This window comes from Tumebacillus lacus (assembly GCF_026410385.1).
Taxonomy (GTDB): domain Bacteria; phylum Bacillota; class Bacilli; order Tumebacillales; family Tumebacillaceae; genus Tumebacillus; species Tumebacillus lacus.
The window spans coordinates 461374-576716 of sequence record NZ_JAPMLT010000002.1; the positions used below are offsets into that span (position 1 = coordinate 461374).

The window sequence follows — 115343 nt, forward strand, 5'->3', positions numbered from 1 at the left end:
GATAATCGTCGGCAAAGAGCAACCCCGCCAATTTGTCATCGAGCGACGTTCGCGCCGTCAGCATCAAAATCGGCAGGTCGCTCCGTTGCTGCTTGAGCCGCTGCCCAATCGTAAATCCGTCGAGCCCCGGCAGCATCACATCGAGGATCACCACATCCGCCTCGTCAGCTGCTGCAACCGCTCCGTCCCCGCTCAAAAGCCACGTCACCCGATAGCCGCGCCCTTCGAGGTCTTGCTTGACCCACTCCCCGATCTCCGTCTCATCCTCGATATACAGCACCCGCTGTCCGCTCACACTCGTCCGCCTCCTTATGGAAAACGCCCTGATCCGTCAGCCGGACAGGGCGCATCACTTTTCAACTGCGATCACTCCACCGCGCCCGATGCGCGCAAGACCTTGATGATCTCCACGCTCTGCATCTGCTCGGCAAACTTCAAAGCGGTGTACCCGTAGCGATTTTTTACGTCAGTTCTCGCCCCGGCCTCGAGAAACGCTTTGACATCCTCCAATCGCGCCGTAAAAGCGGCGTACATCAGCGGCGTCATGTCGATCTGCGCATAGATGCGGTTCAGATCGGCACGGGCCTTCGCCAGCGGAGTCACCAGTTCATGGTGGTGGCACAGCGCCGCCGCCATGATCGGCGTCAGTCCCTGACCGTCCGCCCGGTTGACATCCGCACCGGCTGCGATCAGCTCTTCAACCAACACCCGGTTCCCGCTGCGCACGGCGGCCAGCAACAGCGTCTCGCCGCCGGCCGCCGCGTTTACATCGACCCCGAGCAGTTCCAGCGCACCGCGTACGGCGACCGCATCGCCTTTGCCTGCCGCTTCGACCGCTTCCCACTCCGGCGAGGTGATCGCGACGGTGCGCGTGTCGCCCCGCCACTGCACCTCGCCGCCCAGCGACTCGCTGACAAAGCGCAAGGGCACCAGCGTGGAGCCGTTCACGATCCGCGGAGCTTGCAGCAGCGGGACGGGGGTGCCGTTTTTGTAGGCGGTGGGAGAGCCGATCTGCAACGTGACGACGAGCTTGCCTTTCGTCGCCTTCACCGTGCGCGCGGCTGCGTCCCACTCCACATTCGCTCCGAGCGTCTCAAAGATCCCTCGGAGCGGCACCAGCGTTGTTCCGTCTACGAGGATCGGCGGTTGGGCATATCGCTGCACCTTCTGGTCGATCTGAATCACGACACCTGCATCTGCCGCAGCCGCCGATGACACCTGACCGCCAAATAAAACCGCCAACACGAGAAGACAGGACAAAACCCGTTTCACAACAAGCACCCTCCGTTCACTGCCGAAAGCCTCAAATTATATGCCTTCAGTTTATTGCAAAAAAGAGAAAAGGGCAAATTTGATTCGCCACTCGAAAATTAAGTTGCCTTCGATTCTTTCCCGCTCCAGACGTAATAGAGGTAGATCGCGAGGAACGCCACCATGAACAACGCCGACCAGCGGTACATCACCGCATACCCGGTCACCTTCGCCACCGCGCCGAGCAACATCGCCCCGACGGCGATCCCGCCGTCAAACGCGGAGAAGATCGTGCCGTTGGCCGCACCCCGGCGATGCGGTGCGACGCGATTGATCGTCCAGGCCAAAAGCGACGGCTGCACGGAGCCCATGCCAAGGCCAAACAGCACAGAGGCGACCAACAGCGTCCACTCGTTCGTCGCGACGGAGATCACCCACAGTCCGGCGATCACCGCAAACGCACCGGGGAGCAGCACCCAGACATGCCCTTTTTTGTCAAACAGCTTGCCGGACAGCGGGCGGGTCACCAGCATCGTCCCCGCGTTGCCAAGAAAGAACCAGCCCACATTGGCGATCCCTTGCTGCGCCCCGTACAGCGTGATAAACGACACGATGCCGCCGTACGTCACCGAGAGCAGCCCGGCCAGCAACGCCGGAAACAACGCTTTCTTTTCAAATAAATTTGCCCACACCGAAGTCTCAGCCCCCGCCGGAGCCGGCGTGCCTGCCGGGATGCGGACCGCTTGAGCCAGCACCAGCGACAGGGCGGCCAGCACCGTCGCCGTCGCAAACATCACGCCAAATCCGTACGCATCGACCAGATACAAGCCGATCAACGGCGCGAGCATCATCCCAAGCGTCGACGACAGCCCGAAATACCCCATCCCCTCGCCCCGTCGATGCGCCGGGATGATGTCGGCGACCACGGTGGAATACGCCGTCGTCAACGCGCCCCAGCCGATCCCGTGCACAAAGCGCAGGAACAACAGAACTGCCACAGCGGCTGCAAAATAGTACCCGGCCACGCAGGCGAGAAACACCACCGCGCCGAACAACAGCACCTGCCGCCGTCCCACCCGGTCGAGCAACAGCCCCGCCACCGGCCGCACGAGCAACGCCGAGACGGTAAAGACGGAGATGACCAGCCCCACCGCCAGTTCATCTCCGCCCATCTGCGTGACATAGACAGGCAGCGTGGGGATCAACATTTGAAAAGAGAAAAAGAGAAACAAGTTCGCGACAGACAGCAGAACAAACTCCTTCGTCCACAAGGAGGGCGACCCCGTCGTGCCTTGCGCGTTTTGCATAGAGACACCTCATCTTTTGGTCTTATTGACACCATTCTATATATGTATGTATAGAAACACCAGTGAGATGCATCACAAAAGCCTCCACTCGATGTGTGGAGGCTTTTGTGTCCCGTTCTATATTCAGTATGCTCAGCGGTTGGCACCGCGATGTTTGATGATATCCCAGATCTTGCGCAACTCCTCCAGCGACTCTTTCGGTGCGCGCACGACTTCTTCCAGCCACCGGCAGACATCCGGGTCCGCCTCTTTGACGATGCGGGAGGCGAGCGGTCCGCTGCTCGCAGCCGGGTCGATCTCACTGTCGATGTCGCATCGGCCGAGCAAGCAGTCGACGGAGACCTCCAGCGCATCGGCGAGCCGTTGCAGCGTCTCCATGTCCGGGGTGCGCGTGCCGTTTTCGTAGCAGGAGATCGACACTTTCGTCACGTCGATCCGCTTGCCCAGTTGCTCTTGGGTCAGCTTTTGGCCTTTGCGCAGTTGGCGTAAACGTGCCGGAAACTCCATCTCCCTCTCCCTTTCTCCCCCGAAGAAACAACCGCTTCCGGTTGACGTTAGCAGTTGGTTAACTTAAACTACAAAGTATCTCGACGATAGTATATCACGATCTTCGCGAAACCACAAAATGAGAGAGGGTTGCCCGTATGAGCGAAGTCATTCAATACAACCCGGCGACCGGCGACGTGCTCGGCACCGTCCCGGAAGCCTCCCCGGATCAGATCCGGGCGGCCATGACCCGCGCCCGCGCTGCTTTTCCGATCTGGCGCGCCACACCTTTGCCAGAGCGTTTGGCCTTCCTGAGAAAGCTCCGCCTGCTCCTCGTCGAACAGGCGCACGGGATCGCCGAAGAGATCGCCGCCGCCACCGGCAAAATCCGCGGCGAAGCGCTGTCTGCCGAAGTGCTGGTCGTCGCCGACGCGATCCATTACTACGAGCGGCATGCTGAGACATTTCTCGCACGCCAACGCGTCGCCACCCCGATCCTCTTTTTCGGCAACCGCTCCTACATCCAGTACCAGCCGCTCGGTGTCGTCGGCGTCATCTCGCCGTGGAATTTCCCGTTCCAACTGGCGATGATCCCGGTGATCTCCGCCTTGATCGCCGGCAACGCCGTCCTGCTCAAGCCGTCGGAAGTCACGCCGTTCGTCGGCACGCTGATGGAGCGCCTGTTCAAAGAGAGCGGATTTCCCGAGGGCGTCGTGCAGGTCTTGCACGGCGGACGCGACGTCGGAGCCGGGCTGACGGCAGCCCGCCCGGATAAAATCTTCTTCACCGGCAGCGTCGCCACCGGCAAAAAGATCATTGCCGCCGCAGCGGAGCATCTGATCCCGGTCGATCTGGAGTTGGGCGGCAAAGACCCGATGATCGTCCTCGCCGACGCCGACCTCGACCGGGCGGTCAACGGGGCGCTCTGGGGCGCGTTTACCAATGCGGGCCAAGTCTGCATGTCGGTGGAGCGCGTCTACGTAGAGCGGCCGATCTATGACGAGTTTGTCCGCCGCGTGACGGCCGGTGCCCGCTCGCTGCGCCTCGGGGAAGACGTCGGTTCGATGACCTTCCCGCCGCAGCTCGCCCTCGTCGAAGAGCATCTGCGGGATGCCGTGGAAAAAGGCGCCCGCATCGAGTGCGGCGGCACGGCGGCGAAGGCGGGGACTCTGTATTTCCATCCGACGGTGCTCACCGGTGTCGATCACTCGATGAAGATCATGCGCGACGAGACGTTTGGACCGGTGCTGCCGATCCTGCCGTTCGACACGGTGGAGGAGGCGGTCGCGCTGGCCAACGACTCCGAGTTTGGCCTCAATGCCAGCGTCTGGACGAGCGACCTCGCCAAAGCGGAGCGCATCGCCGCTCAGCTCGTCTCCGGCAACGTCTGCATCAACGAAGTGATCTCCACCGTCGCCAACCCGCACCTCCCGTTCGGCGGCGTCAAGCAGAGCGGCATCGGCTCTTACCACGGACCGGGCGGCCTGCATACGTTCTCGCACCGCACGTCGGTGATGCTGAACAAAGGCAAGAAAAAGCGCGAAGTCAACTGGTTCCCCTACACGGCGGAGCAAGAGCGCGCGTTTCACACGATCATCCGCCTGCTGTTCGGCACTTCCCGCCGTGCCACGCTGGCCGACATTCGCAACTTGATCGGCCAAGTGCTGGGCAAAGACAGCAAGGACAGCCGCCCGGCCGGGCAGGCTGGACCCAACGGAAAGGAGCACACCTCATGACCCCCCGCCAAACCGCTCTCATCACCGGGGCATCGAACGGCATCGGCTTGGAACTGGCCAAACTGTTTGCCCGCGACGGCCACGACCTCGTGCTCGTCGCCCGCAGCGAAGACAAACTGCGCGAACTGGCGGCCGACATGGAACGGACGCACGGCATCTCCGTACTGGTGATCGCCAAAGACCTGTCGGACCCCGCCGCCCCCGCCGAAGTCTATGAACAGGTACAGGCGGCCGGCATCCGCGTTGACGTGCTGGTCAACAACGCCGGATACGGCTCGTTCGGCCTGTTCGCCGAGACCGACCTTGATTTTGAATTGAACATGATCCGGCTCAACATCGAATCGCTGACTCATCTCTCCAAACGGTACGTGCGCGACATGATCGCTCAAAAAAGCGGCCGCATCCTCAACGTCGCCTCGACCGCCTCCTTTCAGCCAGGTCCCTTGATGGCCGTCTATTACGCATCGAAAGCGTACGTGCTCTCCTTCAGCGAAGCGCTCGCCAACGAGCTGACCGGCACCGGCGTCACCGTGACCGCGCTCTGCCCGGGCGCGACCGCATCCGGCTTCCAAGAGATGGCGAACATGCAAAATTCCAAGCTCGTCCAAGGCGCGATCATGGACGCGAAAACGGTGGCGGAGATCGGCTACCGGGGTCTTCTCGAAGGTCGAACGGTCGTCATCCCCGGCCTGACCAACAAAGTCATGGCGACCTCCACCCGATTTATGCCCCGCAAATTGGTCACCAAGATCGTCCGCACCATCCAGTCGGAGCGGCAGGTGAAATAAAAAAAAGATCGCAGCCTTTCACAGGAAAGGTGCGATCCTTTTTTTCTTGCCATGCCGGACCGGTCACTTGCTCGCCGGGACGGTGACTTTCGTGCGATGGCTCTCGGTGAGTCCCAGGCGGGTCACGGTCACGCAGACCTGTTCCGAGGTCAGATTCAACCCTTTGAAGGTGACGGACGACTGCCCGACCGGGACGATGAGCTGTCTGGTGAGCAGCGTTTTCGTCACCGGGTCTTTGTACAGTTTCACGACATCGCCCGCCTGCAGGTCACTGACTGTGACCGTGTCCAGGTTGATCCCGATCTGATTTTGGATCGTGATGTGGAAGTCGCGCGGCTCCCGCGTGCGTTCATTCAAAAACGCCACTTTCGTCGGCAGGCTTTCGATCCCTTGCCGCACCAGTTTCACGTGGATCTTGCCCGCTTTCTGACCGAGTTGCTCGATCTCCAGCACCGCGACCCCAAGACCGTCGGTCACCGGCACCGAATGCCCGAGAAATTCTCCTTTTTCCGTCGTGACGATGAAACTGTCGCCGTCCAGGAGCCCTGTCACCGTCACCCGGTCAGCCGAGCCCAGCGGATGGTTTTCCACGGTGACCTGCTTGGCCGTCAGTGCGGTCGGAGGTTCCGGTTTGACTCGCAGGCGGAGGCGTTCGCTCTCTTGGTAGCCCTTCCAACGGACAGACACGTAGACTTCACCCTCACCGATGCCCAGTTGCGGGATCATCAAGGTGGCCGTCGTCTGTCCTTTCGCCACCGTCACCGGTTTCACCCACGGGGTCGTTGCGTCTCCACTCGCGTAGACGTACACGAGATCATCCGGCAGCAGACGGCTGACCGTGATCGTGTCCGCTTTGCCTTTGTTGTTCATCACCTGCACCTCTTCGGGCAGCGGCATCGAGCTCTGTTCAATCGAGACCGCCCGGTAGTACGGTGCATACATCGGGTACTCTTCGCTGCCGTACACCGCCTCCACCGCGATGTCGTACCCGCCGTACGGGATCGGCGTATCGGCCGGGATCGTAAATTGGGTATTCGATCCTTTTTGGACAAAGCCGATCTCGACCGGGTCGATCTCCTCCCCGACGAAAGCGATCGCATAGCCGAGCAGTCCCGTCACTTTGGAAGCCCCTTTAAACGTCAAGGTCCCGCCGATCTCGTGCAGGTCTCGGTCGGTATCGGTAAATTTCAGATCGCTCGCCAGATAGGTCGGGTCATCCCAGATCCACGCATGGTCCGCGTCATCCGATTCATAGATTCCGTCGTTCGAGTAAAAAGCCACCCCAACCGCCCCCGTTTTCGGGGTCATCGTCGGCAACACCGCTTCGCCGCCGGTCGTCGGGATCTCGCCTATTTTCGCGAGTTTCCTGCCTTTCAGATCGGTGTAGTACAGTGAGACCGAGCGGATGCCCGCATCATACAGCGATCCGTTGTCATACCCGAACGCCGGCGTGATCTTGCCCGCGACCCTGTCCGTATCTTGAAAATACGGACCTGTCAGAACCGGTCCGGGCAGATGCAACGGAATGACGCTCGGCACGGCGGACGGCGTGATATCGAACAGGGGGATCTGTTGCAGAGACTCGGAGATCACGTCCCCCTCAGTGCTGACAGAGAAGAGAAACAGATACGGTGAGGTCAACAGCTTCGTATTGGCCGGGATGTTGATCGTATAGGTGGCCGCCCCGCGCTTGCTCACTTCCGGCAGTTTCAACTGCACGCCCTGCTCTGGATCGACCAAGTAGGTTGCATACCCTCTGATCTGCGTTTCGTCAGCCGCCTTGTTAAATTTCAAAGGGCCGCCGATCTGCCCTTTGTCGGTGTCGGTGTCGTTCAGTGTCCCGCCGCTCGGTGCAAACGTCCCCGCCTCCCAGATGCGGGAGATCGCGCCGTTCGGTGCCACCGAGCCGTCCGGCGAGATGCCGAAGACGCCAAACTTTTTCGCGCCGTCCGGCACAGACAGATTATCGACCTGCAACGCGTACCCGTCTTCTGTCACTGTGCCGACCTCGACCTGACCGATCTTATCCAGGCGATTGCCGATCTCGTCGAGGAAATACACCGCGTAGCCGGTCAGCCCCGACTCGACGGCGGCCGGTTGCCAGTACATCGTGCCGCTCAGAACGCCGATGTCGTCATTCTCGTCATAGAAATAGAAGTCAAATGGCTGCGTGTCCCCAACGGCCTGTGTGAGCGCTTGATGTGGCAACGCGCTTTGCATCTTCTTGTACAGGTGATGACCCGAGATGTCCGACGAGGAGGGATTTGCCGATACCCCCTTGTCCGTTTGAACGGGCCATGCGCCGATCTCGCTCTCCGGCGCGGTGCGATCCGAAACGGTGCCCGCGGCCGCTGCGGTCTGCATCGGACCGACCGGTACGAGCGGCGCGGCAAACAGCATGGCAGCCAGCGCGCATTTGGCATATTTGGCAATGATCTGTTTCTTTCGATCCATCAACAGATTCCCCATTTTCCGATAAAATGATTTCCTAAACAGGGAAATTATACATGTCCCCGCTCTGTATTTGAAGTGCCGTCTCTATGACTGCGGTCATATCTTTTGCCGCCCTTACAGCGGGTTGATCAACCGTCCTTTCAACACGCGTCCCCCGACGGCCAGCACGGCTGCCGTCACCGCCCACAGCGCCAGCCAGAGCAGGAGATCCGCGAGGATCTCCTGTCGCTCAAACGAGCCCGCGAACAGCCCGAGCAGAAACACGCCTGTGCCTGCGAAAGAGGCGAGCATCGCAAGCGGCGTTTGCGGCAGTTGCTCTGATTTGCCGTCCATCTTCAGCGACACCGCGTCGCCGCCTTTCACATCGAACGCCGCGATGCCGATGCAGAGCGCGACGCCTGCGCTGCCGAGCAGCAGCGTGTGGAGGACGGCGAGACCCGCGTCGACCAGCGGCAATCCGAGCAGCAGCGCATACACGATCACCAGCAACACCGACGGAGCCGCGAACGTCAGCATCCCGACCCCGAGCTTGGCGAGGAGCAGTTGCCACGGCGTCACGCAGGCGATCCGGTACCACGTCTCTTGACGGCGGTCGAGTTGAAACACCACCGCCAGCACCTCGCCGAACGCGAGACAGCCCGGCACCAGCACCGCTCCGACGGCAAACCATACGCCGCGCCCATCCGGGAACCATGAAAATCGCTCCAACCAGCCGGGCAACAGACCCGTTCCGATCAGCACCGCTCCCCCCGCCGCAAACACCGCCCACAAGGCGAACCGCGTTTTGGTGATCGGATTGGCGGTCAATAAGACCAGGTCCTTCGCCATCATCGCCCCCACGCGTCCGGGCAACAAGTGCGGCCAAGCGGAGCCTTTTTGATTGGCGGACGACTTTTTCCCTTCCAAGATCGCCATCCAGCCGTTCAGATACCAGCGGTTCATGCGCTCCTGTTGCGCCGTCTCCCACAGCATGACAACGGCAACCAACGCGGTCCATACCGCGAGCACCTTTGTAGCAATCGGTCCCATCAGGGCAAACAAATTCAGCGACGTCAGATCGGAGTTGAACAGCAGGTAGCCGAGGGCAAACAGCAGGCCCACCTGCCCGATCCCCGACATCACCTGAAACATCACCAGCCCGCCCGGCACGACCCGCACCCACAGCACGAGGAACGTATACGCGAGCCAAGCGGTCAGCCCTGACACCAGCGCACCGGTCAGCGTGGCTCCGGCGGCAAAAGCAATTTTTTCGCTCCCCGGCAGCCCTGCCGTGAACGGGATGGCGAGCAACAGCGCCACCCATGTTCGCTGCGGCACATCGGCCAGCACCTGCCCGTGCAAAACGGCGAGCGGCGGCGCGGAGGTCAGCAGGGGAAAGGTGTGATGGTTGCGCTGAAAGATCAGCCCGGGAGCGGTCATCAGCGACGTGAAGAGGGCGGTCAGGATCGTGTACATCAGCATCACCGCGCCCCGCTCCCACCACGAGGCACCGGCCAGCAACTCCCGGTACGCCACCGTCGCAAACATCGCCACCGCCAGTTGCACGAGACACTTCCAGAGCGTCGGCTTATACTTCGAATGCCGCCAGCCCAGATTGAACCGCTCCGTCCACATCGCAGAGGCCACCGTCTTCGTTGCAGTCAACGGCTTCACCGGGCACCCCCTGCCACTTTCAGAAACACTGTTTCCAGATTGGCATCCGGCAGCCCGTACTGTGCTCGTAACTCCTCGAGCGTGCCGAGAGCGAGCAGTTCGCCTCGTTCGACGATGGCGACCCGGTCGGCCAGCTCTTCGACCACGTCGAGGATGTGCGTGGTGAGAAAGACGGTCGTGCCGTTCAACGCTTCGGTCGCGATGTGATCCTTCACCTCGCGCGCCGCTTTCGGGTCGAGTCCGTTCGTCACCTCGTCGAGCACCAGCACGTCCGGGCGATGCATCAGACCGGCGGCGATGGCCACTTTGCGCTTCATCCCCAGCGAGAACGCCCCGACGAGTCGGTCGCGGGCATCCCCGAGTCCGAGACGATGGAGCAGTGCGTCCGCCTGCTCCACGCACGCCTCACGCGACATCCCGTACAGCCCGCCGACAAACCACAGCATCTGCCGGGCCGTCAGCCCTTCATAGAGGATCGGCGTGTCCGGCACATACCCGAGCCCCCGCAGTGCGCGGGCACGTGCAGTGAGAACGCTGTGCCCTTGGATGAGGATCTCGCCTTCTGACGGGCGCAGTTGCCCGGTCATCATCTTGATCGTGGTCGTCTTTCCCGCCCCGTTGCTGCCGAGAAATCCGATGATCTCCCCGCGCCGAACGGTCATGTCGAGCCGCTTCACCGCTTGGAAATCCCCATAGCGTTTGACGAGGCCCCTGATCTCGATGGCGTGGCCGTCGCCGAGCGTTCGTTCACGGAGTTTGCGGTACGTCGTCGTTTGGGAAAGAGAGGCGGTCGTCACGAGAAGGCTCGACGACGATGCCTGATCCGTATTCAATGCTCGATCCGTATTCGTTGCTTGATTTGTATTCGCTTCTCGATCTTCAATCCTCGCTTTTACCGCTGCCAGAAATCGCTCCGGCTCATCCACGCTGACGATCACCCGTGTCGACAGCGGCTTCTTCTTTTGCCAGTAGAGCCCCCGGTCCTCATGCAGGTGCAGCACGACCATCTTCTCTCTGTTCGCCGTCGCCACCACAAACATCGTGTGATGCTGCGGATCATTTTCATCCTGTTCCGCCAACACCCCGAGCTGCAAAAACGGCTCCCGTCCCGCATACGGCGTCACCTCGCGGATCGACGCAAACGGCACCTCCCCGCGGTACCACATCCCAAGGTCCAACTTCACCCCGGTCTCCGTCAACCGATGACTCGTCCGCAACACCCGCGTAATCGCAAAGACAAACAGGATCTCCAACGCGACCATCGCCCACGTCACAAACACCGCCCACGGCTTGTCCACCTGCGCCACCGCATAGTGGATAAACAGATCCGGCACCAAAATCATCAACATCCACAACGTCGTCTTTCGCAAACTCGTATCTGATTTGCTGTAGGTAAACACGTGCTCCCCCATCGCAGCCACCTCTATAAGATTCGAAATATTTAACTTTCCTATATTATCCCATATCCTCAAACCCCCGGCACACGAAAAAAGACCCGATTCATGAACAAGAAAAGAGTCTTTCGTCACAAACTTGCAGGAAAATTTCTCTCAACATCGTATTAAATATATATTCATTTACTAGGAGATGATCCCATTATGACCAAAAAAATCCTGACCGTCGCAGCAGCAGCCGTTCTCGCGACCAGCCTCTTCAGCGGCTCCGCACTGGCAGCCAAATACCCGATCGGCCACGCAAACAACGTCAACCTCTACGTCAACGACACCCTGCTCCACCCCGACCAACCGGCCATCCTGAAAAACGGCCGCACCCTCGTGCCGCTCCGTGCGATCTTCGAATCCCTCGGTGCCGACGTGCAATGGGACAGTACCACGCAAACGGTCACCGGCACCAAAGGCGACACCCGCATCGAGCTCCAACTCGGCTCCACCCAAGCCAGCGTCAACGGCACCGCCGTCACCCTCGACGTCCCGGCTGAGATGATCAACTACCGCACGATGGTCCCGGTGCGCTTCATCGCCGAATCGCTGGGCGCATACGTCGGCTGGGACGGTCGCACGTCGTCGGTGTTCGTGTCGGACCGCTCTCTTGAGACGTTGGCTGGCATGCAAGACTTTATCACCCGCTCCACCGACCTGCAAAAAAGCTTCTTCACCGCCGTAAACGCGTCCGACCAAGTCATCCTGAACCTCTCCGCCGGCAAGGTGAACTACTCCCTGTTCCGCAGCCAATACGACCAGCAGTCCCAATCGATGAAAGTCTACCTTGACCAGATCAAAGCCCTCCCGCTCCCGCAGGACACCATCGCCCGCAAAGCCACCGAGGACTTGATCGGCCACTGGAGCCGCTCGTACGAGATCATCGTCAAACGCGGCGCACTGATCACCCCGACCGGCTTCGACGAAAACGCCTTCCTCGCCCTGAATGCCGAGACCCGAGCACTCGGAAACGACTTCAACACCCAAGTGATCCAATACAAAGACCTCATCGTTCTCGTCGATGCCGCAGATTTCGTGAAATAAAAAAAAAGACCGCCGATCCCACATCGGCGGTCTTTTCTCTGTCTCACAAAGTTTACTTCAACAACTTCCCGACCATCTCGTCGGCCAACGCGTACGGGTTCACAGTCCCCTGCTCCACGGCGGTCAGCTTGTCCGCCCAGCCTTCGTCGGCCGCGACGAACTGCTTGACGCGGCGTTGCATGTGCGATTCGACGATGGCGAGCACCTCGTCTTGACGGCGCTTTTGACGGCGTTTTTCCCATTCGCCGCTCTGCTGCAGGTGGTCGCGGAACTTTTGCACCTGCTCCCAGAGCTCCGGGACGCCTTGGTTGTCGCGGGAGATCGTGCGCAGGACCGGCGGTCTCCAGGCGATGTGGCCGAGCATGTCGAGCATCGTTTGCAGCTCTCTCTCGGTCTTGTCCGCACCGGGCAGATCCGCTTTGTTGATCGCAAATAAGTCTGCGATCTCCATGATCCCGGCTTTCATCGTCTGGATGTGATCGCCCGCAGACGGGTTGAGCACGACGACGGTCGCATCCGCCACGTTCATGATGTCGAGCTCCGACTGTCCGACGCCGACCGTCTCCACCAAGATGACGTCCGCTCCCCACGCGTCGAGCACGCGGATCGCTTCGATCGTCGCCCGTGCCAGTCCGCCCAGCGAACCGCGCGTGCCCATCGAGCGGATAAACACTTCCGGGTCGAGCGCATGCGAACCCATCCGCACTCGGTCACCGAGGATCGCCCCGCCGGTAAACGGCGAGGTCGGGTCGACGGCGATGATGCCAAGGCGTAGGCCGTGCGTTTTGCGCAGGTAGCCGATCAGCCGGTCGGTCAGCGAGCTTTTGCCCGCTCCCGGCGCCCCGGTCAGGCCGACCAGATAGGCCCGGCCGGTGTGCGGGTGCAGATCGCGCAGGATGTCTTGCTTTTCCGGGGCGCCGTCTTCGATGCGGGTGATCGCTCGGGCGACGGCCCGCTTGTCGCCGTTCAGGATACGTTCGACAAGTTCGTGCATCGATTAGTCCTTCAGCAGGTGACGCGCGATGACCATGCGTTGAACTTCGTTGGTGCCTTCGTAGATCTGGGTGATCTTCGCATCGCGCATGAAACGCTCCACCGGATACTCGCGGGTATAGCCGTATCCGCCAAACACCTGCACCGCTTCGACGGTGACTTTCATCGCCACGTCGCCGGCGAACACTTTCGCCATCGCCGATGCCTGCGAGTACGGTTTGCCTTCCGACTCCAGCCAAGCCGCTTGGTAGGTCAGCAGACGCGCCGCTTCGATCTCGGTCGCCATGTCGGCCAGTTTGAACTGGATCGCTTGGAACGTGGAGATCGAGGTGCCGAACTGTTCACGTTGCTTCGCGTAGTCGAGCGCGAGGTCCATCGCGCCTTGGGCGATGCCCAGCGCCTGAGCCGCGATGCCGTTGCGACCGCCGTCGAGGGTCATCATCGCGATTTTGAAGCCTTCGCCGATCTGGCCGAGCAGGTTCTCTTTCGGCACGATGCAGTCTTCGAAGATGATCTCGGTGGTCGTCGAGGAACGAATGCCGAGTTTCTTCTCATGCTTGCCGACGGAGAAGCCCGGGAAGTCAGCTTCGACGATGAACGCGGAGATGCCGCCACGGGTGCGCTTCTCCGGATCGGTGACGGCAAATACAACATAGATGTCAGCCACGCCGCCGTTGGTGATGAAGATCTTGGAGCCGTTCAGCACATAGTGATCGCCTTTGTCGACAGCGGTGGTGCGCATGCCGCCTGCATCGGTGCCGGAGCCCGGCTCGGTCAGACCGTACGCGCCGATGGAAGTGCCTTCCGCCAAACGACGCAGGTATTTCTGCTTTTGCTCTTCGTTGCCGAACTTGTAGATCGGCCAGCCCGCCAGCGAGGTCTGAACCGACAGGGTCACGCCGACAGACGCGTCGATGCGGGACAGCTCTTCAACAGCGATGACGTAGGAGACAAAGTCCATGCCGGCGCCGCCGTACTCTTCCGGCCACGGGATGCCGCACAGGCCGATCTCGGCCATCTTTTTGAAGATCTCATGCGGGAATTCTTCTTTCTCGTCACGCTCTGCAGCGGTCGGAGCGACTTCGTTCAGCGCGAAGTCGCGCACCAGTTTGCGGATTTCCAATTGATCCGGGGTGAGGTTGAAATGCATATTCGTTCGCTTCCCTTCTCTGATTAGCCCTTAAGCAAATTTTTTGCCACGACGATGCGTTGAATCTGGTTCGTGCCTTCGTAGATCTGCGTCACTTTCGCGTCGCGCATAAACCGCTCGACCGGATACTCTTTCGAATAGCCGTAGCCGCCGAACAGCTGCACCGCTTCGGTCGTCACGTACATCGCCGCGTCGGACGCAAAGTATTTCGCCATCGATGCTTCCATCGAGCACGGTTTGCCCTCTTGGCGAAGAGCTGCGGCGCGGTAGATCATCAGGCGGGCCGCTTCGAGGCGGGTCGCCATGTCGGCCAGCATGAACTGGATCGCTTGGAAATCGGCAATCGCCTTGCCAAACTGCTCCCGTTGCTTGACATAGTCCTTCGCCGCGTCAAACGCCGCCCGGCCGATGCCGAGCGCCTGCGCCGCGATGCCGATCCGGCCGCCGTCGAGGTTGCTCATCGCCACTTTAAATCCGTCGCCTTCGTTGCCGAGCAGTTGCGTCGCCGGGACGAGCGCGTTGTCAAAGTTTAGCGTAACCGTGCCGGAGCCGTTCATCCCCATCTTGTGCTCTTTCTTGCCGATGGAGAAACCTGGGGTGTCGCGCTCGACGATAAAGGCGGAGATCCCTTTCGTGCCGAGCTCCGGGTGAGTGACGGCAAACACGATAAAGACGTCGGCCACCTCGCCGTTGGTGATGAAGATCTTCGAGCCGTTCAGCACATAGTGGTCGCCGTCGCGCACCGCGCGGGTGCGCAGGGAAGCCGCGTCCGAACCGGCGCTCGGCTCGGTCAGGCAGAACGCGCCGATCCACTCGCCCATCGCCATCTTCTCCACGTACTTCGCCTTTTGCTCGTCGTTGCCGAACTTGAGGATCGGCATCGTGCCGACCGAAGAATGCACGGCGAGGATGACACCGACCGAAGCGGACGCGTAGGAGATCTCTTCGATCGCCAGCATGTAGGAGATAAAGTCAGCTCCCACGCCGCCGTTCTCCTCCGGGATCGGGATGCCCATCAGGCCGAGCTCGCCCATCTTTTTCTTGATCAGTTCGAGCGGATATTCGTCGGTGCGGTCGATCTCAGCTGCCAGCGGCGCGATCTCGTTCGTCGCGAAGTCGCGCACCATCTGTTGCAGGTCGCGCTGGTCTTTCGTCAATACAAAATCCATCTGTGGTTCCCCCTTGCAAGGGCTTATTTGCCTTTAAATGCAGCGGCGCGCTTTTCCAGGAACGCAGCCATGCCTTCTTTTTGATCTTCGGTGGAGAAGGACAGAGCGAACAGTTCGGTCTCGTATTGCAGGCCGCGTTCGACGTCCATGTTCAGTCCTTCGTTGACGCCTTGTTTGGTCATCTTCACGGCGAGCTGGCCTTTGGACGCGATCTTGTTCGCGATCTCAAACGCTTTGTTCAGCAGCTCTTCCGGTTCGACGACGTGGTTCGCGAGGCCGATCTGATGCGCCCGCTCGGCGTTGATCACGTCGCCGGTCAGCAGCAGTTCCTTCGCGATGCCCGCTCCGACCAGACGCGGCAGGCGTTGGGTCGCGCCAAAGCCCGGCGTGACGCCGAGATTGACTTCCGGCTGGCCAAATTTGGCCTTGGTCGACGCGACGCGGATGTCGCACGCCAGCACGACTTCGCAGCCGCCGCCGAGGGCAAATCCGTTCACCGCCGCAATCGTCGGCTGCGGAATCGTTTCCAATTTGGTGATCGCGTTCATGCCGTTCGCGGAAAATTTGCGGCCTTCCATCGCCGTCATCGGTTGCATCTCCGAGATGTCGGCACCCGCTGCGAACGCTTTGTCGCCGGAGCCGGTGATCACGACCGCACGAATCTCTTCATTGACAGCGATCTCATCGAGCAGATGACCCAGTTCGGTCAGCAACGCCGAGTTGAGCGCGTTCAGAGCTTTCGGGCGGTTCAGCGTGATCAGGCCGACGCCGTCGCGGATTTCAAAGAGCAGATTTTCGTATGCCATTGTCTGTAGCCTCCCCGATTACTGGTTGTAGACGTAGAAACCGCGACCCGTCTTTTTGCCGAGCCAGCCTGCTTTGACATATTTGCGAAGCAGCGGGCACGGACGGTATTTGGAATCGCCAAAGCCCTCGTAGAGCACTTCCATGATCGCAAGGCAAGTGTCCAGACCGATAAAGTCGGCCAGGGTCAGCGGACCCATCGGGTGGTTCATGCCGAGTTTCATCACTTCATCGACCGCTTCCGGGGTCGCCACGCCTTCAAACACGCAGTAGATCGCTTCATTGATCATCGGCATCAGCACGCGGTTGGAGACAAAGCCCGGGAAGTCGTTGACCTCGACCGGCACTTTGTTCATCTTCTTGGTCAGGTCTTCAATCGCGTTGTACACGTCGTCGGTCGTAGCAAGACCGCGGATGATCTCAACCAATTTCATCACCGGCACCGGGTTCATGAAGTGCATGCCGATGACCAGTTCCGGACGGGAGGTGACAGCGGCGATCTCGGTGATCGGCAGAGACGAGGTGTTGGTTGCGAGGATCGCGCCCGGCTGCAGCACTTCGTCGAGCTGTTTGAAGATCGATTTTTTGATCTCCATGTTTTCGGTCGCCGCTTCGATGGCGAGCTGTGCGTCATGACCGTCACCGAGGTTGGTGGTCGGGTGGATGCGGCCGAGGATCGCCGTGACTTCCTCTTCCGTTTTACGACCCTTTTCCACGTCGCGTGCAAGGTTTTTCTTGATCGTGTTCAGGCCGCGTTCGAGAAACTCCGGCTTGAGGTCGTTCATGATGACGTTGACACCTGCTTGTGCGAGAACTTGCGTGATGCCGTTGCCCATCTGGCCTGCGCCGACGACTACTACTTTCGTGATCTCCATGAGTACCCTCCAACAATTATGTAGTGGTCCGGGGAAGTCGCTTGTCGACTTTCCCCGGGAAATATTACTTCCTAGTGTACACGAATCAGCACCGCATCGCCTTGTGCCGCGCCGGAGCAGATCGCCGCCACGCCGAGGCCGCCGCCGCGACGCTTCAGCTCGTGGATCAGCGTGCCGATGACGCGCGCGCCCGATGCACCGACCGGATGACCGAGTGCGACCGCGCCGCCGTTGACGTTGACCTTCTCTTCGTCCCAGCCGACGATCTTGCCGGACGTCAGCGTGACAGCGGCAAACGCTTCGTTGACTTCAAACAGGTCGATGTCCTCCACCTTATATCCTGTCTTCGCCAGCAGCTTTTGAATCGCCAAACCGGGCGTGGTCGCGATATACGGCGCGTCTGCGCCCACTTGCGCGTGGCCGAGGATCGTCGCCAGCGGCTCGATACCCGCTTCTGCCGCCTTTTCTTCAGACATCAGGACAAAGGCAGCCGCACCGTCATTGACGCCCGGAGCGTTGCCGGCGGTGATCGAACCGTCTTTGGTAAAGACCGGCTTGAGCGTCGCCAATTTGTCCAGCGACGTGTCTTTGCGCGGCGCTTCGTCGGTGTCGACGACGGTGACCGCGCCTTTTTTGCCCGGCACTTCGACCGGCACGATCTCTTCAGCAAATTTGCCCGCTTCGATGGCGGCAATCGCCCGCTCGTGCGAGCGGAGCGCCCACGCGTCTTGCGCGTCGCGCGGGATCTCGTACTCGGCGGCGACGTTCGAACCGTGGACGGCCATCGGCACGTTGTGGAACGCGCAACGCAGGCCGTCGTAGTTCATCAGGTCGACGACCGGGGAGTCTCCCATGCGCATGCCCCAGCGGCCGCTCGGCAGGATGTACGGCGCGTTCGACATCGACTCCATGCCGCCTGCGACGATCACGTCCGCATCGCCGGAGCGGATGATCTGATCGCCGAGCGTGACGGCGCGCATGCCGGATGCGCAGACTTTGTTGATCGTCTGGGTCGGCACTTCCCAGGACAGGCCCGCCTTGATCGCCGCTTGACGGGACGGGACTTGACCGGCGCCGCCTTGCAGCACCATGCCCATGATCACTTCATCGACTTGCTCCCCGGCCACACCGGCACGGGAAAGCGCTTCCTTGATCGTGATGGCGCCGAGGTCGGTCGCCACCAGCGGGGCGAGGCCGCCGCCGAATTTACCGAAAGGAGTTCTGGCATAGCTGACAATGACCGTTTTGGACATCTCTTGGCATCCCCTTTGAGGTGAGAAGTATTGTACGCGTGAGTCAAACATCTATTTGCAAGCAAAGACACCAGAATCGCTTCCGGTGTCTTTTCGTGATGCGTGTTTTCGTGATGCGTATTATGGACGGCCGAACACGGACTGCGCGAGCAGTTCGGAAACGTCATAGACCGGCATGGTCTCTTCGACTTCCTTCGCTTTGGTGCCGTCGGTGATCATCGTCATGCAGTACGGGCAGGCGGTGGAGATGGCGGTCGCGCCGGTCTCAATCGCTTGCTCGGTGCGCATCACGTTGATGCGGCCGGTGCCGGTCTCTTCTTTGAAGAGGCCGCCGCCGCCTGCGCCGCAGCACATCGACTTGCCGCGGTTGCGCTCCATCTCGACCAGGCGGATGCCCGGGATCTGCGAGAGGATGTAGCGCGGTGCGGTGTAGACGTCGTTGTAACGGCCGAGGTAGCAGGAGTCATGGTAGGTGATCAGTTGCTCGACATCGTGCACCGGCTTGAGCGCGCCGGAGTCGATCAGGCGAGCGAGCAGTTCGGTGTGGTGGATGACTTCATCCGCCTTGTACCCGAAGTCCGGGTATTCGTTGAGGAACGTGTTGTATGCATGCGGGCAGGTCGTGACGATTTTCTTCACGCCGTACTCGTTGAAGATCTCGATGTTTGCTTCCACCAGCGACTGGTAGAGGAACTCGTTGCCGAGGCGGCGAGCAGAATCGCCGTCCGACTCTTCTTCTGCGCCGAGGATCGCAAAGTCAACGCCTGCTTCTTGGAGCAGTTTGGCGAACGCCTGCGCGATCTTTTGGTTGCGCGCGTCAAACGAGGCGGAGGAACCGACGTAGAACAACCACTCGACGCTGCCTTCGACCTCGCCCATCGTGCGGATGCCGAGATCTTTGGCCCAGTCGCCGCGGGTGTTGCGGTTTTGGCCCCACTCGTTGGACTGACGCTCGAGGTTTTGGAACGCACGGTTGACTTCCGGCTCAGCCTTGCCTTCGGTGAGGACGAGGTAACGGCGGAGGTCCATGATCTTGTCGACGTGTTCGTTGAAGACCGGGCATTGCTCTTCGCAAGCGCGGCAGGTGGTGCACGCCCAGATCTCGTTTTCGCTGTAGGTGTCGCCGATCAGCATCGGAAGTTCCGCGGTCGCCGCCACTTCAACGCCGGTGCCTTCCATGCCTTTTGCGACCGATTGTTTCTGCTCCAGCAGGGTGTCCCCGACTTGGATCAGGTGGTCTTTCATTTTGAGGATCAGGTACTTCGGAGACAGCTCGGTGCCGGAGACAACCGCCGGGCAGTTGACGTGGCAGCGGCCGCACTCGGTGCAGGCATAGCCGTCGAGCAGTTGCTTCCAAGACCATTGATCGATGCGGCCGACGCCGAACTCTTCAATCGACTCGTCTTCGAGGTCGAGCTTTTTCAGGCGACCTTTCGGAGTGCCGTCTTGCTTGGTGCGGAAGTAGACGTTGAACATCGCGCCGACCATGTGCAGATGCTTCGAGCGCGGGATGTAGACCGCAAACGAGAACAGCACGATGCAGTGGAACCAGAAGAGGATTTCTTTCATCACGACCTGTGCCGTCTCGGAGAGACCGGTGAACATCGGCAGCAGGAAGGACGCGATCGGAGCCGCAAAGCCCGGATCATGGCCGGTCAGCGCATCGGCAGCCGCCCAGTACAGGAAGTCGGAGATGATCAAAAGCGCGATGGCCCCGACGATCAGACCCGCCTCCAGCGTCACGTCCAGACGCATCGGCTTGAGGATGTAGCGTCGCAGCGCGGCGATGGCCAGCGCGACGAGGACGAGCAGGGAAAGCATTTCCTTCATAAAGGTAAAGACGGACGAATCCAGCCCCGGGATGTGAACGCCAAACAGGTGGTACGCGAAGAAGTCGGATACCCCAATCGAGATCACGATAAACCCGTAGAAGATGAAAAAGTGCGCGATGCCGGACGGCTCAGCCAGGACTTTGCCTTGGCCCAGTACGTACTTGAAGAAGTCACGCACACGTCCATCGCTGTTGTCAAAACGATTCTCAGCCGTGCCGAGCATCAGGTACTGGTAGCGGCGGTAGAACGCCGACAAACTGTAGTACGCCGCCACGCCGGCCAACGCCAAGAACAGCAGAATGCGAATCCATTCCATGTGTCTTCACTCCTTTGCTTTCTTATCTAGTTGCATCACCGTAGCGGCAGATGAATGAATCATCATTCAAATTTCGACCGAACGGTCGGTGTTGGTGAAAAAAAAGAGACCTCTCCTATACTTATACACGATTTCGTCCGAAAATTCGAGTGTGAATTTTAGGAGCGGCTGGACTTCTGCGTGGAAACCTGTGAGGATGGAAGACGTATTAATAATTAGTAAATTCTGGAGGTGTTTTCCGCGATGTACGAACGAAGCCAAGCAGACACGATGTCTTTTCCTTCGTCTCCGGCTCGACAGTCCGGTTGGGAGCGTTACGGGCTGCTTGTGATCCAGCTCTCGGTGCTGGCCGTGCTGGTGCTGATGATCGGCCGCTCCTTCCGTTTGTATACCGATACGGTTGCGGTGTTTTGCACCGCGCTGTTGATCTGGCAGTTTTTCAAAGTTCCGCACCATCACCTGAGTTTTGATCTGAGCGACGACGAACTGATCATTCATCATCACAAGGGGCCGACGGTCATCGCCTACTCGGACCTCGCCCAAATCTGTGCGCACAGCGTCGAGGGGCATCTGCACAGCCTGCAGGCCGCCCTGACGCAGCAGGGCTACTCGTTTGGCAAATGGCGCTGGAAGCAGCACGAGATCACGCTCTACGCCGCTCAGCGCAGCCGCCTCGTGCTACTCGACACCGAGCAAGGACTGATCGGGATCTCGGTGGCGGCGGAGCAAGAAGACCGCTTTGTCGAGGAGTTGAGCCGCCGCACCGGTCTGGTCCCCGTCAGAGGCGATTTTTCGCCGCAGCACGCGAAAAAGGCGATGTCCCAATTTCCGCTCATCCTGTTCTCCATCGTCCTCTACATGATCGGCGAAAACATGATCCGCTCCACCTACCCCGACTCAAACGTCTACCAATTCGCCGCGTTTCTCCTCTTCGGCGCCCTCGTCGTGATCTCGCTGCGCGTCTGGGAGCGCGTGCATGAAAAGATTCCGGGTCTGTTGCTGATCTTGACGAGTGCGTTGGTCGCGTATTCGATCTTTTTCGGGAATGATTGAAACGAATGCTCCCCTCACAGTGACTAACGTTTCACACAAGAGAGAAACGTTTGACAAAGGGGGAGCTTTCTATTTTTCGCATGATCCTTCGCGGACTGATCATCTTCGTCTGCGTGGTGGCCGGTATTTTTTTGGCGAGCAATGTGGACAAAGGCGTCGAGCGCTTTGCTCCGGATCAGTTGCACGTCCAGTTGCGCGGCACGGATGAGTACGAGCGGGTGCTGGCCAAACTGCCTGAAGTGCACATCCTCGACCGTGAGACGGGCCTCGTGCAGATCCCGTACGGGCAGACGACCGCGTACATCGAGCGGCTCCGTGAACATCCGGAGGTCGGCATGGCCTTTTTGGTGCCGGTGGAGCCCACGTTCAGCCTGAAACGCTACGGCTCCGAACTGTCCAAGCAACTCAACCAATACAGGGAAGGCAACTACGGCGAGCTCTACTACAACAGGGCCCCGCGCGCGTACCCGATCAATTCCTACCTTGAAAATATGATCAGCCGCTCGCTGTCCTATCTGATACCCGCCCTGATCTTCTCCGTCACGGCCGGCTTGCTGCTCGCGATCTGGGGCTCCCTGCAACCGCGCATCGGGCGGCTGCTCGACGGGGGGCAGGCGCTGCTGATGGCGTTGCCCGATTTCTTTATCGTCGTGCTCTTGCAGATCCTCGCGATCTTTCTCGCCAAAGCGGCGGGTCGTACGGTGATCAAGATCATGCAGGTCGGCGACGATGTGCCGTTCGTGATCCCGTTTCTCGCCATCGTCATTTTACCGACCGCGCTGATCTACGGCGCGATGCGGATCGCCTTTGACCGCGAGTGGCAGGAGAGCTACATCATGACCGCCAAATCAAAAGGCCTCACCCGCACGCAGATCTTTTTCCGCCACATCCTGCGCAACACCCTGGAAGACTTCCTCGTCATCCTGCCGAAGTCTGTCGCCCTCGCCGTCACCTCGCTCGTGATCGCCGAGGTGATGACCGGCGTCTTTGGCCTCGGCGGGTACGCGGTCAACGAGCGCATCACCTACGTGACGTCGCTGCCGATCACCTGCGTCCTGCTGGCCGCCTTCGTGATGGCGACGCATCTGATCGTCGCCGTCCTGCGCAACACGCTGATCGTCCAGACGAAGGAGGGAGCCTAGGATGCGCACCGCAGCCATGCAACGCTTGCAATACCGACTGGCGGTGACGCTGATGATCCTGCTCGTGCTGACCACGCTGTTCGGGCACGTGCTGATGCCTCAGCCGATCACCCCCGACATGAACGACACCTACCGTTGGGAAACGGTCGACGGTGTGCGGACGATGGTCACCGCGCCGTTTCCGCCCGACAGCCAAAACTGGCTCGGCACCGACCATCGCGGCTATGACGTGCTGAGCATGATCCTGAACGGTGCCAAATACACGCTCGGCTTTTCGCTGGCCGTCACGTTCTGCCGCTATCTGATCGCGCTGCCCGTCGGCCTGCTCGCGGGCGTGACCGGACGCGGCCGGAGCCTGCTCGCCACGTTGCAGATGATCGTGTCATCCGTGCCCGCGCTCTTGATCGTCTTTCCCGCACTGTACGGCCTGTACCTCGCCTACGGGATGTCGGAAGGCCTGAGCCCTGACGATCCGAAAGTGTTCCAGTTCATGGTCCTGCTCTTTGCCCTGCTCGTGTTGATCGGCCTGTTCCAGCCCGCCCACCAGTTCTCCGAGCGGGCGAGATACTACGCCGACAAACTGTTCGTCACCGTCTCGCGGACCATCGGCGCGTCCGACTGGCGGATCGCCTTTCGCCATCTGATGCCCCATCTGCGCCCAGAGGTGCTGTTCGCGTTTCTCGCCGATTTTGTGCAGGTGCTGTTTCTCGTCGGGCAGCTGGCGGTGCTGTCGATCTTCCTCGGCGGCGGTGAGGTGTTTGTGATCGACGCAGATGATCCGTCGTCGGCAGTCGTGCTCACCCAGAGCGGCGAATGGGGCGCTCTGATCGCCTACGGGGCCAAAACGTTTCGCACCGCGCCGTGGATCATCGCCGCCAGCGGCGGTTCTCTGACCGTCTCGATCCTGATCCTCACCTTCTTCTCCAAGCAATGGCAAAACCGCCTCGCCCGCCCTGCGATCTACCGCAGCCGGCCGTGGCGCGCCAACAAACCGGCACTGGCAGCCGTCACCGCTGCGGTCGTTGCCTGCACCGCGCTGCTCCTCGTGCTGCCGAGCCGCACGGAGATGGCCGCGACCGGCCTTGCCACCGACGAGCAACTTCGCCAGCAAGAAGAGATCCGAAGCGACCTGACCCGCACCGCCGCCAACGTCGTCGCGGCGACGCTCAACGACCGCCTATCCGAAGCGATCGCCTACACGATGAGCGGTCCGCCAGAGATCAAAGTCGACCGCCCCGCACTCGTCCTCGACCGCTGGAGCAAAGCGTTCGTCTCCGGTCGATACGCGTTTGTCGACATCGGCGAGGTGCGCGTCTCCGATCTCTCGTTTGACCGCAGCACGTTTTATGAAGTGGACGTCCGCGTCCAAAGTCAAAGCGGCGGGGAAGAGACCTGGCGTCTCCTGATGACCCCCCGCATGCGCAACTTCGGCTCCCGCGTCATCGGCGTGCTGGACGGGCCGAAATAAAAAAAACCGACTGCCCTCCCGGCAATCGGTTTTTTTCCTCTACCGTCGCGGCGCATCCAGCCACGCTTCGGCTGCGACCGCTTTTTCGATCAAGTTCAACGTGCGGCAGACGACCTGCCCGATCTGAAACGAATGCGGCGACCGGGTGCCGTACAGCTCACTCGCGCTCTCCGTCCCCTCGCACCAGTCCTGCCCGCCTGCCGGAGCCGGGCTGACCACATCGGGCCACGCATCGGCCAAGACGGGCGAATAGATCGGATGAGCCCGCCGGCGCAGGGCACAGCCATCGAGGCGGGGGTGGTAGCGTTTGCTCGGCAGCCCCTTGCGCTTCTTGCCGTACAGATGCGGCCAATAGTCGGCTCTCGATCCGGTGTGCGGCGTCTCCTTGGCCCAGCGCAAGGCGCCGTCGTGCACCTCCTGATTTTTGAACAGGATCGCATACAGCCGCCGCCCCATGTCGATCCGCTCAACCAACGGCAAAAAGGTGTCGACCTCGATCCCGGCCAAGGGCAGGCGCGAGTCGCCCGTCGCTGTGAACGGGTGGTAGGGAAACAGCACCTGCGTCAGATTGAGATACGTCTGCGCGGCAAATTCAAACGACCCGATCACCCCTTGAAAATCCGGGTGTTGCACGACCCGACGCTCGATAAAATTCTGCTCGTTGACCACCAGCGCCATCGTCACACCCTGCTCTTCGCCCGACCGCCAATACCGCTCCCAATTGACCCGCATAAACCGCGACACGCCAAACGCGGGCAAGAGATGAAAGAGCGGACGCCCCCGCTCGCGGCTTTTTTCATAGAGCAACAGCTGAGGATACGCATCGCCAAAGATCAGGTAGTTGGCTCGCTCAAGAAATTGGAAAAAGGACTCGGTCTCCGCCGACTTCATGATCCGGGGGAGCCATTCTCCTTTGAGATCGGTCATCTGATAGCCGCCGTTGCGCGAAACCATGTGGGCGAGAAACGCCCAGTGCAGCTCCGGGCGGCGCAGGTAGAGCGCGAGATAGGCGGCGGTGCGGGTGACGTTGTTGCGGTTGTGCCGCTCGGTCTCCCGCAGGATCTCCTCGCAGAGGAGACGCTCCTCGTCCGGCAGCGCGTGCAGTTCGATACGTCCCGGGTCGGGATGTTCGCGCAACATCTGCTCCAACTCACGGCGCACGGCGCGGATCTCTTCTCGGTTGATATAGCCGAGCCAGCGGGCCCGCAGCTTTTTATAGCCGCTCAACCACGCCTCTTGCAGTTTGTCCAGCATGGCGCGCCCTCCTTTCCCTCTATCTATATGATGACCGCCCGCCGCTTCGTGAAACCCGGTCGGTCATGATACGATAGGAGAAATCAGGAAAAGGTATGTCCACACAGGAGGTGCTTCCCCATGAACGATCAACACTCCGTCGTCCTCGTCACCGGAGCCGGACGCGGCATCGGCCGCTGCGTCGCCCTCGCCTACGCCAAAATCGGAGCCCGCGTCGTCCTCGCCGAGCTCGACCCGCAGCTTTGCGAAGAAACGGCCGCACAGATCCGCGAACAGGGCGGCGAGGCACTCCCGGTGCCGACCGACCTGCGCCGACCGGAGCAGATCGACGAGTTGATGGCCGCCGTCGACGCCGCATACGGCCGCCTCGACGTGCTGATCAACAACGCAGGTCTCTCCCGCTGGAAATCGCCCTACGACCTCACCGTCGACGAATGGGACGACATCCTCAACCTCAACCTGCGCGGCACGTTCCTTTGCACCCGTGAAGCGGCCAAGCGGATGAAATCGCAAGGCGGCGGCCGCATCGTCAACATCTCGTCGACGCGCGCGTTGCAATCCGAACCGAACACCGAAGCCTACGCCGCCAGCAAAGGGGGCCTCCTCGCCCTGACCCACGCCCTCGCCGTCTCGCTCGGGCCGGACAAGATCCTGGTCAACGCCATCTCCCCCGGCTGGATCGAGACGGGAGACTACGACGCCCTGCGGCCCGAAGACCACGCCCAACACCCCGCCGGCCGCGTCGGCACACCGGACGACGTGGCACGGGCCTGCCTCTACCTCACCGACCCGGCCAACGATTTCGTGACGGGCATCAATCTTGTACTGGACGGCGGGATGACGAAGAGGATGATCTATGAGGAGTGAAATGGAAAAAGCACCTGACCTTCGGGTGCTTTTTGGGCTCTTGCTTTGCCAACGAGAACTGTTATGATTTAAATGAACAATTGCAAATGGAGATGAAATTGATGCTACTCTTTTTCCTGACGATCATCGCGAGCTTTCTGCTGGTTGCCTTGCCTCATCTCTTTTCCAAACTCACCCGCTGGAAGTTATGGATGCGCGTATCCAGCGTCCTGCTGCTGACTCTCTACCTGATCCACTTGAATGGATTGTTTACCTCATCTCCAGCCCCGGCTAGCACTGCGCCGACCATGCAATCAACGGTCACCACCCAAACCATCACAAAGGCCAAAAACACCGCACCCGCATCTGCTGCCACTCCCTCCGAAAGCGAAACCAACGTCACCAGCACCGTAACACAAGATGACTTCAAAAAACTTTTCCTCACCAAATCCAATCACCAAGTGATCGCATTCCTCACCTCCTTGTTGCTGGCTTGGATTGGCGTCCTGATCTTTTCTTTACCCTTTATGGACTTCACCGAGTTTTCAATCCTCGGCAACACGCTAAAAGTCAAAGAACAAGCAGCAAAATCAGAAGCAGCAGCAGCCGCTGAACTGGACAACCTGTTAAAGTTGGAACATCAACGCTCCGCAATCCTACTTGCGATCAGCACACCTGCTCTTTTCCAAATCGAAACCTGCTTTGATGCAGGCGGCCATTTCCAACCCGCCCTTGCGTTGCAAAAGGTAGCCAACACCCTGACTCAAGGTTTTCTTCAAACCAAAAAAACGATTTCCCTCATTTTTGTGGAGATTCAAAACGGACAAGCTGTTGATCTGGAACCTCAACTCGAAGGCTTGGATTTGTCCAACCGGAAGCTCATTCGCAAGACTGCGACAGACGCGCTCACCAAAGGGGACTCGGAGGTCGGCAACCAATCGGGACGTTCTGTTCTCGCCACCCCTCTTTCCACACAAACAGGGCAAAGTGCGTTTTCACAACTTCTTATTCTGTACAGCACGGACATGGAGTTTTCAGAGATCGATGCGATGATGGTGCATACAGCCTGGCAGATGATCGAACATCAGCGTTTGATTCACACTGCAACACTGCAGGCTACGTGGTATAATGTGAAAAAGGAGGGAGCCGAATGATACAGCAGACGATGAGCCCGCAGTCCGGTCAGACAAAAGGTGATGAAAAATCGAACGCACAATTGTCGATGGCGATGCAAAATTTTTTGGCTGCCAAAGGTCAGTTCGATCCGAAAAAAGACCCGCGTCATAAACGCCTGCAAAAACAACTGAAAGCAGCCCGCATCTTCTCGTGATGCCGTCTGCAACTCAAACATATAAATGGACATAATGATACCTGCAGAGGTGATCGTTGTGTCCATTCTTCCTTTTCGCAGATCGCATCGAAAACAGAGCACATTGCGTGCCACGGCTCCATCGCATGAACTGCTTGAATTCGTGAAGGCGAAAGGAGCCTATGAACCTGCACAAAGCCCGGCCAGAAAGCGATTGCTTGAGAAATTGCAAGAAGCAAGGCTCTATACCGAATAAAAAACAGGCATCTCCCCATTCCCGGAGATGCCTGTTTTCCTTGTCGTTTCACCCAAGCCCCCGCTTCACCATCTCCTGCACCACATAAGACGCGACATCCGGTGCCAGCGTCCCCGGCCCGAAGCCCGCGTCATACCCCAGTTCCAGCGCGAGTTCGTGCCCGATGCGAGGGCCGCCGCAGACGAGGACGAGCCGTTCCCGAAGCCCTTCCGCTTCCAGCAGTTCGACGAGCTCTGCGAGATTTGGTAGGTGGACGTCTTTTTGGGTGACAACTTGGGAGACGAGGATCGCGTCCGCTTTCAGTTCGATCGCTTTGGCGACCAACTCCTCATTTTCCACTTGCGACCCGAGGTTGTATGCGTCGATCATCGGGTATCGCTCCAACCCATACTCGCCGTTGTAGCCTTTCATGTTCATGATCGCGTCGATGCCGACCGTGTGGGCGTCGGTGCCGGTGCACGCGCCGAGAATCGTGATCTTGCGGCCGATGCGCTCTTCGATAAATGCGTTGATCTCGTAGAACGACATCCGCGCCGACTCCACTTTCGCCACTTTGATCCGGGTCACGTCGACCGACTCCCGCGTCTTCGCATAGAGCACGACAAACGTAAAGTCCTCGCCGAGGTCCTGCTGATGCACCACCGACGGCTCGTGCAGACCCATTTTCACGACCAGTTGGCGGGCGGCTTCGGCAGCCTCTTCCCCAGGCGGGATCGGCAGGGAGAACGACAGTTGGATCACCCCGTCGTCAAACGTGTCGCCGTACGGGCGCACCTGCGTCAGGTCCCGGTGTTTCCACTGCGACGTCATCGCGTGATCGCCTCCAATCCCAATTCCACGCGCAGCAGTGTCTCGAACGGGTTGAAATAGTCGTCCGCCCGCTTCACCACACCGTGCAGCCCTTTGCCGCCCGTCATCGTCCGCAACACATCGGCGAACATCCCCCGCGAGATCGCTTCCAGCATGCCGATCCCCTCGACTTCTTCCAAGATCGCCGTCGCTTCGCCGAGCACCTGATGAGCTCGCTTGACGATCCGGCCGTCCCGCTTGTATTCGATCTCGTCGCCGAGACGGCGCATGTTGTGAAAGACATATTTCGCCCCTTCGATGGCGATCTGCCGGTCATGGATCAGCGGCGTGTGAATCGCCTCCGTCATCATGCCGAGCAGTTGAATGCCTTGATGCGTCATCGCCCCGACCACGTTGAACAGCGTATCCTGCACATGACCTTTGAAGATATTGCCCGTCATGTGCTTGGTCGGCGGCATGTATTTCAAAGGCGCTTTCGGAAACAACTCCCGCGCCATCTGCGCCTGCGCCAACTCCAGCAAAAATCCATCCTCCAGATCCGGGCTCATCTCAAACGCATGTCCGAGTCCCATCTGCTCCTCCGGCAGCCCGGAGCGCAGAGCCAGGCTTTCATTGATAAATTGCGATGCCAACACCGCCGGCGCTTGCTCCACCGCGTCGGCCGTCGTCAGGTAGTTGTCTTCGCCGGTGTTGATGATCACCCCGGCGAACGAATTGATCATCCGCGAGAAGTTCTGGTCGACCAGCGTTCGCTGCATGTTGATGTCGCGAAAAAGGATACCGTACAGTGCATCATTTAGCATCACATCGAGCCGCTCCAACGCGCCCATCGCCGCGATCTCCGGCATGCACAGCCCGGAGCAATAATTGCACAGCCGGATGTACCGTCCGATCTCCTCGCCGACCTCATCGAGCGCCTCGCGCATGATCCGAAAGTTCTCCTGCGTCGCATACGTCCCGCCAAATCCCTCCGTCGTCGCCCCGTACGGCACGTAGTCGATCAGCGACTGCCCCGTCGAACGAATCACGGCGATGATGTCCGCCCCTTGCCGTGCCGCCGCCTTGGCCTGCACGACGTCTTCATAGATATTGCCGGTGGCGACGATGACGTAAAGATACGGCTGCGGCCCTTCGCCGAGCGTCTGCAGATACTCCTCGCGCTTGCGGCGATTCGCCCGGATGCGTTCGAGGCTCGCATTCGCCAACTCCGTCCCCTTTTCCCGAATCGTGGCTTCGTCAGCCATCGGGATCTCCAGCAGATCCAGCGTGCCGTCGGCCACCTGCTCGCCGATCTCCTGCACGGTCAGCCCGCGCTGGATCGCCGCATTGATCACATAGCGCGCCGCTCCCCGGGCGAGCTGCCCGCCTTCTTTGATCTGGTCCACGACCACGTTCGGCAATGGAACAAAGTCTGCGTCGACACCATCCAGTCCATAGAGGCGCAACACCGTGCGCTCCACCGCCACCGTCGTCCGCTCCAAAATAAACGATTGCAGGCTGTCGGCGATGCCGGAGGCCGCCCGGCGGGCCCGACTCACCTGCTTTGGATCGAGATACAACTTGCTCATCGGCTCACTCCCTTTCTCTCAACACCCGTTCGGCCCGCTCCACCAAGTCCTCCGGCAGACCCAAACACCTCGCCAACCGCACCGCTTGCCGCTGCACCTCTTGCCTGTCGCTCGGGATCACCCGGTAGTCAAACGCCGCCTGCAGCCGGGCCAGCACGTCGCCAGCCCCGCCGCCCTCGCCTTCCCACCGCTCCAACATCTCACCGCGCAGCCCCGCCACGCGATACTGCTGCACCCCCGGCACCCGCGTCACCTGCGGGAAATGAGAGGCGATCCACGCCGTATGTTCCGTCTCGCACAGCCACGACGCCAGCGCGACGGCGAGCGCTTCGCCCTCCTGCGGATTGGTCGTGCGCGCCACCTCGTCAAGCAGGAGCAGCGCCCGCCCCCGCTCCGTCAGCAGGGCGACCAGTCTGCTCATCTCCGCTCCAAACGACGACAGCCCGCCCTCCAGCGACTGTCCGTCTCCCGCAGACATCCCGATCCGCTCCACCGGCTGAAAATGAAAGACGGTCGCCGGCACGGGCATCGCGTACTGAGCCAACGCTTGCAACAGCCCGAACGTCTTCAACGCCACCGTCTTGCCGCCCATGTTCGGCCCGGTGATCAGCCCGACGCCCGGTTGCAACTCCAAATCGAGCGTCGTGTACACGCCGCCCCGCGCCTCGACAGCCTCCCGCGCCGCCGGATGCCAGCTGCCTGCGACGCGCCACGGCTGATCGGTCACCCACTCCGGCAGGGAACCGCCCCATGCGCGGGCCAGCTCCACCTTGGCCAGCGTCCAGTCCAGCCGTGCCAGTGCGGTGCGGGCTTCGTGCAGATCGGGGACCTCTTGTACCAGGCAGACCGCCATCTCCGCCAGCACCGCGACTTCCCGCTCTTCGATCTCCGTCAGCAGGTCCTTCCGCCGCGCCCGCATCGCCGTCACGTCCGCCTGATCGACGACGCGAAACACCGTCTCGTAGCGGTTTTTCAGCACCAGTTCCAACTCCGCATCCTCCGCTGCAACCTCGCGGGCCGCCTCTCCGCGCTCCCACACATACAGCCCGTCGCGACCCGGTGCTCGGCCGTACCGAGTCCGCAGGCTGTCGTGCTGCTCCTTTTTCCGAGCGGCGATCCGTCCTTCGATCCGAGACAGTTCCCCGCGCAGCCGGGCCAGTTCCCCGTCTGCCGCCTCGCTCAGCGCAAACGCGGGCACCAGCTCCTCCTCCGGGTTGAGCAGGCGCAGCAGACGCTCCCAGTCGAGCGTCCGCCACCAAGAAAACGACAGCCCGCCCGCTCCGAGAGCCCGCTCGATCTCGCGCCCGTGCCAGAGCATTTTTTTTAACTCAAAAAAATCTACCTGCCGCAACGCCGCCCCCTGTTGCAACAGCCTGAGCATCGCCTCGATATCCGGCACCTCCGCCAACGCCTGACAGAGCCGCTCCGCCAGCGTGCCGTCCGCCTCCGCAGCCGCCCGCACCGCGCGCAGATCCTCGACCGCTTCCCGCCACGCCGCTTCGTCGCCGGGTCGGTACGGCCGCCCGAGCACGTCGCGCCGAAACGCTTGACCCGCCACCGATACCGGGCGGCACTGCGCCCACACCTGCGCCCATCCCAACTCCTGCGCGGTCGCCCTCGGTAAAAATTCGGGTGTCGTCTTCATCCGCTCACACCTCCTCCTGTCCTTTCACGTCGTACACGGGGATTCCGTCCGCCATCTCCCGCACCGCCTGCAACAAGTCACGGCGAGGCAGATCATAGCCCGCGACCGAGTGCGGATTGACCGTCAGTCCAAACACCCGCACCGCCCGCCGCACCGCGATCCGATGCCCCCGCCGCCAAAACTTGCGCCAGACTGGAGCCGTCACAAAAAAGTGGGTGCTGTCCGGGATCACCACCGAAAACCCGCGCGGCAATCCCGTCAGCATTTCCAGCAATCGGTCTGTCAAAGCCCCCGTCACCGCCAGCGCCCGGACCGCGTCGCTCCCCGGCCAGTCCGGGTCGAGCTGCGGGTGAGCACCGAACGGGGTCTGGCGCAAAGGCACGGGGAGATATCGCTCCGCCCCCACCGCGTTCGCGTCCGAAGGGGCGAGCACCCCGACCACCGTCGCTTTTGCCTGCAACGCCGCATCGAGCAGTTCCGCCTCCGCCTCGCTCGCCGTCGGCAACAAGAACCGTTGCAAAAAAGCCTCGCTCCTGCGCACCGTCTCCGCCACCGTGTCGCCGACCACCGCCCCCGTCGAGAGCACGACGCCGTCCGTCAACCCCGGAGCGGCGGCCATCATCCGGTCAAACGCGCCGTCCACGAGGCACAGCTCCGCCCCCAGCCGCTCCATCCGGGCGAGCACCTGCTCCACCTGCGCCGCCGTGCGAATGCCCGCCAACAGCACCGTGCCCGCCTGCCGCACCTCCGCCAGATAGACGTCGCCGAGCGTCGAGGAGATCCTCGTCGACTCCCGGATCGTCAGCCCGCTGCTGCCCGCCGTCAGCACATCGCCCGCCGACGCCACCCATGCCCCGGCCGGTACACGCACTTCCGGTTTGGGCACGCCGAGGATCGCATCGCTGCGCTCCCCGTCCACGCCGATCGACACGATCCCGAGCGGCACGCCGTCCTCCGCCGCCCGCTCGATCATCGCGTTCATCGCCGTCGTCTTGCCCGCGTGCTTGGCGATGCCGACAAACGCCACGCGTCGCGCACCGCTCGCCCGAATCGCTTGGTAGAGCCCGCCGCTCATTCCTCGCCGTTCACCGTCGGCAGGTCGGCAGCCGCCTCTTGCTCCTTGGGACGGCGGCGCACCAGCGTCTTCGGCTCCAACGAGAGCTGCTTGTCGTTCAACAGCCGCGCCAGCCCGATCTCGTGGTCGGTGCCGTGATCGTGCGTGCAGGTGGGCGGACACCCTTTGTCCTCATAGGTCGGCTCGTGATACACCGAGATCACGCCTTCAAAGTTGCGCAGGATCACCTTGCCGTGCCCTTGCGAGATCAGATACTGCGGCATCACCGGCACCTTCCCGCCGCCTCCGGGCGCATCGACGACAAACGTCGGCACCGCATAGCCCGAGGTGTGGCCGCGCAGTTGCTCCATGATCTCCACGCCTTTGGACACCGTCGTACGGAAATGCTGGATGCCTTCGGACAAGTCACACTGATAGATATAGTACGGACGCACCCGATTCAGCACGAGCTGATGGAGCAGATCTTTCATCACATGCACGCAGTCGTTCACGCCGCGCATCAACACCGTCTGGTTTCCGAGCGGAATCCCCGCATCGACGATCTTGTGACAAGCGGCCATCGCCTCCGGAGTCAGCTCATCGGCATGGTTGAAATGAGTATTGATCCACACCGGATGATACTTGCTCAGCATCTGCACGAGATTGTCGGTGATCCGCTGCGGGAACACGACGGGCGCGCGCGTGCCGATGCGAATGATCTCCACGTGCGGGATCTTGCGCAGGTTCGAGATGATATACTCCAGCGTCTTGTCGTTGACGAGCAGTCCGTCCCCGCCGGACAGCAGCACGTCGCGCACCTGCGGCGTGCGGCGGATGTAGTCGATGGCCGCGTCGAGCTGGGGCTTTGGCACCGAGTTGCCGACCTGTCCGGAGAAGCGGCGGCGGGTGCAGTGGCGGCAGTACATCGAGCATTGGTTGGTGATCAGAAACAGCACCCGGTCCGGGTAGCGGTGCGTGAGGCCCGGTGCCGGCGCGTCCTCATCTTCGTGCAGCGGGTCTTCCATGTCCCACGGCGTGCGCTGCATCTCGTCAGACTTCGGCGCGGCCTGCAGGCGGATCGGACAGGTCGGATCGTCCGGGTCCATCATCATCGCGTAGTACGGCGTGATCCGCAGCGGGATCGACACCTTGATGTTCTCGATGCCCTTTTTCTCCGACTCGGTCAGATGGATCACCTGCCCCAGCGATTCTGCGTCGTTGATCGTGTGCGTCAACTGCCACATCCAGTCGTTCCACTGCTCATCGGTGACGTCTTTCCACAGCGGAATGTCGCGGAAATGACGCTTTTGCTTGCCGTAGAAATGCAGCGGATTGCGATCCAGATCCTTTTCAGCCATGCCCATTGTTCAATTCCCCCTTTTATCTGTTCAAGCCCCGTATTTACTCGCAAACATCTCCCGCAACTTCGGCTCCTCGCGCACCAGTTGCAACGCAAGCATCGCATGCCCGCGCGTATAGCCGTTGCCGACGATCATCGTCACATCCTTGCCGACGCCTTCCGCCCCGAGCGCGGCCGCCGTGAACGACGTCGCCATCGAGAAGAAATACACCGTGCCTTCCTCCCGCGTCGCGAGGATCGACGACATCTCCGTGCCGGGCAGATTCACACAGTTGATCGTCACGTCGGCCATCCGGCCGCCCGTCGCCCGCTCCACCGCCGTCAGCACGTCGACCGGCCGCGTGCAGTCGAGAGTCAGCACCTCGTCAGCCCAGCCGAGCTCCCGCAGCGCGTCGCAGGCCGCTTCGCCATACTCGACGGCGAAGATCTTGCCCGCCGGACCTGCCGAACGCCGCGCCTGAGCCAGCACCAGCGACCCGCTCTTGCCCCCGGCTCCGAGGATCACCACCGTGTCGCCCGGCCGCACCAACTTTTCCGTCTGCGCCGGTGCGCCGCACACATCGAGCACCGCCAGCGCCATCCGGTCGGGCAGATCGTCCGGCAGCTTGGCATACAGCCCCGACTCGAAGAGAATCGCTTGCCCTTTGATATCCGCCTGCCCCGTCTTGACATCGAGGGAGAGGATCTCATCGATGGTAAGCGGTGTCAGCGACAGCGACACCAGCGTGGCGATCCGGTCGCCCGGACGCAGATCGATCCGCCCGGCGAGGTCCGCTCCGACGGTGCGCACCCGGCCGATCAGCATGCCGCCGGAGCCGGTCACCGGGTTGTGGTGCTTGCCGCGCTCCGCCACGATCCGCTGCATGTGCGCTCCGATCCGTGCCGGGTCGCCCGCCTCCGCCTCGCGGATCTGCGCAAACGAGGCCGAGTCGATATTCAACGTCTCCACGTCGATCAAAATCTCATTGGCATACACATCCATCGTATTGTCGATCCGCCAGGCGGGCTGCGGCATCGCGCCTTGCGGTTCCAGCACGCGGTGCAGCCCGTAGCGATGGCCCTGCTTCATCCTCGTCCACGCCTCCTCTGTCCACCAAAGTCACTTCTGCCTCCTAAACATATGCAAGTTCCGTGCCAAAAATAAAAAAGGCCCGAGAAAATAATTTCTCGCGCCTCGTCCATGCCCGCGGACTCTGCATGCTCTGCTCACTCCCCCCGCTTGCCCGCCCGCGACAGTCGGTACTGCAACGTCTGCCGGGGCACCTGCAGCAGCTTGGCCGCCTGCTGCACATTGCCTTCCGTCTGCACCAGCGCCCGTTCGATCAACTCCTGCTCGACCTCGCCCATCACCTCGCGCAACGGCCGCACCGGCCCGTCCGGCACCACCAGCCCCGCCCCGGTTCCCCTTCCCCTCGGCAACCCCGCTCCAAAGCCTGTGCCCGTGCCTGCCCCGCCGCCCTGCCGCAGCGACCACGGCAGATGCTCCGTCTCGATCACATCGCCTTCCACGATGTTCATCGCCCCTTCGATCGCGTGCTCCAACTCCCGCACATTTCCCGGCCATTCATAGGCGAGAAACCGCTCCCGCACAGCGGGCGACACCCCCTTCACCCGCTTGCCGAACGCCCGGTTGAACTTGTGCAAAAAATGATCCGTCAGCAGTTCCACATCGTCCCGCCGCTCCGCCAGCGACGGCAAGTGCAGCGACACCACATTGAGTCGGTAGTACAGGTCTGCCCGGATCAGCCCCTCCTGCACCGCCGTCAGCGGATTTTGATTGGTCGCCGCGAGGATGCGCACATCGATCTCCGTCACCTTCGCATCGCCCACCCGCCGCACCAGCCCCTCCTGCAACACGCGCAGCAGTTTCGCCTGCAACTCCAATGGCATCGAGTTGATCTCATCCAAAAACAGCGTCCCGCCGTCCGCCAGTTCAAACAGCCCGGGCCGGTTCTCCGCCCCGGTAAACGACCCCTTCACCGTCCCGAACAGCAGCCCTTCGAGCAGCGTCGCCGGCAACGCCGCACAGTTTTGCGCGATAAACGGCCGTCGGCTGCGCGGCGACGCATTGTGAATCGCCTGCACAAACAGCTCCTTGCCCGTCCCCGTATCGCCATACACCAGCACCGGCGAAGACGTCGTCGCCGCTCTCGCCGCCAGCTCCTTCACCTGCAGCATCTCACGATCCTGCGTCAAAATGCCGGCAAACGTCCATTTTGCCTCCATCGGCGGGCTCGTCCCGCGCCCCGCTTTGCCTTCCCGACGCGCCAGTTGCGCCTGCAGATCAACCAGCTTTTCATTGAGCACTTGCAGTTGCGTCAGATCTTTTGCCACCTCCAACGCCCCGATCAGCCGCCCGCCGGACAGGATCGGCAGCGTCGTGTTCACCGTGTGCACCTTCGAGCCGCGGATGTTCGTATACACCTGCGACGTCGGCGGCACCGGCTGCCCGGACTCCAGCACGCGTAGCAGCGTCGAAGAAGAGCCGTCCAGCGACGGAAACACCTCCAGCACATGCCGACCGATCACCTCAGCCGGGTCCAGCCCGTCAAACTTCGCCGCCGCATCGTTGTAATAGATCGTCATCCCCTGCCGATCCACCGCATGGATGCCTTCCTCGATGCTCGCCAGAATCGCTTTGAGCATCTCCACCGTCTCCGCCGTCTCCCGCTCCATCCCGTTCCGCCCCCTTTCTTCCCTCTCCCCCTATCTCTATGCGGTGCCCCCTGCCGTCCATGCCGAATATTCGGCACACTCGGCGCCCGCTTTTCGGCATCCGGGCACAAAAAAACACCCTGCTCTCACAGGGTGCGTGCAAAATGAATCCGATCCCGGCACGGAATGCCGTTTTCCGTGATCGGCTCGCTGTATTCCCGCAAAAAATAATCGTGCTCGATCCCGGTCATTCGAAATCCAAGCTTTTGATAAAACGCCAGATTGCCGATGCTGGAGTTGCCTGTCGCCACCTTCACTTCGCGCACGCCTCGCTGCCGCAGCATCGTCAGCACCGCCTCCACCATCTGCTTGCCATGCCCTTGCCCTTGGTAACGCTCTCGGACCGAGACATTTTTCAACTCGACGACAGGTGTCGCTTCTTCCTCTGCCAGCACATGCATCACACCGATCGTCTCGTCCTCCTCTGACAGCCAGGCGTACAGTTCCCCGACCTCCAGATAGCGTCGCACCGCTTCCTCCGACGGGTCGGCGAGCAGCAACAAAGGCAGATACGCATCGCGTCTCTTCTGAACAGCATGCAGCATGTATGCAGTCCCTCCTCGAATCGATCCTGATACCGTTAAATTCGTTTCTCGCCCGCAAAAACCCTTTTGAAATGTAAAGAAAGTTCCTTCCCTCCTGCGTTCTACTCGTCTTTTTTAACTCCCTTTCCCTGCCGTTCTAACAGCAAGGGTACCCGTTTTTGAAGTTGTGAACCGATCTTTCCCAGGTCCTTCGACTTGTAATGACCCCAGTATCCGTCCGGCGGGATCGACATCCCCAGCTCTTGGGCCAACTCCCCTTTCATCCGCTCGACCATGTGCCGGACCTCTTCATCACTTATATCCCATCGCGTTCGTTTATCCCGCATTTTTTATCTCCTGTGTCAATAAAAGTTCAAAGCCTAAAAACTACACATTTGGTTCCGTGTAAAAAATGACTCTGTCTTTGTCGAAAACACCTGTCGATACGGCTCTATTCTTGCCAAGATCGGGCGAAAAGAGAACCGGGCATGAAAAATCCCTCACACACGCAAAAAAAGATGATTTTTTTCGACACGAAAGAGGAAGAAAGCCCCCGAACAGCATGTGACCGCGTCCTGGCCAGGATTTCGTCTATTAGATGTAATCTCCTTGCTTCCCCAGCATGGCCAACTCCACGCCTCGACAAGCTTTTACAAAATCTTAAAATTCCCATCGAAACAATGGTTATTAATAGCAAATATATCTCAATTAAAATTTGTTGACATACGATCAATTCCCATTGTAATATGTGGCTACAGACAAACAGTCTGAAAAAAGAGATAACTTACAGGAGGTCATTCCAAATGAACAAAAAGCTCGTGACTACGCTCGTACTCTCCTCGCTCGTCGCTTCCGCATTCGCGTTTAACGCAGGTGCTGCAAACGACAAGCAGATCCTCAAAGACGAACAAGGCAAAACCCACAACGTTGTCGGCAAGCTCGGCAAAGTCAAAGGCGCTACCGCTGAAGAACGCGCATTCAACGCGCTCGACAGCGTCAAAGGCGAGTTCGGCTTTGCTCAAGCAAAAGGCAACTTCAAAGTAAAGAAATCGGAAGTTGACGAAGTGGGCATCACCCACACCCGCCTCGACCAAACCATCAACGGCATTCCGGTTGCCGGCGGCGAGATGATCGTCCACGAAGCAAAAGGCGAACTGCAAGGCGTCACCGGCGAGTTCAAAGCTCTGAAGGCAAACACCGACAAAGCGTCCCTCTCCACCGCTGATGCAGTTGCAGCAGCCGTTGCAGCGACCGGCTTCACCGGCGAACTGTCCGAAGCAGCCAAGTCCGAACTGTTCTACGTAGCAGCAGACGGCGAAGCGAAACTGGCGTACAAAGTCATCATCCGCTACCTCGCAGAAGAGCCGGGCAACTGGTCGGTCTTCGTAGACGCGACCGACGGCACCGTCCTCGAAACGATCAACGCCATCGAGTACGTAGTCGGCACCGGCACCGGCGTCGCAGGCGACACCAAGTCGATCAACACCACCTACAAAAACAGCACCTACTACCTGGAAGACCAAACCAAGTACATGTACACCCAAAAAGGTTCGACCATCGACACCTACAACTTCAACAACGGCACTTCGTCCCAGTACTACATGACCGACACCGACAACGTGTGGAACACCACCACCCAACGCGCCGGTGTTGACGCTCACTACTACGCGGGCAAAGTATACGACTACTACAAGAACACCCTGAACCGCAACTCCTTCGACGGCAACGGCGCGAAGATCATCTCCGGCGTTCACTACTCCACCAACTACAACAACGCGTTCTGGAACGGCTCGCAAATGACCTACGGCGACGGCGACGGCGTACAATTCCGCGCACTGTCCGGCTCCTACGACGTGGTCGCGCACGAACTGACTCACGCAGTCACCGAGCGCACCGCCAACCTGACCTACTCCTACCAGTCCGGCGCACTGAACGAGTCCTGGTCTGACGCAATGGCATCCGTCATGGATTCCGGCGACTGGCTGATCGGTGAAGACGTCTACACCCCGGGCACCGCCGGCGACGCCCTGCGCTCCATGTCCAACCCGGCTCTGTACGGCCAACCGGCTCACATGAACCAATACGTGAACACCTCGTCTGACAACGGCGGCGTGCACACCAACTCCGGCATCCCGAACAAAGCGTTCTACAACTTCGCGACCGCTATCGGTTCCCGCGACGTAGCCGGCAAGATCTGGTACAAGGCGATCTCGACCTACATGACCTCCTCGACCAACTTCTCCGGCGCTCGTTCCGCAACCCTGCAAGCGACCACCGCTCTGTACGGTTCCGGCTCCTCCTACTACACCGCTCTGCAAAACGCTTGGAGCGCTGTCGGCGTCAACTAATCCACAACGAACCGCTCAAAACCCGTTGCTTTTGCAACGGGTTTTTTCTTTTTCTTTATTTTAATTCCATATTGACGGATGGAAATACGTGTTATATCCTTATGTTGCAAATTGATATTACAAAAATAAACAAAGACACTGGGAGGCTCCATCATGAACAAGAAATTAGTCGCGACGCTCGTGCTTTCTTCGCTCGCAGCGTCCGCGTTTGCGTTCAACGCAGGCGCAGCAAACGACAAACAAGTCCTGAAAGACGAGCAAGGCAACGTCCACAACGTCGTCGGCAAGCTCGGCAAACTGAGCGGCAAAACGGCTGAAGAGCGCGCGATGAACGCGCTGGACAGCGTCAAAGGCGAGTTTGGCTATGCCAAAGCGGCCGGCAACTTCAAAGTGAAAAAATCGTCGACCGACGACCAGGGCATCACCCACACCAAGCTCGACCAAACGATCAACGGCCTGAAAGTATTCGGCTCCGAAGCGATCGTCCACGAAGCGAACGGCGAGCTGCAAGGCGTCACCGCCGACTTCAAAGCCCTGACCGCCAACACCGACAAAGCGTCGCTCGCATCCCAAGACGCAATCGCAAAAGCGGTGGCTCACACCGGCTTCACCGGCGAGCTGTCGGAAGCCGCTCAGTCGGAACTGCTCTACTTCCCGCAAGACGGTCAAGCGAAACTGGCGTACAAAATCGGCGTCCGCTACCTCGGCGCGGACGAAGCGGGCAACTGGCAGATCTTCGTGGACGCGGTCAGCGGCGACATCCTCGACGCGATCAACAAAATCGAGCATGTGGTCGGCACCGGCACCGGCGTCCTCGGCGACACCAAGTCGATCAACACCACCCTGCGCAACGGTCTGTACTACCTCGAAGACCAAACCAAATACATGTACACCCAAAAAGGCTCCACGATCAAAACGAACGACTTCCGCAACGGCACCGGCACCCAGACCCTGATGTCCGACTCGGACAACGTCTGGAACACCACCTCCCAACGCGCGGGCGTCGATGCTCACTACTACGCGGGCAAAGTGTACGACTACTACTACAACACCCTCGGCCGCAACTCGTACGACGGATTGGGCCGCACGATCATCTCCGGCGTTCACTACTCCACCAACTACAACAACGCGTTCTGGAACGGCACGCAAATGACCTACGGCGACGGCGACGGCACCACCTTCCGCCCGCTCTCCGGCGCGCTCGACGTCGTGGCGCACGAACTGACCCACGCTGTCACCGACTACTCGGCCGACCTCGTCTACTCCTATCAGTCCGGCGCGCTCAACGAGTCTTGGTCGGATGCGATGGCATCGGTCATCGACTCCAATGACTGGCTGATCGGCGAAGACGTCTACACGCCGAACACCGCGGGCGACGCGCTGCGCTCCATGTCCGATCCGAACGCATACGGCGATCCGGACCACATGAGCGAGTACGTAAACACCTCGTCCGACAACGGCGGCGTGCACACCAACTCCGGCATCCCGAACAAAGCGTTCTACAACTTCGCGACCGCCATCGGCTCCCGCGACGTGGCAGGCAAGGTCTGGTACCGTGCGCTGACCTCGTACATGACCTCCTCCACCAACTTCTCCGGCGCGCGCTCTGCCACCCTGCAAGCATGCGCGGCTCTGTACGGCAGCAACTCCTCCTACTACACCGCTCTGCAAAACGCTTGGACCGCAGTCGGCATTTAACACAATCGCCTGAAAGAGCCTCGCATAACCGCGGGGCCTTTTTATGTGATCCTGAAAAAATTATTGACAGAAAACTCTTAGCAGATGTACGATGTTCGTGCGGTTTCGACAAAATCCGCGTTACATGCCAAAAGGGAGGCACTTACAAAGATGAATAAAAAATTCGTAGCGACCCTCGTCCTGTCCTCGCTCGTTGCATCTGCGTTCGCAATCAACGCAGGCGCCGCGTCGGACAAGCAGACCCTGAAAGACGAAACGGGCAAAGTCCACTCCGTGGACGGCAAGCTCGGCAAACTGAACGGCAAGACCGCAGAAGAGCGCGCCCTGAGCGCAATCGAAAAAGTAAAAGGCGACTTCAAGATCAAAGCTGACTCCAAGTTCAAGTCCAAGTCGTCGCACAAAGACGAAAACGGCACCACCCACACCAAGCTGAACCAAACGATCAACGGCATCCCGGTCTTCGGCTCCGAACTGATCGTGCACGAAGCGAACGGCGACCTGCAAGGCGTCTCCGGCGACTACAAAGCGCTGACCGCAAACGCGGACAAAGCGTCCCTGACCGACGCAGCTGCGATCGACGCAGCGGTTGCAAGCACCGGCTTCACCGGCGAGCTCTCCTCCCCGGCCCAAGCGGAATTGGTCTATTTCCCGCAAGGCGACCAAGCAGTTCTTTCTTATAAAGTAAACGTATCTTACCTCGCGGACATCCCGGGTCGCTGGACGGTCTTTGTCAACGCGGTTGACGGTTCCATCGTCAGCGCGACCAACAAGATTGAATCGGCAACCGGCGTAGGCGTTCTGGGCGACTCCAAAACGATCAACACCACCGCAAAAAGCGGCACCTACTACCTGGAAGACCGCACCAAGTACATGACCACCTACCAAGGCAACTCGATTAACACCTATAACTTCAACTACGGCACTTCGTCCCAGTACTACTTCACCGATGCGGACAACTACTGGAACTCCACCGTACAGCGTGCGGCTGTTGACGCGCACTACTACGCGGGCAAAGTGTACGACTACTATAAGAACTCCCTCGGCCGCAACTCCTACAACGGCGCGGGTGCTGCGATCATCTCCGGCGTTCACTACTCCTCGAACTACAACAACGCGTTCTGGGAAGGCACGCAAATGGTCTACGGCGACGGCGACGGCTCCACGTTCCGCGCTCTGTCCGGCGCGTATGACGTTGTCGCGCACGAACTGACCCATGCCGTGACCGAGCACACCTCCGGCCTGATCTATGAAAACCAATCCGGCGCTCTCAACGAGTCCTGGTCTGACGCAATGGCTGCTGTCATGGACTCCGCAGACTGGCAGATCGGTGAAGACGTCTACACCCCGGGCATCTCCGGCGACGCACTGCGTTCCATGTCCGACCCGGCTTCCGAAGGTCAACCGGCGCACATGAACCAATACCAGAACCTGCCGAACACCGAAGCAGGCGACTGGGGCGGCGTGCACACCAACTCCGGCATCCCGAACAAAGCGTTCTACAACTTTGCCACTGCAATCGGTTCCCGTGCAAACGCGGGCAAAGTCTGGTACACCGCTTCCCGTGACTACATGACCTCCACCACCAACTTCTCCGGCGCACGCGCAGCGACCCTGAAGGCGGCGGCAGCTCTCTACGGCTCCACCTCTTCGACCTACACCGCTCTGGCAAACGCTTGGAGCTCGGTCGGCGTATATTAAGATCAATTCCATTTAAATGGAGCCCTGCTTATCGCAGGCCTCCATTTTTTATAAAATTTTCTGAATATATATTGACAGAATGTTCACCGCCGTCGTACAATTAACTCAGCAAGACACAGATAAATAGAAATCAAAAACCACAGGGAGGTCTTTACAGATGAACAAGAAAGTAATCGCAACTCTCGTGCTCTCCTCGGTCGTCGCTTCCGCATTCGCAATGAACGCAGGTGCAGCACCGGACAAGCAAGTCATGAAGAACGAAAAAGGCGCAGTACACAACGTTGTCGGCAACCTCGGCAAAGTATCCGGCGCAACCGCTGAAGAAAAAGCATTCGCAGCTCTGGAGAAAGTCAAAGGCGACTTCGGCTTTGCAAAAGCTGACGGCAACTTCAAAGTAAAGAAATCGCATAAAGACGAAAACGGCACCAACCACACCAAGCTCGACCAAGTGATCAACGGCATCACCGTTTTCGGCCAACAAATGATCGTACATGAAGCGAACGGCACCGTCGAAGGCGTAACCGGCGACTTCAAAGCTCTGAAAGCAAACGCTGCAAAAGCGAAGCTGAACGAGAAAAAAGCGATCGACGCAGCTCTGGCGTCCGCGAACGTAGCATCCGATGCAGAATTTGCTGAAGCTCCGGTTGCGGAACTGGTTTACCTCCCGCAAGGCGACGCAGCAGTTCTGACCTATAAAGTATCCTTCTCCGCAATGGGTGAAGAAGCAGTGCGCGCTGACGTCTTCGTCGACGCAACCAACGGCTCGATCCTCAACACCATCAACAAAATCGAGCACGCAGCAGCTGTCGGCTCCGGCGTAGGCGTTCTGGGCGACACCAAGTCCCCGCTGAACACCAACAACGTATCCGGCACCTACTACCTCGAAGACCTGACCAAGCCGATGACCGGCATCATCCGCACCCGCGACATGAAAAACGGTACCTCGCGCATCTCCCCGATGACCGACACCGACAACGTTTGGAACACCACCTACCAACGCGCTGGCGTTGACGCTCACTACTACGCTGGCCAAGTCTTTGACTGGTACAAGTCCAACGTAAACCGCAACTCGATCGACGGCAACGGCATGAGCATCGAGTCCCTGGTTCACTACAGCAGAAACTACAACAACGCGTTCTGGAACGGCACCTACATGGTATACGGCGATGGCGACGGCACCACCTTCCGCGCATTCTCCGGCGCACTCGACGTTATCGCGCACGAACTGACCCACGGCGTCACCGAGCACACCTCGGGCCTGGTCTACCAAGACCAGTCCGGCGCTCTGAACGAGTCCTGGTCTGATGCACTGGGCGCAACCATCGACGGCAACGACTGGCTGATGGGCGAAGACCTCTGCATCCCGGGCGGCGGCTACACCGCATTCCGTTCCATGCAAGATCCGACCCTCTACGGCGACCCGGCTCACATGAACCAATACGTGAACACGACCGACGACAACGGCGGCGTACACACCAACTCCGGTATCCCGAACAAAGCGTTCTACAACGTTGCAACGGCAATCGGCTCCCGTACCGTCGCTGCAAAGATTTGGTACACCGCTTCCCGCGACTACATGACCTCCACCACCAACTTCTCCGGCGCACGTGCAGCGACCCTGCAAGCAGCAGCTGCTCTGTACGGCTCGGGCTCCGCAAACTACAACGCGGTAGCAAACGGCTGGTCCGCAGTAGGCGTATACTAATCCTTTCAAAATACCCGCGACTTCATGTTGCGGGTATTTTTTTATTGACAGAACATTTATATTTGTAATAAAATTTGAACAACAACAAAAAGGGGGTCATCATTGATGAACAAGAAAATGATCACAACGCTCGTCCTGTCTTCGCTGGTCGCATCTGCCTTTGCCATGAACGCCGGAGCAGCTCCGGACAAACAAGTCCTGAAAGACGAAAAAGGCTCCGTCCACACCGTCGCAGGTTCGCTTGGCAAAGTCTCCGGCGCGACGGCCGAAGAGCGCGCATTTGCCGCTCTGGAAAAAGTCAAAGGCGACTTCGGCTTCGACAACGCCAAGGCGAGCTTCAAAGTGAAAAAATCCCATAAAGACGAAATGGGCACCACCCACACCAAGCTCGACCAAACGATCAACGGCATCACCGTCTTCGGCGAGCAACTGATCGTCCACGAAGCGGACGGCAACGTGCAAGGCGTCACCGGCACCTTTGCCAAGGTGACCGCGAGTGCGAAAAAAGCCAACCTGAAAGCATCGGCTGCCATCGAGAAGGCGGTCGCTCACACCGGCTTCACCGGCGAGCTGATCGACGCTCCGACCGCTGAGTTGGTCTACCTCCCGCAAGGCGACACCGCCGTGCTCACCTACCTCATCGGCGTCTCCTACATGGGCGAGGAAGCAGGCAACTGGCAGATCTTCGTCAACGCGCTGGACGGCACCGTCGTCGACGCGATCAACAAGATCGAGCACGCAGGCAAACCGGGCGGCGGCAGCGGCTCCAACGCAGTCGGCTCCGGCACCGGCGTCCTCGGCGACAAAAAATCGATCAACACCACCTACCAAAACGGCACCTATTACCTGATCGACAACACCAAATTCATGGCAGCGAAAGGCGGCACCGTCACCACCAAATCGTACAACAACGGTTCCTCCACCATGTATGACATGACCGATGCCGACAACAACTACGCCGACGCCAACCAGCGCGCTGGTGTAGACGCGCACTACTACGCAGGCTTCACCTACGACTATTTCTACAACAAGCTCGGCCGCAACTCGTTTGACGGCAACGGCACGACCTTGCTCTCTGCTGTCCGCTACGGCGTCAACTACAACAACGCCTTCTGGAACGGAAGACAGATGACCTACGGCGACGGCGACGGTGTCAACTTCCGCGCGTTCTCCGGCGCGCTGGACGTCGTGGCGCACGAACTGGCGCACGGTGTCACCGACACGGCCTCCGGCCTCGTCTACCGCGACCAATCGGGCGCCTTGAACGAGTCGTTCTCCGACGCGATGGGCGCTGCGATCGAGGGTAGAAACTGGCTCCTTGGCGAAGACATCTGCCTGCCGGGCGGCTCCTACTCCGCGTTCCGCTCCATGTCCGATCCGAACGCATACGGCGATCCGGCTCACATGAGCGAGTATGTGAACACCTCGTCTGACAACGGCGGCGTGCACACCAACTCCGGCATCCCGAACAAAGCGTTCTACAACCTCTCGACCTCGGTCAACTCCCGTGACATCGCCGCGAAGATCTGGTACACCGCAAACCGCGACTACATGACCTCGCGCACCAACTTCTCCGGCGCACGCGCTGCGACGCTGCAAGCAGCGGCTGCTCTGTATGGCAGCGGCTCCACCCAGTACACCGCAGTCGCCAACTCCTGGAGCGCAGTCGGCGTCTACTAAGCCCAAAGACCCCTCTCATCGCGTGAGAGGGGTCTTTTTTATTACTTGAAACAAATTCTTAACAGGATTGACAGAATGATCACAATTCATATACAATTTACTCATACTCACAAATTAAAGGGAGGTCATCTGAATGAACAAAAAAATGATTGCCACGTTGGTTTTGTCCTCGCTCGTTGCTTCTGCTTTTGCTGTCAACGCCGGGGCTGCCCCTGACAAGCAGGTTCTGAAAGATGAGAACGGCCAGGTGCACACCGTTGTCGGCCAGCTCGGCAAAGTCTCCGGCGCAACCGCAGAAGAGCGTGCCCTGAACGCGCTCGACAAAGCGAAAGGCGAGTTTGGCTTTGACAAAGCGGCAGGCACCTTCAAAGTCAAAAAGTCGCACAAAGACGAAAACGGCACCACCCACACCAAGCTCGATCAAGTGATCAACGGCATCCCGGTGTTCGCGCAGCAAATGATCGTTCACGAGACGGAAGGCACGGTCGAAGGGATCACCAGCGGCTACCAAGCCCTGACGGCGAACACCGACAAAGCCCGCCTGAACGACAAAAAAGCGATCCAAGCAGCGCTCGCGTCCACCAACACCGCTTCCGATGCGGCCTTCACGCAAGCACCGGCTGCGGAACTGCTCTATTTCCCGCAAGGTGACCAAGCGATCCTTTCCTATAAAGTTTCCTTCGCCGCTGACGGCGAAACTCCGGTGCGCTACGACGTGTTTGTCAACGCGGTCGACGGCACCATCCTGAACACGATCAACAAAGTCGAACACACCGCAGCGGTCGGCACCGGCGTCGGCGTGGACGGCGTGACCAAGACCGGCCTGAACACCAACCTCAAGTCGGGCACCTACTACCTCGAAGACGTGTCCAAACCGATGACCGGCATGATCCGCACCCGCGACCTGAGAAACTCCACGTTCGGCTTCTTCATCTACAACATGACCGATGCGGATAACCACTGGGACGCTTCGACCCAACGCGCAGGCGTGGACGCTCACTACTACGCCGGCATGGTCTATGACTGGTACAAAAACAACGTCAACCGCAACTCGATCAACGACGCCGGCATGAGCCTCGAATCGCGGGTCCGTTACGGCAGCAAATACAACAACGCTTTCTGGGACGGCTCGCAAATGACGTACGGCGACGGTGACGGTGTCAACTTCCGCGCCTTCTCCGGCGCGTTGGACGTTGTGGCGCACGAATTGACGCACGGTGTCACCGAGTACACGTCCGGCCTCGTCTACCAAAACCAATCGGGCGCGCTGAACGAATCTTGGTCCGACGCCCTCGGCGCGACGATCGACAGCAACGACTGGCTGATGGGCGAAGACATCTGCCTGCCGGGCGGCACCTATACCGCGTTCCGCTCGATGCAAGATCCGACGCTCTACGGCGATCCGGCGCACATGAACGACTACATCAACACCACCGATGACAACGGCGGCGTGCACTCCAACTCCGGCATCCCGAACAAAGCGTTCTACAACTTTGCCACCGCCATCGGGTCCCGCAACAACGCGGCAAAAGTCTGGTACACCGCATCCCGCGACTACATGACCTCGTCGACCAACTTCTCCGGCGCACGCGCAGCCACTCTGCAAGCAGCATCCGCTCTGTACGGTTCGGGCTCCTCGACCTACACCGCTCTGCAAAACGCTTGGTCGGCAGTCGGCGTCTACTAGGACAGGAGGAGGCTCACCTCATGAAAAAACCGCTCCTGCTCACGCTGGCCGCCACGCTCGCCGTCACCCTGCTGGGTTCGACCGCGCACGCGGCGACCGGCACAGGCACAGGAGTGCTCGGTGACACCAAGTCGATCAACACCACGCTCAAATCGGGCACCTACTACTTGGAAGACCAGACCAAGTACATGTACACGCAAAAAGGTTCGTCGATCAACACCTACAACTACCGCAACGGCATCTCGGCCCAGTATTTCTGGACAGATGCGGACAACGTCTGGAACACGACGACGCAGCGGGCCGCCGTGGACGCGCACTATTACACGGGGCTTGTGTACGACTACCTCTACAACAAGCTCGGACGCAACTCCTACGACGGCAACGGCGCGCCGATGAACGTCGGCGTCCACTACTCCACCAACTACAACAACATCTTCTGGAACGGCAGCCAGTTGATCTGCGGCGACGGCGACGGCGTCACCTTCCGCCCGCTGTGCGGGGCGCTGGACATCGTGGCGCACGAGTGGTTCCACGCCGTGATCGACTATACGGCCGGGTTTGTCTACAACGGGCAGTCCGGCGCGCTGAGCGAATCGTGGGCGGACGCGTTTGGTGCCACGCTGGACAACAACGACTGGCTGATCGGCGAAGACGTCTATACGCCGGCCACAGCAGGTGACGCGGTGCGCTCCATGTCCAACCCGAACGCGTACGGCGACCCGGATCACATGGATGAGTACGTCACCACCACGGCTGACAACGGCGGCGTGCACACCAACTCCGGCATCCCGAACAAAGCGTTCTACAACTTCGCGACCTCGATTGGCTCGCGGGACATCGCGATGAAGATCTGGTACATCGCCCTGCGCGACTACATGACCTCCACCGCCACCTTCCACGACGCCCGCTTGGCCACCCTGGCGGCCTGCGCACAGCTCTACGGCAGCTCATCCACCTACTACACCCGCCTCGCCGAAGCTTGGACGGCAGTAGGCGTCCTGTAAACAGAAAAAAAGCAGACCCTTCGAGGTCTGCTTTTTTACATCATGCCCTTGACCCACTCCACCAGCTTGTACCCGAGGAAGATCCCGATAATGCCCAAAATCCCCGGTAGCGCCGGAGGAGCCGGCAACGGCAGTTTGAGCAACGTAAAGACCACACCCGCGACCAATCCGGTCACCAATGCCAACAACGAAATCTTCAAATCCACAAAGAAACCTCCTCCACGATCGGCTTCACGCAGACAGCATCTGTCATCCCGGACAGCTTTTCCTTCGCAGCAATTTGGGTCGCATCCACTGCGCCCTCGCCGCTACAGCACGGTCACGTCGACCCGCAGTTCCATCCGGCTCTTCTCGCCGGCCAGCCGGACGTTGTATACGGCCTCCAGATGCCCGCCCTGTTCGTTTAACGCGATGGCGAGGGCACTGGTGCGGGTCACCAGTTCAAACGTGCCGTACGGGGTTTTGTACGACCCGCGCTGCTCCTCGCCTTTGACCAGCACCTGCTTCATCACCGTCTCGCCTTGGCGGATCAGCGTCGCGTGCTTGCCTTCGATGCGCCACGAGGTCAGCGTCGAGCCAAGGCCCGCTTCTTCCCCTTCTCGGTAGACCACGTACAACGCATCTCCTTTCTGATAGAGATGCCCTTCTGCCTCATTTGTAAACGTCTGTTTGTCGCCGTTTTTTTGCCGCTGGCGGGACCAGACCTTCACATGGACCGGCCTTTTTTCACTCACGAGATACTCCTCCCAACAAAAACAACCCCGGTCTCCCGGAGTTGTTTTTTCGTATGCCTTTACTTCTTCGGCACGAGGCCGAGCAGCACTTCGCGCACGATCTTCGACGCGAGGATCTGCGTTTGCTCCGCCGGATCGTAGACCGGGGAAACTTCGACGAGGTCAAAGCCGACGATGTTGATGCCCGCCTCGCCCAGCAGTTGCAAGGACTTGAACAGCTCGCGGGCGGTGATGCCGCCTGCGTCGAGCGTACCGGTGCCCGGTGCTTCCGCCGGATCGACGACGTCGATGTCGATCGTCAGGTAGACCGGACGGCCCTTCAGTTCCTCGATGCGGGACTTCAGCGGCTCATACACATCGAACGGGTGGAAATTGGTGTTTTCACGCGCCCAGTGGAACTCCTCGCGGGTGCCGGAGCGAATGCCGAACTGGTAGACGTTTTTCGGGCCGACGATGTCGCACGCCTTGCGCAGCACCGCTGCGTGGGAGTACGGCTCGCCTTCGTAGTCTTCGCGCAGATCCGCATGCGCGTCAAACTGCACGACCGCCAGATCCGGGTACTTCTCCGCCATCGCGCGGATCGGACCCCAGGAGACGAGATGCTCGCCGCCAAGACCCAGCGGGAACTTGCCATCTGCCAGCAGATCGCGGACGTACTCATAGATCTGCTCGACCGACTTTTGCGGGTTGCCGAACGCCAGCGGCACATCGCCGGCGTCAAAGTAGCTCACCTCTTCGAGGTGGCGATCCAGATACGGGGAGTACTCCTCCAGCAGGATCGACACTTCGCGGATGCGCTGCGGGCCGAGGCGGGTGCCGGCGCGGAAGGAGACCGTCCAGTCCATCGGCATGCCGTAGATGACCACGTCCGCCTCGTCATATTCAGATGTCGAACCGATGAACTCGCGGCCGCTGTAGGCCGGGTCGTGCTTCATCCGATGGTGCGCCATTATTTCAACAGCTCCTGAACAAATTTCGGCACGGTGAAGACCGTTTTGTGCATCGCTTTGTGATAGTATTTCGTGCCTTCCGGTTCGATCAGTTTCGCTTCATCGACTTCCAGCGGATCGTATTTCTTGGAGCCCATCGTCCAGGACCACAGGCCGGACGGATAGGTCGGGATCGAGCCGGTGTAGTAGCGGGTCACCGGGTAGATCGACGCGATGTCCTTGAAGACGCGGGTGATCAGATCGGCGTTGAAGAACGGCGACTCGGTTTGCGCGACCATGATGCCGTCTTCCTTCAGCGACTCGTAGATGCCTTGGTAGAAGTCGCGTGCGAACAGACCGACAGCCGGGCCGACCGGCTCGGTGGAGTCGACGAGGATGACGTCAAAGGTGTTCTTGTTGTCATGGATGTACTGGATGCCGTCCACGACTTGCACGTCCACGCGCGGATCGTCGAGCTTGCCCGCGATCTCCGGCAGATACTGCTTGGACACCTCGATGACGCGGCCGTCGATCTCCGCCAGCACAGCGCGCTCGACAGACGGGTATTTCAGGATCTCGCGGATCGCGCCGCCGTCACCGCCGCCTACGACCAGCACTTGCTTCGGGTTCGGGTGGGTGTTCATCGCGAGGTGGGTGATCATCTCGTGGTAGACAAACTCATCTTTGTCGGTGGTCATGACCATGCCGTCGAGGACGAGCATCTTGCCCCATTGAAGGGTTTCGATCAGGTCGATGCGTTGAAATTCCGATTGCTCGGTGTGGATCGTGTTTTCGATCTTGGCGGTGATGCCGTAGTTTTCCGTCTGTTTCTCGGTGTACCAGAGTTCCATGCGTGGGAATCCTCCTCTTATTTGTCTCTATGAAAATTGGACATGTTTGCTAACGATGACATAACGCTACGTATTATACCAAATGCGGTCAAAAAATAAACCGTTTTTTGGTTGTTTCTTCGCTTTTTTCGGTATGATTGTCAAAAGCGAAGATCATACTGGTCTGGTAGGAAACTTCTGGAGGTTGTACAGCATGAAAACACCGAATCTGGAACATCTCGAAGAACAGCCCGCTCGCCCCAAACGAAAGATGTGGTTTTGGAACGCGCTCGTCATCCTGCTCGTCGGGATGTTGGCGTCCGGTGCGTTTTTCTGGCTCTATTTGCAGTATGCCCCGCTGCCGCCCAACGATATTGCGAACACGTCCAAACTGTTCGCCAGCGACGGTGCGGTGCTGACCGACCTCGTCGAAGGCGGAGAGAACCGGGTTAAAGTGTCGCTGCAGGACGTGCCGCAGTCGCTGGTCGACGCCACGCTCGTCACCGAAGACCGCACGTTTTACGACCACCGCGGCTTTTCCCCGATCGGCATCGCCCGTGCACTCTGGGTCGATCTCAAATCGGGCTCCGTCGTGGAAGGCGGCTCGACGATCACGCAACAGCTCGCAAAAAACCTGTTCCTCTCCCACGACCAGACGGTGCAGCGCAAACTGCGGGAAGCGATGCTAACCTTGCAATTGGAACTGAACTATTCCAAGGACGAGATCCTTGAACAATACCTCAACGTGATCTACTACGGCTACGGCGCGTACGGGATCGAGATGGCGGCTCAGACCTATTTTGACAAGCCTGCCAAAGACCTCACCCTCGCTGAGAGCGCGATGCTGGCCGGCATACCGAAAGGGCCGACCTACTACTCCCCGTTCGCCGACTTGCAAAAAGCCAAGGAACGCCAACGGATGATCCTCGGCATGATGCAGGAGAGCGGCCGGATCACCGAGGCAGAGGCGCAACAGGCGTTTGCGGAAGAATTAAAATTTGCCCAGCAAAAAACGCCGTCCGGCAAAGCGCCCTACTTCACCGACTTCACCTCATGGCAGTTGAAAAACTCCTACAAGATCTCGGAAGAAGACCTCTACCGGGGCGGCTTGAAGATCACCACCACGCTCGACCCCGGCATGCAGGCGGCCGCCGAACAGGTCGTCGCCGAACAGTTGAAAGACTACCCGGAAGCGTCCGGCCTGCAAGTGTCCCTGATCGCGATGGACCCGAACAGCGGCGCGATCAAAGCGATGGTCGGCGGCCGCAACTACGGGACGAGCACCTACAACCGCACGCTCGCCAAACGGCAGCCCGGCTCCGCGTTCAAACCGTTCGTCTACCTGACCGCCCTGCACAACCGCTACACCCCGGCGACCCGGATCAAGAGCGAGCCGCGCGAGTTTACCTATGACGACGACACGGGCGAGCCGAAAACGTACAAAGTCCACAACTTCGCCGACCACTACGCGAACAGCTTCATCACGCTGCGGCAGGCCATCGCCACCTCCGACAACGTCTACGCCGTCACCACCAACATGGACGTCGGCCCGGACAAAGTCATGACCACCGCCGGGCTGCTCGGCATCGAGAGCACGATGAAGCCCTACCCGTCGCTGGCGCTCGGCACCTTCCCCGCCTCGCCGATCGAGTTGGTACGCGCCTACGCCGCCCTCGCCAACGGCGGCTACCGGGTGGAGCCGCACACGGTCGCGCAGATCGAAAACTCCTACACTGGCGATACGCAGCGGTTCGACGGTCAACGCCGATCGATCATCGAGCCGGGCGTCGCCTTCGTGCTCACTGATCTGATGAAATCGGTGTTTGACGATCCGCAAGGCACCGGCTACCGGGTCAAGCACATGCTCGGCGGCCGTCCGGTGGCAGGCAAGACCGGCACCACCGACACCGATGCGTGGATGATCGGTTACACCCCGGACCTCGTCACCGCCGTCTGGGTCGGCTACGACAAAGACCAGTTGCTCTCGCCGAAAGAGTCGCATCTGGCCGCTCCCCTCTTCGCCGATTTCATGAGCCGGGCGCACGAGTCGATCCCGGTCCGCGACTTCCCGGTGCCGACCGGCGTCGTCGAAGGGATCATCGATCCGACGACCGGCCAGCTGGCCACCGAAAATTGCCCGGTGCGTCAACGGGAATACTTCATCGAAGGCTCCGAGCCGGTCGAGTACTGCGAGGAGCATCCGTCCCTGACCGGCACGATCAAAAACGCCGGCGAAAAAACAGAGTCGGGCCTGCGCTCGTTCTTCGATTGGTTCACCGGAAAAGACAAATCACAATAAACTGGATCACTTGCAAAAACGGCGGGCTTTCGAGCCCGCCATTTGCTTGACCGTCGATAAGGCGGGGAGTATTGTTAGAAGTATCAGATAGGAGGGAACACCACTATGTCATTCGGACTGTCCGAACGAGTGAAAAACATTGCACCTTCCCCAACGCTTTCTATCGACACCAAGACCAAAGCGATGATGGCAGAAGGCATCGACGTGATCAACCTTTCCGTGGGTGAGCCCGACTTTGGCACCCCGGAGATCGCCACCGAGGCAGGCAAAGCTGCCATCGACGCACAATTTACCAAATACACCGCCGTCCCCGGCATCGTCGAGCTGCGCAACAAGATCGCAGCGAAACTGAACGAGTGGCACGGACTCGACTACACCGCCGACGACATCCTCGTCTCCTCGGGCGCGAAGCACTCGCTGTACAACGCCTTCATGGCGCTGTGCAACCCGGGCGACGAAGTGATCCTCCCGGCTCCCTACTGGGTCTCCTATCCGGAGATGATCGCTCTCGCCGAAGCGACTCCGGTCGTGATCGCGACCGACGAATCGACCGGATTCAAGATCACCCCGGAGCAGTTGCAACAGGCGATCACGCCGAAAACGAAAGTCCTGCTCCTCAACTCGCCGAGCAACCCGACCGGCGCCGTCTATACCAAAGAGGAACTGGCCGCGCTCGCGGAGGTGATCACCGGTCACGAGTTCTACGTGATCTCCGACGAGATCTACGACCAACTCGTCTATGACGTGGAGCAAGTCTCCATCGCGACCTTCCCGGGTATGAAAGAGCGCACCATCCTCATCAACGGCTTCTCGAAAGCCTACTCGATGACCGGCTGGCGCGTCGGCTATCTGGCGGGCGACCGCGCGGCCGTCAAAGCGATGACCTCGTTCCAGAGCCACACCACCGCCAACCCGGCCTCGATTTCACAAAAGGCCGCCCTCGCCGCCCTCGATCACATCGACGAAGCGATGGTGCCGGAGTTCCGCTGGCGTCGCGACTACGTGCTGGAGCGCCTCGCCGCCATGCCGCACGTCTCCTGCGACACGCCGGACGGCGCGTTCTATGTCTTCCCGAACTGTGCCGCCACCTTCGGCAAATCGTACCAAGGCCACCGGATCGAGAAGAGCGACGACTTTGCCGCTCTGCTGCTCGAATACGCCAAGATCTCGCTCGTGCCGGGCACAGGATTTGGCGCGCCGAACAACTTCCGCATCTCCTACGCCACCTCCCGCGACAACCTCGCCAAAGCGATGGACCGCCTGGAAGCGTTCCTCAAAGAACTGGTCTAACCGCAAAAAAGCACCCCGCTCTCACAGCGGGGTGCTTTTTTGTCAGTCGTTGAGCAGATTCATGATGTCGCTGTACACTTCCTCGACCGGCATGCCTTCGCCCATCTTGTACGTTTTGCGAATGTTGTTCTTTTCGTCGACCAACTGCAGCGACGTCACGGAATGGGTGAACGTGCCGTCCGCCTCTTTCTGCACATAGACGCCAAAGTCTTCGGCCGCCTTTTTGGTCTGTTCTTCCGTCCCGGTCAGGAGCAGCCAGCCGGACGGATCGATCCCGAGGCGGTTTGCATACTCGCGGATCACGTCAGGCGTGTCATTTGTCGGATCGAACGTGATCGACACAAACTCGACCTCCGTGCCAAACAACCCTTTTTCCTTCAATCGGTTCTGGATCTGCACCATGTTGGCGGTCGTCACCGGGCAGATGTCCGGACATTTCGCATAATAAAACTCCACCAGCCGCACCTTGCCCGCGTGCTCGTGGAACGACACCTGTTCCCCGTTCAGCGTCTGCAACTGAACATCAGGCGCCCGGTCGGAGATCGGCAGGCGCGTATACCCCCACCAGAACCAATACACCAGACCGCCGATCAATATCAAAGCGAGCAGCCCGGCTGTCACCGGAAACCACGCGCGTCGCAACACGTTCATCTCTTCTCCTCCTCATGACCCGGCCACTCTCCCGCGGCTGTTACTGCTGTTTCGCCAGCCACCCGGCCAACTCGCGGATCTGGCCTTGCTCCAGACGCCCTTCAAACGCCGGCATCCCGGTACCGCCCTTGGCGATCCGCTGTTCGATCGCCGCCGCATCCAGTTTGGCTCCGATGTTCGCCAGCGCCGGGCCGGAGCGGCCCTGCAAGCCATCGCCGTGACATCCGCTGCAGTTGCTCGCGTACAACTTCGCCGCCGGGCTGTCTGCCTCCACCAGCGGCTTGGCAGGCGCCTTCTCGCCGCACCCGACCACCATCGCTGCCACAGCCACCGCAACGGCTGCCAGCGGGATCTGCCATCCTTTTCTCATCACGATTCCCTCCTGACTTACTCGCTCACTTCCACCGTCACCGTCGGCATCTGGTGCAGTTCGCTCGTTGTCGTATGAATTTGCACCTCATAACGGCCGCCCTTGGCAAATTGCGTTGCGGCTTTGTACGAGCCGTCTCCGGCTGCTGTCGCCTGCACCGTTTCATGCGGGCCGTCGCCCTGCCAGATCTCCAGCTCGACGTCCGCATCCGTGACAGGCTCTTCCCCCGCTTTGACAGAGGCGATCAGTTCGGTCTTCTCTCCGACTCGCGGTGCTTCGGGCTCCGTTTGCAAGGTGATCGTTAGTTTTTGCGGTTGGACCGCCTTATGATTCATATGCTCGTCCTTTGGCTGCGCACCGCACCCGGTGGTGAGCGCTGCGGCAAGACCGAGCGTCAGGATATAGACGATTGTTCTGTTCATCGTAAACTCCTCCCTCCACCAGTCTAGTACGTTGCGGCAAGAATGCCCATAGCCCGGACTGGCCAAACCCCGCTTGTTCAAAAAACGGACAAAAAGACCGCCGCTCTCACAGCGGGGGTCTTTTCCATGCTTTCTTGCGCATCCTTACTCGTCCCGGCCGTCGTAGCAGCCTTCCGTCCCGTGGAGATTGCCGTGCGGGTCGGCAAACACACCGTCGTTGTTCAAGGTGATCATCCCTGCCTGATTCAACTCGTCGAGCACCTCAAACAGACTCTCGCGCTTGTCTTCCGGCAGGTTGCGGATGTAGTCGTTGATCTGCCCGGCCGGGGCGTTCTGCGTGAAGTGGACCCCGCCGTGGCGGGCAAAGCGATCCGGTTGCAGGTCAGCTTTTCTGGTCATTCTTCATCCCTCCCCTGTAGGCTCGTGTGTAGTGTCTCCGCCGCCCAATTGAGCTATCCGCCCACACGGGCGCCGATGCTTTTCCATATGTTGTAGCGAGAACTCCCCAAGGCCGGAGGTGTCCCAGAATGGGTTCACGCAAAAGAAAGAAACAGAAAATCCATGACATCACACTCGTCGCCGCCGACTTGAAAGTCCCGGCGAAGACCAAAAAGAAACGACCGTCCCGCCCTGCCAAACCGCGCTCAAAAAAACCGCCGCTCCCCGGCGGCGCATCCTTTCCGAGCTTTCAACTGCCGAGCCCCAAAAGCCCGACGTTCTACGACGACTCCGTCCGGGCCATCGCCAACCTGCGCAATCTCTGCAAACAGTGCATCGGCTACGTCTCCCGCGCCGATCAGCTCTTCGACGGGCTGCACGGCGTCGGTTCCCAACTCCATCAAGCGGGCGTGCTGCCCAAGATCGCCGGAGGTAAATTCAAAGACCTGACGAGCAACGAATGGACCGCCGTCCTGATGGCGTTGCTCAACTCCCCGCTCTCCGGCTTCCTGCTCGGCGGCGGCGCACCGGAAGAGACGAAAAACGAGAAAGGAGACGGATCTGATTGATCCGCCTCCTTTTTTCCTGCATGTCCGTTCATTCCGGCAGAAAAAAACTGCTAGCCCTCTTGCGGGGCCAGCAGCCAGAGCAACACAAAGATGATCAGAAACGCCAAGGCAAACCGCATAAACCGGTCGTGGCCGACCGATGGCGCGGGCGTCGCCGGGACCGCCGGAGCGGCCGCTGCGAGTGCTTCTGCCGATTGGCGGGAGCGGCGTCTGCGCGTGCGACCCATCCGGCTCCCTCTCTCAGTCTTTCGGCTTCAGGAGTTTTTTCATCTCTTTGACCGTTGCGTCGTCGACCTTGCCTTTGCCGTATTTGCTGACCAGATCTTCGACGTTGGCGTTCGGTTTGCCGCCTTTGGTCGCGTCTTTATAAGCTTTCATAAACGCATCGAGGCGTTCCTCGCTGACCGGTATCTTCAAGGTCTGAGCAAACTTTTTCGCCATGTCGCGCACGGAGTCTGCATCTTTCCACTGATCAGGCGTGGTCTTCTGCACCTGGCTCAACATGCCGAGCAGACTGCCTTTGTTGACGTTTTTCAACTTCTCTTTCAGTTGATCGCCGGCACTTTGCGTAGCTTTCGGCGCAGCTTGTTTCGGCGTTCCGCTCTGCGGCTTCTTCCCTTTTCTCGCCATGATCCTTCCCCCTCCTCACTCGCTGAATCCCTATCAGTGTATGGACGGGAGGGGGAGTCGGTCACAGCTTGCAGGGCCTATTTTACAATTGGAACTTGTACACGAGGTCTTGCAGTTTGGTCGCCATGTCGGACAGTTGCTGGGCCGACATATGGACTTCTTCCATCGACGCGGTCTGCTCTTCCACCGCCGCGTTGACCTCCTGTGACTGCGAGGCAAATCCTTCAGCGATCTCGACGATCCGGTCGACCGAGCCGACCATCTGGCCGGTGCCGACCGCCATCTGCTCCGACGCGGCGGAGACAGACTGCACCTGCGACGTGATCGTCTGCACTTCGTCGATGATCTGGGCAAACACGCCCCCGGCCTGCTGGAACACACCATGTCCGCGTTTCATGCCGTCCATGCCGTCTTGCACCTGCGTGACGACCGTGTCGGTGACCAGTTGGATCTCGTGGATGCGGTCGGTGATCTGCTGCGCCGCCGATGCCGACTGCTCGGCCAGCTTGCGCACCTCGTCGGCGACCACGGCAAAGCCGCGGCCCGCTTCCCCGGCCCGGGCTGCCTCGATGGCTGCGTTGAGCGCGAGCAGGTTGGTCTGTCCCGCGATCTGCGTGATCAGGTCGACGATCTCGCCGATCTCCTGCGATTTGGTCCCGAGCACGCCGACAGACTCGGCCGTCTCACTGACCCGGTTGTACACCTCGTCCATCGTGTGGATCGCTTCCTGCATAAAGGTGCGGCCGCTCTCCGCCTGCTGTGCGGATACGGTCGCTCGTGCCGATACGTCCTGCACGTTGGAGGAGATCTGCTGCACGCCGACGGTGAGTTCCCCGATCACGTGCGACGTCTCGGTGATGCGCGTCGTCTGCTCCTGTGAGCCGGTCGCGATCTGCTCCACCGAGCGGGCGATGTGCTCGCTCGCCTGCGCCGTCTGATCGGCACTGACCATCAGTTGATCGGATGACGCAGCCAGTTGCGAGGAGGTCATCGCCACCTCGGTGAGCAACTCGCGCATGCCGACCAGCATCTGATTGAACGAGCGGGACACGCGGCCGACCTCGTCACCCGCATCGTTTTCGCTGTGCACACTCAGGTCGCCCTGTTCGGCGCGGTGCATCAACTCTTCCAGTTGCCCCAGATATTTCGTGACCGAGACGGCGACCAAGTACGCCACCCCCACAGCCACCGCCAGCGCGATCACGCCGACGATCAGCATCGTCTTCTGAATACCCCCGAGCGTCGACTGCACCTCGTCGGTATACAGCGTACCCGACAGCCTCCAGCCGGTGTTTTCGAGAACCTGATAGATCATCAGTTTCTCACGACCGCCGTCCTCCTCATAAAATCGGCCGCTCGTCGGCTGATTGGAATCATAGAGGCGGTCGATCGCGGGACCCGCCTCCATCGGTTTGCCGAGCAGGCTCTCATCCGGCGGGTAGGCGATGATGTTGCGTGCGTCATCGAGCAGCATCGCATAGCCTTCCGTGCCGAACTCCGTCTTCTTGATCATCTCGCTGATCTGCTGGAGTTCAAACTCGATGGCCACGACGCCGGTCACTTGACCTTTCGCGTCTTTCAACGTCGTCGAGAGCGAGATCACGTGATGGCCGTTTTTCGTCTGGAACGGGCTGGACCACTGCATCGTGCCCGGACTTTTGGCCGCCAACTCATACCAAGGACGCGGACGCGGGTCATAGCCATCAGGGATCTGCGCTTGCGGATAGATGATAAATTTTCCGTCGGCCGTGCCCACATACGCTTCGACCGTATCGGGGTGCGTTTTGATAAAGCTCTCCAGATCGCGCAACAACGCCTTGCGCTCCGTTTCCGTACCGGTCTTCGTCAACGACTCACGGGTCGCAAGCCAGGCCAGCGACGCTTCCCCTTCTGCCGTCATCGCATCCAGCGAGTCCTTCACGGTGAGCAGCGCGTGATCCGCTTCCTTCACTTGATCGGATTCCAACAGATCGGACACCTGCAGATTGACGATCACGCTCAAAGCCGTGAGCGGCACCACGATCAAAAGCACGAAATACAGCATCAGACGACTGCGAAGAGACAGGTCTCTCCAGCGTTTCTTTTTCATCATGCCCCTCCTTTAATAACAATAAAGACCCATCCGTAAAACCACAATAAAACTATTATAAGATATCTACCCCTTGATTTCTAGAAGTAAATCCACTTTTAATTAAAATAAATTCAGTCCAGAGTGTGGAGTCGCACTTTACTCTTGAAAAAACTTCCCTTTTTCCGACAGTTTCCAACATACATCGGACACAGCCGGAGAGACTACCAAACAGGGAGGTGCGACCATGAACTTGACCCAGGTGTATCGCTTCATCGAGCGGATGAACCTGCTCACCGCCGTACTCGTCGTGTTTTTGCTCCACCTCGTGCTCTATCTCGTCCTGAACACCGATGATTGGTTGCTCGCCACCGTCTCCGCCACCGCGACATATGCGCTGGTGTTTGCGCTGGCCAAAACGTATGTACGCAAAAAAAGGGGCGTTCGCTGAGAACGTCCCTTTTTGCTTACAGCGCGATGCCTCTGTTTCCCAGCACCTCGTTTGTGTACGAGCGCACCGAGTCGAGAATGCGAAACGCCTGTTCATAATCGTTTTGTTTGACATACAACGTCGACAACTCCTGCATCGTATCGCCCCACTCGCCGACCTCTTCCGACTGGGCAAAGCGGTCGGCCGCCGCGATGTACCGCTGGATCGCCTGTTGCTCCTCGTCCCGCTCCATGTTGACGCGGGCGAGCACGCGGTTGATCCGCGCTTGGTACAGATGCGTCTCCGGCAGCAAAACGCGGGCTTGCATGCACGCCTCTTCCGCTTCCGGCAGCCGCCCTTCCCGGTGGCAGAAGGCCGCATACTCGACCAGCGCCGCCGCCGTGTCCTCCGGCTTGCCGAAGTGGCGCAGTTTGGCGATCGCCGTGCGGAACATCGCCTCCGCCTCTTGACTCTGTCCCGACTGGCTGTAGCGCGTCGCGCACTCGATCTGGTGCTGGAGCATCAGGAGCAGGTTGTCCAGCCCTTCGAAGACGGAGATCGCCTTGCCTGAGTACTCCATCGATTTCTCCACCTGATCGGTCATTTGATAGGCCAGCCCGAGCCCGAGGTAGACCTGCCCGATCTCCTGCATCGAGCCGACCAGTTCATACAGCCTCCGCGCTTGTTCATAGCTTTCCACCGCCAGCTCCGGCTTGTTCAGCTTGATGTGGGCTTGGCCGAGGGAGTCGTGCAACGACCCGCGCAGACGCAAAACCGGCTCGGGCAGTTTCGCTTCTTCCTGCAACGCTTTCGTCCAGAGATAGACGGCCAGCGGGTAGCGCTGGCGATTGAATTCCAACTGTCCGAGGCTTTTCAGCGTCAGAGCCGACAGCCGCTCGTTTTGTTCGATCAACGCATATTCCTGCACCTGAGTCAGCATCTGTTCCGCTTCTTCAAATTGCCCGGTGTGGGTCAGACACTCACCCAGTTCGCGCTGCAAATCCATCCGCTGTTCTTTGCTGCGCGGCGTGGAGAGCAGCGTGCGCAGGAGCGGCACGGCCGGCACGTAGTCTTTGCTGGCGACCATCGCCTTGACCATCTTGTAAGCGCTGACTTGGTCGAGGTTCATCTCCACATCATTCAACAGTTCATCGGTCGTCACACCCAGTCGTTCCGCGATCGCATGCAGCATCTTGTACGAAGGCTTGGCTCGATCCGACTCAATCTGCGAGATCATGCTCGGCGTACACAGCCCCTTGGCGAGGTCGATCTGCGTCACGCCCTTTTTCACACGCAAGGCACGGAGCCTTTTCCCTAATGAACACATCATCAGTCCATCCACCCTTCCTCTAAATCTCTATAACCTTATACTAAATCCTCCATTCACAAATTGGCATAATTTACACATACTTCATACTACAGCAATCTTTCTGTCGCAAGAATTACTATAAATATAAAAACCCTCCCGCACAACGAGGTTCGGGAGGTATGCTTCCGCTTTAATCTAGAACAATGATACCGGCAGGGCCGATTGGCACCTGAACCGCCTCTTGGCCAACAGACTCCGTGAACCTGGTGAACAATGAAACCCCCAAAGCAACGACTACCATAATGGCCAAAAATTTTTTCATTATAAATCCCCCTCGTCTAATAGGTCTGAGCTAGGTGAATGAATGCTCTTCGCGAGTTTGTAATACTTCATGAACGAATGAGCATCACCCAAACTTTGATAATGACTCATTAGAAATTCACAGGTCAACCGATGAATCAAACGATCCGTACTCGGGTCGGAAATCAAATTTTCGGCCTCGGCAATGTCCTGTTTGGCGTACACCAACAGGAATTGAAAGCGAGACTTTAAATCTGGATACCCGTCTAGATCATCAGAATTTGACTCAATCAGTTTTATCGCATTCTTGATGTCACCCAATTTCAGCAGGACCTTGACATACTCTTTCACCGCAACCTTAAAAAATCCAGCCTCGTCTGCCAAATTTACCATCGCTTGCTCCAGCAGATCTCTTGCCCGAACGTAGTTTTTCCCTCGGAACTCGAAATCTGCAGCATTGACTTGAGCGCGGCCTATCTTATCTTTAAAGTTTGTCTGCATTAAACACTCTAAGGAACGGTAGATGAATTGCCCCTCCAATTCATTTTCCAGGAAATAGCGGGCGATCGTCGCTCGTGAATACATGATACTGCCCATCCGTTCCATGTCCGCCTCAAACACAGGTTCGATGCGATTCAAAATTTCTGATAATTTAGAGAATTCTTTCCGTTCCGTTAACGTAACAGTCAAGTTGTTCAAAACTGCATAGAGCGGTCCCGCATCGCCATAGCGATGTTCGATCTTTTCAGCATAAGTCAGGGCCTGCAACCATGCCTGATGAGCTTCGTTCGTATCACCGATGAGAAAATACGCTTGTCCGAGCAGGTTATACGCCACACAACGTTCGGTACTCCCAAGCGCGACGGCCGCAATTCCCTGAGCCAGACCAAATGCCCGCTTCGGATTTACCCTGGATCGGAGCAATTGTCGCAGTTCAGCAAGGTCGTCTTTCGTGTCTTCCTGTTTCAGCCGTTCCACACTGATTTTAAACCCTGCTGCGATTTTCTCCAGTTCAGAAGGCGTCATGTGCCGTTCACCGGAGATCATGCGACCCAGCATATCCTTCGAGATGCCAATTCTCCCGCCAAATGCCCGCAGAGAATAAGACGAACCGCGCTCTTCCATGATTTCGCTGATTCGCTGTCCGATCGACAAATCACCATATGTGTATGTGTTTGATTTTTCTATCACACCCATAACCCTTTACCTCCACGCGAGCAAGGAGTTGGTAATATATATGATTCCACAAACCTGATTATACACTTGTCATGGTTACAAGTACATATTTTCTTAACAATCAAAGGAAGATCTTTTCTAATTTTAGATTATCCAAAAGGGTCTCTACGTAGCGCACATCTTTTTTGGCAATCGTCAACAGAATCGCCAGTTTCCCTCTTAAACTGTCTTGTCCGTCGACCCGCAGCCCAAGATATAGCTCCTCCGCGATCTTGGCAGCCTGTTCATGCTCACCTAGCTTGAGGAGTACTTTGACGTAATCCATCAATGCAATTTGTACTGCGAGTCCATCCGCCTCTAAATGTACGACCGCACTCTCCAGCAACATTTTTGCCGCTTCGTAGTTTCCCTCTTTAAATTCATGATAGCTCAGGTTCACTTCAGCCCGTCCTATTTTCAGTGGAATATTGGTCTGACGCAGATAATCCAATGATCGGCGTGAGCACTCCCCATACAATTCTACTTCTCCCCTATGTGAATGAAGAATGGCTTTCGAATAATAAAGCGCACCCATATACTCTGGATTATTCTGAAACATTTCCATCGCATGGTCTATCAATCTAGCGAGCTCCTCAAACTCTTTTCTCTCCGTCATAGTTACGATCTGATTACTAAGCACTCTATGATACACATCAGATTGCTGATATTTTCTCTCCAATTGTTCCGCATACGTCAGAGCCTCACGCCACGCGTGATGCGCCCCGTCCAGATCTCCCGCGTTAAACAGAGCATAGCCCAATCTGTCATACGCCTGGCATTTTTCCGAGATCCCGACCGCCACGTCCACCAACTCTTGAGCGAGCAGAATCGCGCGCTTTTTGTTTTGGAGGGACTTGAGCAGACTTTCGAGCTCGACAGACTGACTGTTCGTGTCCTCCTGCTTCAGCCGCTCCACGCTCAGTTTGAGACCGTCCGCGATCTTGGCCAGCTCGGCCCGCGAGATCGGGCGTTCTCCGTCGATCATCCGCTTCAATGTGTCCTTGCTGATCCCGATCCTTGCGCTGAATGCCCGCAAAGAAAAGGCTCTCCCCCGCTCCTCCAAGATCTCGCCGATTCTCCGTCCGATGGGTATCATGAGTTCTGATCCGCCTCCCTGCCACCATTATACAAAAAAGGACCAAGCCGCGGGCTCAGTCCCTTTTTATATACCACCAAAATACAGGTGCTTGATCCCCCAATGCGCCTTTCTCTTCTCCGATGCGACATCATCGGTGCCCTCTTCCACTTCCATCGGCGAGATCGATTGATAACCCATTGCCAACGCGATGGTCACGCAAACCAAACAGATTGTCCACCTGAAGCCTCTCAAAGAGGTCCCTCCTTGCACGCTCCCCCGTTCTTCACTTATTATAGCTCCCTGCAGTCCGCTCTCCCCGTCTTTACACGCACTCTGTGCGCCACGTTTTGTTTCTGTCGCACAAAAACTTCACGCCGATTCCGCTTCTTGTTTTTCTCCGAGCACCTGTTTTTTGATCGCGAGGTTGGTGCGACGCATCTCGAGGGAGGAAGCGATGGCGGCCAGCACCATCCCGCCACCGTAGAGGCCGCCGCCGATCATGCCGACGAGGACGTAGTCTTGGCCAAAGTAGCCGCCGACGAGGATGCTCAGGGCGCACAGAGCGAGCAGAGCGTGCGTGACCTGCTTCCACTGGTAGGCGGAGAGTTGCAGCACCCAACCGACCGGGCCGCTCCTCCGATGGCCGCTCAACGGCCCGCGCAGACGGAGACTTCGTTCCGTCCGCTCCCGTTCCGCCGCCTGTTCCTCGCCCCTTTTACGCGACCGGAGCAGGAACAGCGCATAGAGGATCGGGTGCGGCAACAAAATCACGACAAACGCCCCGTAGTTGCCAAAATTGAACACCTCCGCAATCGACTCAAACGACAGCAACGTCAACAGCAAGATCAACCAGATCAGGTGCCGCGAAAACAGTTGGCTTTGCGTCTTCTTCGTAAACGAGGCGAGAGTCGCCAACGCCGCATGCATGATATACACACCTTTCAGAAAGAACGCCGGCAGCCAGACGCTGAAGATCACCATTTCCATCCGGTCCAAAAAGTCGGTGATCTGGATCTGCTCGACGAGCAGAAAGCTCGGATAGAGCGTCTTCCCCGCGACGGTCGGCCCGAGGATCGTCACGCTGAGAAACAACAGAACGGTCAAGGCAAGTCCCGTCAGCGTCACACCGTGTCGCACAGCCGCCCGCAGTTGCGCCGGGTTGGACACCATGTGCAGATAAGCACCGACCAGAAAAATGTCGCCGTACCAGCCCAGTGCGAGGATGTTGCCTTTCATCACCATCGAGTAGCCCGTCCCGAGCACCGGCTGCAAACGGGAAAAACTGAACTCGTTGGTGAGCATCAGCGGCAATGTGAACAGCAAGAGCAGAAACAACGGAAACATCAGATCATTGACGCGGGCGGCCACCTCCACCGACGTCGAACAATAGTAGATCATCACGAACGCCAACAGCAGCAGAATGATTTCGATCGGTGTCTTGGGCAACAGGGTCGTGTTCATAAAGTCGCCAAACACGCTGAGGTAGCGGATCAGCATAAAACCGAGTTGGAGCAAGAAAACGAGGTTGATCAGCCCGCCGAACCAACGCCCGAAGAGCAAGAAGGAGATCTCGAATAAGTTTTTCCCCGGAAAACGAAACGCCATCGTGTAGAAAAACCAAGCGACCATCATCCCGTAGATCACGCCGCCCAGTTCGGCAAACCACGCATCGACCTTGGACAGTTCGGTGATCGATTTGTTCAACGAGGTCACCCCGCTTGCGATCAGTACCACCGCCACAAGCCAGGCGATCTGCCTATGGTTGAGCATCTCCTTTTGCTGCATGGCCTGCACTTCCTTTCCCATCCCCTACATGTCTTTCAGCACCCGGTAGACAAACGGTGCAATCGTATGGGTGATATACTGTGTCGGCAACGGCACATGGATGCGAAAGATGACCAGCAGAGCCGCCGCCCCCGTCATCCCGCTCAAGATCCCGTAGACCCATTTGCCCGCCCGGTCGATCTCCTTCCACTGACGGCTGTCATACAGCAGGGTCAACACGTAGCAGAAGCCGATCAGATAAATGAACAGGTTGCTCAATCGGTTACGGTCTCCTTTCTGGCGATATTTTCTGTGATTTGGCCGAGGCGCGTGACCTGACAGTTCGCCTTGACTGCAAACGTGGTCTTTCCCAGTTCCCCTTCATGCCAGTTCCATTTCAATCGCTCGTTCCAGACGCGCGGTTTCAACCGGGAGAGGTTGATGCCAAGCGTTGCGATGTCCGAATTGCGCTCTTTAACCAACTCGGCCGACTCGAGCACCGCTTGGGCCACTGCTTGAGACAGCTCGCGTTCCACTTTCTCGATCATGTCGCTGCGCCCGAGGTCCTCCACCTCGACCGCTTCGATGACGGTCGCCTCCGCTTCGATCTCCACGTTGAAATGGACGTGATCCGGTTTGATCTCCGGCGTGACCTTGGATTCCCCCTGATAGAGGCGGACCACGAGCTTGCCCTTGCCCATGTTCAGCGTCTTCTCATACGGACGAAACTCTTTGCGTAGCCAAGCTACGCCTTCCGCTTGAGCCGGCGTGATCGTCCCGATCATCTTGTCATCGCGAAACTGGGCGTATCCGCTCAGATGCACCTCTTTTCGTTTCTCTCCCCCTGTCGAGGTGGCCGGCTCGATCAGGGGCAAGATCGGGTCGGCGCCGATCTGGCTGAGCGCATGGGCGATATCCTTCTGACTGGGGTTAAAGACGGCATACGACTCCAGGATCTCGCGCATCGCTTCGCCGGAGTACATTTCAAACTGCGGCTGCGCTTTCAACAAGTCGATGCCTTTGCCTTTGGCGATCAAAACGTTGGCGGTCAGACGGTTTTCCGGCAAGCGGGACGTCACATCAAACACTTCACGCATGCCGCTCTTGGCCAGTTCTTCCCCGATTACCATCACGCGACGATGCGAGAAAAACAGCCGACGCGACATGCGTGACTGCAAATGTTGCACCGCCTCGCGAATGGTATCCCCCTTCTCGGAGTCGACATAGAACGGCTTGGTACCGCTGGTGCCGCCTCCGCCGCCGCTGGAGCCGCCCAGTTGCCCTGGCAGGGGCACCTGTACCGCCACCCGGTAGCGTCCGTCCTCCTCCAGATCGAAGGAGGTGGTGGTGACGATGGCGATGTCATTCACCTCGATCCGGTCCCAGCAGCCGGTCAGCACGAGCGCGCTCATCAAGACCGGGAGGAGCATCAGAGCCGTGAGTCGCTGTCTCATCCCTTCTCGCCCCCTTTGTCCCGATCCGCTCCATGCTTGACCTTTTCTCCGGTCTGCCCGCCATGAGCGGCGATCTCAACATGTAACTCCTCCCCGATCCGGTGCTTGTCCTGCAGTTCGAGAAAGGCCGGCCGGTCGCCCATCGCCCACCACGGTGCGCGGATCAGCACGTCTTTGAGGTCGCCGGTTGACAGCGGTCCGATCGGCGACAGATACGGCACGCCGAAGGAGCGCAGGTTGGCGAGGTGACCAAGGATCAACATCATGCCGAGCAAGATGCCGTACATGCCAAACAACGAGGCCAAGATCATCAGCGGAAAACGCAGCATCCGCACCGCGATGGCCGCGTTGTAGCGGGGGATCGTAAACGACGCGATCCCAGTGACCGAGACGATGATGACCATCGGTGCCGAGACGATCCCCGCTTCGACCGCCGCTTGCCCGATGACCAGCGCGCCGAGGATGGACACGGCCTGTCCGACCGTCTTCGGCAGGCGCACCCCGGCTTCGCGCAACGCTTCGAAGGCGATCTCCATGATAAACGCCTCGACCACCGCCGGGAACGGGATCGACTCCCTCGCGGCGGCCAGCGAGAGCAGGAGCGTGGTCGGGATCATCGCTTGGTGATAGGTGGTGATCGCGATATAGAGCGCAGGTGTCGTCAACGCGACGACGACGAACAGATAGCGCAACCACCGGATCATCGTCGCCATCTGGAAGCGCTCGTAATAGTCTTCATTTGCCTGCATCAGCTGCCAAAACGTCGTCGGCACCACCAACGCAAACGGCGACCCGTCCGCAAAGATGGCAAATCTACCTTCCAGCAACGCTGCCGCCGTCGTATCCGGCCGCTCCGTATATTGCACCTGCGGGAACGGCGAATAGGTGTTGTCTTGGATCATCTCTTCGAGATAGCCGCTGTCGAGCACCGCGTCGATGTCGATCTTTTCCAGCCGCCCGATGACCTCCTGCAGCGTGACCGGGTCGGACAGCCCTTCGTGATAGGCGACGACGATATCGGTGTTGCTCTCCCGACCGATGGTCATCGAGCGCATCTTCAGATGCGGCGTCTTCATCTTGCGCCGGAGCATCGCCGTGTTGGTGCGGATGTTCTCCACGTAGCCTTCGCGGGGGCCGCGGACGACCGACTCGGTCTCCGGCTCTTGCACCGACCGTCCCTTGGCCCCGCGCAGGCCGAGCAGGACCGCCCGCTCCTCGCCGTCGATCAAGATGCCGGAGTCGCCGGAGAGCACCGACTTGACCAGATCGGCGTAGTTGTCCACCTCGGTGATCTGCGAGACGGGCAGCGACATGCGAGTCAACGCGTCCAGATCGCGCAGACCGCCTTCGTTCACCATCAACACTTTCAACGCCGCGTTCAGCTCCGCCGTGTCGATCAGCCCGTCGACAAAGATCACCAGCGCATGCGGGCCTTTCTCGACCTCGAACGCCCGGATGACAAAATCGGAGGAGTCTTTAAACATCCCCTCCAACATTTTTTGATTCACGTCCAGTTCCCTGTCGATCTTGACGTTGCGCAGGTCTTCCACGTATTGGCGTTCCACCTGTTTGAGCAGGTCGCGTTTGTTTTTCGGCGGTTTGTCCTTTTGATCCGCCAGTCGCGGCTCCTCGGCTGCATGGTTTTTTCGTTTGTGCATTTTTCGAAACGCCCGATACATGACACACCTCCGCTCCGTCCAATTGCCGATAGTATGCGTTGGAAATACAGAAAAAAATCCCCTGTCGCAGTTCGACAGGGGATGCAGGGTGAGACGATTTAGCGTTGTTGTTTGGCTGCCGCAAACGCCAGACACAGCCAGCCAATCAGGAAGCAGACGCCGCCGAGCGGCGTGATCGCGCCGAGGATCGGCAGGTCGAGCAGGACGAGCAGATACAAGGAGCCGGAGAACAGCACGATGCCGGCCATCAGCAGACGGCCCGACCAGCGCAGGAGCTTCTGAGCGGTCGTCAGTTTGTCCGCAAAGGCGGCGAGCAGCAACAGGCCGAGACCGTGGATCATGTGATAGTGGACGCCCGTCTCCCACGTCGCCAGTCGGTCGACCGTGACGATGTCTTTGAGACCGTGCGCACCAAACGCGCCGAGTGCGACCGAGATCAGCAGATTGATCGCACCAAGTATGACAAATGTTCGCAACATAGTTCGAGTCCCTCATTCTTTCCGTAGATGTCTCCCTTATCATAACGAAAAAGGGGCGCAGACAAAAGAGGCCTCGCACGGAAGCCCCCCATTGTCAAAAAGGTGTCATCTCTTCCCCGCCTGCGCCGCCCATTCCGAGATATTCGTCCCGCACCTCGAAATGGTGGCGCAGCAGCAGTTCCGCCAGATACTCAATCGGCGTCGTCGCCACCTCGCGATACATCTTCCGGGTGTAGAGGTGGCGGGCGTTGGGCAGCTCCCGTTTCAGTTGGCTGCGCAGTTTGTTGCCGGAGTCGTCCGCGTCGACGAGGATGTAGACGTCCTCTTCGTCCTGGAGCGGGAGGATCAGGTCTTCGATCTTCTCCTCGCTGAGCGTGCCGTACGTGCAGAGGATCTCCACCGGCTCGGCGAGGATCTCCTGCAGCCGCTTGCGGTCGGTCTTGCCTTCGACGATGATCACCTTGCGCGCGTCGGCCGTCATCGGCGTTACTCCGGCTTTTTCACGGCGACCGGGTTGTCTGCGTAGGACGACCAGTCGCTCCACGAGCCGAGGTACAGCTTCACATTTTGGTAGCCCGCCTCGGTCAACGCCAGCACGTTCGGGCACGCGGTGACGCCGGAGCCGCAGTAGACGATCACCTCTTTGTCAGCGTTCTCTGCGAGACCCGGCACGTTTGCAAAGCGGGCTTTTTGCTCGTCCGCCCCTTTGATTGTGCCTTTGTCGGTCAGGCCCTCTTTCCAAAATGCGTTGTGCGCGCCGGGGATGTGGCCGGCCACCTTGTCAATCGGCTCGTGAATGCCGAGATAGCGCGGCTCTTCACGTGCATCGAGCAGCACGGTGTCTTCGCTGTGCAGGCGGGACTTCACATCCTCCATCGACGCGATCATCTCCGGACGCACGTCGACCGGGAACACGCGCGGTGCGACGCTCGGCACATCGGTCGTCACGGAGCGGCCCTGCTCCCGCCAGAGCGAGTATCCGCCTTCGAGCAAGGCGACGTTGTCGTGCCCCATATATTTCAGCAGCCACCAGCAGCGCGACGCCATCGCCCCGCCTTGGTCGTCATAGCAGACCACCTTTACCGACCGGTCGATGCCGGCCGCGCCGAGCTTCTCCGCCAGTTCGTTCAGATCCGGCAGCGGATGCCGCCCGCCGTGCGTGCCTTTTTTGCCGGACAGATCTTGCTCCAGATCGAGATAAAACGCCCCCGGCAGATGTCCCTCCACATACGCGGCGAGCCCCGCCTGCGGACTCCCCAGCACAAACCGGCAATCCACCACCCGCACCTCCGGGTTCTCCAACTGTTCGACCAGCCATTCCATCGAGACCAACTGCGTATTCTTCATCATCGGTCACTTCCCCTCACTCGTTTTGATACAAATATTGTCTCATGAATATCCCCATTTTGGAATCCGGTTGGCAAGTCTTGGTTAAAGTATCCGCAGGAGGTGCTCATCCATGCAAGCCATTCTGCTGGCCTTATCCCTGATCTTTGCTGTTGCCAACCTGCAAGTCTTTGATGCAGCGAAAGAAAAAGTCGTGCAAACCATCCCGGTCACACCCGACGTTCGTCAAGAGGCGGAAGCATGGCTCGGCTCGGTCGAATCGCTCTATCCTCAATTCAACATCGACATCAAACAAGGACTGGTGCTGAAAGTCCCCTTCGACCCGCCCTACAACATGAAAAGCCGCTTTTACACCGGTCCGGTCAGCGAAGTCAATTTGATTCTGCCACCGGATCGCCGCCCCACATTGCTCGTCATCACCAAAGAAAACAAACCGCTGGTCTTCCTCTTCACCCGCGACGTGAAACCCTTTTTGAAAAGGAAGGGGATCCAATAACCGCGAACAGAAAAGGCACCCGTCGCCTTTCACAGCGAACAGGTGCCTTTTGCGTGCCTTTTTCTTCCCACTACCCGGCCTGCTCCACCCCGCCTTGCTGGAGCAGGTACATCTTGTGATACAACCCTTCCATCGCCAGCAACTCCTGATGGTTGCCCCGCTCCACGATCTCGCCTCTGTGCAGGACGAGGATCAGATCCGCATCTTGGATCGTCGACAGCCGGTGGGCGATGGCGACGGTGGTGCGACCTTGGCGCATGTTCTCGAGCGCCGACTGGATCGCTTCCTCCGTCTCGGTGTCGACGCTGGCCGTCGCTTCGTCGAGCACGAGGATCTTCGGGTTGAGCGCCATCGTTCTCGCGAAGGAGAGCAGTTGCCGCTGCCCGCTGGAGAACGTCGCGCCCCGTTCGCCGACCGGCTCGTCATAGCCGTGCGGGAGCTTTTGAATAAACCCGTCCGCTTGGACAAACCGGGCCGCTTCCACGACCTCTTCGTCTGTGATGTCTTGGTTGTGCAGGCGGATGTTCTGCTTCACATCGCCGACAAAGAGGAACGGGTCCTGCAACACCAGCCCCATCTTGCGCCGCAGCTCCTCGTCGGTGTACGCTCCGAGCGGTGCGCCGTCGAGGGTGATCTCGCCTTGCTCGATCTCGTAAAACCGCATCATCAAGTTGATGATCGAACTCTTGCCGCTCCCCGTGTGTCCCACCAGCGCGACCGTCTGTCCCGGTTCCGCCACAAACGAGATGTTTTTCAACACGTCGTTGCGGCCGTCATACGAAAACGTCACGTTGCGAAACTCGATCCGTCCCTCGCCGATCTGCGGCGACGTGCCCGCAAAGCGCGCGTCCTGCCCCGGTGCCCATTTGTCCTCGTCGAGCAGTTCAAACACCCGCTCCGCCGCCACCAGCGCCTGTTGCATCTGCGAGAGGCGGAACATCATCTGATTGACCGGCTCAAAGAAGCGGTCGAGGTAGGACAGAAACGCAAAGATCACGCCGATCTCCACCACGCTCTCAAAGCTCTTCACCGAGAAAAAACTCAGCACCACGATCAGCGTCAGCATATACAGGAGATCGACCGCCGGACGCACCATCAAGCCGTTGAGCTTGATGCTCTTTACGCCCGCTTCGTAATACTCGTGATTCACCGTGCCAAACTCGCCGCGCAGCCGCTTCTGTTGGCGCATCGCTTGGATGATGCTCATGCCTTGGATCGACTCGTTGAGCTTGGCATTGATCACGCTCAGTTTGGACCGCTGCAGGTGATAGACTTTCGAACTCAGATAGCGATACCCCTGCATCAGCGCAAAGAGGATCGGCAGCAGCACCAGACACATCGCCGCCAGCCGCACGTCGAGCAGAAACATCGCCACAAACACACCGATCATAAAGACGATGTTCTGCACAAACGTCGACAGCACGGAGATGTACAGATCCTTGACCGCCTCCGTGTCGTTCGTGATCCGCGACACCAGCGACCCGCCCGGCGTCCGGTCAAAAAACGCGAGACCCAGCCGCTGCACCTTTCCAAACACGTCCAGTCGCAGTTGTTTCACCACCCACTGCGCGATCTTGTGGAACGACAGCAGTTGGTAATAGTTCAAAAACGCCGATGCCACATAGAGCATCAGATACCCCGCCCCGAGCAGGAGCAACGCATTGCGGTCAAAGTTCCGCGGCGTCAAATAGTCGTCGATAAACACCTTGATCAAATACGGCCCCGCCACATCCGCTGCTGTCGCGAGGATCAGCAGGGAGAACGCGAGCGTGAGCGTCTTACTGTGTGGCTTCATATACCCGATCAGACGTCGGAACACCATGTGCATTCCCTCCTTCCGCTACCAGCGATTCCAGTTGCTGACGGCGATGCATCTCTGCATACCAACCGCCCTGTTCGATCAATTCCCCGTGCGTCCCCCGCTCGGCGATCCGGCCGTCCTCCAGCACGAGGATCAGGTCGGCGTGCTCGATGGCGCTGAGACGATGCGCCGAGATCAGCGTCGTCTTGTCGGCCCGCTCGGCTTGCAGCGCGTCGAGGATCGCCTGCTCCGTCTTGGCATCGACGGCCGACAGCGAGTCGTCGAGGATCAACACCTCCGGGTTCATCAGCAAGGCGCGGGCGATGGAGATCCGCTGCTTTTGCCCGCCCGACAGCGTCACCCCGCGTTCGCCGACCACCGTTCCGTAGCCGTCTTCAAAGCGCAGGATGTCCTCGTGGATCACCGCCAGCCGTGCCGCCGCATGGATCTCTTCCATCGTCGCGTCCGGCCGCCCAAACGCGATATTTTCCGCGATCGTCGCCGAGAACAGGAAATGATCCTGCGGCACGTAGCCGATCGCATCCCGCAACGCGTTCAGTTTGTATTCATAGATCGACGTGCCCCCGATGCGAAGGTCGCCGTCCTGCAGATCAAATTCGCGCAGGAGCAATTTCAATAAAGTCGTCTTGCCGCTCCCCGTCTTGCCGACGAGACCGAGCGTCTGTCCCCGTTTGAGCTCGACGCGGATGTCGGTCAACGCCGCCGTCTCCTTTTCCGGATAGGCAAACGCCGCGATGTCAAACGTCACATCCCCGCTCGGCGTCTCGTCACGCGCCCCGTCGCGGTCGGTCACATCCGGCTCGACAGCCAGCAGCGCGCTGACCCGATCCCAAGAAGCGCGACCGCGCTCGACGATGTTGAACAGCCAGCCGAACGCCAGCATCGGCCAGATCAGATGCCCGAGCAACGCCGTAAACTGCGTGAGTTGCCCGATGGTGATCTCCTCCTTGACCACCAGCGTCGACCCGTAGGCCACCGCCAGAAAGAACGACGACGCGACCACCATCGAGATCGTCGGATCAAACAGCGCGTCGATGCGCGCCACCGAGATGTTTTTCCGGGCCGCCTGCTCCGCCAGATCGGCAAACTCACCCTGCTCCGGCTCCTCCTGCCCGAACGCCTTCACCACGCGCACGCCGGAGACGTTTTCCTGCACCTTGTCGTTGATGTCGGAGAACGCCTCCTGCGCCTTATGAAACCGCTGGTGCAGCATCGCCCCGTAGCGCGACGTGGCAAACGCCATGAACGGCATCGGGAGCAGCGCCACCAACGTCAGCTCCCACGAGATCGTGAACGCCATCGCGATCACCACCGCGCCGCCCATCGAGATCGAGTCGACCAGCGTCAGCACGCCGTCCCCCGCCGTCAGTTCGATGGCGGAGATATCGTTCGTCGCATGCGCCATCAGGTCGCCGGTGCGCCGCTTGTGATAAAACTGCGGCGACTGCTTGGTAAAATGCTGATACAGCCGGTTGCGCAACAGTCGGCTCAGTCGAAACGCCGCGCCAAAGATGAAGATCCGCCAGACAAAGCGCAGCACGTAGATCGCCAGAGCCGCTGCAAGAATCAGGCCCATCCACTTGACGAGTGCCTCCCCCGTCAGCGTCGCCCCGGCGATCTCGTCGACGATCACGCCGATCACATACGGCGCGATCAAGTTCAGCAGCGAGACCATCAGCAGCGTCATCACACCGATCGCGTAGCTCTTTTTCTCCATCTTGAAATACCACAACAAATCCTTGTAAATACTCATTTCCTCTCTACCCCCCTCTATCCAAACAGACCTCTGACAACAAAAAAAGGAAGCCGGGAAAAGGCACGTGCACATGCCTTCTCCTGCGGCTTCCTTTCAGCAAAAAACGCATCAAAAAGCCACAGGTGCGTACAACACACCTGTGGCGGGAGCGTCCTGTCAGTCAGACGAATCCGATTCTACCAAGGTTGTTCTACGTCGATATGCAAGTGGGTCTTGCGAGCTGTTCCCATCGGTTTTTTCACTGCATTGCGCTTTTGCATATCGGCCGTACCTCCTTTGGAAGATTATTAATACGTATAACTATACAAGGGATGGAAAGAGTTGTAAAGCCCTATTTTTCAAAAAATAAACACACGGCGAAAAAACCGCCGTGTGTGTCATCTGTATGCATTTACTTCTTCACGTAGACCGATACCGAACCGCCGTTGCAGGCAAAGTTGCCCCAGCCGTCCGCGTTGATCGTCACTTGGTCGGCGCGGTTGCCGGTGATGTCATACCAGACTTGGCCGGCTTTGTTTTTGCCGACGTACATCCACTTGGAGCCGCCCGGTCCGTCGGAGAGGATCGTGGCGAGGCCCGAGTTTGCATGAGCGGTGTCGCCTTCGCGGGTCCAGCCGATCACGTCTTGGTGGTCCAGGTAGTTGTTTTGCGTGCCGTACGCGTACGATTTGCGCGCCTTCAGGATCGGGTCGATCTTGCTCTTAAAGGACGGGATCGAGTTGTTCGGGATGCCGTAGTAGTCGCCGTAGAACACGGTCGGGTAGCCGGCTTCCCGCGTGAGGATCAGCGCGTACGCCAGCGGTTTGAACCAGTTGTCGACCCAGGACTGAAGCGCTTGGTTCGGCTGCGAGTCGTGGTTGTCGACGAAGGTGACCGCCTTGGTCGGGTCGGATGCGACCAGCGTGTTGTTGAAGATGTAGCGCATGTCATAGCCGCCGCCGCTGCGGGAGGCGTTGTACAGGTTGTAGTGCAGCGGCACGTCGAACAGCGACGTGGTGCGGCCGGTCTTGTAGATATAGTTTTGCAGCGCGCCGAGGTCGTTTTTCCAGTACTCGCCGACGGAGAACATCTCCTTGCCCGTTTTGGAACGGGCGTTGTTCAGAAAATCGCTGACAAAGTCAAACTTGATGTGTTTGACCGCGTCGATCCGATAGCCGTCCAGACCCAGCGTGTTGGCGTACCAGACGCCCCAGTTTTTCATCTCGTTGACGACATCCGGGTGGGTGTAGTCCACGTCCGCATACATCAGGTAGTCGTAGTTGCCGTTCTCGCCGTCGACTTCCCAGTCCCACGATTTGCCGGTGCCGCGGAACTTGTAGACCTTGCCGCTCAGCTTGCGGGAGTCATCCCAGTCGGTGCCGTCGAAGTGGTACCATTGCCATTTAAACGACGAGTAGGTGTTGCCCCGGCCCGGGAAGTTGAACGACGTGTAGGCCTGGATCGAGTAATCGCCGGACGTTTCTTGGTTGCGGTTGCCAGGGTTGACTTCGACGGCGGTGACCGTCTGCGTCCCGTCGGCGCCGCCTTTATGGTTCATGACGACATCGCCGTAGACTTGGATGCCGTTCGCATGCAGCGAGTTGATCGCCGTCTGCAACTGAGCTTTCGTGCCGTATTTGGTGCGGACCGTGCCCTTTTGGTTGAACTCGCCGAGGTCATACAGATCGTACGCGCCGTAGCCGACGTCCGACTGTGAGGTGCCTTTGTAAGCCGGCGGGATCCAAACGGCGGAGATGCCGTTCGCCTTGAGGTTGGCCGCGTCGCTGTTCAGACGGTTCCAGTGGTTGCCGTCGTTTGGCACATACCACTCGAAATACTGGAACATCGTGCCGTTGTCCGCTGCAAACGCTTTCACAGGCGTTGCGAGCGGTACCAGAGCGGTGCCGAGCATGAAGGTTGCCAGAAGCAGACTGGTTTTCCTCTTTTTGTTGGTCATGTGATTTCCTCCCACATCTCTCTATTTGATTGTGCAATCGGTTTCACACTTTCAGTATATCTAGCCCTTTTCATGTCGTCAACGAAAATTTAACTTCACTCTATCAAGATTGATATTTGGACCAACAATAAGTCACCTTAAGCAAACTGGCAGGAACTGGCGATTGTTGTTCGAATAGGGAGAGAGGGGACGACACGGAACCGATTTTTGAGTGCAAGCGATTTCACGCTTGTCACGTTGACGCATTTCCTACAAACAGGTATTTCTGCACCGTCTCCCGCAATAAAGTGGATAACGACGACTGCAACCCCAGGCCCCCCTTGCACGTATACCTGATCGTCATTCTACTTTCGATATCAAAGGAGGAACTGATTCTTGAAAGCCCAATCGAAGTCTCGCACCCCGCAACCGAGCGCTTACTCTGCCCTGGCGACGACATTCGGTGTGCTCTACACCCCGATCCTGCTGCTGGCGATGTTCGGCGCGTTTATCGGCGGATTGATCTACACCTTCGATATGTTTGACATGATGGACGACGAAGCGCGGCACGGAATGAACTTCCTCGCCGTCTTTTTGATCGGCGTGCCGCTCTGGCTGTCATACTCCGTCCATGCCTTCTCTTGGCTGTACTCCAAGCTCAAGCTGTGGAACTGGATGTTTTTCCTCTATTACTTTCTGTTCGCAGGTGCGTGCGGCAGCGCGATCATGGGCGCGTGGGCGGACCACCTGCCGTTTGGCAAATGGCTGGCGATCCTGCTGTCACTCCTCGCCTTCGCCGTGATCGGCTTCTTTTGCTTTGCCCTCGGCACGGAGAGCCGACGGGTCAGCGGTCACTCCCTCGGCGTGATCGCCCTGCTCTCGTTCGGCCTGTTCTTTTTGTTCAATGCAGACGGCCTCGACGAGGACGAAGCGGCCAAGGTCGTCGGCTCGCTCGTCACCGCCGACGTCACCTCGGGGGAACACCTGCTGGAACGCTCGCAAAAAGCGGTCCCGCAGCCGGTCGACTACCGGGTGCCCGCTCTGGAAAAAGACAAGACCCGCCTGCTCGTCTGGGACTACAACTTCGACGACAGCGACGAAGTGCGCGTCTACGTCAACGGACAGATGCTGGTCGACTCGATGGCGATCGGCGAAGTCCCGGCCGTCATCGACGTGCCGGTGCCGAGCACCGTCGTGATCGAAGGCGTGCGCGATGACTACGACGGGAGCATCGACTACGCCGTCAAGTTCCCGGAGACCGAGTACACCGCCTTCAACGTCACCTATCCGGGCGTGACCAACACCTACGTCATGGAAGCGAAATAACAAAAGGGACGAAGTTCTCCACCCGGAACTTCGTCCCTTTTTCCTATCCCCGCTCCGCCTAACTCAACAGATACGCCGCATACCCGATCAAAATCCCCAGCACCAACCCGCCGAGCACCTCGATCCGCGTATGCCCTTGACTCTCGCGCAACAAAGCCATGCCTGTATCCGGATTTTGCTGATTGATCCGCTTGGCATGCTCGCCGATGGCACGGCGGATGCCGGTCGCGTCGATGATCGTGATCATCAGAAAGGCGACGCCGAGCGAGAACATCGGCGTGTTTACGCCTTCCATCCACCCGATGTACGCCACCGGCGATGTCACCGTCGTCGTGTGCGTCGAGGGAAATCCGCCGTTGCCCGCACGCTTTTTCCCTTCCTCGCGGCCGAAGCGGATCGTGTTGATCAAAAACTTGGTCACACCGGAGACAAACCAGCCGACCAGCGGCAGGATCGCATACCACATCCACGCTCTCTCCTATACGTCATATTTGACTGCCAGATCCAGCAGCCACTGCGCCACCGCGTACGTCGCCGGAGCCATCCACACGAGCGCCTTCCAGTTGCTCCGCATCTGCCACAGCGCAAACGCGCACAAGAGCATCACGAACGGCATTGCCGGAAATTTGTATCGCATCTGCACGTAAAACACCGACAGCGCGGCAATAAAGTACCCGGCTACAAACGTCGGCAACAACGCCCGCGCGTTCCGCCGCACGACGGCTTGCACAAACGCCGCCACCACCGCGACCAGAGCCAACGCCGTCGCATAGCGCTGGAACCACTCGCTGAACGCCGCTTCCTGTTTATCGTCTTCCAGCAACTCGATGTTTTCAAATTTGTAGAGGTCGTCCACCCAGTCTTTTTGAGCGGCCAGATACATTTGGAACCGGTCCCACGTCAACTCGGCAAATCTCTCTGGATGGGCGACGATCCATTTCTTCGCCTCGTCCTTCATGATCTGATCCCGCACTGCATCGGTCTTTCCCTCTCGAAACGCCCGCTTGAAACCCTTCGTGCTGAACAGCGTGTCGCGGTAAAATCCGTCCGCATACTCGTTGTTGCCGATCAACAGGTTCAGCCCGGAGATCGTATCGACCAGCACGAACGACTTCTGCTCGACGTAGTTGCGGATCGTCCACGGCGCGATGACCACCGCCATCGCCGCGAACAGCAGCACAAAGCGAATCCACGCTTCCTTGCCGTATTTCCACGGCCAGACTTTCTTCTCCAGCAACAGCCAGACGACGAGAATCGGCGGTACGACCAGCGCGATGGAGCGGGTCAACGTCGACAGGCCAAACAGCACCCCGGATGCCGCATACCACCAGCCGCTCTCCGTTTGCACCCCGCGCAGAAAGACCGCGACGGCAAAGAGAAAAAGAAAATTGAACAACGTTTCGGACAGCAGCACGCCAGAGTAGCCGATAAACGGCACATACAACGCCGACAGCACCAACGCCGTCACCCCGACCCGGCGGTTCCACAACTGCTGGCCGATCCAATAGATCGCATACAGCGATGCCACCGAGAGCACCGACTGGATCGCGTAGACCAGTCGGTATTTGTGATCGATCAGCCCGTAGATCGCCGCCAGAAACACCACATAGCCCGGCGGGCGATAGGTCGACCCGTGCAGCTCGCCCGTCTGGAACGTGCCCTCGTTGACGAGCCGCAACGCCCGCTGGTCATAGTCCTCCATATCGGAGACCGGCTTGACCTCGATGTCGACGATGTAGTCATAGCGGAGCCACAGCGAAAACACCAAGACCGCTGCGATCAGCAACCAGTGGCCGTATCTCTGCATCCATTCCCGGAATTGTTTCAACGAGCACCCCTCCCCGCTACGATTTGGCGATCATCAACACCCCGGCGATGATCGTGATCAGACCGGCGATGCGCAGCGCGCCGACCGACTCGCCAAACAGAAAATACGACACGGTCACGACCAGCACATAGCTGAGGGCGACCATCGGATAGGCGAACGACAACTCCACCTTGGAGATCGCAAAGATCCAGATCACCGCCGACAGCGCATAAAAAGACAAACCTGCCAAGATTGGAAGGTTTGTGAAATACTTCAGCAAAAGGGTCGCGACCCCGTCGCCTTCCGCTGCGCCGACGCGGTTCGTGCCAAATTTCATCAACAGTTGGCCGACCGCGCCAAACAGGATCGAGACCAGGATGAGCATGATTTCTTTCATCGGAGCATCACCTCTTTTTTCTTCGAGGACCTTTCTTACGGCAAATAAATCAGCAGGAACGCAGTCAACGCCCAGAGCACGCAGGCGGCGAGGAACGGTTTGTCCCCGAGCAAGATGTTGGCCGGTTCACCGCCTCGCTCCCGCTTGTAGACGAGGAACAGGTAGCGGAAGATCGCGTAGATGACAAACGGGATCGTGTACATCATCTGCGTGCCGGCCTGCGTATTGAACGTATACAGTGCATAGGCCATGATCGTGGCGGCCGAGACCACCGAGATCAGCTGGTCGATCAGTTTGTCATCGCTGTACTCATCGAGGATCTTGCGGTGCGACTTGGCACCGGAAGCGAGCAGGAGCAGCTCGGCGCGGCGTTTGGAGAGGCCGAGGAACAGCGCGAGCAGCAGCGTGCAGAGCAGGAGCCACTCGGACGGATCGACCGGCAGCGCGTAGGAACCGGCCGTGACGCGAAAGACAAAGCCGAGCGCGATGACAAAGACATCGACGAGCACGACATGTTTGAGCCAGAACGAATAGAGGATGTTCATCACAAAATAGGCGAGCAGAACGGCCGTCACTTGCCAGCCGATGGATAAGGCGAGCAGCAGCGCGCCTGCCAGCAGCAACACCCCGTAGACGATGGCCCCGGGGATCTTGATCGTGCCGGCAGCCAGCGGGCGATGTTTCTTCTTGGGATGCTGACGGTCCTTCTCCACATCCACGATGTCGTTCAACACATAGACCGCACTGGAGATCAAACAAAACGCCACAAAGGTAAGCAACGCGTGGAGCACCTTGTCCGCCTCGAACATCTGCCGCGAAAAAAACAGCGCCCCAAACACGAACAGGTTTTTCGTCCACTGCTTCGGCCGCGATAACTTCACATACGGTACGATAGACATGGAACTCTCCTTACATGTTTTGATGGTTGTTCTTGCAAAGATACTCCACACAAAACTGGGTGTTAACTCCATTATTGCGTGATTTTTACAACGCTATTCGATCATGCTCGGGCACTTACAAAATGATCCGGGCCGGGGTCTTCTCCTCCCAGACTCGTTCGATGTCATCGGTGGGGATCATTTTGTTGTAAACACCGGGCTCCTGAAGGACATATCCCAATTTCTCTGCCAAAAGCCCTTCCGACGTCCGAGAAAGATAATACCCCTCTGCCAGGCGGAACAGTTCGACTTTCTCCTCCCTGTATAACCCGAACGTTTGAATCGTATAGAGTTCTTCCAATTCTGTTCCTGTGACTCGTTTCACATAGATCCCTGCTTCATTCGATACAAATCCAAAATCGGCAGCCGCCACCTCTTCGGTAGTCAAAATGTACTGTTTTTTCGGGAAAGAATAGCCTGCTTGATATTCTTCGCCCCGATAGCGGGCGTACTGCCCTGATCTGATGTCTCGCATAATGATCCTCCCTATTCATCCGCATGGTTTACTTCGATGAACTTCTTTAGATCCTCAGCATAAACAGCCCGCAATTTCTCCGTTCCGTCAAAGGACAGTTCATAGATGCTGTCACCGTCAGATAAACGAATGAAACCGCGTGATTTATATTCTGGAACGATGTGAGCCTCGCTCTTTGTAAATCCATTTCCTGTGAAGGGCGGGGCATCCGTATAAAACTTTGCATCGTCCTCACTAAGTACACGGCCGTGCATTTTTTCAGCCGCTCCCTGATCGGCCCCGCCAAATGGAATACGGACTTTCTCTGGCTCGGTCATGGAAAACCGCATGAGGTAAATGGGTTCGTCGGTAAACTCTCCGTTTGGTTTTAAAAACGGATTCGTTTCAGGTGTCCCATAATCCAAACGTAGCCCTTCCAGCACCGTGTGTGACTTATCTAGCCTTTTCGTGTCGTGAGCATTTGTTAGAAAGCCACCCACCGATTGATAATCACCTGACAAATATTTCGCAAAGTCCCTCGTGTAAATGACTTTCTGCATGAGTGTGCCCTCTACCGGGGCCGGCACATCCATTCGAATCGCCTTGATCAACGCTGCTTCAGATGCACTCAACTCAGCTGTTGAAGTCTGTTTCAACGCAAAGAACTCATCCCTCGTGATTCCGTTACGAGTCAGGCTTACGTCAAGGATCTCCTCAAACGAATCCCCCTCAATCAAGTGTCTAGCGTAGAGGTCCTCGTACGCCCTCCCATGAGCATCCCGGTAGGTCCTGACGGCTCTGTTCACATCCGCCACGCTGTCAACAACCTCAGCCCCCGTCTTTGCCGCCCGTACCGTGCCCCCCGTGAAGAACGTCTCAGCGGCGACACCCAGTGCGTAGCCGCCCCATTTGGCGCGGGAGTAGCCGGTGCCGTTGATGATGTCACGATCCCACGATTCTTTGATCGTCAGACTGATCACTTTGATTTGGCCGGGGATGTTGCGAAATCCGTCTTTATACTTTTGCAAGGTCTCGTCCGGATGCGTCATATCGTGGAAGATCTCGCTGACCTTTTTCTTGATGACGTCCGGATGGCGGAGTGCTTGGTCAAGTTGATAAGCGGGGGAGACCCAAAGCAGCGCCTCCAGTTCGTCCACGATAAAACTGCCGATCCCTTCAAACAAACCGGCGAGCACACCGGCCGGACTGTTTTTGAATGTCTCCGATGCCCACAGCCTTTTGAAATAGTCCCCTGCTTTGTCGAGCAGCGAACCGCCCACCGTGCCGACCTGCCCACCGTTGGCGAAAAACACCCGGTTCGCCATCGCCGACACTTCGTCGAACGCTGCGCTCGCGGCTTGGTTGGCTCTGATTTCCACCATCTCCGCTTCCTGCAACAGCGCGTGCAAACGTTGACGGCGATGCACGATCCGTTCGTCAATCGAAGCCCGCTGAATCTCATCAGCACCCCAATAACTGCGGTGCAGCGAGGCGATCTCTTCTTCGAGTTGATCCGCCTGACGATACAACTGATTCACATAGTCCAGTTGAGAAGCGAGAGACTGCAAGGCCATCCCCGCCCGCTGAAATGCGCTGCCCGCCGTCCCCGCGTCTAACCGCAGATGCTCCGCTACGGTGCGAAACGCATCGGCACCTTCCCCATCCCAGCCGTCTGTACCATCGGTGAGCGTGTTGGCGATTCGCTCGATCTGCCGAGCATGCTCAAACATTTCATTCCCTCGAAACGCAAATGTCTGTGCACCTCTCCGTATTTCTGCCGGATCGGCCAGTTGCCTCATCTGTCTTCCCCTCCTGCCCTCATCCTCTCAGCAGCGACTCCACTCGCACCCGGACCCGAATCGGCAATTCTCGCTCCAACGCGTGCCGGAGCAGGTCCGGGCGGGCGATGCCATGCTTTGCAAAATGTGCCTCCATCGCCGCGAGCTTTTCTTCTTTGCCCGCCATCAGCTGATACAGCACATACCAATCCTCCAGCGCACACAGCGGCACCGGCTCTCGTCCGCTGACCGAGTCCTGACCAAACGGGTACTCGTACACGCCGCTCTCATGGGCGATGCGAAATCCGCCGATCAAGTCGATGCTCGTCCCGTCCGCCTCGTGGACGTAGAAATGCCGCGTCCGGTACGGCTCTTTGGCCTGTCCCCGCTCTCCGGTGCCGATGCCGAGCAACGCTTCGTGTGCCCGCACGGCATCTTCTTCCCGCACGATCAAGTCCACATCGTTCGCCCGCTCCACCAGCCCGTGGATCTTCAACAGCATCGAACCGCCCACCGCATAGACCACACCGGCCCCATTCAACACGTCCGCAATACGCTTCATCCTGACACCGCCCTTTCCCTAGTTCTACCAGTATACACAAAAAAAACCTCCCACGGTCGCGGAAAGGTTTTTTTTGGTTACCATTTGTATCGCCCTGGAACCCCGTCCCGCGCATCGGGCACGCGGATCTCCACACTGCGCAGACTCGCGTCCGAGTCGAGCACGCGATGGCCGTACTCCGTGATAAAGGCGGAAAACGGAAGCGCAGACGCGCCGCGGGGCAGGAGTTCCGCCCGGTAGACATACTCGCCGTTGATCACCACTTCCGCATCCTGCCAAACAAACGCGTCGCCGTTTTTCACGATCAGCCGTTGCCCGTCTGTCGCGATGTCGGCGATCAACTCGACCTGTCCGTCCGGCACACGCCCGCACCCCGTGATCATCACAGTTGCCAGCAACAGCAGACTCCACACTCTCATCCTGTTCGCTCCCCTACTTCTTCTCATAGGACAGGCTCAGATCAAACGACAGATTGGGCGCTTTCGGATGGCTGCGGTGCACCTCGACAGCCAAGGTGTTGGTTCCCTTGACCAGCTTGCCGATGTGATCGCGGATCGAAGACCGCTGGTACAAAACCAGATCATTGGTCTCCGCCAGCGAATAGGCGTCGATCCATCCTGTGCGGATGCCGTCGCGGGCGATCTCCTCGCCGTTCAGATAGGCCGCATACCCATCTTCAAACGCGACATGCAACACCAGATCCCGGATCACCGCCGGATCGTCCGCCAACTCAAAGGTCGTCCGAAAATAATACGCCGCCTCGCCCGTCCTCCCCTCCAAATCCGTCCGAATCCACGACGTCCCGAGATCATCGTTACGGTAGCCAAACGGGGCCCGCCCGACCCGCCACGTCCCGTCCTCATACAGCGGGTGCCGCCAATCGTCCGGCGGCAGAGCGAACGGCTGGAGAATCGGATGCTCACCGGTTAGATCATACCCCTCCGGCACGGCCGCCTTGATCTCCGGCATCGCAAGATGATACCGCCAAAGCGACTGGATGCCCACCGCGACCGTCTCCGCCGCCTGCCCCTGCCCTTGCGGCACCGCCAAAGTCAGTTGATCCAGCGTCGCCCCCGTGCGGTCCTTCGCCTGCACCTCAAGCGTCGACGCATCTCCCTCCAACTCCAGCAGAAACGGCCGGGAGATCTGCTCGGTCGGCCGCCATCGCCCGTACCGTCCGCGTGCCGCGCCCTCATAGCTCGCCGCTGTCTGCGCGAGGAACGGCTCGTAGGCGTACACCTCGCGGGCTGTCAGCACAAGACTCGCTTGCGCCTCTTCCACAGCCTGCCAAAACAGATCCGACGACGGCACTTCGTCGACCAGCACCACCGTATGCGGCTGCCGGTTTTCCGCCGCCGCCCGCTTCAACCAATCGAGTTGCGCCGGATCGCCCGCCTCCATCCTCGCCCCGTCTAAAAAGAACAAACGCGCCTTGCCGTACTCGACCGGATACACCGTCTTGCCGTAGCCTGCCAGCGCATCGCTCGGCAGATACGGATAGGACGCCGCAAACTCCTCCTGCGAGCTCGCTCCGTCGTAGATCGGATAAAACGAAGACAAGGGGGCCTGACCCCCTTTTTGAAACAACCGGTCTGGTCCCGCGCAAAAATCGGCTCCCGGCACGTCCGACATCCAAGCACGGATCTCCAGTTTCTCCGCTTGCTCCGGGAACAGGCAAAAAGCAAACCGGCTCTCATCCCTTGCCGCCGCTTGATAGGTCTGCATCGGGACCTCACTCCACAGCAGAGACGAGGCAAGAAAAAGAAACACGAGCAACACCGCAGCCAGCATTTTGTACCGCTTGAAAAAAATCACCTTCACGACTCCTCTCCGTCAGCCGATGGACGGCACGTTCCACCCGAAGATGGCGTGATACAGCGGCGGCCACAGCAAGACGAGCATCGCGACCACGCCAGCCAGACAGCCGTACGTCCACACCCGCAGATTCAGCTCCCGGCCGCGGAGCAACACGTGCCACATCACCCACGACACCAGCCAGCCGACCAGTCCCGCCGTCTCTTTGCCCGCATACGGTCCGATGCCGTACCAGGCCGGCATCCACGAGCCGAGCTTGAGCAGACGGCCGTTCGCCGTCAGCGGATCCGCGACGCTCCACCAGTGGGCGGCCGTCAGCAGCGCGAGGCCGGTCAGCACGGCGAGCAGCGCCGCGACCGCCTCCCCGTTTTTTCGTTTATATGCAGACATGAGCCACACGTCCTCCTACACCAGTTTCAATTTGGCCAAGCCCAGCCCCGTCGCCAGCCCGATCAGCAGGCAGATCCACAACAGCGTGATCAGCATCGCCACCACGTGAGCGACGCCGCTCCCGTGCAGATCTTCTCGGTACCGCCACAGCAAAAACGCTGCCGCAAGTCCGAGCGGCAGGGGAAAGAGCGAGACAAACTCCTTGTACTCCATCACCACCGTGTGCGCCGCCGGAGCGTTGGCGAGATACCACTGCTGCGCGCCGTCGTGCGCCCGGTAGCCGATGTACAGCCAGTTGCCGAAGATCACCGACAGCAACGTCAGCAGATTGGTGATCCACAGCGGTCCGATCAGCCGTTTGGTCGCTTCTTCGCGACCGCGCAGGAGCGGGTAGGTGAGGTGGAGCAGGAAGGCGCTCACGATCACAGTCAACATCGAGGCCAGCCCGTGCAGCGCGCCGACCGTCTGCCGCGTGCCAAGACCCAGCCATGTAAAGCAGGGGATGGATAAAAAGAGCAGGGCGGCTGCCACACCTTGCGCAACCGCCAAGTCACGTGCGTTAAACATCTGTTTCATGCTCTTATCTGTTCACCGTAAACGAGTCGAGCAGGTTGTTGTTCACATCGTAGGTCTTGAACGTGGCGAGACCGTCAGCGATGTCGACGACCATGTAGTGGTAGCTCGCCTTCGGACCGACCGTCACACCGCGCGAGTCGGACACTTTCGATGAGAGCGGCGCACCGGCCCCGCCGAGCGTCAGTTGGTAGATCGATTTTTCGAACGTGTATCCGTTGCCGTTGAAGGACGAGTTGATCAGACGGCGGTTGTAGTTGTGTTCGTGACCAACAAAGGCGGCGGTGACGTTGTTGTTGTCGAGCACGTCCCAGAACGCGTCGCGGTTCGACGGCGAACCGTCCAGCGAGCCGCCGTAGTGCGCGCCGATCGGATACGCCGGCACGTGCCACTGCACAAAGGTATGTTGCTTGCCGCTGGTGGACAACACCGAGTTCAGCCAGTTGCGCTGGGTCGTATCGACCACATATTTGCCGCTGGAATTTTTGCGGTCGGAGTTGACCGTGACAAAGCGGGCATTGCCAAAGTCAAAGTAGTACGCAGTTCGCTGGTAGCCGGAGAGCTGATTGCTCGGCAGGTAGGAGAATTGATTGGAGAAGATCGTCTCGTCATGCTCGTGGTTGCCAAGAGCGGGATATACCATGTTCAGCGGGTAGTAATCATCCACGATGTTCTTCCAAGCGGTCAACTCCGAGTTGACGGCCGAGCCGCCGTACACTTGGTCACCGGTGAACAGCAGGAACGAAGGTTGCGGCGAGATGCCTTTCACCTTGGTCAGCAGAGCGCGCAGTTGCGTCTCGTTGACCCCGCTGGACGAACCGCGCGAGTCCCCCATCACCACAAATCGGAACGATGTCGTGGCCGCTTCCACCTTGTCCGTTTCTTCCACACCCGGCACTCCGCCGGAAAATGCAAACAGCGGTGCGGCGACCGCTGCCGCTACAAGCGACAGCATCCATTTTTTCTTTTTCATCTACATGACCTCCTCAGATAACTTCAACCAACAACACAAATTATAATGATAGATTGTAAATTTAAATTGTGCGTTTCATAGAGATTTGACCTATAATGAACGGGTACACCTACATACCAAAAATCCCCACGAGGAGGCATCACCGATGACCCAATCGATCCACGACATCGCCGTTACCACCGCGTCCGGCGAAACCACCACGCTCGGCGCCTACAAAGGCAAGGCCCTGCTGATCATCAACGTCGCGTCCAAATGCGGCTTTACCAACCAATACGCAGGACTGCAGTCTCTCCATGAGAAGTACAAAGACCAAGGCCTCGCCGTCCTCGCCTTCCCGTGCAACGACTTCGGCGGGCAAGAGCCGGGCACCATCGAGGAAGTCCAACAGTTCTGTTCGACCACCTACGGCGTGACGTTCGACCTGTTCGACAAAGTGGGCATCCTCGAAAACACCCACCCGCTGTACCAGTACCTGACCGCGCACGCAGAGCCGTCCGGCCAGGTGCAATGGAACTTTGAAAAATTCCTGATCGGCAAAGACGGCGCGATCCTCGGCCGCTTCGGCTCCCGCGTCAAACCGGACGATGCGGAACTGACCGACGCCATTGAAGCAGCACTCGCCTAACACAAAAAGACCCTGTCACAGAGTGACAGGGTCTTTTTTATCGCCGGACAAAACGCTCGACAGCCCGTATCCCGACTGACCGGAGATCGCAAAGTACGCCGACATCGCCAGCAGCAGCACTTCAAGCTCCATACCGCCGACATAACCGCCTTTCAGTTTGGCAGTGAAGATCGCGCCGACCATCACCACGCCGAACGCAGCGGCGATGTAGCGGGAGAACAAGCCGAGGATCAGCAGCGCACCGCCGATCAGTTCGATGTAGCCGACCGGATAAGCGAGGAAGGAGGGGAGACCGAGGGAAGCGAAAAATCCGCCCACTTTGTCGAGGCCCATCTGCATTTTTTGCAGGCCGTGCAGCAGAAAGCTCAGGCCGAGCGCGAGACGCAAGATCGTCATCGCCACTTGATGTTGAGGGGTGAACACGGAAAACAGCTCCTTATAGAAATAATAGATTCATATTACAAAACCACCGCACACGAGGTTTCCTAATAGAAAACTTTGTTCTCTATTACATTCACAAGATATCACCCGCCCCACTGGTGTGTCAACCCCTTTTTCGCTATAATAAAACTCAGTTATTTTGCAGAAAACCTAGGAGTGAAGCTCATGGCTCTCGATATCGGCACTTCGATCCGTGCCATCCGCAAGCGAAAAGGCATTACGATCCCGCAGTTGTGCGAAGGCACCGGACTGTCAAAAGGCTTCATCAGCAACGTGGAAAACAACAAAACGTCCCCTTCGATCGCCACGCTGGAGACGATCGCAAACTACCTGAACGTCCCGGTCGCCTATTTTCTGCTCTCCCGCTCCGAACGGATGGAGATCATCCGCAAAGACGAGCGCAAAGTGAAATCTTCACCATCCGGCGGCAAGATCGAATACTTGACCAAAGAAGGTCCGCTACGGATGATGATCGCCGAGATGCAGCCCGGCAGCTCGACGGGAGAGAACCATTCGCATGAGGGGAAAGAAGTGCACCTCGTGCTCTCCGGACGACTGTACATCGAGTTCGGTGAAGAATCGGCCTATGTGGAGACGGGCGACACGTTTGCGTGGAACGCCATCGTCCCGCATGTTGTGAAAAATGTCGGCGACGACGTGGCGGTGATGCTGATCGCCATCTATAATGACAGCGATACCCCCTCGATCTACTAGAGAACGACAAAAAAGGGCCCGGCTGTGTGATGTCCACACGGCCGGGCTTTCAAGTTGAGGGGTATTTCATCAAAGCTCATTTCCAAATGGGTTGATAACTGAGAACCGATCTCAATTACACACTTATCTTACCATCATTGAGAATGGTTTTCAATGGGCAATTTCCGCTTCCGCAGCGGGCGCGAGGTCAGACTCGTCTTGGAACAAGACTTCAAACACTTCGCCGTGCTGGAGGATGATGATGTTTTTCTTGCGCACCTTCATCACCGCGACCTCCGGTTTTTGCCGCATCGATTCGATGTAGTCGTCCGGCACTTCGCCCGCATCGCTGACGGTGATGCCTTGGATCTCTTTCTCCTCGTTTTCACCGAGTTCCGTGTCTTGCAATTCCTCGAACAGGTCTGAGAAGACCTCGTAATTTTTCGTATAGACCGTCACACATCTCATAGGTTCTCCCGCTCCTTCGCATGGTCACTCGTTTGGTAACTATCGGAAATTAGGATGGACAAAAGATCGGGGGATTATGCGATTTCCCATTTTCGATTATGATGAAAGAAGTGTGTGATTCCCGCAGAAAAGAGGACCTTTCATGTTTCGCTCCTTAAAAGAATATCCCCGGATCATGTGGATCATCTGCATCGGGGTGGCGATCTCGGCGATTGGCGAGTCGTTTCTCTGGCCGCTGACGACCACCTATATCCACGTCACGCTCGGCAAATCGCTGACAGTCGCCACGCTGGTGTTGCTGTTGCAATACACCGGCTGTCTGATCGGCAATCTCGTCGGCGGCATGCTGTTCGACCGCTGGGACGGGCGCAAGACGATCGCGCTGGCGATCACCGGCGCGATCGTGCTTCTGCTGCTGATGTCGCTGCAGCTCGGCTTTGTCCAGTACGTCATCTTCCTCGTTTTGCTCGGGATCTGCAACGGCATGATCTGGCCGCTGCAGCGGGCGCTCGGCGCGACGTTGTGGCCGGAAGGGGGGAGGCGGGCGATGAACATGATCTACGTCGCCAACAACCTCGGCGTCGCCATCGGTGCGGCATCCGGCGGTCTGCTGGCATCGCACTCCTTCTCGATGGCGTTCCTTGGCAATGCGCTCACGTACGCCGTGTTCCTCGCCATCTTCCTGATCAACATCAAGCCCACTCACCTGATCCGCCAAAAAGAAGCGCAAAAGCAACGCGCCGCCGCACCGGCTGTGCGCGTCTCGATGCGCGTCTGGGCCTCGCTCGGGGCGATCTCCGTCGGCCTGACCGTGCTCGTGATCACCTACGTGCAGTGGCAGACGACGCTGTCCACCTACGTGCAGGCGCTCGGTGTGACGATGCCGCTCTACTCGTTCCTGTGGACGCTCAACGGTCTTGTGATCGTGCTGGGGCAGCCGATCCTCTCCTGGGCCTTGCACAAGAGCCGCCTGTCGATCCAAGGGCAGATCATCATCGGTGCGCTGATCTTCATCCTCTCGTGGATGATCATCTCCTCGACGACCGCCTATCTTGGATTTGCCATCGCGATGTGCATCATCACCGTCGGCGAGATGCTGGTCTGGCCCGGCGTCCCGGCCATCGCCGCCGAACTAGCCCCCAGCGGGCGAGAGGGCATCTTCCAAGGCATCGCCTTCTCCGGGCAGTCGGTCGGCCGGATGATCGGACCGCTCCTCGGCGGCTTCCTCTATGAGCAGCACTCGTCAGACAGCATGATCCTGACGATGACGGCGATCTCGGTGGTCGCACTGGGATGCTTCTTGCTCTACGGACGACTGGGGCGCAGGAGCACCCCGCACGACGTATCCGCTGCGCCGCCTTCCCTCTAAACAAAAGGAGGATGTCACGTCTATGAAACGTCTCTTCTGTGCATTGACCCTGTCTGTCGGTCTTTCCTTATCTGTTGCGGGGTGCCAGTCATCTGATTCGAACATTGGCAACGCATCCCCGATCGCGCAGGAATCGAAATATCAAGACGCGATCCAATCGTGGGGGGAGCCCGCTTACCTCCCGACCTATCTCCCGAAACATGACTCACTTGAGATGGTAACCGTTCAGGAAAAAGAGGACAAAAGTCTCAACATCGTCACATACATCGTGCAGATCAATCAGACCCACACATCTGCCAAGGAGATCGTATCCCTCAAGTATGGGTTTGCAGAAAAGCGAGAAACTGTCCAAGAGACGATCAAGCGCCTCTCCAAGCCAGGGGGCAGAACGGAGTTTGGCTATCAAGAGATCGAGAAAATCAAGGTGGGAGACGCAGACGGCTATTGGTATCGCGTGCGCGACAAACATGGTGATACCCAAGTCGCCGAATTGATTTTCGACACCATCCATGTCTCCCTCCACAGCGAAAAAGTTGACAAAACAGAGTTTATGAAGATCGTCAACAGCTTGCGAAAAGTCAAGCCAGACTGATCAACACAAAAATACCCCTTCCCAGCACACAGATCACACATGCTGGAAAGGGGTGTTTTTTAATGACTTATCACAACAGATGGACCTACGCGTACATCGTCGCTTGCTTCTCTTTGATTACCGGGTCTTCGAGGTACTCGTCGTAGGTGGTCGCTTTGTCGATCAGGCCGTTCGGGGTCAGTTCCATGATCCGGTTGGCGATCGTCTGCACGAACTGGTGGTCGTGGGAGACGAACAGCAGGGAGCCGGTGTAGTTGATCAAGCCGTTGTTGAGCGCGGTGATCGATTCGAGGTCCAAGTGGTTGGTCGGCTCGTCCATCATCAACACGTTCGCTTGCTTGAGCATCATCATCGACAGCATGCAGCGCACTTTCTCACCGCCGGAGAGCACGTTGGCTTTCTTCAGCGACTCTTCGCCGGAGAACAGCATGCGGCCGAGGAAGCCGCGGACAAACGTCTCGTCCGGGTCTTTGGAATACTGACGCAGCCAGTCGACGAGGTTCAGGTCGGTGTCAAAGTAGTCCTTGTTGTCCTTCGGGAAATAGGCATTGGTCGTGGTCACGCCAAATTTGAACTCGCCGCTGTCCGGCTCGATCTCGCCTGCGAGCACTTGGAACAGGGTGGTCTTTGCCAGCTCATCCGGGCCGACAAACGCGATCTTGTCCCCTTTGTTGACGGTGAAGGAGATGTTGTTCAGCACCTTGACGCCTTCGATGGTGACGGTGAGATCGGAGACGGTCAGGATGTCATTGCCCGCCTCACGCTCCGGCTTGAAGTCGATAAACGGATATTTGCGGCTCGACGGACGGATGTCGTCGAGGGTGATCTTATCGAGCTGTTTCTTACGAGAAGTCGCCTGCTTCGACTTGGAAGCGTTGGCGGAGAAGCGGCGGATAAACTCTTCCAGCTCTTTGATCTTCTCTTCTTTTTTCTTGTTGACGTTCTTTTGCAGCTGCATCGCCAGTTGGGAGGACTCGAACCAGAAGTCGTAGTTGCCCACGTACAGCTGGATCTTGCCAAAGTCGATGTCGGCGATGTGCGTGCAGACTTGGTTCAGGAAGTGACGGTCATGGGAAACGACGATGACGGTGTTTTGGTAGCCGTGCAGGAAGTTCTCCAGCCATTTGATCGATTCCATGTCCAAGTGGTTGGTCGGCTCGTCCAGCAGCAGGATGTCCGGGTTGCCGAACAGGGCCTGAGCGAGCAGGACGCGGACTTTCTCCGAGCCGTCGAGGTCTTTCATCAATTTGTCGTGCATCGATTCCGGGATGCCAAGGCCGGAGAGCAACTCCGCCGCTTCCGACTCCGCGACCCAGCCGTTCAGCTCGGCAAACTCGCCTTCGAGCTCTGCGGCACGCATGCCGTCTTCGTCGGTCATCTCCGGCTTTGCGTAGATCTCGTCGCGCTCGATCATGATGTCATAGAGGCGCTTGTGGCCGTAGATGACGGTGCGCAGGACTTGGAATTCGTCAAATTCGAAGTGGTTCTGCTTGAGGATCGCCAGACGCTCGCCCGGCGTGATGTTGACTTCGCCCTTGCTCGGGTCGATCTCGCCGGAGAGGATTTTCAGAAACGTGGACTTGCCTGCGCCGTTCGCTCCGATCAGGCCGTAGCAGTTGCCCGGCGTGAACTTGATCGAGACGTCTTCAAACAGGGCGCGCTTGCCATATCGTAAAGTGATACCTTGAGTGCTGATCATATGTGGTTGTACCATCCTTTTCTTTGTTTCATAAAGAAGTGCCACTATCCATAATAGCACAGAAACATCAAAAACCCTCATCAAGTGAGGGTTTTTACAAATTTTATCGACGGAACGCGCTCGGCAGGTGCCGCTTGCCGCCGTAGGAGCGCGGGTTGGCGAGCGTCTCCTCGATGGCACGGCGCAGATGGGAGGCAACCTGCGCCCGGTCGGTGAGCACCTCGTTGGAGAGGAACACCTCGCGCTTGACCTCGATCTCGCTGAATCCGAGCAGTGTCGGCAGGTCGAGCTCCATCAGCAGACGCACACCGTCCGCTTCGACAGCCGCTTCAAACTCCAACTCGTTCAGGCGGCTGTAGTAGTCCTCCGGCACCGCGTAGGCGAACTCTTGGTTGTAGCCGTTGAATTCGCCGGAGTCATGCTTTTCCCGGAAGCCCATGTCGGCGATCGCGTCGAGCACGGCCGCAAAGCGGGGGGAGGGGAGGAGGGTGATCGCATCCCGGTCGCCGCTGTCGAGACCCTCTTCGATATCCAGATTGGTGGAGAAATAATACGACGCGTGGCGGCGGGAGACCGGCAGATTTTCCGGCAGGGTAAAGCGCACGTCCAGCGTCTTGCGCTCGCCCGGCGGCAGGTCAAACGCGCCGCTGACCGGGATGCTGGCGATCACCGGGTAGATCGCGCTGTCTTCATATTTCATCTTCAAGTTCAAATCGAGCGTGATCCCGTTGATCGACTGTTCGACGTTGCCGCCGACGATTTGAAATTGGCCTTCCACTGTATCACCGAGACGATATTGATTGCCATTCAGTTGAAAATCGATCTGTGCAGATCCGACACCGATTTTGGCCATGAATTTTTTAAACACTCGGCTCACTCCATCCTGTTGTCGTTTTCACTTACTGAGGTATACGCAGGCAGGGGAGAGAGGTTTCAGTCTTTTTTTACTCGTCGTTTGCAGAGGTGAAGATCATCACGTATTTGAGCAGTTCGAGGAGCGAGATCAAAGCGGCCGCCACATAGGTGAGCGCCGCAGCGTTGAGGACTTTGTTCACGCCGCGCTCTTCCTCGTTGGTGATAAATCCTTCGGAAACCATTAGCGCTTTGGCCCGCGACGAGGCGTTAAATTCGACGGGCAGGGTGATCACTTGAAACAGCACCGCCACCGAGAAAAACAGGATGCCAAGGCCGATCAGATTGGTCGCCTGAAACAGAAAACCGCCGATCAGCAAAAACGGTGCCACACCGGATGCCAGCCGGGTGAGCGGGAAGAGGCGATGGCGAAACTTCAAGAACGGATAGGCGTTTTGATGCTGGATCGCATGTCCCACCTCATGGCAGGCGACAGACAGCGACGAGATCGAATGCCCGGCATAGACCGGCTCCGACAGCCGCACGACGCGGTGGATCGGATCGTAGTGGTCGGTCAGCGCGCCCGGCACCGGCTCAATCGGCACGTCGTGCAGCCCTTGGCTGTCCAGCAGTTGCCTGGCCGCCTGCTCGCCGGTCAGCCCGGAAGAGGCCGGGACGTCCGCATAGCGCCGAAAATTGCCTTTGACTTTGAACTGCGCCCATACGGACAGGCCAAACGCGATCAAGATCACAAAGTCCATCGGATGAAAGAACATCAGACGATTCCCTCCTTGTCCGGGTCAGCTTGGTGGTCTTTCGAGATGCGCACCCGTTCGACGCGGTGCCCTTCCAGCTCTTCGACGCGAAACCGGTAGCCTTCCGCCTCCACGATCTCGCCCTGCTCCGGCGTGCGGCCCAGCGTTCCGTAGACCCAGCCGCCGATGGTGTCGACCTCTTCGTTGTTTAAGCGGATACGAAGCAGGTCATTGATCTCATCGACCAGCACGCGGCCTTCGACGAGATAGCCCTCGGGCGTGGTCTGCACCGGCGGGATCTCGTCGATGTCAAACTCATCGCGGATCTCGCCGACCAGCTCTTCGATGATATCCTCCATCGTGATCAGACCGGCCGTACCGCCAAACTCGTCGACGACAATCGCCATCTGTGTCCGGTGTTTCTGCATCTCGCGCAACACGATGGAGATCTCCGCCGACTCGGAGACGACGATGATCCGGCGCAGCACTTTTTGCAGATCGAACGGTTTGCCGTCGTCGAGGCGCAGGTAGAAGTCCTTGATGTGGATAAAGCCGAGCACATGGTCTTTGTCCTCCCGCGTGACCGGGAAGCGAGTGTGCTGTTCGCGGCGGATCTTGGCCAGCACCTCGTCGCGGGAGTCGTTGATGTCGAGGGTGACCATGTCGATGCGCGGCACCATGATCTCGCGGGCGATCCGCTCGGAAAAATCGAACACCGAGTCAAACAGCGCCATCTCCGTCTGGTCGATCAGGCCGCTGCGGTGACTCTGGCTCACCAGCATGCGGATCTCCTCCTCGGTGTGCGCCAGTTCGCCTTCGGTGGCGGGCATGATGCCGAGGGAGCGCAGAAGCAGGTTGGCGGTGCCGTTGAGAAACCAGATGAACGGGTACATGATCTTGTGAAACGCGATCATCGGCCACGCGGTAAACATCACGGTGACTTCCGGCCGATGGATCGCCAGCGATTTGGGTGCCAGTTCCCCGAGCACGATGTGCAAAAAGGTGATCACGGCAAAGGCGATCACAAACGCGACGGTGTGCACGGCGAGGATCGGCACACCAAGGGCGGTCAGCGGCGGTTCGATCAGCTGGGCGATGGCCGGCTCCCCGATCCAGCCAAGGCCGAGCGAGGCCAGCGTGATCCCGAGTTGGGTGGCGGAGAGATAGGCGTCCAGGTGCTTCAGCACCCGTTGCGCCCGCAACGCCTTTCGGTTGCCTTCCTCGACCAACTGCTGCACGCGGCTCTGGCGGATGCGCACCATCGCAAATTCGGCGGCGACAAAAAATCCGTTCAGAAACACGAGAAACAGCACCAACGCCAGATTCAAAGCGGCCATCGACGGTTGGGCCAACGCCGATCCCTCCTTTCGCACTCTCATTTCCCCTTACCATTTGCAATCCGGGCACAAAAAAAACCTGTTCCCGCAGGAACAGGTGAAGCTGGCGTTATTTCTTTTTCTTTTTCTTCTTGAGCGAAGAGGAGCTGCCTTGGTCGATGATGATGTCATTTTTCGAAGCGACGGTCAGGGTGTGCGTGCCGTCCGCTTTGATCTCGAGCAGCATCGGCGATTGGCCGGCTTTTTCCACGACGGTCAGTTTCTTGACGTCGTACTCGCCGTATTGTTTCAGGTTCAGTTCGTAGTCGTCGTCCTTTTGCTCATAGACGGCCTGGGTGACTTCGTGCGTGCCGACCGGCGGTTTCTTGCCGCCGAAGCAAGAGGCGACGAGGACGAGGACCAGAACGATCAGCAGAATGAAAATCAACAAAGCTTTGGTGCGTTTTTTCATCTCTATTTACCCCGATTCTCTTTGTTTAGGTTTCTTTTTAAGCGATGATATTATAGCATAAAACTATGGAAAAATCTCTGATGAAACGATGGCTCGACTGGTGGCGGGACCGGCCTTATCGCCGGGGACGGGTGTTGAACGGACGATATCGCGTGTTGGCGGTGCTCGGACGGGGGAGCTACGGCATCTCCTATCTGTGCCGCGACAGGCAGGGCGGGGGAGAGGTCGTGGTTAAGCAAGTGCTACCCAGCCGTCGGCACGGCGCCAAGGGGCGGCCGATCTATGAGTACGAAACCGCTCTTCTCGCCGCTCTCGACCATCCGGGCATTCCCCGGCTGCTCGACAAGTTTGAGTGGCGGGAGGGGCTGTTTTTTGCGATGGAATACATGGACGGTCCCAATCTCGAAGATCTAATCTTCGCCGACGAAGAGCGCTATGACGAGGCGGCGGCGCTGTGCGTGGTGCGCGAGCTGTCGGAGTTGGTCGCCTACTTGCACGGCCAAGGCATCATCCACCGCGACGTGCGCATCCCGAACGTGATCCGCCGCGACGGACAGCTCTGCCTGATCGACTTCGGCCTCGCCAGACGGCTCCGAGCACCGGCGACGCAGATCGCCGAGGACTTGTCCGACTACGAGCGGGAGAAGCAGCTCAAAAGGGAAGTGTCGTATAAAAGCGACTTCTACTCGATGGGCCACTTTTTGCTGTTCCTGCTCTACAGCACCTTCGACGAAGACAACGAGGAAGAGCGCTCGTGGGAGGAAGAGCTCGCCCTGCACCCGATGACGCGACAGTTGTTGCGCCGCATGCTCCAACAGGAAGAGCCGTCCTTCACCGACGTGCACGAGTTGCAAAAGGCACTCGACGAAACGATCACAGCCGTACAGCAGGAATAACCTGCGTGCAGGGCACCGGTCTCATCCCGCGTCTCAAAAAATAACCTGCGTGCATGGGGTACCGTTCTCATCCCGCGTCTCAAAAAATAACCCGCGTGCAAAAGGCACTGGTCTTACCTGCGTCTCAGAAGAAAAGCCTGGGTGCTCACGCGGCACCCGGGCTTTTTTGTATGTCTTAGGAGCTGAAGAAGGAGAAGCTTTTGCGCTTGTGCTTGTAGTGGTGGTGACCGTGTTTGGAGTGATGCTCGTAGTCGCTGGAGCTGTACTTTTTGTATCCGTAGCCACGGCGCTTGAAGTCGCTGGAGCTGTACTTTTTCTTGATCGCACTCTTAAACAACATCTTCAGGATTTTGTCCAACATGGCAAGATGCCCTCCTCAAAAACTGTCATGCCTAGATATACGCACGAGGTGCCAAGAAGTTTCGCAGGAATTATTTCCCCATAGCCGCCCGGAACTCGTGCTCCAGCACGCCCATGATGATCGAGTCGTGCCACTCGTGGTCGTAATAAAGAGCCTGCCGTTGCACGCCTTCCGATTGGAAGCCGAGCTTGGCGTACGATTTTTGTGCGCGGGCGTTGTAGGAGAAGACGTTCAACTCCACACGGTGCAGACCCAGCGTGCCAAATCCGTAGTCCAGCAAGAGCCGCATCGCTTCCGTGCCGTACCCTTTGCCAAGGTGGGCGTCGCCGTTCAGCGCGATGCGGATGTACGCGTTGCGGTTGATGTGATCGATCTCGAGCAGTTCCAGCTCGCCGATCAGCTCATCCGTCTCCTGCAGGCAGATCGCCATCGACACCCGCGTCGGATCGCTCGCCCTGCGCGTCAGCCACTCCTCGACGGAGGCGCGGGTGAACAGCGGTTTTGTGCCGGTCAATTTCCGCATCTCCGGGTCGGTCATCGCCCGCAGATGCACCTCGACATCCTCCGGCAGATCATGGCGCAGATAGACGCGCTCGCCTTGCAACTGCTTGATCATAAAAACAGCACCATCCGTTCTTCATCATGATACTCGGCGACTTCTTTCAACCCCCGCTTGTCGTACCCGCACACCTCAAACCCGAGCGATTGATACAGCCGCCGTGCCGGTTCATTCGTCGCGTTGACCGTCAGATGCACCTGCTCCAGCCCCGCCAGTTGCCCGGCTTGTGCCAACGCCGCATCCATCAGTTTCCGACCCACACCGTGACGGCGGCCGTCCGGGTGCACGTACATGGCGTAGATGTTGGCCCGGTGTTGAAACTTGGTCATGCCCTCGCGCACCAACGTCACCATGCCGACCAACCGGCCGTCCTCCCCAAACGCCCCAAACGTAAACGCATGCTCCGACGGGGCCAACCGCTCCTCCATCTCGCTGAGCGGACGGCCGACCGACTCTTCATAGGTCGAGCCAAACGCGCTCGACGCTTCTTGCAGACCAAACAGCCGCAGATCCCGATAGGCCTCTGCGTCCGCCGGGGTAACACGTCTGATTTCCATCGCACACAACCCCCATCTTTTTCCTGTGATTTTCTCTCTATTAAAACACAAAACGAGCGACCTGTGACAGATCGCTCGTTCGTTGACTGCAAGATATTTATTGGCCTTCCATATGCAGAGCTTCCCGCTCCGCCGTCACTTCTTCGCATTCGCTGGAGCAGAAGCGGTTATGCTCCGTCTCGCACTCCTCGCAGCAGACGTGCTGGAGGTGGCAGTAGTCGTTGGCGCAGTTAATGTAGCGGTCATGCGGCTTGCCGCAGTGGTAGCATTTGCCGACGATCACGTCCTCGACCTGATTGATCGGCACGGAGATGCGCTCGTCAAACACGTACATTTTGCCGTCCCACAGCTGACCTTTGACTTCCGGGTCTTTGCCGTAGGTGTGGATGCCGCCGTGCAGTTGCGACACGTCCTCGACCCCTTCGCGCACGAGCAGGCCGGACAGCTTTTCGCAGCGGATGCCGCCGGTGCAGTAGGTCAGGACTTTTTTGCCTTTAAATTTGTCGAGGTTCTGACGAATCCACTCCGGGAACTCGCGGGTCGTCTCGACGTCCGGACGGATCGCGCCCCGGAAATGGCCGATGTCATACTCGTAGTCGTTGCGTCCGTCGATGACGATGACGTCTTCCTGTTGCAACGTCTCGTAGAATTCCTTCGGCGAGAGGTATTTGCCGGTCATCTCGTTCGGGTTGAGGTCTTCCTCCAAGGAGAAGTTGACGATCTCCTTTTTCGGGCGGACGAACATCTTGCGGAACGCGTGGCCTTCCGACTCGTCGATCTTGAACCACAGATCGGTGAACAGCGGGTGCGCGTGCATGTAGTCCATGTACTGCTGCGTCTGTTCCACCGTGCCGGAGACGGTGCCGTTGATGCCTTCGTGCGCCACGAGGATGCGGCCTTTCAGCCCGATGCTCTTGCAGAATTCGAGGTGTACTTTGGCAAACTCCACCGGGTCCTCGATGGTCACGTATTTATAGTAGAGAAGAATTCGATATGCGTTTTCACTCATGATTCAGCCCACCTTATTTGATGTTCACGCCTTCTAGAATAGCACATGTCACTAGGCTTGCACAGCCGATTGAGATCTATACGGCACTCTGTGTTATAATGAAAGGATCATACCCGTGGTGAAAAGGAGGGGTGTCGTATGGCAGAAGATCAGGCGGACAACGGATTCCATCTCTGTCCCAAGTTTGAGCACGCGTTCGAACTGCTTGGCAAGCGCTGGACCGGGCTGATCATCCGCGTGCTGCTCGACGGCCCGAAACGGTTCAAGGAGATCTCCGCGTTGATCCCGTCTTTGAGCGACCGCATGCTGGCGGAGCGTTTCAAAGAGCTGGAGGCAGCCGGTATCATCTCGCGCCACGTCTACCCGGAAACACCCGTGCGCATCGAATACGAACTGACAGATAAAGGGCGAGCTCTCCGCGACTCGATGGATGAGTTGCAGCGTTGGGCGGAGACTTGGACATAATGTTGCAGGCACGAAAAACGAAAAAACCACCGGCTCCTTTGAGAGCACGGTGGTTTTTTGCTTTTGCTTATCCGGCCATCGTCCAGCGCCGATCTGCCAGCAACGCTTCAAACTGGTCGTTCGGCACCGGCGGCGAGAACAAGTAGCCTTGCATCACGGAGCAAGACTGGTCGCGCAGAAACGCCGCTTGCTCGTGCGTTTCGACGCCCTCGGCGATCACTTCCAGATTGAGTGCGTGCGCCAAGGTGATCACCATCCCGGCGATGGCGGCGTCGTCCGCGTCGTTTGCGATGTCGCGGACGAACGAGCGGTCGATCTTCAGCGTATCGAGCGGGAATCGCTTGAGGTAACTCAGCGACGAATGGCCCGTCCCAAAATCATCGATGGAGATGTGCACACCCAGTTGCTTGAGCCGCTCCAAGGTATGCACCGTCGTTTCCAGGTCGTTCATCACCGTGCTCTCCGTGATCTCCAGTTCCAGCCACTCGGCCGGCAGCCCGGTCTCCGTCAGCACCGCACCGATCAGGTCGCACAGATGCGGGTCTTGAAACTGGCGGGCGGAGAGATTGACCGCGAGGCGCAAGTTGTGAAATCCGCTCTCCTGCCAAGCCCGCGTCTGCAGGCAGGCTTGTCGCAGGACGTGTTCTCCGAGCGGCACGATCAGCCCGGTCTCCTCCGCCAGCGGGATGAAGTCGGCGGGAGGGATCAGGCCTTGCGTCGGATGCTCCCAGCGGACGAGAGCCTCCATGCCGATGATCCCCGCTCCCAGCACGACGCGCGGCTGGTAGTAGACCCGCAGTTCGTCCTGCTCCAACGCCCGACGCAGTTCGCACTCCAACCGCACCCGCTCGACGATCCGGTCGTGCATCGCCGGCGAGAAGAACAGCCAGCCCGGCCCGTTCCCCGACTCTTTGCTCCGCTCCATCGCCGTCTCCGCGTTGCGCAGCCACGTGTCCGCATCGCTGCTGTCGTCCGGATAGAGGGCGATGCCGACGTGGACCGTCAGACAGATCTCTTCCCCGTCGATGCGATACGGAGCTTGCAACCGGTCGACCAGCCGCTCTGCGACCCGCTCCGCCTCTTTGCCTTCCAGATCGCGCACGAGCAAGGAAAATTCGTCGCCGCCATAGCGAGCCGCCAGATCCGGCAGGCGAATGCTGTCGCGCAGACGGCGGGCCACTTCCTGCAACAGCAGATCCCCCGCCCGCGCTCCGAGCGTGTCGTTGATCTGTTTAAATCGGTCGAGATCGAGCAACAGCAACGCATGCTGCCGGTCCTGACGCCGCAACGACTCGCCGCTCTGCACCGCTTTTTTCATCGCGTCCTGCAGGTAGCGGCGGTTGAACAGCCCCGTCAGCGGATCGCGGTACATCAGCTTTTCCAGCTCCCATTGCTTGTACTTGAGCTTGTCCGCCATTTTGATCAAAGAATAGACGACCACAACGGTCGGCAAAAACGACAACGTCCACGCCAACCCTTTGGCATGTTCATGCAACACCCCGTGCAAAAGCAAAGGCAAGATCAAACTAAGCAGAACCAACGACCAGACGCGCAGCCGCATCTGAGTTTGAGGTTTCATCGGTGACACCTCCCTTTTAAGTGAATAATATTGACTATGATGAATGTTTAGTCTATTTACTTTAAAGTGAAACTATCTCTTTCAATTCTACTCTCACTGTACCACAAAAGGACTTCCTTTCCAAGAAAATTATAGGACAAAATACCCATATAAACCGACATTTACCCCATCGTCCGACCAATAATGAAAACAGCATCCCTTCTTAAGAAGAGATGCTGTTTCTTGCCATTTTGTTTCACTTTTCTTTATCGCTTCGGCAAACGAATCTGGAACAGGATCTGCTCCCCTTCGCTCTCCGCCCAGATGCGGCCGCCGTGGAGGTCGACGATGCTCTTGACGATGGCGAGGCCAAGGCCCGAGCCGCCGCTCGCCGACGAGCGCGACTGCTCGACGCGGTAGAACCGCTCAAAAAGGCGGGGCAGTTCGGCGGCGGCGATCGGGTCGCCGTTGTTGACCACGGCGATGCAGATTTCGTCCGCTTCAGCGGCAAGTGCGACGCGGATCTCACCTGGCTTGGTGCTGTACTTGACCGCGTTGGTGAGCAGGTTTTCCAGTACACGCACAAACTGGTCGGGGTCGACCGACGCGTAGAGCCGCTCGTCCGGCAGATCTTTGATCAGCCGCAGCTCGTTCTCTTCTGCCAGCGGCACGTATTCTTCGGCCAACTGTTCCAAAAAATCATTCATGCACACCTCGCGCAGATGCATCCGCACCCCTTGGTTGGTGAGCTTGGTGTATTCAAACAAGTCCTCGACCAACCCTTTGAGCTGCTCCGACTTGCCATAGGCGACGCGCAGATACTCGTCATGCTGCTCCTCGCTCTGGTAGCGGCCGTCCTGCAACAATCGCAGATAGCCGATCACCGAGGTCAAAGGGGTGCGCAGATCGTGCGAGACGTTGGTGACCAGCTCGTTTTTGATCTTCTCCGCCCGCCGCTCTTTTTCGATCTTCGTCTCCAGCTCGCGGGCCATGTGGTTGATGTTCCGAGCCAGCGAGCCCAGTTCATCGCCGCTGAGCTCCGGCACCCGATGGCGCAGGTCGCCTTTGGAGATGGTGAGCAGCCCGCCCGCCAGATCCTCGATATAGCCGATCTTGCGCCGCGTCATCCGAAAGAACAGCAGGAAAAACGTCCCCACGCCGGCCACCAGCCCAAACGTCCCGCCGTTGTACGAATAGCGCACCGACGGATAGGGGTAGCCGCGCGAGACCAGATAGCCTTTCGCGTCCGGGAGTTCCACCGGGTACACGCTGACAAACTCGCGGCCCGCCTGGTAACCGCTGCCCGTCGCCCCCTGCAAGGAATCATACGCACTGCTGTAGTCGCCGCGCAGAGACATCGCGTTTTGGATCGCGCTGTGCACATCGACCTGCGTCTCGGCCGCGCTCGGCGATTTGAGGAGCACTTTGCCGTTCAGGTCGACGATCAATTTTTTCGTGCCGCCGTCCTCGGGCTGCTGCGTGTTGATGAGCAGACTTTGAATCTCGATCTGGCTCATCGCTTGGCCCCACAACGTGCGCTGCGTGATCTCGTGGGCGATGTTGGCCGTCTCTTGGTCGATGTTGCGGATACCGGCCGAATAGTCGATATAGGCGGTGCGGTACATCTGCCCGAACACATTTTGCGCGATCGCCCCGACAAGAAACGCCGCCAGCAGGCAGATGCCGAACGTCAGGATCAACTGCCAGCGCAGCGAAGCCCGGACCCGCGACACCGCCGCCTGGGTATAGCCCCAGTAGCGAAGCGGGTTGAAAAATGACAACAGCCAGCGGGTGCGGCGAAACCGGGGCAGTCTAATTTTCAATTTTATATCCCACTCCCCACACCGTTTTGATGTACTTCGGTTTGCGCGTGTTTTCTTCGATCTTTTCCCGGATCTTGCGGATGTGCACCATCACCGTGTTGTCCGACTGATAAAACGCTTCGTTCCACACCCGCTCGTAGATTCGCTCGGCAGAAAAGACCATCCCCCGATGACGGGCGAGCAGTTCGAGTATTGCAAATTCGGTCGGCGTCAGTTTCACGTCCTTGCCGCCAACCCGCACCTCATGCGTCGAGGTGTTGATCACGAGGTCGTCGATCTCGATCTCATTCTCTTTTGGTGTATACGCTTGGTTCAACCGCATATAGCGGCGCAGTTGCGATTTGACGCGCGCGATCAACTCCAGCGGATTGAACGGTTTGGTCATATAGTCGTCCGCGCCGGTGGAGAGGCCGTGGATTTTGTCCATGTCTTGCGATTTGGCGGACAGCATCAGGATCGGCATGTTCTGATCTTCGCGGATCTTCAGACAAGCCTGAATGCCGTCCATGCGCGGCATCATCACATCGAGGATGATCAGGTGCACCTCCTGCTTGCCGAGCAGGTCCAGCCCTTGCACGCCGTCCTCGGCCGTCAGCACCCGATAGCCTTCATTTTTCAAATAGATCTCGATGAGATCACGGATCTCCTTCTCGTCATCGATGATCAAGATCGTCTCTTTTTCCATATCGTGCCTGTCACCTCAAACCTCAGTATACTGGCTGCGCAGGCGTCGCACCAGCCACAGGATCAACAGCGCTCCCGCCGCTGCGAGCAAGGCGTACTGCCCGTAGCGTGTCACCGTCGCGCCGATCTCCTCGATGTACTGCCCAAACAGGCGGCCGACGATGAAAAAGACCAGCGTCCAGACCAATCCCGTCGTGTAGGAAAACAACGCATATCTGGCAAACGGCATCCGGTTGACCCCGACCAGATACGGCACGACATGGCGCACGACCGGCAGGAAATAGCTCCAGCACAGCGCCCATGCCCCGTGGCGATCCAGCATCTCCTGCGACTTTTGCAGGTAGGGCGCGATCTTTTTCTTGCGGGCGAGTTTGTCGAGGATCGGAGCTCCGACGCGATACCCGATCACGTAGCCGAGCGACAGACCGAAGACGACACCCAGGTAGGTGACGAGGAAAGCGGGAATCACATGCAAAAGCCCTAGGGCCGTCACAAAGCCGCCGGTCATCACGATCACTTCATCGGGGATCGGCATGCCGACGATGCCGAGCCACAGCGAGAAAAACAGCGCCGGATAGCCGAACTGATCGATCAACCCGAGCAGAGCATCAAAACTCAATGGGAGACCTCCTTCGTCCGGCATACATACACAAACGCAGGCGGGAAGTTCAACGGCACAAACCCGATCTCCACCCGGTCAAACCGCTTCTCCAGATGCGCCTTCATCTGCAACGAATACTGAAACGTGACAAACACGCCGCCCGGACGCAACGACTGGCTCACCTCGTCCAGGATCCGGTCGCGCAGCATCGGGTCAAAGTTGGCAAACGGCAGGCCGGAGACGACCGCGTCGAGGCAGGTGATGCCGTGGCGCGACATCGAGGCGCTCAGGTCCCGCGCGTCCGTTTCGAACGTCAAGCGCGGCTCCCGCAGGCGGAGTTGACGGCGCATCGCGTAATCCTGTTCAAAGATCAGCGCTGTCGCGTCCGGATGCAGCCGCTCGCGGATGGCGCGGGTAAACACACCGGTGCCCGCTCCCAGTTCCGCCACGGCGCGCAGGCTGTGCCAGTCGATCGGCTGCATCATCTTCTCCGTCAAGAAACGAGAGCTCGGCGTCACGCTGCCGACGCTCTTCGGGGATTGCAAAAATTTATAAAGAAAGACCATTTTTTCCGCCACTTGATGGGTCTGTTGCATGCGTATCTCGCTCCTTTATTCTCCTAAGGATTCATTGTATCCATCTTAGCCAACAAACCTTATCGAAAAGAGCGATAACTTCTGAAGAATCTCTTAAGAAACAAACAGAGCGTCCGTATTGTTCGTGACGGACGCTCTGAAAAGTGGCACGGGGCCGGTGATTATGCGGTTGTGGTTTTCTGGGCGGTGCGGCGGCGGATGAACCAGATCGCCACACCGAGCAGGATCAGCACGATGGAGATCACTTGCGCCATGCGCAGCGGACCGATCATCAGCGAGTCGGTGCGCATCCCTTCGACGAAGAAGCGGCCGATGGAGTACAGCACGAGATAGCCGGAGAGCACCGCGCCGTCAAATTTCTTGTACTTGCGGATCAGGAGCAAGATGCCAAAGACGAGCAGGTTCCAGACCGATTCGTACAGGAAAGTCGGGTGGTAGTACGTCCCGTCGATGTACATCTGATTTTTGATGAAGTCCGGGAAGCGGTCCATGAACGCCTCGCTGACCGGTCCGCCGTGCGCTTCTTGGTTGAAGAAATTGCCCCAGCGGCCGAGAGCTTGGCCGATGATCACGCTCGGCAGGAAGATGTCGGCCAATTTGAAGAACGGCAAGTCGTGTTTGCGCAGATACAGCCACGCACCGAGGGTACCGCCGATCAGCCCCCCGTGGATCGCCAAGCCGCCGTGCCAGATGGCAAAGGCGTTGGCGATGTCGTCTTTGTATTGGTCCCACTCCAAGATGACATAGTACGCGCGTGCGCCGAGGATCGCCAGCGGGATGATCCAGTAGACCATCGTCAGGATGTGATCCCCGTCGATGCCCTCCTCCTTTGCAAATCGCAACGCCAGCAGCGTCCCGATCACAAACGCGGACGCCATGATCGCCCCGTACCAATGAATGCTCAGCGGGCCTATCTCCAGTAAAATCGGATCGAGCAACAGAGTTTCCTCCTTAAATCGGGAGAGTTGTTTCCTCTATTCTAACACAGGTGTGGAGAAAATCCTTTTTTTACATCCCGCGCTTGGCGAGCACAGCCTTGATCGTGAAGTATTCGACCTCGGGCGGCAGGGCGTCTTTGAGCGGGCGGAGCTTTTCGGCGCCGATCTCGTCGGCCGCAGCGAGGATCAACGGTTCGTGCTCGGCCGGGATGATCTGCGACCAGTCGAGGTCGTGACCTTCGACGGCGGCGCGGATCAGGTGGTCCTCGATGGTGACCGGTTTGAGCCCCCGCTCGGCGGCGATCTCCTGCACGGAGCGACCTGCTTGGAACAAAGCCAGCGATTGCAGATGCGTCGGCGTGTCGCCTTTGCCGCTGTCGGCGGCGGGACGGTCTGCCGCGTCTGCCGTCGGTTGCGGGCGACCGGACAGGTCGAGGCCGCGCTCCTCGGCGTAGGAGCGGATCGCGTCGAGGAAGGGGGCGCCGTACTTGGCAAATTTGGACTCCCCGACCCCTTTGATCCGCAGCATCGCCGCTTCGTCGACCGGCACATACTCGCTCATCTCGCGCAGGGTGCTGTCGGCGAAGATGATGTATGGCGGCACCTTTTCCCGCTGCGAGATCTCTTTGCGCACCTCGCGCAGACGCTCGAACAGATCGGCGTCCGGCGTACCGTGCCGCTCGGCCTCCTGCTTGGCCCGCACCTTTTGTTGCACCGTCTCTTTGCCCTGCAGGACGCCGACCGCGCGCTGGGTGAGCTGCACCGTCGGGAACCGGGAGTCGGTCAACGCCAGATAGCCCTCGGCGACGAGCAGGTGGATCAGGTCGGCGATGTCCTTTTCCTTGTACTCTTTCATGATGCCGTAAGTCGGCAGGCGGTCAAAGCCGAACTGCTTGACCTTTTGATTGGACGAGCCCTTCAACGTCTGAGCGACCAACCCCGCGCCAAAGCGCTCTTTCATCCGCTTGACGCAGGAAAAGATCTTTTGCGCCTCGACGGTGATGTCGCGCAGTTCGCTGTCGTCGACGCACGAGGAACACACCCCGCAAGGCTCCGGCAACGCGTCTTCGAAATACTCCAAGATATAGTTGCGCAGGCAGCGGGTCGTATGGCAAAAATCGACCATCGCCTGTAATTTTTTATATTCGTTCGCCTGACGCTCCTGCGCCGACGACTGCTCGATCAGAAACTTTTGCAACTGGACGTCCTGCGGGTGGTACAGCAGCACGCACTGCCCGGGTCCGCCGTCGCGTCCGGCACGTCCCGCTTCCTGATAGTAGGACTCCATGTTTTTCGGCATGTTGTAATGCAAGATCCAACGCACGTTCGATTTGTCGATCCCCATCCCGAACGCATTGGTCGCGACCATGATCCGCACGTCGTCATAGAGAAACTTCTCCTGCCACATCGACTTCTCGTCGTCCGTCAGCCCGGCATGGTATTTGCCGACTGTGTAACCGCGTGCCGTCAGGATCTCGTGGAGCTGATCGACCTCTTTGCGCGTCGCAGCATAGATGATGCCCGCCTCGTCTTTGTGCGCAGGCAAAAAAGCGTCGAGGTAGTCGCGCTTGTTGACGCCGCGCAAAAGGGCAAACGAGAGATTTTCCCGGTTGAAGCCGGTGACAAACACATGGTTGGGGCGGATCGAGAGCAACGAGAGGATGTCCTGCGTGACTTCGGGGGTCGCGGTGGCGGTGAAGGCGGTGATCAGGGGACGTACCGGGAGGGAGTGAATCATGCGGGAGACGCTGAGATAGCTCGGGCGGAAGTCATGCCCCCACTGCGAGATGCAGTGCGCTTCGTCGATGGCGATCTGGGAGATCGGCAGGTCGTACAGGTCATTTCGGAACCGCTCGGAGTCCAGTCGCTCCGGCGCGATGTACAGCAGTTTGAAAGCGCCTTGCTTGGCGGCGGCCAGCGTGTCGTCCGCCTCTTTGGCGGAGAGCGTGGAGTTGAGCATCGCGGCCGGGATGCCGAGGCTTTGCAGCGCGTCGACCTGATCTTTCATCAGCGAGATCAAGGGCGAGACCACCAGCGTCAGTCCTGGCAAGAGCAGGGCCGGGATCTGGTAGCAGATCGATTTCCCGCCGCCGGTCGGCATGATGCCGAGCGTGTCGTGTCCGGCGAGAACGGAGCGGAGTATGCTCTCCTGCCCGCTGCGAAAATCAGAATAGCCGTAATGCTTTTGCAGCAGCTCACGGGCCGTTTCCATCATTCCGTATGCACCTCACTTTTGTCTTCTCCAGTCTACCACATTCTTAAAAAATTCAAAGTCAGTTTGCCAAGTATTTGCTAGAATGGATAGTAGGATTTTCCAAAACTTGAAAGTGAGGGCATCCCATGTTGAAAAACTCTCTCGCCCGCCGGGTCACGCTGTACGCGTCGACGGCGGCACTGCTCGTCGGCCTGTTCCCGGCGACGGGTGCGCAAGCGGCGCAGGCGGCAGATCTGCCGACGCTGGACAGTGCAACGGCGACCGCGTTTGCCGACCAGTACTTCACCGCTGACATGCTAAAAGAGCACGGCGTGCCGGGTGCGGCGTTTGTTGTCGTCAAGGACGGCCAAGTCGTGTTGGAAAAAGGCTACGGCTACGCAAACGTCGAAGCGAAGACCCCGGTCGATCCGCAGAAAACGGTCTTCCGCACCGCCTCTGTCTCGAAAGTCTTCACCGCCACCGGCGTGATGCAACTGGCCGAGCAGGGCAAGATCGATCTCCACACAGACATCAACGACTACCTCGACTTCGAGATCAAACATTTAGAGAACCAACCGATCACCATGCACCATCTGCTCACCCACACCACCGGCTGGCAAGGGATCGAGCCGACCCCGGACCAACTGAGCGCCGACCCGGATCAGGAGTATTTGCTCGCCGACCACATCAAGAGCAAAGAGCCGAAGGTCGTCCGCCTGCCGGGCACGGCAATGATGTACGACAACTACGCCTCTTCTCTGCAAGGCTACATCGTGGAGCGCGTGTCGGGCCAGAAGTTCTCCGCTTATATGGAGAAAAACGTCTTTTCCCCGCTCGGCATGGACCGCACGTCCTTCCGCCTCACCCCGGAGATTCGCCGGCAACTGGCGACCGGATACAACGCGGACGGCTCCCCGATCACTCCCTACGGCTTGAAGCCGACCGACCTGCCGGAGGGCGGGCTGAACGCGACGGCGAGCGACGTGGGCAAATTTATGAACGCACATCTGAACAACGGCCTGCTGGGCGACCGGCGCATTTTGTCGGAAGCGACCGCGAAACAGATGCACCGGTTCCAATTCGGCCTGCATGAAAAGACACCGGAGATGGCGTATGGATTTGAAGCGTCGATGTACCCGCAGACCAACGGGCAGACGGTGATCGGCAAAGGCGGCGACATGCCGGGCTTCTCGTCCTACATGTGGCTGCTCCCCGAGCAAAAGTCCGGGGCGTTCGTCATCTACAACACATTGAACGACTCCCTGCGCGCGGAGCTGTTCAGCGAGTTCATGAACACGTTCTACCCGGCACCGACACTGCCCGACCCGAACTACCTGAACACGCCAAAAGCGGATCTCGTCCCCTTTGAAGGCACATACCGCGACCTGCGGATGAACGCCTTGCTCTACAACATCAAGGCGACGGACCCCGGTACCCTGTCCCTGCGCAACGATACGTTCGGCGTCAACATGACCCTGCGCCAAGTCGAGCCGCTGCTGTTCCTCGCCGTCGAGAACAAAGGCGAGACGGCCGAGGGCGACGCGCAGACCGCTCCGTCGCTTTACATCTCCTTTGCCGTCGACGAAGACGGCAACGTCACGTTTGCCAAATCACCGGGGATGGGCGACCTCGAACGCGTGACTCCGACTTTGTACCCGGACGTCGACCCGGAGAGCCCGTATGCAGAGTTTATCTACGACCTGCAAAATCGCGGCCTCATCCACGGCAACCCGGAAGGCACCTTCGGCCCGGAAGACCGCGTGACCCGCGCCGAATTTGCCAAGCTGCTGGCGGCTGCGCTCGGCCATCCCGGCTCGAAATCTCCGGCCGCATTTGCCGATGCCAACGCGAGCTTTGCCGGGGAGCAGATCCAAGCGCTGTACGAACTCGGCCTGATCAAAGGCACCTCGGCGACCGCCTTCTCCCCCAACGCCGACGTGTCGCGGGAAGAAGCAGCCACGATGATCTACCGCCTCTGGCTCCTGACCGGCGGCAAACCGCTGACCGCACAAGTGACCGGCGACACCTCCCCGTGGGCGAGCGAAGCGGTGCAAACCATCGTCGCGCTCCAGTTCTACGGCCCGGACGTGCTCCCGGAAAACGGCGTCGCCAACTACCGCTCCAAACAGGCGATGACCCGCCAAGAAGTCGCGGTGCTGTTCTCGAAGATGCTGAACTACAAGCCGCAATAAATCCATGGGCACCTGCTTCCTTGCAGGTGCTTTTTTTCTGCCCATTGACATCTCCTTAAATCCCGATATGATAGGTAGGTATAGATCGAAAGGAGCGTGACGCGCTTGCAACACCCGATCATCGAGATCCAACACGTCAACAAATCGTTCATCCAGCGTGGCGGCAGCGATTTTACCGCGCTGCAAAACGTCTCGCTCTCCATACAGAAAGGTGAGTTCGTGTCTCTGCTCGGCCCGTCCGGCTGCGGCAAATCGACCTTGCTCAATCTCGTGGCCGGCCTGGAAAAAGCGGATGCCGGCTCCGTCACCGTGGGCGGCAAGACGGTCACAGGCCCCGGCCCCGACCGCGTCGTCGTCTTTCAGGAACACGCCTTGTTCCCGTGGCTGACCGTGCTCGACAACGTCGCGTTCGGCCTCAAGCAAAAAGGCGTCGGCAAAGCGGAGCGCGAATCCATCGCCCGCGAGCAGATCAAAGCGGTGCACCTGACCAAATTTGCCGACCGCTACCCGCACGAACTGTCGGGCGGCATGAAGCAACGGGCGGCCATCGCCCGCGCCTTGGCGATGGACCCGGAGATCCTGCTGATGGATGAGCCGTTCTCCGCGCTCGACGAGCAGACCCGCCTGATCCTGCACCGCGACCTCGAAGAGATCTGGATGCAGACCGGCAAAACGATCCTCTTCGTCACTCACAACATCCGGGAAGCGGTCACCCTGTCCGACCGCGTGGTCGTCATGTCGACACGTCCCGGCGAGATCAAAAAAGAGTTTATGATCCAAGCGACCCGTCCCCGCGACAAGGCCGACTCCAACCTCTATCACATGGAAAACCAGATCATGCAGTCGCTGGCTGACGAGCTGGAAAAAGTCGTAAAGGAGGAGATGGGCGATGAGTACAGCCTTCAGGAGAAGCGTCTTTCTGATCCTGCTGCTGATCACGTGGGAAGCGGCATCTAGGATCTTTGACTGGGGTTGGAAATTCCCGTCCTTCCTCCAGACGGTCGAAGCGTTCCGCCTCGGCTTTACCGAAGGGCAGTTGCTGGAAGCGACGCTTCAGTCCTTGAAGCGACTCCTGATCGCCTTTGCCATCGCGATCACCGTCGGCACGACGCTCGGATTTTTATTTGCCCGCTCGCGGTTTCTCGATGACACGCTCGGCTTTCTCGTCATCGCTTTGCAGACGATCCCGAGCATCGCGTGGCTGCCGTTTGCGATCATCTGGTTTGGCCTGACCGACACGTCGGTCATCTTCATCACCACGCTCGGGGCGACCTGGACGATGGCGGTGGCCGCCCGCACCGGGATCAAAAACATCCCGCCGATCTATCTCAAGGCGGCGCAGACGATGGGCACCGGCATGGGCTGGCGGATGTTCTCGCAGGTGATGATCCCGGCCGCGTTCCCGCACTTGATCACGGGCCTTCGCACCGCATGGGCCTTTGCGTGGCGCGCATTGGTCGCAGGCGAGTTGATCGCCAAAGGCGTCGGCCTCGGCCAGATCCTCCAAGACGGGCGCAACCTCGGCGACACGTCCTTGATGCTCTGCATCGTCATCATCATCGCCGTGCTCGGCACCGTGTCCGACCACTTCTGCTTCAAACGGATGGAAGACAAGATCCTCGTCCGCTACGGATTGAAATAAATTTTCTAAGAAATTCGAGGTGTTTTTCTAATGAAGAAACTGTCCCTGTTCCTCTCCGCTCTGCTGCTCTCGACCACCGTGCTGGCCGGTTGCTCGTCCGGCGATGACAATGCGGCAGACGGCCAGACCACCGTCAAGATCGGCATTTTCAAAAACGTCACCCACGCGGCCGGCTATGTCGCGCTCGACCAAGGCTATTTCCAAAAGCAGTTCGGGGATGACGTAAAGATCGAAGTCCAAGGCTTCGACAACGGCTCCGACTTCTCCACCGCCCTGTCGACCGAGCAGATCGACATCGGCTTTGTCGGTCCGGGTCCGTCGACCAATCAGTTCGTGAAGAGCAAAAACTTCCGCGTCATCTCCGGGTCCAACAACGGCGGCGCGGTGCTGGTGGCAGGCAAAGACTCGGGCGTCAACTCGGTGCAAGACCTGAAAGGCAAGACGGTCGCAATCCCGACAAAAGGCTCGACCAACGAGATCTCGCTGCGCCTCCTGCTGGAAGAAAACGGCCTGAAAGTCACCACTGACGACACCGGCGTGCAGATCATCGCCCGCGCTCCGGCCGACACCCTGCTCGCCATGCGCCAAGGCGAAGTCGACGCCACCCTGATCCCGGAGCCGTGGGGCACGCAGATGGCGAAAGAAGGCATCGGCAAGATCCTCGTCGACTGGGACCAGATCCCGCCGAACAACGGCAACTACCCGCTGACGATCATGGTCGCCAATGACAAGTTCCTGAAGGAACACCGCGACCTCGCGAAAAAAGCGATTGCGGCGAACATCCAAGGCATCGAGTTCATCAAAGCCAACCCGGAAGCGGCGTACACGTCGATCAACAACCAACTGAAGCAACTCTCCGGCAAAGGCCTCGACGTCGAGCAGATCAAAGCCGCCCTCGCCCACTGCAACCTGACCTCCGACGTGTCGGTCGAGGCGATCGAACAGATGGCACAGGTGTCCATCGACGCCGGCTACATCAAAGGCATCAAGAAAGAAGAGCTCGACCTGAAACCGTTCGTGGACCTGACCCTGCTTGAGGAAGTAAAGAAGGAAGCGAAGTAAGCGAAAAAGACGAACGGCTCTGAGCCGCTCGTCTTTTTATATCGAGAAAAAATACAAAACAGGCAATCCGATGATCGGCACCCACCAGCTCCATTTTCCGTACTTCACCGTCAACCAACTGCAAAGCCAACTGACGGGACAACCGACAAAAAGTACAAGTCCATATCCGATCAACACTTCATTACCAAAGGGAAGACCATGCTCGACTTTCAACGGGATCAACAAACACAAAAACGACGTGAAGGCGACCGCCCACAGAACGA

Annotated in this window: 112 protein-coding genes (2 of these 112 only partly in view); 32 read left to right on the forward strand and 80 right to left on the reverse strand. The window is 58.8% G+C overall.

Annotated elements, in window-relative coordinates; genetic code table 11:
• The 4 genes from OS242_RS06530 to OS242_RS06545 all read right to left on the reverse strand — a co-directional run.
• Positions 1 to 295, reverse strand: the beginning of a protein-coding gene (locus OS242_RS06530; RefSeq protein ID WP_267150849.1) for a response regulator transcription factor. It extends 383 nt beyond the left edge of the window; only the first 295 of its 678 coding nucleotides appear in the window; the start codon lies at positions 293 to 295; the stop codon falls past the left edge of the window.
• Between the two features lie 71 nt (positions 296 to 366).
• Positions 367 to 1272, reverse strand: a complete 906-nt coding sequence (locus OS242_RS06535; protein WP_267150850.1) for a stalk domain-containing protein — start codon at positions 1270 to 1272, stop codon at positions 367 to 369.
• Between the two features lie 98 nt (positions 1273 to 1370).
• Positions 1371 to 2558 carry an MFS transporter gene (locus OS242_RS06540; RefSeq protein ID WP_267150851.1) on the reverse strand — a complete coding sequence of 396 codons (1188 nt, stop codon included), beginning with the start codon at positions 2556 to 2558 and terminating at the stop codon, positions 1371 to 1373.
• 132 nt (positions 2559 to 2690) lie between these two features.
• A complete protein-coding gene (locus tag OS242_RS06545) occupies positions 2691 to 3065 on the reverse strand; it encodes a helix-turn-helix domain-containing protein (protein WP_267150852.1) in 375 nt (124 codons plus the stop codon).
• 137 nt (positions 3066 to 3202) lie between these two features.
• Here OS242_RS06545 and OS242_RS06550 point away from each other — a divergent pair, with 137 nt between their 5' ends.
• On the forward strand, positions 3203 to 4780 hold the full coding sequence (locus tag OS242_RS06550) for an aldehyde dehydrogenase family protein (RefSeq protein WP_267150853.1): 1578 nt from the start codon (positions 3203 to 3205) through the stop codon (positions 4778 to 4780).
• The gene (locus tag OS242_RS06555; protein WP_267150854.1) at positions 4777 to 5568 is read left to right on the forward strand and encodes an SDR family NAD(P)-dependent oxidoreductase; all 792 of its coding nucleotides are present in this window, start codon (positions 4777 to 4779) and stop codon (positions 5566 to 5568) included. Before OS242_RS06550 ends, OS242_RS06555 begins: the two co-directional genes overlap by 4 nt.
• 63 nt (positions 5569 to 5631) lie before the next feature.
• Here the strand turns inward: OS242_RS06555 and OS242_RS06560 are convergent, their stop codons facing one another.
• From OS242_RS06560 to OS242_RS06570, 3 genes are all read right to left on the reverse strand, one after another.
• Positions 5632 to 8022, reverse strand: a complete 2391-nt coding sequence (locus tag OS242_RS06560) for a hypothetical protein (protein WP_267150855.1) — start codon at positions 8020 to 8022, stop codon at positions 5632 to 5634.
• Positions 8023 to 8136: 114 nt separating this feature from the next.
• Complete coding sequence (locus OS242_RS06565) at positions 8137 to 9675, reverse strand: hypothetical protein (protein ID WP_267150856.1); 1539 nt, start codon at positions 9673 to 9675, stop codon at positions 8137 to 8139.
• Positions 9672 to 11087, reverse strand: a complete 1416-nt coding sequence (locus OS242_RS06570) for an ABC transporter ATP-binding protein (RefSeq protein ID WP_267150857.1) — start codon at positions 11085 to 11087, stop codon at positions 9672 to 9674. Before OS242_RS06570 ends, OS242_RS06565 begins: the two co-directional genes overlap by 4 nt.
• A 186-nt stretch (positions 11088 to 11273) precedes the next feature.
• On the opposite strand from OS242_RS06570, the gene OS242_RS06575 reads away from it, so the two are divergent.
• Positions 11274 to 12158 (forward strand): copper amine oxidase N-terminal domain-containing protein, encoded by an 885-nt coding sequence (locus tag OS242_RS06575; protein WP_267150858.1) that lies wholly within the window; start codon positions 11274 to 11276, stop codon positions 12156 to 12158.
• A 52-nt stretch (positions 12159 to 12210) separates the two neighbouring features.
• Here OS242_RS06575 and meaB read toward each other — a convergent pair whose 3' ends face one another.
• From meaB to OS242_RS06610, 7 genes are all read right to left on the reverse strand, one after another.
• On the reverse strand, positions 12211 to 13152 hold the full coding sequence (meaB, locus tag OS242_RS06580) for a methylmalonyl Co-A mutase-associated GTPase MeaB (RefSeq protein WP_267150859.1): 942 nt from the start codon (positions 13150 to 13152) through the stop codon (positions 12211 to 12213).
• 3 nt (positions 13153 to 13155) lie between these two features.
• Positions 13156 to 14301 carry an acyl-CoA dehydrogenase gene (locus OS242_RS06585; RefSeq protein WP_267150860.1) on the reverse strand — a complete coding sequence of 382 codons (1146 nt, stop codon included), beginning with the start codon at positions 14299 to 14301 and terminating at the stop codon, positions 13156 to 13158.
• Positions 14302 to 14324: 23 nt separating this feature from the next.
• On the reverse strand, positions 14325 to 15470 hold the full coding sequence (locus tag OS242_RS06590; RefSeq protein ID WP_267150861.1) for an acyl-CoA dehydrogenase: 1146 nt from the start codon (positions 15468 to 15470) through the stop codon (positions 14325 to 14327).
• 23 nt (positions 15471 to 15493) lie between these two features.
• A complete protein-coding gene (locus OS242_RS06595; RefSeq protein WP_267150862.1) occupies positions 15494 to 16276 on the reverse strand; it encodes an enoyl-CoA hydratase-related protein in 783 nt (260 codons plus the stop codon).
• An 18-nt stretch (positions 16277 to 16294) separates the two neighbouring features.
• Complete coding sequence (locus OS242_RS06600) at positions 16295 to 17149, reverse strand: 3-hydroxybutyryl-CoA dehydrogenase (RefSeq protein WP_267150863.1); 855 nt, start codon at positions 17147 to 17149, stop codon at positions 16295 to 16297.
• A 71-nt stretch (positions 17150 to 17220) separates the two neighbouring features.
• On the reverse strand, positions 17221 to 18402 hold the full coding sequence (locus tag OS242_RS06605; RefSeq protein ID WP_267150864.1) for an acetyl-CoA C-acetyltransferase: 1182 nt from the start codon (positions 18400 to 18402) through the stop codon (positions 17221 to 17223).
• 120 nt (positions 18403 to 18522) lie between these two features.
• Complete coding sequence (locus OS242_RS06610) at positions 18523 to 20550, reverse strand: (Fe-S)-binding protein (protein WP_267150865.1); 2028 nt, start codon at positions 20548 to 20550, stop codon at positions 18523 to 18525.
• A gap of 243 nt (positions 20551 to 20793) precedes the next feature.
• Between OS242_RS06610 and OS242_RS06615 the strand changes: the two genes are divergently transcribed.
• The 3 genes from OS242_RS06615 (at position 20794) to OS242_RS06625 (ending at position 24213) form a co-directional block, all read left to right on the forward strand.
• The gene (locus OS242_RS06615) at positions 20794 to 21603 is read left to right on the forward strand and encodes a PH domain-containing protein (RefSeq protein ID WP_267150866.1); all 810 of its coding nucleotides are present in this window, start codon (positions 20794 to 20796) and stop codon (positions 21601 to 21603) included.
• 80 nt (positions 21604 to 21683) lie between these two features.
• Positions 21684 to 22745 (forward strand): ABC transporter permease subunit, encoded by a 1062-nt coding sequence (locus OS242_RS06620; RefSeq protein WP_267150867.1) that lies wholly within the window; start codon positions 21684 to 21686, stop codon positions 22743 to 22745.
• 1 nt (position 22746) lies between these two features.
• Positions 22747 to 24213: an ABC transporter permease gene (locus OS242_RS06625; RefSeq protein WP_267150868.1), complete on the forward strand. Its 1467-nt coding sequence runs from the start codon at positions 22747 to 22749 to the stop codon at positions 24211 to 24213.
• Positions 24214 to 24252: 39 nt separating this feature from the next.
• On the opposite strand, the gene OS242_RS06630 is transcribed toward OS242_RS06625, so the two are convergent.
• Positions 24253 to 25467 (reverse strand): DUF2515 family protein, encoded by a 1215-nt coding sequence (locus OS242_RS06630; RefSeq protein ID WP_267150869.1) that lies wholly within the window; start codon positions 25465 to 25467, stop codon positions 24253 to 24255.
• A gap of 120 nt (positions 25468 to 25587) precedes the next feature.
• Here OS242_RS06630 and OS242_RS06635 point away from each other — a divergent pair, with 120 nt between their 5' ends.
• From OS242_RS06635 to OS242_RS06645, 3 genes are read left to right on the forward strand one after another with little or no spacing between them, the layout of a single operon-like run.
• Complete coding sequence (locus OS242_RS06635) at positions 25588 to 26334, forward strand: SDR family NAD(P)-dependent oxidoreductase (RefSeq protein ID WP_267150870.1); 747 nt, start codon at positions 25588 to 25590, stop codon at positions 26332 to 26334.
• A complete protein-coding gene (locus tag OS242_RS06640; RefSeq protein WP_267150871.1) occupies positions 26331 to 27467 on the forward strand; it encodes a hypothetical protein in 1137 nt (378 codons plus the stop codon). The genes OS242_RS06635 and OS242_RS06640 overlap by 4 nt, the downstream gene beginning before the upstream one ends.
• The gene (locus tag OS242_RS06645) at positions 27464 to 27643 is read left to right on the forward strand and encodes a hypothetical protein (protein ID WP_267150872.1); all 180 of its coding nucleotides are present in this window, start codon (positions 27464 to 27466) and stop codon (positions 27641 to 27643) included. Before OS242_RS06640 ends, OS242_RS06645 begins: the two co-directional genes overlap by 4 nt.
• A 283-nt stretch (positions 27644 to 27926) precedes the next feature.
• On the opposite strand, the gene kamE is transcribed toward OS242_RS06645, so the two are convergent.
• The 9 genes from kamE to OS242_RS06690 form a co-directional block, all read right to left on the reverse strand.
• Positions 27927 to 28688, reverse strand: coding sequence for a lysine 5,6-aminomutase subunit beta (gene kamE, locus OS242_RS06650; RefSeq protein WP_267150873.1), 762 nt, complete (start codon positions 28686 to 28688; stop codon positions 27927 to 27929).
• Complete coding sequence (gene kamD / locus OS242_RS06655; RefSeq protein WP_267150874.1) at positions 28685 to 30256, reverse strand: lysine 5,6-aminomutase subunit alpha; 1572 nt, start codon at positions 30254 to 30256, stop codon at positions 28685 to 28687. The genes kamE and kamD overlap by 4 nt, the downstream gene beginning before the upstream one ends.
• 4 nt (positions 30257 to 30260) lie before the next feature.
• On the reverse strand, positions 30261 to 31901 hold the full coding sequence (gene kamC, locus OS242_RS06660) for a lysine 5,6-aminomutase reactivase ATPase KamC (protein WP_267150875.1): 1641 nt from the start codon (positions 31899 to 31901) through the stop codon (positions 30261 to 30263).
• Positions 31902 to 31905: 4 nt separating this feature from the next.
• On the reverse strand, positions 31906 to 32976 hold the full coding sequence (kamB, locus tag OS242_RS06665) for a lysine 5,6-aminomutase reactivase subunit KamB (protein WP_267150876.1): 1071 nt from the start codon (positions 32974 to 32976) through the stop codon (positions 31906 to 31908).
• The gene (kamA, locus tag OS242_RS06670; RefSeq protein ID WP_267150877.1) at positions 32973 to 34319 is read right to left on the reverse strand and encodes a lysine 2,3-aminomutase; all 1347 of its coding nucleotides are present in this window, start codon (positions 34317 to 34319) and stop codon (positions 32973 to 32975) included. The genes kamB and kamA overlap by 4 nt, the downstream gene beginning before the upstream one ends.
• 24 nt (positions 34320 to 34343) lie before the next feature.
• Positions 34344 to 35384, reverse strand: a complete 1041-nt coding sequence (gene kdd, locus OS242_RS06675; RefSeq protein ID WP_267150878.1) for an L-erythro-3,5-diaminohexanoate dehydrogenase — start codon at positions 35382 to 35384, stop codon at positions 34344 to 34346.
• Between the two features lie 137 nt (positions 35385 to 35521).
• Positions 35522 to 36991 (reverse strand): sigma-54 interaction domain-containing protein, encoded by a 1470-nt coding sequence (locus OS242_RS06680; RefSeq protein WP_267150879.1) that lies wholly within the window; start codon positions 36989 to 36991, stop codon positions 35522 to 35524.
• A 125-nt stretch (positions 36992 to 37116) separates the two neighbouring features.
• Positions 37117 to 37575 (reverse strand): GNAT family N-acetyltransferase, encoded by a 459-nt coding sequence (locus OS242_RS06685; protein ID WP_267150880.1) that lies wholly within the window; start codon positions 37573 to 37575, stop codon positions 37117 to 37119.
• 101 nt (positions 37576 to 37676) lie between these two features.
• Entirely contained in the window at positions 37677 to 37901 is a 225-nt protein-coding gene (locus OS242_RS06690; RefSeq protein ID WP_407702091.1) for a small, acid-soluble spore protein, alpha/beta type, read from the reverse strand.
• 456 nt (positions 37902 to 38357) lie between these two features.
• Between OS242_RS06690 and OS242_RS06695 the strand changes: the two genes are divergently transcribed.
• The 7 genes from OS242_RS06695 to OS242_RS06725 all read left to right on the forward strand — a co-directional run bounded on the left by OS242_RS06695 (position 38358) and on the right by OS242_RS06725 (position 49374).
• A complete protein-coding gene (locus tag OS242_RS06695) occupies positions 38358 to 39902 on the forward strand; it encodes a M4 family metallopeptidase (protein ID WP_267150882.1) in 1545 nt (514 codons plus the stop codon).
• 153 nt (positions 39903 to 40055) lie between these two features.
• Positions 40056 to 41600, forward strand: a complete 1545-nt coding sequence (locus tag OS242_RS06700) for a M4 family metallopeptidase (protein ID WP_267150883.1) — start codon at positions 40056 to 40058, stop codon at positions 41598 to 41600.
• Between the two features lie 150 nt (positions 41601 to 41750).
• The gene (locus OS242_RS06705; RefSeq protein WP_267150884.1) at positions 41751 to 43298 is read left to right on the forward strand and encodes a M4 family metallopeptidase; all 1548 of its coding nucleotides are present in this window, start codon (positions 41751 to 41753) and stop codon (positions 43296 to 43298) included.
• 157 nt (positions 43299 to 43455) lie between these two features.
• The gene (locus OS242_RS06710) at positions 43456 to 45003 is read left to right on the forward strand and encodes a M4 family metallopeptidase (RefSeq protein ID WP_267150885.1); all 1548 of its coding nucleotides are present in this window, start codon (positions 43456 to 43458) and stop codon (positions 45001 to 45003) included.
• Between the two features lie 105 nt (positions 45004 to 45108).
• Positions 45109 to 46683, forward strand: a complete 1575-nt coding sequence (locus OS242_RS06715; protein ID WP_267150886.1) for a M4 family metallopeptidase — start codon at positions 45109 to 45111, stop codon at positions 46681 to 46683.
• Between the two features lie 133 nt (positions 46684 to 46816).
• A complete protein-coding gene (locus tag OS242_RS06720; protein WP_267150887.1) occupies positions 46817 to 48370 on the forward strand; it encodes a M4 family metallopeptidase in 1554 nt (517 codons plus the stop codon).
• Positions 48371 to 48390: 20 nt separating this feature from the next.
• Positions 48391 to 49374: a M4 family metallopeptidase gene (locus tag OS242_RS06725; protein ID WP_267150888.1), complete on the forward strand. Its 984-nt coding sequence runs from the start codon at positions 48391 to 48393 to the stop codon at positions 49372 to 49374.
• A 35-nt stretch (positions 49375 to 49409) separates the two neighbouring features.
• Here the strand turns inward: OS242_RS06725 and OS242_RS06730 are convergent, their stop codons facing one another.
• The 4 genes from OS242_RS06730 to speE form a co-directional block, all read right to left on the reverse strand.
• Positions 49410 to 49574 (reverse strand): DUF1427 family protein, encoded by a 165-nt coding sequence (locus OS242_RS06730; protein WP_267150989.1) that lies wholly within the window; start codon positions 49572 to 49574, stop codon positions 49410 to 49412.
• A 108-nt stretch (positions 49575 to 49682) separates the two neighbouring features.
• On the reverse strand, positions 49683 to 50108 hold the full coding sequence (locus tag OS242_RS06735; RefSeq protein WP_267150889.1) for a DUF1934 domain-containing protein: 426 nt from the start codon (positions 50106 to 50108) through the stop codon (positions 49683 to 49685).
• A 59-nt stretch (positions 50109 to 50167) separates the two neighbouring features.
• A complete protein-coding gene (gene speB / locus OS242_RS06740; RefSeq protein ID WP_267150990.1) occupies positions 50168 to 51043 on the reverse strand; it encodes an agmatinase in 876 nt (291 codons plus the stop codon).
• A 14-nt stretch (positions 51044 to 51057) separates the two neighbouring features.
• A complete protein-coding gene (gene speE, locus OS242_RS06745; protein WP_267150890.1) occupies positions 51058 to 51888 on the reverse strand; it encodes a polyamine aminopropyltransferase in 831 nt (276 codons plus the stop codon).
• Between the two features lie 193 nt (positions 51889 to 52081).
• Between speE and OS242_RS06750 the strand changes: the two genes are divergently transcribed.
• Positions 52082 to 54166 (forward strand): transglycosylase domain-containing protein, encoded by a 2085-nt coding sequence (locus OS242_RS06750; protein ID WP_267150891.1) that lies wholly within the window; start codon positions 52082 to 52084, stop codon positions 54164 to 54166.
• A 105-nt stretch (positions 54167 to 54271) separates the two neighbouring features.
• Positions 54272 to 55456 (forward strand): pyridoxal phosphate-dependent aminotransferase, encoded by a 1185-nt coding sequence (locus tag OS242_RS06755; RefSeq protein ID WP_267150892.1) that lies wholly within the window; start codon positions 54272 to 54274, stop codon positions 55454 to 55456.
• Positions 55457 to 55498: 42 nt separating this feature from the next.
• Here the strand turns inward: OS242_RS06755 and OS242_RS06760 are convergent, their stop codons facing one another.
• The 4 genes from OS242_RS06760 to OS242_RS06775 all read right to left on the reverse strand — a co-directional run bounded on the left by OS242_RS06760 (position 55499) and on the right by OS242_RS06775 (position 57298).
• The gene (locus tag OS242_RS06760; RefSeq protein WP_267150893.1) at positions 55499 to 56107 is read right to left on the reverse strand and encodes an SCO family protein; all 609 of its coding nucleotides are present in this window, start codon (positions 56105 to 56107) and stop codon (positions 55499 to 55501) included.
• Between the two features lie 40 nt (positions 56108 to 56147).
• On the reverse strand, positions 56148 to 56477 hold the full coding sequence (locus OS242_RS06765) for a c-type cytochrome (protein ID WP_267150894.1): 330 nt from the start codon (positions 56475 to 56477) through the stop codon (positions 56148 to 56150).
• A 17-nt stretch (positions 56478 to 56494) separates the two neighbouring features.
• On the reverse strand, positions 56495 to 56899 hold the full coding sequence (locus tag OS242_RS06770) for a FixH family protein (protein ID WP_267150895.1): 405 nt from the start codon (positions 56897 to 56899) through the stop codon (positions 56495 to 56497).
• Positions 56900 to 57043: 144 nt separating this feature from the next.
• Positions 57044 to 57298 (reverse strand): hypothetical protein, encoded by a 255-nt coding sequence (locus tag OS242_RS06775; RefSeq protein WP_267150896.1) that lies wholly within the window; start codon positions 57296 to 57298, stop codon positions 57044 to 57046.
• Between the two features lie 128 nt (positions 57299 to 57426).
• On the opposite strand from OS242_RS06775, the gene OS242_RS06780 reads away from it, so the two are divergent.
• Positions 57427 to 57906, forward strand: coding sequence for a hypothetical protein (locus OS242_RS06780; protein WP_267150897.1), 480 nt, complete (start codon positions 57427 to 57429; stop codon positions 57904 to 57906).
• Positions 57907 to 57956: 50 nt separating this feature from the next.
• Here OS242_RS06780 and OS242_RS06785 read toward each other — a convergent pair whose 3' ends face one another.
• From OS242_RS06785 to OS242_RS06795, 3 genes are all read right to left on the reverse strand, one after another.
• Positions 57957 to 58133 (reverse strand): hypothetical protein, encoded by a 177-nt coding sequence (locus OS242_RS06785; RefSeq protein WP_267150898.1) that lies wholly within the window; start codon positions 58131 to 58133, stop codon positions 57957 to 57959.
• A gap of 13 nt (positions 58134 to 58146) precedes the next feature.
• Entirely contained in the window at positions 58147 to 58536 is a 390-nt protein-coding gene (locus OS242_RS06790; protein WP_267150899.1) for a hypothetical protein, read from the reverse strand.
• A gap of 82 nt (positions 58537 to 58618) precedes the next feature.
• Positions 58619 to 60625 carry a methyl-accepting chemotaxis protein gene (locus tag OS242_RS06795; RefSeq protein WP_267150900.1) on the reverse strand — a complete coding sequence of 669 codons (2007 nt, stop codon included), beginning with the start codon at positions 60623 to 60625 and terminating at the stop codon, positions 58619 to 58621.
• 226 nt (positions 60626 to 60851) lie between these two features.
• Between OS242_RS06795 and OS242_RS06800 the strand changes: the two genes are divergently transcribed.
• Positions 60852 to 61055, forward strand: coding sequence for a hypothetical protein (locus OS242_RS06800; protein ID WP_267150901.1), 204 nt, complete (start codon positions 60852 to 60854; stop codon positions 61053 to 61055).
• 16 nt (positions 61056 to 61071) lie between these two features.
• Here the strand turns inward: OS242_RS06800 and OS242_RS06805 are convergent, their stop codons facing one another.
• From OS242_RS06805 to OS242_RS06855, 11 genes are all read right to left on the reverse strand, one after another.
• The gene (locus tag OS242_RS06805) at positions 61072 to 62364 is read right to left on the reverse strand and encodes a helix-turn-helix domain-containing protein (protein ID WP_323372916.1); all 1293 of its coding nucleotides are present in this window, start codon (positions 62362 to 62364) and stop codon (positions 61072 to 61074) included.
• A gap of 300 nt (positions 62365 to 62664) precedes the next feature.
• Positions 62665 to 63840: a helix-turn-helix domain-containing protein gene (locus tag OS242_RS06810; protein WP_267150902.1), complete on the reverse strand. Its 1176-nt coding sequence runs from the start codon at positions 63838 to 63840 to the stop codon at positions 62665 to 62667.
• A 100-nt stretch (positions 63841 to 63940) separates the two neighbouring features.
• Positions 63941 to 64954, reverse strand: a complete 1014-nt coding sequence (locus OS242_RS06815) for a helix-turn-helix domain-containing protein (protein ID WP_267150903.1) — start codon at positions 64952 to 64954, stop codon at positions 63941 to 63943.
• 66 nt (positions 64955 to 65020) lie between these two features.
• Positions 65021 to 65161: a hypothetical protein gene (locus OS242_RS06820; RefSeq protein ID WP_267150904.1), complete on the reverse strand. Its 141-nt coding sequence runs from the start codon at positions 65159 to 65161 to the stop codon at positions 65021 to 65023.
• Between the two features lie 144 nt (positions 65162 to 65305).
• Positions 65306 to 66721 carry a GerAB/ArcD/ProY family transporter gene (locus OS242_RS06825; protein WP_267150905.1) on the reverse strand — a complete coding sequence of 472 codons (1416 nt, stop codon included), beginning with the start codon at positions 66719 to 66721 and terminating at the stop codon, positions 65306 to 65308.
• A 24-nt stretch (positions 66722 to 66745) separates the two neighbouring features.
• Positions 66746 to 66979: a hypothetical protein gene (locus tag OS242_RS06830; protein ID WP_267150906.1), complete on the reverse strand. Its 234-nt coding sequence runs from the start codon at positions 66977 to 66979 to the stop codon at positions 66746 to 66748.
• Positions 66976 to 68154, reverse strand: a complete 1179-nt coding sequence (locus OS242_RS06835; RefSeq protein ID WP_267150907.1) for a Ger(x)C family spore germination protein — start codon at positions 68152 to 68154, stop codon at positions 66976 to 66978. Before OS242_RS06835 ends, OS242_RS06830 begins: the two co-directional genes overlap by 4 nt.
• Positions 68151 to 69812 (reverse strand): spore germination protein, encoded by a 1662-nt coding sequence (locus OS242_RS06840; RefSeq protein WP_267150908.1) that lies wholly within the window; start codon positions 69810 to 69812, stop codon positions 68151 to 68153. The genes OS242_RS06835 and OS242_RS06840 overlap by 4 nt, the downstream gene beginning before the upstream one ends.
• 119 nt (positions 69813 to 69931) lie before the next feature.
• Positions 69932 to 70312 (reverse strand): DUF423 domain-containing protein, encoded by a 381-nt coding sequence (locus tag OS242_RS06845; protein ID WP_267150909.1) that lies wholly within the window; start codon positions 70310 to 70312, stop codon positions 69932 to 69934.
• A 94-nt stretch (positions 70313 to 70406) separates the two neighbouring features.
• The gene (locus tag OS242_RS06850; RefSeq protein WP_267150910.1) at positions 70407 to 70793 is read right to left on the reverse strand and encodes a toprim domain-containing protein; all 387 of its coding nucleotides are present in this window, start codon (positions 70791 to 70793) and stop codon (positions 70407 to 70409) included.
• 5 nt (positions 70794 to 70798) lie between these two features.
• A complete protein-coding gene (locus tag OS242_RS06855) occupies positions 70799 to 71659 on the reverse strand; it encodes a sulfurtransferase (RefSeq protein WP_267150992.1) in 861 nt (286 codons plus the stop codon).
• Between the two features lie 112 nt (positions 71660 to 71771).
• On the opposite strand from OS242_RS06855, the gene OS242_RS06860 reads away from it, so the two are divergent.
• Positions 71772 to 72155 carry a hypothetical protein gene (locus tag OS242_RS06860; RefSeq protein ID WP_267150911.1) on the forward strand — a complete coding sequence of 128 codons (384 nt, stop codon included), beginning with the start codon at positions 71772 to 71774 and terminating at the stop codon, positions 72153 to 72155.
• A gap of 70 nt (positions 72156 to 72225) precedes the next feature.
• Here OS242_RS06860 and OS242_RS06865 read toward each other — a convergent pair whose 3' ends face one another.
• The 3 genes from OS242_RS06865 to amyS form a co-directional block, all read right to left on the reverse strand.
• The gene (locus tag OS242_RS06865) at positions 72226 to 73977 is read right to left on the reverse strand and encodes an ABC transporter ATP-binding protein (RefSeq protein ID WP_267150912.1); all 1752 of its coding nucleotides are present in this window, start codon (positions 73975 to 73977) and stop codon (positions 72226 to 72228) included.
• A complete protein-coding gene (locus tag OS242_RS06870) occupies positions 73934 to 75730 on the reverse strand; it encodes an ABC transporter transmembrane domain-containing protein (RefSeq protein WP_267150913.1) in 1797 nt (598 codons plus the stop codon). The genes OS242_RS06865 and OS242_RS06870 overlap by 44 nt, the downstream gene beginning before the upstream one ends.
• Before the next feature lie 394 nt (positions 75731 to 76124).
• Positions 76125 to 77669 carry an alpha-amylase gene (gene amyS / locus OS242_RS06875; protein ID WP_267150914.1) on the reverse strand — a complete coding sequence of 515 codons (1545 nt, stop codon included), beginning with the start codon at positions 77667 to 77669 and terminating at the stop codon, positions 76125 to 76127.
• A 375-nt stretch (positions 77670 to 78044) separates the two neighbouring features.
• Here amyS and OS242_RS06880 point away from each other — a divergent pair, with 375 nt between their 5' ends.
• Positions 78045 to 78974 (forward strand): hypothetical protein, encoded by a 930-nt coding sequence (locus OS242_RS06880; protein ID WP_267150915.1) that lies wholly within the window; start codon positions 78045 to 78047, stop codon positions 78972 to 78974.
• 58 nt (positions 78975 to 79032) lie between these two features.
• Here OS242_RS06880 and OS242_RS06885 read toward each other — a convergent pair whose 3' ends face one another.
• The 12 genes from OS242_RS06885 to OS242_RS06940 form a co-directional block, all read right to left on the reverse strand.
• On the reverse strand, positions 79033 to 79440 hold the full coding sequence (locus OS242_RS06885) for a divergent PAP2 family protein (protein ID WP_267150916.1): 408 nt from the start codon (positions 79438 to 79440) through the stop codon (positions 79033 to 79035).
• Positions 79441 to 79452: 12 nt separating this feature from the next.
• On the reverse strand, positions 79453 to 80802 hold the full coding sequence (locus OS242_RS06890) for a glycosyltransferase family 39 protein (protein ID WP_267150917.1): 1350 nt from the start codon (positions 80800 to 80802) through the stop codon (positions 79453 to 79455).
• A gap of 16 nt (positions 80803 to 80818) precedes the next feature.
• The gene (locus OS242_RS06895) at positions 80819 to 81178 is read right to left on the reverse strand and encodes a DMT family transporter (protein ID WP_267150918.1); all 360 of its coding nucleotides are present in this window, start codon (positions 81176 to 81178) and stop codon (positions 80819 to 80821) included.
• A 35-nt stretch (positions 81179 to 81213) separates the two neighbouring features.
• Positions 81214 to 82077 (reverse strand): decaprenyl-phosphate phosphoribosyltransferase, encoded by an 864-nt coding sequence (locus OS242_RS06900; protein WP_267150919.1) that lies wholly within the window; start codon positions 82075 to 82077, stop codon positions 81214 to 81216.
• 115 nt (positions 82078 to 82192) lie between these two features.
• Positions 82193 to 82591, reverse strand: a complete 399-nt coding sequence (locus tag OS242_RS06905) for a hypothetical protein (RefSeq protein WP_267150920.1) — start codon at positions 82589 to 82591, stop codon at positions 82193 to 82195.
• 11 nt (positions 82592 to 82602) lie between these two features.
• On the reverse strand, positions 82603 to 84369 hold the full coding sequence (locus tag OS242_RS06910) for a WXG100 family type VII secretion target (protein WP_267150921.1): 1767 nt from the start codon (positions 84367 to 84369) through the stop codon (positions 82603 to 82605).
• Positions 84370 to 84388: 19 nt separating this feature from the next.
• Positions 84389 to 84910 (reverse strand): hypothetical protein, encoded by a 522-nt coding sequence (locus OS242_RS06915; RefSeq protein WP_267150922.1) that lies wholly within the window; start codon positions 84908 to 84910, stop codon positions 84389 to 84391.
• A gap of 77 nt (positions 84911 to 84987) precedes the next feature.
• Positions 84988 to 85329 carry a hypothetical protein gene (locus tag OS242_RS06920; protein WP_267150923.1) on the reverse strand — a complete coding sequence of 114 codons (342 nt, stop codon included), beginning with the start codon at positions 85327 to 85329 and terminating at the stop codon, positions 84988 to 84990.
• 13 nt (positions 85330 to 85342) lie between these two features.
• Positions 85343 to 86725 (reverse strand): hypothetical protein, encoded by a 1383-nt coding sequence (locus OS242_RS06925; RefSeq protein WP_267150924.1) that lies wholly within the window; start codon positions 86723 to 86725, stop codon positions 85343 to 85345.
• Between the two features lie 18 nt (positions 86726 to 86743).
• Positions 86744 to 87115 carry a hypothetical protein gene (locus OS242_RS06930; RefSeq protein ID WP_267150925.1) on the reverse strand — a complete coding sequence of 124 codons (372 nt, stop codon included), beginning with the start codon at positions 87113 to 87115 and terminating at the stop codon, positions 86744 to 86746.
• 15 nt (positions 87116 to 87130) lie between these two features.
• Positions 87131 to 87682, reverse strand: coding sequence for a hypothetical protein (locus OS242_RS06935; protein WP_267150926.1), 552 nt, complete (start codon positions 87680 to 87682; stop codon positions 87131 to 87133).
• 13 nt (positions 87683 to 87695) lie between these two features.
• Positions 87696 to 88661: a metallophosphoesterase family protein gene (locus tag OS242_RS06940; RefSeq protein ID WP_267150927.1), complete on the reverse strand. Its 966-nt coding sequence runs from the start codon at positions 88659 to 88661 to the stop codon at positions 87696 to 87698.
• Between the two features lie 145 nt (positions 88662 to 88806).
• On the opposite strand from OS242_RS06940, the gene OS242_RS06945 reads away from it, so the two are divergent.
• Positions 88807 to 89286, forward strand: a complete 480-nt coding sequence (locus tag OS242_RS06945; RefSeq protein ID WP_267150928.1) for a glutathione peroxidase — start codon at positions 88807 to 88809, stop codon at positions 89284 to 89286.
• A gap of 15 nt (positions 89287 to 89301) precedes the next feature.
• On the opposite strand, the gene OS242_RS06950 is transcribed toward OS242_RS06945, so the two are convergent.
• The gene (locus OS242_RS06950; RefSeq protein WP_323372917.1) at positions 89302 to 89709 is read right to left on the reverse strand and encodes a DoxX family protein; all 408 of its coding nucleotides are present in this window, start codon (positions 89707 to 89709) and stop codon (positions 89302 to 89304) included.
• 183 nt (positions 89710 to 89892) lie between these two features.
• On the opposite strand from OS242_RS06950, the gene OS242_RS06955 reads away from it, so the two are divergent.
• Positions 89893 to 90441 (forward strand): helix-turn-helix domain-containing protein, encoded by a 549-nt coding sequence (locus OS242_RS06955; RefSeq protein ID WP_267150929.1) that lies wholly within the window; start codon positions 89893 to 89895, stop codon positions 90439 to 90441.
• Between the two features lie 150 nt (positions 90442 to 90591).
• Here OS242_RS06955 and OS242_RS06960 read toward each other — a convergent pair whose 3' ends face one another.
• The gene (locus tag OS242_RS06960; protein ID WP_267150930.1) at positions 90592 to 90888 is read right to left on the reverse strand and encodes an NAD/NADP transhydrogenase alpha subunit; all 297 of its coding nucleotides are present in this window, start codon (positions 90886 to 90888) and stop codon (positions 90592 to 90594) included.
• A gap of 142 nt (positions 90889 to 91030) precedes the next feature.
• Here OS242_RS06960 and OS242_RS06965 point away from each other — a divergent pair, with 142 nt between their 5' ends.
• Positions 91031 to 92257 carry an MFS transporter gene (locus OS242_RS06965; RefSeq protein ID WP_267150931.1) on the forward strand — a complete coding sequence of 409 codons (1227 nt, stop codon included), beginning with the start codon at positions 91031 to 91033 and terminating at the stop codon, positions 92255 to 92257.
• Positions 92258 to 92279: 22 nt separating this feature from the next.
• Positions 92280 to 92849, forward strand: a complete 570-nt coding sequence (locus tag OS242_RS06970; protein WP_267150932.1) for an uS8 family ribosomal protein — start codon at positions 92280 to 92282, stop codon at positions 92847 to 92849.
• An 85-nt stretch (positions 92850 to 92934) separates the two neighbouring features.
• Here the strand turns inward: OS242_RS06970 and OS242_RS06975 are convergent, their stop codons facing one another.
• The 5 genes from OS242_RS06975 to OS242_RS06995 form a co-directional block, all read right to left on the reverse strand.
• Entirely contained in the window at positions 92935 to 94548 is a 1614-nt protein-coding gene (locus OS242_RS06975; protein ID WP_267150933.1) for an ABC-F family ATP-binding cassette domain-containing protein, read from the reverse strand.
• A 103-nt stretch (positions 94549 to 94651) separates the two neighbouring features.
• The gene (locus OS242_RS06980; protein ID WP_267150934.1) at positions 94652 to 95416 is read right to left on the reverse strand and encodes a sporulation protein; all 765 of its coding nucleotides are present in this window, start codon (positions 95414 to 95416) and stop codon (positions 94652 to 94654) included.
• Between the two features lie 76 nt (positions 95417 to 95492).
• The gene (locus tag OS242_RS06985; protein WP_267150935.1) at positions 95493 to 96176 is read right to left on the reverse strand and encodes a zinc metallopeptidase; all 684 of its coding nucleotides are present in this window, start codon (positions 96174 to 96176) and stop codon (positions 95493 to 95495) included.
• A complete protein-coding gene (locus tag OS242_RS06990; protein ID WP_407702098.1) occupies positions 96176 to 97492 on the reverse strand; it encodes a hemolysin family protein in 1317 nt (438 codons plus the stop codon). The genes OS242_RS06985 and OS242_RS06990 overlap by 1 nt, the downstream gene beginning before the upstream one ends.
• Before the next feature lie 109 nt (positions 97493 to 97601).
• The gene (locus tag OS242_RS06995; protein ID WP_267150937.1) at positions 97602 to 97943 is read right to left on the reverse strand and encodes a hypothetical protein; all 342 of its coding nucleotides are present in this window, start codon (positions 97941 to 97943) and stop codon (positions 97602 to 97604) included.
• 80 nt (positions 97944 to 98023) lie between these two features.
• On the opposite strand from OS242_RS06995, the gene OS242_RS07000 reads away from it, so the two are divergent.
• Positions 98024 to 98839 (forward strand): serine/threonine protein kinase, encoded by an 816-nt coding sequence (locus tag OS242_RS07000; RefSeq protein WP_267150938.1) that lies wholly within the window; start codon positions 98024 to 98026, stop codon positions 98837 to 98839.
• A gap of 175 nt (positions 98840 to 99014) precedes the next feature.
• On the opposite strand, the gene OS242_RS07005 is transcribed toward OS242_RS07000, so the two are convergent.
• The 4 genes from OS242_RS07005 to trhO all read right to left on the reverse strand — a co-directional run bounded on the left by OS242_RS07005 (position 99015) and on the right by trhO (position 101325).
• Positions 99015 to 99200: a hypothetical protein gene (locus tag OS242_RS07005; RefSeq protein ID WP_267150939.1), complete on the reverse strand. Its 186-nt coding sequence runs from the start codon at positions 99198 to 99200 to the stop codon at positions 99015 to 99017.
• 70 nt (positions 99201 to 99270) lie between these two features.
• Entirely contained in the window at positions 99271 to 99816 is a 546-nt protein-coding gene (locus OS242_RS07010) for a GNAT family N-acetyltransferase (RefSeq protein WP_267150940.1), read from the reverse strand.
• On the reverse strand, positions 99813 to 100316 hold the full coding sequence (locus tag OS242_RS07015) for a GNAT family N-acetyltransferase (protein WP_267150941.1): 504 nt from the start codon (positions 100314 to 100316) through the stop codon (positions 99813 to 99815). The genes OS242_RS07010 and OS242_RS07015 overlap by 4 nt, the downstream gene beginning before the upstream one ends.
• Before the next feature lie 97 nt (positions 100317 to 100413).
• Positions 100414 to 101325, reverse strand: a complete 912-nt coding sequence (trhO, locus tag OS242_RS07020; RefSeq protein ID WP_267150942.1) for an oxygen-dependent tRNA uridine(34) hydroxylase TrhO — start codon at positions 101323 to 101325, stop codon at positions 100414 to 100416.
• Positions 101326 to 101463: 138 nt separating this feature from the next.
• Between trhO and OS242_RS07025 the strand changes: the two genes are divergently transcribed.
• On the forward strand, positions 101464 to 101790 hold the full coding sequence (locus tag OS242_RS07025; RefSeq protein WP_267150943.1) for a winged helix-turn-helix transcriptional regulator: 327 nt from the start codon (positions 101464 to 101466) through the stop codon (positions 101788 to 101790).
• Positions 101791 to 101857: 67 nt separating this feature from the next.
• On the opposite strand, the gene OS242_RS07030 is transcribed toward OS242_RS07025, so the two are convergent.
• The 7 genes from OS242_RS07030 to recQ all read right to left on the reverse strand — a co-directional run bounded on the left by OS242_RS07030 (position 101858) and on the right by recQ (position 110205).
• Entirely contained in the window at positions 101858 to 103369 is a 1512-nt protein-coding gene (locus tag OS242_RS07030) for a putative bifunctional diguanylate cyclase/phosphodiesterase (RefSeq protein WP_267150944.1), read from the reverse strand.
• A 245-nt stretch (positions 103370 to 103614) separates the two neighbouring features.
• Positions 103615 to 105171: a sensor histidine kinase gene (locus OS242_RS07035; RefSeq protein WP_267150945.1), complete on the reverse strand. Its 1557-nt coding sequence runs from the start codon at positions 105169 to 105171 to the stop codon at positions 103615 to 103617.
• Positions 105161 to 105856, reverse strand: a complete 696-nt coding sequence (locus OS242_RS07040; protein WP_267150946.1) for a response regulator transcription factor — start codon at positions 105854 to 105856, stop codon at positions 105161 to 105163. Before OS242_RS07040 ends, OS242_RS07035 begins: the two co-directional genes overlap by 11 nt.
• 15 nt (positions 105857 to 105871) lie before the next feature.
• Positions 105872 to 106474, reverse strand: a complete 603-nt coding sequence (locus OS242_RS07045; protein WP_267150947.1) for a DedA family protein — start codon at positions 106472 to 106474, stop codon at positions 105872 to 105874.
• Complete coding sequence (locus tag OS242_RS07050) at positions 106471 to 107052, reverse strand: class I SAM-dependent methyltransferase (protein ID WP_267150948.1); 582 nt, start codon at positions 107050 to 107052, stop codon at positions 106471 to 106473. Before OS242_RS07050 ends, OS242_RS07045 begins: the two co-directional genes overlap by 4 nt.
• A gap of 161 nt (positions 107053 to 107213) precedes the next feature.
• A complete protein-coding gene (gene lgt / locus OS242_RS07055; RefSeq protein WP_267150949.1) occupies positions 107214 to 107990 on the reverse strand; it encodes a prolipoprotein diacylglyceryl transferase in 777 nt (258 codons plus the stop codon).
• 70 nt (positions 107991 to 108060) lie between these two features.
• Positions 108061 to 110205: a DNA helicase RecQ gene (gene recQ, locus OS242_RS07060; protein WP_267150950.1), complete on the reverse strand. Its 2145-nt coding sequence runs from the start codon at positions 110203 to 110205 to the stop codon at positions 108061 to 108063.
• 125 nt (positions 110206 to 110330) lie between these two features.
• Between recQ and OS242_RS07065 the strand changes: the two genes are divergently transcribed.
• From OS242_RS07065 to OS242_RS07080, 4 genes are all read left to right on the forward strand, one after another.
• Positions 110331 to 112376 carry a beta-lactamase family protein gene (locus OS242_RS07065; RefSeq protein WP_267150951.1) on the forward strand — a complete coding sequence of 682 codons (2046 nt, stop codon included), beginning with the start codon at positions 110331 to 110333 and terminating at the stop codon, positions 112374 to 112376.
• 117 nt (positions 112377 to 112493) lie between these two features.
• A complete protein-coding gene (locus OS242_RS07070) occupies positions 112494 to 113333 on the forward strand; it encodes an ABC transporter ATP-binding protein (RefSeq protein ID WP_267150994.1) in 840 nt (279 codons plus the stop codon).
• Positions 113266 to 114018 carry an ABC transporter permease gene (locus tag OS242_RS07075; protein WP_267150952.1) on the forward strand — a complete coding sequence of 251 codons (753 nt, stop codon included), beginning with the start codon at positions 113266 to 113268 and terminating at the stop codon, positions 114016 to 114018. Before OS242_RS07070 ends, OS242_RS07075 begins: the two co-directional genes overlap by 68 nt.
• Before the next feature lie 30 nt (positions 114019 to 114048).
• A complete protein-coding gene (locus tag OS242_RS07080; protein WP_267150953.1) occupies positions 114049 to 115080 on the forward strand; it encodes an ABC transporter substrate-binding protein in 1032 nt (343 codons plus the stop codon).
• A gap of 36 nt (positions 115081 to 115116) precedes the next feature.
• Here OS242_RS07080 and OS242_RS07085 read toward each other — a convergent pair whose 3' ends face one another.
• Positions 115117 to 115343: the 3' portion of a hypothetical protein gene (locus OS242_RS07085; RefSeq protein ID WP_267150954.1), read on the reverse strand. It continues 199 nt past the right edge of the window; 227 of the gene's 426 nt are visible here — the last part of the coding sequence; the start codon falls outside the window, past its right edge; its stop codon occupies positions 115117 to 115119.

Bases quoted from the DNA above. Each gene is read 5' to 3' on its own strand.
- OS242_RS06755 (WP_267150892.1), top strand. From the start codon at position 54,272: ATGTCATTCGGACTGTCCGAACGAGTGAAAAACATTGCACCTTCCCCA.
- OS242_RS06930 (WP_267150925.1), bottom strand. From the start codon at position 87,115: ATGTCTGCATATAAACGAAAAAACGGGGAGGCGGTCGCGGCGCTGCTC.
- OS242_RS07000 (WP_267150938.1), top strand. From the start codon at position 98,024: ATGAAACGATGGCTCGACTGGTGGCGGGACCGGCCTTATCGCCGGGGA.
- OS242_RS06615 (WP_267150866.1), top strand. From the start codon at position 20,794: ATGTACGAACGAAGCCAAGCAGACACGATGTCTTTTCCTTCGTCTCCG.
- OS242_RS06795 (WP_267150900.1), bottom strand. From the start codon at position 60,625: ATGAAAAAGAAACGCTGGAGAGACCTGTCTCTTCGCAGTCGTCTGATG.
- OS242_RS06570 (WP_267150857.1), bottom strand. From the start codon at position 11,087: ATGGGGGAGCACGTGTTTACCTACAGCAAATCAGATACGAGTTTGCGA.
- OS242_RS06835 (WP_267150907.1), bottom strand. From the start codon at position 68,154: ATGAGACAGCGACTCACGGCTCTGATGCTCCTCCCGGTCTTGATGAGC.
- OS242_RS06965 (WP_267150931.1), top strand. From the start codon at position 91,031: ATGTTTCGCTCCTTAAAAGAATATCCCCGGATCATGTGGATCATCTGC.
- OS242_RS06720 (WP_267150887.1), top strand. From the start codon at position 46,817: ATGAACAAAAAAATGATTGCCACGTTGGTTTTGTCCTCGCTCGTTGCT.
- trhO (WP_267150942.1), bottom strand. From the start codon at position 101,325: ATGAGTGAAAACGCATATCGAATTCTTCTCTACTATAAATACGTGACC.
- OS242_RS06935 (WP_267150926.1), bottom strand. From the start codon at position 87,682: ATGTTTAACGCACGTGACTTGGCGGTTGCGCAAGGTGTGGCAGCCGCC.
- OS242_RS07005 (WP_267150939.1), bottom strand. From the start codon at position 99,200: ATGTTGGACAAAATCCTGAAGATGTTGTTTAAGAGTGCGATCAAGAAA.
- OS242_RS06960 (WP_267150930.1), bottom strand. From the start codon at position 90,888: ATGAGATGTGTGACGGTCTATACGAAAAATTACGAGGTCTTCTCAGAC.
- speB (WP_267150990.1), bottom strand. From the start codon at position 51,043: ATGAAGCACGACCCGGCCTACAGCGGCCGCGAGTTCATCGGTTCGACA.
- OS242_RS06800 (WP_267150901.1), top strand. From the start codon at position 60,852: ATGAACTTGACCCAGGTGTATCGCTTCATCGAGCGGATGAACCTGCTC.
- OS242_RS06805 (WP_323372916.1), bottom strand. From the start codon at position 62,364: ATGATGTGTTCATTAGGGAAAAGGCTCCGTGCCTTGCGTGTGAAAAAG.
- OS242_RS06645 (WP_267150872.1), top strand. From the start codon at position 27,464: ATGATACAGCAGACGATGAGCCCGCAGTCCGGTCAGACAAAAGGTGAT.
- OS242_RS06590 (WP_267150861.1), bottom strand. From the start codon at position 15,470: ATGGATTTTGTATTGACGAAAGACCAGCGCGACCTGCAACAGATGGTG.
- OS242_RS07040 (WP_267150946.1), bottom strand. From the start codon at position 105,856: ATGGAAAAAGAGACGATCTTGATCATCGATGACGAGAAGGAGATCCGT.
- OS242_RS07080 (WP_267150953.1), top strand. From the start codon at position 114,049: ATGAAGAAACTGTCCCTGTTCCTCTCCGCTCTGCTGCTCTCGACCACC.
- OS242_RS06850 (WP_267150910.1), bottom strand. From the start codon at position 70,793: ATGACGGCCGACGCGCGCAAGGTGATCATCGTCGAAGGCAAGACCGAC.
- OS242_RS06560 (WP_267150855.1), bottom strand. From the start codon at position 8,022: ATGGATCGAAAGAAACAGATCATTGCCAAATATGCCAAATGCGCGCTG.
- OS242_RS06760 (WP_267150893.1), bottom strand. From the start codon at position 56,107: ATGAACGTGTTGCGACGCGCGTGGTTTCCGGTGACAGCCGGGCTGCTC.
- OS242_RS06975 (WP_267150933.1), bottom strand. From the start codon at position 94,548: ATGATCAGCACTCAAGGTATCACTTTACGATATGGCAAGCGCGCCCTG.
- OS242_RS06710 (WP_267150885.1), top strand. From the start codon at position 43,456: ATGAACAAGAAAGTAATCGCAACTCTCGTGCTCTCCTCGGTCGTCGCT.
- amyS (WP_267150914.1), bottom strand. From the start codon at position 77,669: ATGACCAACAAAAAGAGGAAAACCAGTCTGCTTCTGGCAACCTTCATG.
- kamA (WP_267150877.1), bottom strand. From the start codon at position 34,319: ATGGGCATGGCTGAAAAGGATCTGGATCGCAATCCGCTGCATTTCTAC.
- OS242_RS06785 (WP_267150898.1), bottom strand. From the start codon at position 58,133: ATGGGTCGCACGCGCAGACGCCGCTCCCGCCAATCGGCAGAAGCACTC.
- OS242_RS06775 (WP_267150896.1), bottom strand. From the start codon at position 57,298: ATGACCAGAAAAGCTGACCTGCAACCGGATCGCTTTGCCCGCCACGGC.
- recQ (WP_267150950.1), bottom strand. From the start codon at position 110,205: ATGATGGAAACGGCCCGTGAGCTGCTGCAAAAGCATTACGGCTATTCT.
- OS242_RS06630 (WP_267150869.1), bottom strand. From the start codon at position 25,467: ATGCTGGACAAACTGCAAGAGGCGTGGTTGAGCGGCTATAAAAAGCTG.
- OS242_RS06860 (WP_267150911.1), top strand. From the start codon at position 71,772: ATGCAAGCCATTCTGCTGGCCTTATCCCTGATCTTTGCTGTTGCCAAC.
- OS242_RS06840 (WP_267150908.1), bottom strand. From the start codon at position 69,812: ATGCACAAACGAAAAAACCATGCAGCCGAGGAGCCGCGACTGGCGGAT.
- OS242_RS06910 (WP_267150921.1), bottom strand. From the start codon at position 84,369: ATGAGGCAACTGGCCGATCCGGCAGAAATACGGAGAGGTGCACAGACA.
- OS242_RS06545 (WP_267150852.1), bottom strand. From the start codon at position 3,065: ATGGAGTTTCCGGCACGTTTACGCCAACTGCGCAAAGGCCAAAAGCTG.
- OS242_RS06610 (WP_267150865.1), bottom strand. From the start codon at position 20,550: ATGGAATGGATTCGCATTCTGCTGTTCTTGGCGTTGGCCGGCGTGGCG.
- kamE (WP_267150873.1), bottom strand. From the start codon at position 28,688: ATGACGTCGCAGTGGAAACACCGGGACCTGACGCAGGTGCGCCCGTAC.
- OS242_RS06920 (WP_267150923.1), bottom strand. From the start codon at position 85,329: ATGAGAGTGTGGAGTCTGCTGTTGCTGGCAACTGTGATGATCACGGGG.
- OS242_RS06845 (WP_267150909.1), bottom strand. From the start codon at position 70,312: ATGTTGCGAACATTTGTCATACTTGGTGCGATCAATCTGCTGATCTCG.
- OS242_RS07025 (WP_267150943.1), top strand. From the start codon at position 101,464: ATGGCAGAAGATCAGGCGGACAACGGATTCCATCTCTGTCCCAAGTTT.
- OS242_RS06945 (WP_267150928.1), top strand. From the start codon at position 88,807: ATGACCCAATCGATCCACGACATCGCCGTTACCACCGCGTCCGGCGAA.
- OS242_RS06885 (WP_267150916.1), bottom strand. From the start codon at position 79,440: ATGTGGTATGCGATCCTGCCGCTGGTCGGCTGGTTTGTCTCCGGTGTG.
- OS242_RS06725 (WP_267150888.1), top strand. From the start codon at position 48,391: ATGAAAAAACCGCTCCTGCTCACGCTGGCCGCCACGCTCGCCGTCACC.
- OS242_RS06595 (WP_267150862.1), bottom strand. From the start codon at position 16,276: ATGGCATACGAAAATCTGCTCTTTGAAATCCGCGACGGCGTCGGCCTG.
- OS242_RS06705 (WP_267150884.1), top strand. From the start codon at position 41,751: ATGAATAAAAAATTCGTAGCGACCCTCGTCCTGTCCTCGCTCGTTGCA.
- OS242_RS06685 (WP_267150880.1), bottom strand. From the start codon at position 37,575: ATGCTGCATGCTGTTCAGAAGAGACGCGATGCGTATCTGCCTTTGTTG.
- OS242_RS06995 (WP_267150937.1), bottom strand. From the start codon at position 97,943: ATGAAAAAACGCACCAAAGCTTTGTTGATTTTCATTCTGCTGATCGTT.
- OS242_RS06715 (WP_267150886.1), top strand. From the start codon at position 45,109: ATGAACAAGAAAATGATCACAACGCTCGTCCTGTCTTCGCTGGTCGCA.
- OS242_RS06695 (WP_267150882.1), top strand. From the start codon at position 38,358: ATGAACAAAAAGCTCGTGACTACGCTCGTACTCTCCTCGCTCGTCGCT.
- OS242_RS07050 (WP_267150948.1), bottom strand. From the start codon at position 107,052: ATGCAACAGACCCATCAAGTGGCGGAAAAAATGGTCTTTCTTTATAAA.
- OS242_RS06635 (WP_267150870.1), top strand. From the start codon at position 25,588: ATGAACGATCAACACTCCGTCGTCCTCGTCACCGGAGCCGGACGCGGC.
- OS242_RS06790 (WP_267150899.1), bottom strand. From the start codon at position 58,536: ATGGCGAGAAAAGGGAAGAAGCCGCAGAGCGGAACGCCGAAACAAGCT.
- kdd (WP_267150878.1), bottom strand. From the start codon at position 35,384: ATGAAGCAGGGCCATCGCTACGGGCTGCACCGCGTGCTGGAACCGCAA.
- OS242_RS06970 (WP_267150932.1), top strand. From the start codon at position 92,280: ATGAAACGTCTCTTCTGTGCATTGACCCTGTCTGTCGGTCTTTCCTTA.
- OS242_RS06585 (WP_267150860.1), bottom strand. From the start codon at position 14,301: ATGCATTTCAACCTCACCCCGGATCAATTGGAAATCCGCAAACTGGTG.
- OS242_RS06905 (WP_267150920.1), bottom strand. From the start codon at position 82,591: ATGCGAGACATCAGATCAGGGCAGTACGCCCGCTATCGGGGCGAAGAA.
- OS242_RS07030 (WP_267150944.1), bottom strand. From the start codon at position 103,369: ATGAAACCTCAAACTCAGATGCGGCTGCGCGTCTGGTCGTTGGTTCTG.
- kamC (WP_267150875.1), bottom strand. From the start codon at position 31,901: ATGAAGACGACACCCGAATTTTTACCGAGGGCGACCGCGCAGGAGTTG.
- OS242_RS06940 (WP_267150927.1), bottom strand. From the start codon at position 88,661: ATGAAAAAGAAAAAATGGATGCTGTCGCTTGTAGCGGCAGCGGTCGCC.
- OS242_RS07015 (WP_267150941.1), bottom strand. From the start codon at position 100,316: ATGGAAATCAGACGTGTTACCCCGGCGGACGCAGAGGCCTATCGGGAT.
- OS242_RS06990 (WP_407702098.1), bottom strand. From the start codon at position 97,492: ATGGCCGCTTTGAATCTGGCGTTGGTGCTGTTTCTCGTGTTTCTGAAC.
- OS242_RS07010 (WP_267150940.1), bottom strand. From the start codon at position 99,816: ATGATCAAGCAGTTGCAAGGCGAGCGCGTCTATCTGCGCCATGATCTG.
- OS242_RS07065 (WP_267150951.1), top strand. From the start codon at position 110,331: ATGTTGAAAAACTCTCTCGCCCGCCGGGTCACGCTGTACGCGTCGACG.
- OS242_RS06700 (WP_267150883.1), top strand. From the start codon at position 40,056: ATGAACAAGAAATTAGTCGCGACGCTCGTGCTTTCTTCGCTCGCAGCG.
- OS242_RS06550 (WP_267150853.1), top strand. From the start codon at position 3,203: ATGAGCGAAGTCATTCAATACAACCCGGCGACCGGCGACGTGCTCGGC.
- OS242_RS06865 (WP_267150912.1), bottom strand. From the start codon at position 73,977: ATGGTGTTCCGACGTCTGATCGGGTATATGAAGCCACACAGTAAGACG.
- OS242_RS06915 (WP_267150922.1), bottom strand. From the start codon at position 84,910: ATGAAGCGTATTGCGGACGTGTTGAATGGGGCCGGTGTGGTCTATGCG.
- OS242_RS06870 (WP_267150913.1), bottom strand. From the start codon at position 75,730: ATGAGTATTTACAAGGATTTGTTGTGGTATTTCAAGATGGAGAAAAAG.
- OS242_RS06765 (WP_267150894.1), bottom strand. From the start codon at position 56,477: ATGAGAAAAGGATGGCAGATCCCGCTGGCAGCCGTTGCGGTGGCTGTG.
- OS242_RS06900 (WP_267150919.1), bottom strand. From the start codon at position 82,077: ATGTCTATCGTACCGTATGTGAAGTTATCGCGGCCGAAGCAGTGGACG.
- OS242_RS06690 (WP_407702091.1), bottom strand. From the start codon at position 37,901: ATGCGGGATAAACGAACGCGATGGGATATAAGTGATGAAGAGGTCCGG.
- OS242_RS06815 (WP_267150903.1), bottom strand. From the start codon at position 64,954: ATGATACCCATCGGACGGAGAATCGGCGAGATCTTGGAGGAGCGGGGG.
- OS242_RS06770 (WP_267150895.1), bottom strand. From the start codon at position 56,899: ATGAACAGAACAATCGTCTATATCCTGACGCTCGGTCTTGCCGCAGCG.
- OS242_RS06600 (WP_267150863.1), bottom strand. From the start codon at position 17,149: ATGGAGATCACGAAAGTAGTAGTCGTCGGCGCAGGCCAGATGGGCAAC.
- OS242_RS06985 (WP_267150935.1), bottom strand. From the start codon at position 96,176: ATGTTCTTTCATCCGATGGACTTTGTGATCTTGATCGCGTTTGGCCTG.
- OS242_RS06895 (WP_267150918.1), bottom strand. From the start codon at position 81,178: ATGAAAGAAATCATGCTCATCCTGGTCTCGATCCTGTTTGGCGCGGTC.
- OS242_RS06625 (WP_267150868.1), top strand. From the start codon at position 22,747: ATGCGCACCGCAGCCATGCAACGCTTGCAATACCGACTGGCGGTGACG.
- OS242_RS06780 (WP_267150897.1), top strand. From the start codon at position 57,427: ATGGGTTCACGCAAAAGAAAGAAACAGAAAATCCATGACATCACACTC.
- OS242_RS06855 (WP_267150992.1), bottom strand. From the start codon at position 71,659: ATGAAGAATACGCAGTTGGTCTCGATGGAATGGCTGGTCGAACAGTTG.
- kamD (WP_267150874.1), bottom strand. From the start codon at position 30,256: ATGAGCAAGTTGTATCTCGATCCAAAGCAGGTGAGTCGGGCCCGCCGG.
- speE (WP_267150890.1), bottom strand. From the start codon at position 51,888: ATGGAACTCTGGTACACCGAGAAACAGACGGAAAACTACGGCATCACC.
- OS242_RS06810 (WP_267150902.1), bottom strand. From the start codon at position 63,840: ATGGGTGTGATAGAAAAATCAAACACATACACATATGGTGATTTGTCG.
- OS242_RS06955 (WP_267150929.1), top strand. From the start codon at position 89,893: ATGGCTCTCGATATCGGCACTTCGATCCGTGCCATCCGCAAGCGAAAA.
- OS242_RS06620 (WP_267150867.1), top strand. From the start codon at position 21,684: ATGATCCTTCGCGGACTGATCATCTTCGTCTGCGTGGTGGCCGGTATT.
- meaB (WP_267150859.1), bottom strand. From the start codon at position 13,152: ATGCACGAACTTGTCGAACGTATCCTGAACGGCGACAAGCGGGCCGTC.
- OS242_RS06555 (WP_267150854.1), top strand. From the start codon at position 4,777: ATGACCCCCCGCCAAACCGCTCTCATCACCGGGGCATCGAACGGCATC.
- OS242_RS06605 (WP_267150864.1), bottom strand. From the start codon at position 18,402: ATGTCCAAAACGGTCATTGTCAGCTATGCCAGAACTCCTTTCGGTAAA.
- OS242_RS06680 (WP_267150879.1), bottom strand. From the start codon at position 36,991: ATGGAGCGGGAGACGGCGGAGACGGTGGAGATGCTCAAAGCGATTCTG.
- OS242_RS06575 (WP_267150858.1), top strand. From the start codon at position 11,274: ATGACCAAAAAAATCCTGACCGTCGCAGCAGCAGCCGTTCTCGCGACC.
- OS242_RS06540 (WP_267150851.1), bottom strand. From the start codon at position 2,558: ATGCAAAACGCGCAAGGCACGACGGGGTCGCCCTCCTTGTGGACGAAG.
- OS242_RS06825 (WP_267150905.1), bottom strand. From the start codon at position 66,721: ATGCAGCAAAAGGAGATGCTCAACCATAGGCAGATCGCCTGGCTTGTG.
- kamB (WP_267150876.1), bottom strand. From the start codon at position 32,976: ATGAGCGGCGGGCTCTACCAAGCGATTCGGGCGAGCGGTGCGCGACGC.
- OS242_RS07075 (WP_267150952.1), top strand. From the start codon at position 113,266: ATGAGTACAGCCTTCAGGAGAAGCGTCTTTCTGATCCTGCTGCTGATC.
- OS242_RS06750 (WP_267150891.1), top strand. From the start codon at position 52,082: ATGAAAACACCGAATCTGGAACATCTCGAAGAACAGCCCGCTCGCCCC.